We start from the raw sequence: 97,374 nt of genomic DNA on the forward strand, positions 1-97,374 counted from the left end.
TATAAGATACCCACCGATGATAGTATTCCCACCTACGACGAAGACCAATTAATGGTGATTTGGCGTGATATTACCGATAGTATCAGGATCAGAGAAAGTGCTTTTGACGATGAATAAAAAATACTATCTAAAATATCAAGTTAGATTCAAAGTTAGGAAAAAATATGTGGCTATTTAGGTCGTTAACTTAAAATGTTGAGGTGCTGTTTATTTTTGTTTAAGTAACAACCGTTATTAGTATCTGTAAAAAAGTATAAATTTACTCCTTTTTCGGGTAGAATAAACAAATAGTTTGTTAGATGAATAGTGAGATAGAATATGTCATTAAGAATCAACAATAAGGCTTATACTATTATTGCATTATCCGCAATACTTGTATTTTTGCTGAGTGTTTCTACATGGCATTTGTCTAAAAATTATTTCCAATCTTCTACGCGTTGTAACTTGGCACATCAAACGGCATTTAACCTAAAAGAGAGCAAGTGTCACCATAATACGACTCAATCTAATCCCAACTCATCAATCCCAAACAAATATCAACAACTAAACCACTGCCCAACATGTAGCTCACTTGTTACTAACTATTTTTTTTCCTTTGATTATGCCATTAAAAGTAAACAGTACCGACCAATAACATTTATACCTGTATATAAAGAAAGTATTCCTGAGTTAAAACCACCAAAAATTGCTTAATAGTATTTATCAAACACAAGAAGTAAGTAATTCACAGTCAATAACGCAATAAAAAGCACCTTATGTGAGGCTTTTTATCACATTGTTTTGAATAAATGGTTATTTTATTTAACTAACTATATTTTAAAGGAATATTATGAAACGTCGAAATTTTATCATCAGTTTTACCGCCGCCTTAGGTGGATTGTTTGCCACTAAAGCTATCGCCAAAATGAATCACGCATCAATGTCTGAAAACGTTTGTGAAGTTAATTCTGATAACTGTAATACGGAGGGGAATATGCACGATCATATGAACATGAATATGAATAACACAATGCCACAAAAACTGTTATCGACTTCAGCACTGAAACAGGGTAAAAATTTACCTGAGCTCACCAATTTAACAAATACCAGTAACCAAGCTGGTGTCTTTGAAGCAACGTTACATTTAAAACCAGTAAAAATAGCTTTAACACCCGATATCACGACAGAATTTTGGGCATATAATGGCATGGTTCCCGGTCCAAAAATTGAAGTATTTGAAGGTGATCAGGTCAAAATAACAGTGAAAAATGATCTTTCACAACCCACAACCGTACACTGGCATGGTTTGCTTATTCCGTCAGATCAAGACGGTAATCCACAAGATGCCATTCCAGCAGGCGGTAGTCGAATTTATGAATTTACCATCCCTGAAGGCACCGCTGGAACCTATTGGTATCACCCCCATGGGCACGACACCGTTGCTGAACAAGTCTACCGTGGTTTAGCCGGTACATTTATTGTCCGCAGTAAAAACGATCCATTAGCTTCACTACCTGAGCAACATTGGTTCTTTTCCGACTTAAAATTAACAGAAAAAGGGGAAATTGCTGAAAACTCGATGACAGACTGGATGAATGGTCGAGAAGGACAATTTGTGTTAATCAATGGCGCTTACCGCCCAAATATAAAAGTAGAAGGTGCAACCCGAGTCAGAATCTGGAATGCGTGTTCAGGTCGATACTTAAACCTTTCGGTACCCGATTGTGATGTTTATTTAGTGGGTACTGACGGTGGCCTAATTGCTGCGCCTCACCAACTTAATACCCCCCTACTACTTACCCCAGCTGAACGCGCTGAAGTAGTCATTGTTCCGAAGAAAACAGCCAGCCTTTACTTGGAAAATATCGGATACGATCGGGGCAAAATGGGTAATGTACCGCCGGAGCAAAATATCATTCTTTCACAACTCCAGCTAACTCAAACGGCCAGTGTAGTTTTACCGACTCATCTAAAACAAGTACCAACTTTAGGCGAAGCTGTCGCTAAAAAATCACTGGAATATACCGAAGTAATGGATAAAAGTGAGCCTCGAGGTGGTATGTTGTTTTTAATTAATGGCAAACGGCATGATATGTCACGAATTGACTTAGAAAGTAAACTGCACGATGTTGAGGAGTGGACAATTGTTAACAACTCACATATGGATCACAATTTCCATATACATGGTGCGCAATTTATTGTACAGTCTCGTGAATTAAATGGTACTAAAACAACGCCTGAATTTGTTGCGTTAAAAGATACCACCAATTTACGTCCGCACGAAACACTTGTTGTGAAAATACAACAAAACATGCCGGGATTACGCATGTATCATTGCCATATCATCGAACACGAAACATTGGGTATGATGGGGCAATTGATGGTGAAATAATCGATTTGTTCTCCCTCTTTTCTTAATTGTCTAAATACAGACTATTAAGATTAAGAGGGGATTTTATTTCGATTAAGATAAATCAACAATCTATAGCAAATAATCCCCCTCAAATAGAAAAAATAGTTTCAACAATTACGGTAACAAAATAGACAATATCGAGTAAATAATAGACTAATTAACGTTGACAGTTACTCACCTAAAATGACTTGTGTTTGCTTCTCTAATTTTGCAACTAGCAAAGGATCAGCCATATCATTAGTCATCAATGCGGTAATCGCTTGCCATTCGCAAATTTTATATAAACTTTTGCGACTGAATTTAGTGTAATCACTTAACATATATTTTTATCCAAGTGAGCAATGATCGCTTTATCAACATAAGCATCAAAAGAAGATGAACAAGAAGGACCGCTTAAATTACTCAAGCCATCAATATCTAAACAACAAGCATCTACCTGAATTTCATTGATCTTTGACACGGCTCAACCACCAAAAACCGATGAGCTTTTATCACGCAGTTCACCGCCAAATAAAACAATTTGGTTTTGTGATGAAATAAGCGTGTTAGCAATAGGCAATAAATCAGTAAAAATCTCATAATCGGCACAAAAGCTCAAAAGCTGCACCACCCTCTTGCTAGTATAAATTGGCAAGTGGATGTTATCGATCACTCATTTTAAGCATTTTACTGCCGCAACATCTAACCAAGTAAAAATAAGACAGCAGACATTTATCCATTTTTCATTTAACATCAAGAATAGCTAATGACACGGCTGCAATAATTGTTTTAATTTTGGGAAAAAATGCTAGAATGTTGCCACTATGACTGTGATTAGCTATTGTAAACAACTCCACAAACGCTTTATTATCAAAACTGCTTTATCGCACTTATTATTAGGTGTGATTGCTGCTGGATTTGGTCTATATCAAGAAAATGCATTACCTGCTCAGCCAACGGTTTCTCAAGTCGGTATTATTGCCATTACAGCGATAGTACAAGATCATCAAACGCCAATAAAAGCGCATATACAATCACTGTTATTGGTGCAAAAGCAACATGATGATAAACAAACCATTTCATTAAATCATTATGATGTCAGTCCCAATATTGTCATCCGGTTAACCCCTTATAACGGCATTAGAGCAGGCCCTAAAGCTACCGTTTAAACCATTGATAACGTAATAAAATAAATTGGCCATATTTAGGTATAAACCTTATTAATCCTATTGAAAAAATAAGAGAAAGATCATGTTATTAAAATTATTAACCAAAGTATTCGGTAGCCGTAATGAACGCGTACTAAAAACAATGCGCAAACGCGTAGAAAGAATCAATGCGTTAGAACCACAAATGGAAGCATTAACCGATGATGAGCTAAAAGCAAAAACAGCAGAATTCAAACAAAAAATTGCTGATGGCACCAAATTAGATGATATTTTAGAAGAAGCTTTTGCGGTCGTTCGTGAAGCGAGTAAACGCGTTTTTGGAATGCGTCATTTTGATGTACAGCTAATTGGGGGCATGGTATTAAATGAACGCTGTATTGCTGAAATGCGTACTGGTGAAGGTAAAACCTTAACCGCAACTTTACCCGCCTATTTAAATGCGTTAACCGGCAAAGGGGTTCATGTCGTCACGGTTAATGATTACTTAGCCCAACGTGATGCTGAAAACAATCGCCCATTATTTGAATTTCTAGGTCTAACTGTCGGTATTAATCTCCCTAACATGCCACCGCAAATGAAACGCGATGCTTATAACGCCGACATCACTTATGGCACTAATAACGAGTATGGCTTTGATTACCTTCGCGATAATATGGTGTTTACAAAAGAATCGCGAGTACAACGCCCACTACATTATGCCTTAGTCGACGAAGTAGACTCGATTTTGATTGATGAAGCAAGAACACCATTAATCATATCTGGACAAGCCGAAGACAGCTCTGATAGATATGTCAGTATCGATAAAATTATTCCATACTTGGTTCGCCAAGAAAAAGAAGATTCTGATCAATTTCAAGGTGATGGTGACTTTTCTATTGACGAAAAAACACGTCAAGTCAACCTTACTGAACGCGGTTTAATTAAAGTTGAAGAGTTACTAATTAAACAAGGCATTATGAAAAGTGACGAGTCACTGTATGCCCCAAGCAATATTGTGTTAATGCACCATGTCAATGCAGCGCTTCGAGCCCATCACCTATTCCATAAAGATGTGGATTATATTGTTCGCGATAACGAAATCATTATTGTCGATGAACATACCGGTCGTACCATGGATGGACGCCGTTGGTCTGATGGATTACATCAGGCGGTAGAAGCCAAAGAACATGTTAAAATTCAGAATGAAAACCAAACTTTGGCATCTATCACTTTCCAAAACTATTTCCGACTATATGAAAAATTAGCAGGGATGACAGGAACAGCGGATACCGAAGCATTCGAATTTAATCAAATTTATGGTCTCGATACTATTGTTATTCCAACGAATCGTCCAATGGTCCGTAAAGATCAATCCGATTTAGTCTATATGACCGAAAAAGAAAAAATCGATGCGATCGTTTCTGATGTACAAGAATGTGTAAAACGTGGGCAGCCTGTGTTAGTCGGTACGGCTTCCATAGAGAAATCAGAACTTGTCTCTCAAGCATTTAAAAAAGCGGGTATCAAACATAATGTATTAAATGCTAAATTCCATGCACAAGAGGCCGAGATTATAGCTGAAGCAGGTAGTAAAGGTGCCGTGACAATTGCCACCAATATGGCTGGCCGTGGTACTGACATTATGCTTGGTGGTAACTGGCAAAATGAAGTCGCTAAGCTTGAAAATCCAACCCCTGAAGATATCGAAAAAGCTAAACAAGCATGGCAAACCAAGCACGAAGAGGTAATAGCACTTGGTGGTCTTTACATTTTAGGGACAGAGCGTCACGAATCTCGTCGTATTGATAACCAATTACGAGGTCGTGCTGGTCGTCAAGGTGACCCTGGTGCTTCACGCTTTTATCTATCACTTGAAGACCCATTAATGCGAATTTTTGCTTCAGAGCGTGTTGGTAACATGATGCGTAAACTGGGTATGAAAGAAGGCGAAGCCATTGAACATCCTTGGGTTACTAAAGCTATTGCAAATGCGCAAAAGAAAGTTGAAAGCCGTAACTTTGATATACGTAAACAACTACTTGAATTTGATGATGTTGCCAACGATCAACGTAAAGCAATTTATCGTCAACGAAATGAACTACTCGATAATAGCGATATTAAAGATACCATTGATTCTATTCGTGATGACGTATTTAATGCGTTAATCGATCAATACATTCCACCTCAATCAATTGAAGAGATGTGGGACGTCTCAGGACTAGAATCAGCTTTAAAAACGGATTTTGCTTTAGATTTACCGATTGCCAAATGGTTAGATGAAGAAGCAAATCTGCATGAAGAAACATTACGTGAACGCATTTTACAAATTGCAAAAGAGACCTATCTTGAAAAAGAAAATAGTGCTGGCTCTGAAGCATTTAGACACTTTGAAAAAAGTGTAATGTTACAAACACTTGACACTTTATGGAAAGAACATTTAGCCGCAATGGATTATTTACGCCAAGGTATACATTTACGTGGTTACGCGCAAAAAGATCCTAAACAAGAGTATAAGCGTGAATCATTTAATATGTTTGCAAGCATGTTAGAATCGTTAAAATATGATGTTATTGGCGTACTGAGTCGTGTTCAAATCCGATCACAAGAGGAAGTTGATGAAGCCGAACGACAACGCTTAGCTGAAATGGAAAAGCTGATGGAAAAACAGAAAACGAGCCATGAATCTGTTACTAGTATTGATGGAGATGACGCTGAAACCTCATCGACGCAACCAGTAGTCCGCGCGCAAGCAAAAGTTGGGCGTAATGATCCTTGTCCATGTGGCTCAGGGAAAAAATATAAACACTGTCATGGTGCTGTTCACTAAGGTAAAAATTTAGTATCATCAAAATATTATCAAATAAATTGCCGATAACAGTCGGCATTCAAAAAGTGGGAAAGGATCACTTTCCCCAAGTTGACTCATAGATAGACAGACAGGATTATGAAAAAACATACTGAAATTGCTGTAGGTATTATACGTTCACAAGATTGTCAAATCTTTATCACTCAACGAGGTGAAGACTCGCATCTTGCTGGTTTTTGGGAGTTTCCGGGTGGAAAAGTCGAAGTTGCTGAAACACCTTTTCAAACTTTACAACGCGAGATCGCTGAAGAAGTCGACATCCATATTCATCATGCGCAATTCTTAAAAACAGTCCAGCATAGTTACGATGATCGCGATATTACTATCCATGCTTATTTAGTTGAAGAGTGGGATGGCGTACCTTTTGCCAAAGAAGGGCAACCGAGTCGTTGGATTGATCAAGAAGATCTCAATGCGGATGAATTTCCCGATGCTAATCGACCTATCATCGAAATGCTAAAAAATTTAGATAAACAAATTTAGCATATTCTTTTTAAGAATACCTTTTTATTCGTTTGATTTTCAAGCGTATACCTTCCCCTATCCGCATAAAAAACATAATATTAACTCAAATATTGCTGTTTTAACTTTGTTTCAAAGCATAACTTATAATATACTGCTGTCCTTATTGATATTACTTATCAATAAGGACACTATTTTTAAAATATAAAAAAAGGAAATGAATACAATGAAAGAATATAAAGTCGTTATTTACCAAGAAGGTGCTTTATCTTCTTTACTTTTTGGTGCAGCGAATTCTAATGCTGAAAAATTCTCTGATTTTTTAAATCAAAATGCAAGACAAGGTTGGCGTGTGGTGACAATGGAAAAAGATATGAGACGCTTATTTCTACTTTGGAAACGCGAAGCCTATCTAATTGTGATGGAAAAAGATCGCATATAAATAACCAATATTCATACAGTTTAAAAAAACTGTATGAACAATAGAAATTGAGCTTAAGCTTAAAACTGGTTAGTTTAGTTTTATTTGATTCAAGACAGTTGATGTCCAAAACTACAGGTCAATTTAAAGATAAAATATCACTCACTATTTATAATTTACATTTGACCTTTAAAATTAAACAGCAAAATCGATTATTTACACTGTAATCGTTGTTCGGCTAATGCCAAAAAAACAATACCAATAATAATACATAACGCGCCAAGTAAACGAGTGGTTGTAATTTGCTCATTAAAAGCCACGATCGAAACAAGCATTACCGTTACAACTTGTAAATGAGAAGCTGCAAAAGCCGGACCAACTGGTGCTTTTTTTAATAATATCATCCATGTCATAAAAGCACCTGTATAGCCTAAAATAACTAAATAAGCCCAACCATGACTAAAAATACGAATCAACCAATGAAAATTAGCCTCAAAGGGGAGTGCTGCTAATGCCGTTAATTTAAAGCTGGTTTGCCCAAAAGTATCGAAAAATAATAACAAAATAAAACCAATGATATAAAATTTTTTCATTAGGTTAGCCCTACTAAAATAACGCCAAAAGTAATAAAAAATATACCAATAAGACGAAAGGCTGTTAGATGCTCTTTAAATAAAACTCGTCCAGCAATCATAACGGTGATGATGTTAAACGATCCTAATAAAATACCTTGCGACAAAGGGACTTCACTTAAAAACGCCAGCCAAAAAATAAAGCCAACAAAATAGGTACCAAAGCCTAACCAAAGCCAAAAATTACCAAACAATCTTTGCCAATAGTGTAAACCTTGTTGATGTTTTGACGTTATGGCGGCATATTTAAATGCAATTTGTCCAACAGTATCACAAAATAGATTAACTAACCAAAGTGTAATAATTAAGGCTGACACGGCTGACAAATTCCATGTATTTCAAGCACACTATGTTTTATTAAAAACTGACTTTGCAGTGCTAATAGCTTGAGCTGTGTTTCAATATCTTCTGAATGCTTTTCTATAATTTGTTTACATTTATCACAAATAAATAAAATTGAAATATGCTCGGGGTCGTGAAAATGCGGGCATACAATGTAACTGTTAGATGATTCAACTTTGTGAATAAAACCTTGTTCGAGTAAAAACTCAAGTGCGCGATAAATTGTCGGTGGTTTTGCTTGCGGTTCACTCACTTTCAACAGATCTAACAAATCATATGCACTCATCGCTTTATTTGCTTTTAACATGATATGTAAAACGGTACGCCGCTGTGTTGTCAGTTTTATACCGCGTTTTTTGCATAACATTTCAATCTTTTCAATTAGCAGATTGTGCATTCGGTTTCCCTTCACTTTTGATTATTATTTATTACGTGCTGCTTTTTTTCGTCTTATCTCTTTAGGATCATTAATTAATGGACGATAAATTTCGATGCGATCATCATCATTAACTAACGTATTAAAATCACAGCGCTTACCGTAAATACCAACTAGATGCTCATCTAATGCAATTTGACATAGCGATAAGATATTGGATTTTGTTATTGCTTGCAATACATTAGTTTGTGCATCAACGTCTAAATCAATGACAGTTGCATTATTAGGTAAAGCATAAACAACTTGAATATTTATCATACTAATAAATCTGCCTTGCTCGTGTTGAAAATGCATTGACCATGTTAGTCATAACTTCTTTAAACACTGGGGTAAAAGCAATATCAAGTAGCTTATTTTTAAACTCAAAATCTAAACTAAAACTAATTTTACTGTGAGTATCATTCACTGGCGTAAATTGCCATTTACCAGACAGGTGTTTAAAAGGGCCTTGCAGTAACTTCATCTCAATTAAATGCGGCTCATTAATCTGATTGACAGTAGTAAAAGATTTTTTGAAGCCTAACTTTTCAACCTCAATAAAAGCCGTTAACCTATTATCTTGTTTGCTAATAATGCCAGTTGCGATACAATCAGGAACAAATTCTGGATAACGAGCAATATCATTAACCAACGCAAACATTTGCTCAATTGAATAGGGCTCGATAACTTCGTGAAAAACATGTGCCATAAGAATAAAATAAAAAAATAAAATTATTGGCATATAGTATCACGTAACTCTATAATATCGCACATTATGACTAAGAAAAAATCACACAAGCCGGGTTCGGCAACGATTGCATTAAATAAACGCGCACGCCATGAGTACTTTATTGAAGAGGAAATTGAGGCGGGATTATCCCTACAAGGTTGGGAAGTAAAATCCCTGCGCGCAGGTAAAGCCAACATTAGTGATAGTTACGTTTTACTCAAAGATGGCGAAGCATGGTTATTTGGTGCAACAATTACGCCATTATCGGTTGCATCATCGCATGTAGTATGCGATCCGATGCGTACACGTAAATTGCTGCTTAATCAGCGTGAATTGAACTCTCTGTTCGGTCAAATAAACCGTCAAGGTTATACCGTTGTTGCCCTATCTTTATATTGGAAAAATGCCTGGGCTAAAGTAAAAATTGGTTTAGCCAAAGGTAAAAAAGAGTACGATAAACGTACTGACATTAAAGAACGCCAATGGCAGGTTGATAAAGCGCGAATTATGAAAAATGCCAACCGTTAATAGTCTAGTTCATAAAAAAATTGCTAGGCTAACGGTGGCGAATAATTTTCGGCTCAATAAAAAAGGCATGATGTTTTAGTTCTTTAAAGTTAATCAGCCGATCGATTACCTCAACACAAGTATGTGCCATGGTTTGAAAATCTTGTGCAATGGCATCTGTTGGGTAATAACAGTAGTCAAGATAGATATTATAATCATAAGAGCATAAACAAATTTGATTAGGATCTATTTTGATTTCGACCAAATAACTCAGTACCTCTTGCAATAAATTGCAGGAAGGCGTAAAAATAGCCTTAGGTAACCGCCCTAATTTTTGATGAACACCTTTAATTAACTGATACCCTTTATTTTGACAATAGTCATCACTGACTAACCAATCGTGTTTGAACTTTAATCCCGCAGTTTTGAGCCCTTGCTTGAATCCTTCAAGTCTTGCATGAATCGAGGTTAGTTGTATATCACACCCAATAAAATAAAACTCTTTTAGTTGCTTAGCATAAGGAATTATCAAATCGGCAACTGACTTTACAGATTCACTGGTGATAAAAGGAAGTTTGGTATCTTTCAAATAACGATCGAAAAACAAAACGGGAGTCTTTTGGTTAATGCTTACATAAAAATCATCACTATCTAAAGATGTTACAACAATCATGGCATCAACGCAGCGTTCGACCAAATTTTGCGCCACTTTAATTTCGACCTCGGGATTATAATGACTACAAGTGATTAAGAGTTGAATATTTTTTTGTCTGAACGAGTCTTCTAGATGATGTAAAAACATCGAAAAAAATGAATTAGACATATCCGGCACAATAACGCCAATAGTATTAGTGCTATTCGCTTTAACTAAATATTGACGAATATGAGATTGATCACTGTATTGCTGAGCAATCGCTAATACTCGTTGCCGAGTTAAGGGCGAAATTCGATACTTTTTATCTCGTTTATTAAAAATATGACTGACGGTCGTTGCCGACACGCCAGCCAAACGAGCAATATCATTGATCTTTAATTTATTACTCGCCATAACCACATTACCTTATTTTTAGCGCGGAGTTCGCTGTTGTTTATTAGGGAACGCAGGATTGTGATTTGCCGATGGATTTTGATACCAATAAGCCACACTTGCAATATCATCACAACGTTCATACAATCTTATATCATCGTTACCAATCTGTTGAAAGGCTAACTTGATATTTTTGTGAAATGCCACCGGATCTGGTAAATGCCAACGATATAAGCCATGCATCGGCAAACCATCATCGCCAAAGCCATGTACAGGGTTTGCATCACCTGTCTGGAAAAAATCACGTGTTGCATCACGATTGGTTTGGTAAGGGTAACCCATAAACAGTGTTTGAAAACACTTCGCTTTTGGGCGTCCTTGGCTGTCGCGATTATGAAATGCCCAAGCGCCACCAAAATAGTCTTCAGAACCCGTTGAATGTTGTGTTGGATAGTCGCTATCATCATCAAGATAGAATTTAAACTCCCCTTCCCCCCACCAATAACGCTCTAGCGCCGTTAAGGCTAAGTAAGTCCCTACATAATAACCCTGTCCTTGCACATTATCCAAAATGACATAATCTTGGGCGTATTGAGTAATGCGTTGTCGGCGCCATTGCGCATGAAAATAAAGCGGCGCTTCAAATGGTTTTGGCATTAACGCATAGTTCACAGTAAAAAAGAAATGTTGCAAATCAGCCTCATGCTCATTTTCAATTTCAATGCGGGCTTTTTTATTAAATGGCATTCTAAAATAACAATTAAAGCCACCTGTTGGATTAACGACAATTGGCATTGAGTTGATGTCACATCTTGCACCAAAACCATTACAGAAAAAGTCACCAATTGGGCTTTCAACTGATGGTACGGCTTCATCATCCCAATAAATGCGTATCACCACATCGCGGAGTACAAAGCTTCCGCGATGTGTTCTATCAGTTAAAGTAAACCACATATGACGAATTTCAGCAGGACCCGTTATTTCGGCTATGGTCACCTTTTTACCAGCAGGGATTGAGATACAGCCTTGCCCTTTTCGACTCGGTCCTAAAGCACTGGCCTTCATACATGATTTGCCTTTTTCACCTGTCATATTTTCGGGCGAAATGGTTCTGGTTTGTTCAAAGTGAAACTGCGTAACTGAATTGAATATATTCATTTTGAATCCTTAATATGTTTTATTAAATGTAATTTGTTTAGCCGAATTAAAAACGTGTTATGAATCTTAACTAGCTTACTTTTCTGATGATTTGAGCTTTTTGTCACGGCTTAAGAAAAGCATGGCAAAAATCATAAAACCTAACACGACTAGCCCTAAATTATTAAAGGTGGTTGCAGCGCCAGCAGTATCATAAACTTGCCCAACATAGGTAGAAAACAATATCACCCCAACCGAGCCTGCGACCTGATAACCAATTAAAAATACCGTTGCCGACAAGCGCGCATTAAAGTTGTTATCAATATATTTAAATACTGACACTAAAATGGTTGAAATTTCTAAACAGTGCATCAGTTTAATCACTGAAATAATGGCAATGCTCTCGACATGACCGGTTAAAAAGATTCGAGATGCTGAAATAAAAGCGGCAAAAATAAGGGCATTTTTCGCACCAACACGGTTAACCACAAATGGCACACAAAACATCACGGCTGCTTCTAAAAATACTTGGAATGAATTTAATATGCCGTATAACCGATAACCATCATTCACATCAGTAAATTGCTGGGTAAAGTAAACCGGAAACAACTGTTGATCGTAAATATTATAAAGGCTATAAGTACCAAGCACATAAATCACAAATATCCAAAACTTTTTAAGCGCAAACACTGAAATAATCTCATTAAAACTTAACTTATCTTTCTTTTGAAAGACTGCTGCCGATGATTTACTTAAATCCGGTTTAAAATTCAGATTTAATATCATAAAGCAAACACCCACTACTGATGCCGCCCAAAAATTGAGATGAGGATTAATACTAATTAAGATGCCAGCAATAAATGTTCCTACAGCGTAAGCAATACAACCCCAAGTACGGCATTGTCCAAATTCAAAATCAAAAGCACGGCTGATTTTTTCACAATAGGAATCAATCAACCCCATACCAGCAACCCAACCAAAACCTAAAAAGAAGCTACCAAAAACGACACCAATATAAAAACTATGCCGTAATAGCGGTTCATAGACATAAATTAACGCGGGCGCAGCGCAAGTAATAATGATGCTTTGAAACCAAATTAAATGCTTTTTTAATACTAATTTATCTTGATAAACACCATAAATAATCATAATAATTAACGAGATAAAGTAATTAAACGAATAAATAATTCCGGTTTGTTTAGCCGTTAAACCAATCTCCTTACTTAGCCATATTGCATAAAAAGAAAAAACAAAACTCCCTGCTGCATAGTACATAAAGCTATAACATGAAGCGAACCAATAAGTTGGCTTTTGATAGAAGGTATTTGTCATAATTTATCCTTTAAAAAGTGAACAACTGAAATTGAGTATGAATAGCTAAAAATTTAGCTTTAAAAGGTTTATTAGATAAATGTGATCAACATCAAAGTTATTTTGTTGCCACAAACAAAATGAAATAAATCAGAGATAAAAATTAAAAGGATGACAAATGAAACACTAAAAATATTATGCCAATGACAATCTAACGATATAGCCAGTAACGTGACATATTTTTAGTATATTGATTTCGTTGCGCATTTTGATAAAAGTTCGTCATTTGCAACGGATTGTTAAATAACCTAAAACTATTTTACAAAATAGGATTAAGCATGCTTTTTCGGGATGTGATAGTTGTAAGGGATTTAAAACAAAAATAACGCATTCTCAGCCTTTAAAGTTCGCTTTGATGGATATAAATAATTGTGACTAGGTCTATTTAATGGTAACACTAACAAGTGACAAGTGAAGTAGCCTTAAAAGTACAATATTTACCTTAAACCTAGCCATTGATTGTTTGCACAAAAAAAGATTAGTTTGAAGGTAAGACTGAGTAGCCAATAAACATCATCATTCTGCAATATTTATCAACATTATATGTTGTTTTTATTTAAGATTGATAATAAACAACAGCCTTTTAATAAAATTACCCAGATTTATTTTTGTTCTATTATTAGCAATAATATCTCTAAATAGTGATAAAACGTTTGATAAAATCGACAGATTCAAACCCGTAATAACATAAAAAATAATTAAAAATAACCGCATTCTCGCGGTTATTTTGATGAAAAACCATTAAGCATTAAGCGGCAATAATTTACCGTCTTGTTTAATAAATGATTGATTAACATGTACACCTGTACTGTTTTTGATACTAAGTGGCTCGCTAATGACATTATCAACAATAACATTGTTAAATAAAATGGTGTCGGCATTTTCAATAAAAAAGCCCTTACCCGCTTCGGGTTTGACATCTTTAAACATGTCAACTTCACCTGCTTGCGCATTAATTTGCATCGATACTCGAATATTATCAAACGAAATATTGGCTATTGGCGATTCAGGTATACCATATAAAAATCCAGCATAAGCACGTACATTTTTGGCAATAATATTAGAAAAACTAATATTATGACATGCGGGTGTTTGTTCATTAACTGGTAATGCTGCTTTATTCCAGACAATGGGATCATTACCTTTAGGGCCGCAATAGTAATAATAGTTCATCACAAATGCCGATAATACTTCGTCCATAATGATATTACTAAAGGTGATATCCGAAATAGTACCACCTCGACCACGGCGGGTTTTAAACCTTACACCACGGTCGGTTTTTTGAAATACACAGTTAGTAATGGTCACATTACGAATAGACCCACTCATTTCACTCCCTAATACCACTGCACCATGTCCATGAATCATATTACAGTTAGTAATTAATATGTTTTCACAAGCGCTTTTATCAACCGTTTCTTCTGTACCTGCTTTAATTGCAATACAATCATCACCAACATCAATATAACAATTTGAAATTCTCACATTACGGCAAGATTCAGGATTGATACCATCCGTATTTGGTGAATCAGCTGGATTAAGAATCGAAATATTATCAACGACCACATTGTTTGACTCCATTGGGTGAACTGTCCAACTTGGTGATTGTGTTAAAAATAGTTTTTCAATCGTGATACGCTCGCAAAAATCAAATCCGATCAAATAAGGTCTAGGGTATTTAAGATTACTGCGATCGTTGCGAAAAGTATGCCACCATTTTTTGCCATTACCATCGATTTTTCCACCGCCGGTGATTGTTACGTTCTCAATATTATGACCATATATACATGGCATATATACATCTTGTTTTACCCCTTCCCAACGAGAATTGACCACGGGATAATCTTTAGCATCATCGGAAAACAATAACGTTGCACCTTGTTCAATCTCTAATGTTAGATTACTACAAAGTTTAATAGCTCCGGTAAAATAGGTGCCAACTGGAACAATTAAAGTTCCTCCACCTCGTTGTTCAATATGTTGTATCGACTTTGCAAAAGCTAAGGTATTTATTGTAGTACCATCACCAATTGCACCAAAATCTTTAACTGAAACAGTCGTCATTTTTTATCCTTTACGTGTTACTTTGTGAACTATCCACTAATCGGGTAGCGGACAGTTCACGATATATGGCTAAAATCAGGACTCGCATTACTGGCTAATCCTAGCCATTTATTCAATGAATGTTATTTTGCTTGGGTATTTTTTGATTTAAAACCAATGTTGTTATTGCCAAAGCAATTTTCATAAGCAATCCCTGATAATTCTTCAACAACTTTTTTAGTTTCTGGCGTAACATCAGCCATTTTTCCCCCTTCGCGAATACGAGCAACTTCATTAATAATGATTGAATGCGTTGCATGATCAAGCTTCATTCTCCAAGCGAAGAAAGCACCAATAAGTGCCATTCCAACAACACCATATAAAATAATGCCATTAATAGCATCAATTGCACTTTGTGGCTGAACATGAGATTTTGATTCAAAACCATATGCACTTAAAATAATACCAAGTACAAATACAATTGAAGCGCGAACTAATTTACCCGCCATAGTCATTGCACCAGCATAAACCCCTTCACGACGTCGATTAGTTACCACTTCATCAACATCAGCCAAAAATACGTAGACACTCCAGGGAATGTAATATACGCCCCCCGTACCTAGACCAAACCAAATGGTAATACCCACAACAATCCAAGTGATATTTGGCAAGTTAAGATAATAAATACCGACATAACCAATCATCGATGAAATTACAATGAGTAATGCAATAATAAACGGTTTTTTAAAGCCTTTTTTAGCACAATACATCATAAAAAAGGCTGTCGAAACTAGCTGGCAAATACTGCTTAACGAGTTCATTGAAGCGACAAATGAGCGAGGTTCACCTAAACTAAACACAATGAAATAGGTAAATACGGCGGTAAATAACCATTCAGCACCAAACCCAAATAGATACATGCCTAAATGCGTTCTAAACGTTTTAATACGAAATGTTGATAAGATGTCGATAATAAGCTTTTTAATAGCTTCAAAAAAGCTATGTACAGATTCATCTTTTACTTCTTCTTTAGGTTTTTCCCAACTATTACAATACAGTAAAATCAACGCGACGATCATAATCGCTGCGTAAGTGATCCCCGTTAATAAGAAAGGCGTTGCTGAATCTTTACTATAATAGTAAAAATAGATGCCAGGTATGGCAGCACCTAAAAAGTTAGCTACTTTACCAAACATTGCTTTTGAACCAGTCAAATAAGTACGCTGTGAAAAGTTAGATGTCATTTCAACTGGTAAGGTATTAAATGGGATCATAATGCTGGTATAGATGATTTCAAATAAGATGTAAGTTATTAAGTAATACCAAAACCCCATACCATCAATCCATAACATTGGATAGATGAGCATTAAAGGTATGCCAATTAAAATAAAGAATCGGCGGCGCCCAAAACGTTGTCCTATTTTTGTTTGGTAAAAGTTGTCAGTAATAAACCCCATTAATGGATTAAGAATGACATCCAAGTAAGTTGCAATAGAAAAAATTAATGCTGCTTGAACGACACTTAAGCCACAAAAAGTGGTATAAAAATAAAGCAGCCAAGCCCCACTAATTGCTAAAGCGCCACTGCCAATTAAATTACCACTTCCATACGAGAATCTTACTAACCATGTGATTTTTCTCTCTTTTTTATTCGTCATGAATGATACCTATATAATTTATAAAAAAAACGGGCCCCTAGCATTAAGTCCGCAAGGACTTAACGACATGATTTATTTTTGAATAAAAATTTAGTCTTAGAGGGTTACGCCACTTTTAAGGATGGCTAAATTTTTGAAATTATTTTTTTCATTACAAGTTTGTTGTCCATTAGCTACCTGCACTATGTAATCAATAAATTCTGTTAACACTGTTTTCATTGAAATGCCTTGAATTAATTTTCCGGCATTAAAATCAATCCAATTCACCTTCTTCTCTGCCAATTGTGTATTGGTTGCAATTTTGACGGTTGGCACAATGCCACCATAAGGCGTTCCTCGACCAGTGGTAAATAACACCATGTGACAACCAGCTGCGGATAAAGCGCCAGTGGCAACAGCATCGTTCCCTGGAGCACTGAGTAAATTCAAACCATGCTTAGTTAACATTTGTCCATACTTAAGCACATCAATCACTTTACTGCCCCCTGCTTTTTGGGTACAACCCAGTGATTTTTCTTCTAACGTGGTAATGCCACCGGCTTTATTCCCTGGCGAAGGGTTTTCGTAGATAGGTTGATTATTCGAAATAAAATATTGTTTAAAATCATTAATCATCTGAACTGTTTTATCGAAAGTCGATTCATCAATGCAATGCGACATTAAAATATTTTCAGCACCAAACATTTCTGGCACCTCAGTGAGCACACTAGTCCCACCATGTTCAATCACATAATCAGAAAAAAGACCTAACATTGGGTTTGCGGTAATACCTGAAAAACCATCCGATCCACCGCACTCTAACCCAAATTTTAATTCACTCAAACGACCGGTTTCACGCTTATCGTTTTTCATGACAGCGTAAAGTTCTCTTAAATGAACCAATGCGGCTTCGATTTCATCTTCTTCTTGCTGAGCAATAAGAAACCGTACTCGTGACGCATCATAGTCACCCAAATCGGCTTTGAACGCCGAAATCTGATTATTTTCACAACCTAATCCGATAACCAGTACAGCACCTGCATTAGGATGTTTGACTAAATCTTGTAAAATAATTTTAGTATTTTTATGGTCTTGCCCGAGTTGCGAACACCCATAAGGATGTTCAAGAACGGTAATCCCATCAATTTCTAATTGATTATTTAATTCTGCACAAAATTGTTTAACAATTTGCTGAGCAATACCATTAATACAAGTTACAGTCGGAATAATCCATAATTCATTACGAATACCAACCTCACCATTTTTACGACGATAAATATTGATTTCTTTATCTGGTATGGCATGTAAAGAGTCATTATTTGCTATCTGAGGATGATATTTATAATCATCAATATCACTTAAATTAGTTTTTAAATTGTGTGAATGAATATGCTCACCGGCTTTAATTGCACAAGTTGCATGGCCTATCGGCACACCATATTTAATGATATTGTCACCTTGTGCTATATCTTGAAGGGCAAATTTATGCCCTTGTTTGACTGGTTGTTTTAAATCAATGGTATGACCATCAACAATAACATTTTCTTCATGTGCTTCTAAATCAGATAACGCCACCGCAACATTATCTTTATTATTTATTTTTATAAATTTAATCATTACATCGCTCATTTTATTTGCTACTCACAACGCATTTTTCAATTGCTTGACGCATACCATCTTGGGTAATGACCGTTAAATATTGCGTTATGGTTTGTGCTAATTGCGGAATAGTTAATAAATCGTGTTCCCAATGGGCTTTATCGCTTAATATCGTGTGTACAAGTTGATCTATAGTTTGTTTACCTTCGGCTACATTTGCCCAACCGTTGTGAAAACGCGCCAACCAAGTAGCATCATCTTGTAATGGATAGGTTTGGTTGTTTCTCACCCCACGATAAAAAGCCATCAATGCGGCAAATGCGAAAACTAAATGGGTTGGTAAAACACCTTTTTCTTTTTGATAAGCGATTAATTGTGGAAGAATACGCGTTTTAAATTTAGTCATGCTATTTAAAGCTATCGACATTAATTGATGTTCAATAAATGGGTTTTTAAAACGGCTAATCACAGACTGGGCAAAATCCACTAATTCTTGATGTGGTAAATCTAAAACAGGGATAATTTCATCAAAAATAGTCTCTTTAATATAAGATAAGATTTGTGGATCATTCATTGCTTCACCAACTGTATCAATCCCAGATAGATAAGCAACTGGCACTAAAGCTGTATGGGCACCATTTAAAATAGCGACTTTTCGCTCTTTATACGGCTTAATATCATCCACAATTTTGATATTCATATTGCATTTATCAAGGCATAATTTTTGAGCTAACCATTGCGGTCCTTGAATAACAAAAAGATAGAAATATTCAGCAGAATCGATAAAATTGTCTTTATAACCTAGTTCAGCTTCAAGCTCAGCAATTTGTGCTTTTGGGTAACCCGGTACAATTCTATCGACAAGTGTAGAACAGAATACATTGTCATTTTCGATCCATGCAATAAACTTGTCAGACAGGTTCCATTGTTTAGCATACTTTAATACAAGTTTTTTAAGCGCATCACCATTGTAATCAATCAGTTCACACGGAATAATAATTAAACCACTCGCTTTACTGCCCGCAAAGTGAGTAAATCTTTCATATAAAAAAGCGGTTAATTTAGCTGGATAGCTAGCCGCAGGGCGATCGGTTAATTTATCCCCCTCAACGTAACTAATGCCGGCTTCTGTTGTATTCGAAAAAATAAATTGGATATTGGGATCTTTTGCTAATTCAAGATATTCATCGTATTGAGTATAGACATTTATCTCATTATTCACTGAGCGAATCATTCTAAACTCTTTTACTGCTTCGTTTTTTTCGTTTAAGCCACGAATCAATGTGGTGTATAAGCCATCTTGAATACTTAATGAGGGTGGAAAATCAGTATTTAGTGGACGAACAATGACTACGCCCGCATCAAGATCTGTTTTTTCATTTAAGATATCTAATTGCCAATCTAAAAAAGCACGTAAAAAATTACCTTCGCCAAATTGAACAACACGTGTCGTATATTTTGCACCTGGAAAATCATTTCTGTTTAATGTTTTCATTACTCTAACTCTTCTTTAATTAATCTAATTACAACGACTTAATGCTTTTTAGCTTAGTTCAATACCAAAATAGTTTTTCGCATTGTCAAAACTGATATTTTTAACCATTTGACCTAATAATTCGATGTCGCGTGGTGCTTCACCATCTTCTACCCAACGCCCCACCATTCGGCATAAAATACGTCTAAAATATTCATGACGAGTATACGAAAGGAAGCTACGACTATCGGTTAACATACCCACAAAACGGCTTAATAAGCCGAGCTGAGCAAGTTGTGTCATTTGGCGAATCATGCCGTCTTTTTGATCATTGAACCACCAGCCTGAACCAAATTGCATTTTGCCGCGAACACCTTCACCTTGGAAATTACCTATCATGGTGCCTACAATTTCGTTATCAGACGGGTTTAAACAATAGAGTATTGTTTTAGGTAGTGCATTTTGCTTAGCTTGCGCATCTAATAATCGAGAAAGCGGTTGCGCTATAGGTGAATCATTAATAGAATCAAAACCGACATCCGGCCCCATTAACTTAAACATTTTTGAGTTGTTATTCCGTAACGCACCAATGTGGTACTGTTGCACCCATTCACGTTTGTTATACTCACTTCCTAAAAAGATTATGACTGCAGTTTTGAATTGTGCTGTTTCTTTGGCACTTAACATTGCACCTGTTAATCGTTTAGCTAAGATGGCATCTAACTCTTTTTCACTCGCTTCTTCATAAACAACTACATCTAATGCATGATCCGAAACTTTACATCCATGCGCAGCAAAATAATCCATACGTTTTGATAATGCTTGGCAAAGTTGTTGGAAATTAGTAATAGCCACATCAGCGACAGCAGATAATTTTTCGATATAAGCTACAAAAAACTCTGAATCAATATTAAATGCTTTATCTGGGCGCCAACTTGGTAACACTTTAATATCAAATGAACCATCTTGGGCAATGGTTTTATGGTGGATTAAATCATCAATAGGATCATCGGTTGTCCCTACCATTTTGACATTCATTTTTTTCATAATGCTACGTGCAGAAAACGCTTTAGTTTCGAGCATTACATTGCATTTGTTCCAAATAGTTTCAGCCGTTGATGGCGACAATAAAATATTATCTATTCCAAATGGTCGGCGTAATTCTAAGTGAGTCCAATGATATAAAGGATTACCAATAGTATAAGGCACAGTTTCAGCCCATGCTTTGAATTTTTCGAAATCACTGACATCGCTGCCAGTACAGAATTGTTCAGCAACACCATTAGTACGCATAGCTCGCCATTTATAATGATCACCTTTAAGCCAGATGTCATATAAGTTTTTAAACTGATAATCTTTTGCAATTTGTTCCGGTGGTAAATGGCAGTGATAGTCAAAAATGGGTTGATCAGCTGCATAGTCATGATAAAGCTGACGAGAAAACTCGGTATCTAGTAAAAAATTTTCAGTTAAAAAACTCATTTTATTCTCCCAATAATAATTAAGTATCTGATCACATTAAATCGTGTGTAATCAGATCAATTTATTCGTTATATTTGTTGATAGTGCCTTTAAAATTTATCTAAACTGCAACAGTGGCTAAAAAATAAAGTTAACTTAAAATAACTAATGGCTTAATAAAGCCAATGTTATTGGCTAGCGCACCAACAATTAAAGCAAAAATAGTACTAGCATGAAGCCAAACTGCTATATTGGTAAATCCGTTCACGGTTGGATAATGATTTAATAAGCCCAATACACAGCAACAACATAACAATAGTGTTGCGTTGTCATATCTATCACTGCTTTTAAAACAGGTATGCCAACAGCTATCAAATTAGGTGTTAGATGACCAAGTATTATTCTTATCGTTATTAAAGTGATCACATATCAACGCAGATTGTTATTGTTTTATACTTTTCACCACGCCCAATATAATAATGCGCGACATAATAACATGTCTGATAACTTAAAAATTTGACATATATCACATAATTTAAACATAAAAATATCTGATAGGATTTTTATTTGTCTGCCAACATTGATGATTGATGTTCTATGTGAAAAAAATGAAACAATCTTATTTAACTCCAAGCAATTAGATGTTATTTTAAGGCGATGATTAATTAAGGAGCTATATCAAAGTCATCATGGCCCAAGAACAAAACGAATATCAAAGGCTTTACCAAATTATCGCAACCGAATTAAAAAACCGCATAATTAAAGGTATTTACCCAGTAGGTAGCAAATTACCTTCGGAAAGATTAATTTGTGAAGAGCTAAAAGTGAGCCGTTCAGTAGTTAGAGAAGCCATTATAATGCTGGAAGTTGAAGGGTTTGTTGATGCTCGAAAAGGGTCAGGTATTCATGTTATAGCTAACAGTATGCAATCTAATCCTATTGATTCTCCTGTGGGTTTGAATTTTGCAACAACTGGACCATTTGAATTACTGCAAGCGCGTCAACTAATAGAAAGCAATATCGCAGAATTTGCCGCCACACAGATCACTAAAGATGATATCGTCAATTTATTAGAAATTCAGCATAATGCCAAAAAAGAAGATCATTATCGTGATTCTAATTGGGATTTAAAATTCCATACCCAAATTGCCATGATAACGCGTAACACGGCACTGATAACCATTGTGCAAGAGGCATGGCAACAAAGAACTTTAAATCCTTTATGGAAAAAGCTTCACGAACATGTTAAACAACAGGACATTGAAAGTTGGTGGGAAGAGCACGATAAAATTTTAGAAGCGTTAATCAATCGCGATCCTAAAGCGGCTAAATTAGCTATGTGGCAACATTTAGAAAACACGAAAAAGATGCTATTTGACGCGGCAAGTGAGGATTTTGAAACTAAACGTGACCACTATTTATTTTCCGATAATCCTGTTGTGAGTATTAATGAAGAAGATTATTCATAATCTTCTTCATTAATGTTCAAAATAATTATCAATGTCAATTCAATCAAATACACATAGTAACAAGCGGGTGCCTTTCGCCAGCTTGTTATCTGTTATTATGTTTTATTACTCTAGATAATTATCGTTGGTCATCAATGGTGACACCAGCAGGTGGAGTAAACTGAAACTTTTCTAATGAAACTTTGCCAAGTGTTTGACGCGACAAATCATAAAAACTGCGCTGTCCATCTTCTTCAATAATCGTAAAACTAGAAATCATGCCTGTTGGTAACACCGAGATAACAAAGTCTTGATTGGTCCCATCTGTTGGTTTTAATGTAAATGAGTCTTGCTTTCGTGTGACATTATACGCATTCCAAATAGGATTATGGCTATCTGTAATAAGTAACATTAATCGGTTATCGACAGCCTTTTTTAAATCCATCACACTTACTTGCTGAACCGCTGGCGTATAGACCCACATATTTTTTCCATCTGAAATAATAGATGTTTCATCTGGTTCATTCATTGTCCAATTAAAGTAATAAGGCCTTGTTACCCACAAATCCCCTTTACCTTGTTGTACTACTTGATTATCAGCGGTTTTCACATCTTGAGAAAACCGCGCATAAAAGCCATCTATTTTGTCTAAACGTTGTTGCAGTACTTCTTTATCGCCCGCCCATGCCGATACACTAACCAACAACCCTATTAACACTAAAATCTTTTTCATGCCTAATCCTTTTATTTTTATTTGGCAATATTTAAATTAATTGTGAGATCAAAATTATTTTAAAATATTAACGTTTTTCAATTAGCTAAGAAAGATATTTTCTTTTATTTTTCACTTAACCAATAAGCAGTATATAATAGCTCCAATTTTATAAATTTGGATAAATATTTACTATGCCTAGCCTATCTTTTGAGTTTAGCACTGATGAATTTAAACCGTTAGCGGCTAGGATGCGCCCGCGGGATTTATCGGAGTATATCGGGCAATCTCAGTTACTTGGCGAAGATAAACCATTACCTAAAGCTATCAAAGCAGGCAATTTACACTCCATGATATTGTGGGGTCCACCAGGCACGGGAAAGACAACATTAGCCGAAATTATTGCTCATCATGCCAATGCCAAAGTTGAAAGAATATCTGCTGTAACGTCAGGTATTAAAGATATTCGAGAAGCGATTGAGCGTGCTAAAATTAATCAGCAAGCAGGGATTCGTACAATTTTATTTGTCGATGAAGTGCATCGTTTTAATAAAAGCCAGCAAGATGCTTTTTTACCTTATGTGGAAAATGGCACCGTCACTTTCATTGGTGCAACAACAGAAAATCCTTCATTTGAATTAAATTCCGCATTACTATCAAGAGCAAGAGTTTATTTGCTAAAATCCTTGACCAATAATGATATAGAGCTGATTTTACAACAAGCCATGGACGATCCTGAGCGCGGATATGGTAATCGAAATATTATTTTACCGGACGAAACTAAAAAACAGATTGCCGAATTTGTAGGTGGCGATGCTAGGCGCGCACTGAATACACTTGAATTATTAGTCGATATGTCTGATGGTCAGGCACTAACGCCAGAATTACTTAAAGAAGTGATAGGTGAAAGAAGTGCCAGATTCGATAATCAAGGTGATCGCTATTATGATCTTATTTCGGCCGTGCATAAATCGATTCGAGGCTCATCACCCGATGCAGCGCTTTATTGGTATGCAAGAATTATTACCGCCGGTGGCGATCCGCTTTATGTTGCTCGTCGATTATTAGCTATTGCCTCGGAAGATGTTGGTAATGCCGATCCAAGAGCCATGCAAGTGGCACTCGCCGCGTGGGATTGTTTTACGCGAGTTGGTCCGGCAGAAGGAGAACGCGCAATTGCACAAGCTATTGTTTACCTTGCTTGCGCACCAAAAAGTAATGCTGTTTATTCTGCATTTAACCAAGCGATGAAAGATGCAACATCAAAACCCGATTATGACGTTCCTGAACACCTACGCAATGCGCCAACGAATTTAATGAAAAAGTTAGGTTATGGTGCACAATATCGTTATGCGCATGACGAACCCAATGCCTTTGCTGCTGGCGAAAATTATTTTCCACCAGAAATGGCTAATAGCAAATACTATTATCCTACTGAACGTGGTGCTGAAAAAAATTATGCTGATAAACTTGCCTGGTTAGATGCACAAAATCAAGCTAGCCCAAATCAACGTTATAAAACTCAAAAAAAATAATCTTTTTAATCGAGTTTCGCTATTTTTAGTCAAACTATTCTTACCTTTCACCCTAAAATCCACCCCATAAAAAAGGTATTATTTATTAATTTCAATTTATTAATAGACAAATTTTATTGCTTTAGATATAATCCGCGCCGCTCGTTATTTTCGATTTACCAATATATTTTTACAGCAATAGATATAATAAAAGTAATATAAGGAATATAGCAGTGACCAGTTTAATGAATAAACAGCAGTTCAAAGTAATTTTCTTTTTCTTTCTTTTATTACCCTTTCCCCCACTAACCTATGCATTTTTAATCGCACAAACAGTTAAAACCATTCATGGCAGTCATCCATCTTTATCTTCAGACATCGAACAACATATCGATGATTTAGCACTATTTGGCTTAAACTTTGAGGGATTAGATTATTATGGCAATGAAGAAGTCGATAACATACCCCTGGTGCCAAGTTACCCATTTATCAATAAATTTAAAGTTGCAAATATTAAACAACCTGATAGCAACCAATATGTCGATCCAGATGGTGATCAGCTGGATTTTTTAAGCGCTGTTAATGATATTACAATGACTTGGTACTATACCAATGCGCAAAATAAATTAGTGCAATTCACACCCAAAACGACCGATACTTTTTGTTCATTAGCACAAAGTAAAATCGTGGGTCCCTATAAAGTTAAATTAGCGGCTGATTTGCTTCTATTTTCAAAATTTGGTGATCCCGATGCTAACGAATACCCCAACGAACTTATTTCTGCTCATCCTGCTAAAACTTATTCAATATTGAAAGAAGCAGGTGTGTGTTATGCAAAACCCGTATTATTACCTACAGCAGCAACCGCTAGTGCTGCCAATCAATGGGATAAAAAAAATGGATTTTTGACTCAGTCCGTTAGCGAATTTGACAAAAACTTTCCCACAACGGGTTTTTATGGCGCTCAATTTGATTTGTTACTCAATCAACAGGAACTTGCCAGCAATTATGATTGGAAAATTATCCAAGGTAGTGAGCTTGCAACTGTGAAGGTAAATCCAACTTCAAATAAGATTACCGTTGCATTTGATACTGATGAAGCTAAAGATACAGGTAAAGCTTGGCAATATGTTATCGGATCAGGTACGGGTTATAAAGTGCTTATTCAAGGTCACAATAAGACGACAAACTATAACCTTAACTATATGTTTACGTTAACTAAATGGTTTTCAGGCTATAATAAAGCCAATATTGGTATGCCGAAAGCGACAATAGATACCGCACCGAATATAGCCAAAGCATGTAAAACTTTAAATGGACATTATCGTATTAGCTACCCTGATGAAGTCAGTAATGCCACATCTAATGTCGTTGGTACTAGAGTCGTGTTTACTCGAGAAATTGGGACATTACTTGGTGAATGGGGCGATCCATCACAAACAGCTTACCCAAACTCTTGGGCCCCAGCAGCTACGCAATCAACGTTATACAAAAGAATTTGGTTGTACGACCCGAATAAAAAAGCTTATTGTGACTTACATACCTACAACGCCATATATCACTGTTCCGCTGAAACAGATAGAAAAGCGGGGATATGTACGGCTGTTGCTGAAAGTGATACAAATTGATATTCGTATCAAGACCCTCCTTTCTTTTTACCGCTAAACAAATAACTTTTTATATCAATACCCCCCCAATAGCATATTTTTATGTCGTGGGGCTTTTTTCTTAATTACACTAAATTATTAATTATATAACTATTTTTTAACATATTTTTGAATAATAACGTATCAATTTAAGGAATTAACGATCATTACGATCTTATTGATCGACTAAACCTATTATTTGAATTATAATTATCCCGGCTGATTTATTGAACATGATAAAAATTTATTAGCATTATTAATAAAATTACAAAAATAACATCATAAATAACAATGAATTAATTTTAAGTAAAGATAATTAGTGATGGAAAGGGATATAAAAGTGAATCAATTAAATGTTAAAAAACTAGCAAAAATAATTTGTAAATTATTACTGTTATTACAATTTTCACCAATAGGTTATGCTTATTTAACGTCACAAACAGTGCAAATCATTCATGGTATGCGTCCATCTTTGTCTACCGAAATAGAAAATAATATCGATGATCTTGAGCTTTTCGGTTTAACTGTTGATGATCTCAATTACTACGGTAGCGAAGTCGATACTATTCCCCTGCAAACAAGTTATCCATTTAAAGATAAATTTAAAATAGCCCCAATAAAACAACCTAACGAAAACCAATATTATGATAACGATGGGGATCAACTCGATTTTTTAAGTGCTAAAGATAAAATTACTATGACTTGGTATTATACCAATGCTAAAAATCAATTAGTTGAATTTATACCTACAGCAACAGATACTTTTTGTTCCTTATCACAAAAAGGAATGTACAGTCCTTATAAAGTAAAACTGACAGCAGACTTACTTCTTTTCTCAAAATTTGGTATACCCGATGATAATGAATATCCTAACGAGACCTTTATTACGCAACCATCGAAAATGTATACTGTTTTAGAAGATACTGGATTTTGTTACGCAAAACCAGAACTAACACCATCTACAGCCGCTAATAGTGCTAAAAACCAATGGAATAAAAATTTTGGTTTTTTAATTCAATCAAATACAGATTTAGACAAAAACTTTCCAACTACGGGATTTTATGGCGCTAAGTTTGACTTACTTTTGGCCCAAAATGGGCTTGCTAATAACTATGATTGGTCGGTAAAACAAGGGAGTGAACTTGCAACGATTACCAATAATAGTGATACAGTTACGGTATATTTAAATACACCAATAGCTAGAGATTCAAAACAAGCTTGGCAATATGTCGAAGCTATGAATTCTGATGGGTTTACAATTATCATAGAAGGGAAAAATAAAAACACTCATAAATCTATTAGATATGGATTCAAAATAAAAAAATGGTATGAAGCTTGGAAACAAGCTCTAGATAGCAAAGGCAATATCATTGGCGTCAGAGACACTGCCGAAGCGGTAGCTGCCGAATGTAGAGATAAGCCAGGTAACTATCGCATAACTGAACCCAAAGAATTAAGTAATGCGCCTTATGGTAATAGAGCTGGTTCTTCTGACTATACGCGTGAAATTGGTTCTTTATTTGGTGAATGGGGCGACCCTAGTCAGGATAAATATCCTGGTTCATATGGACCGGCTAAAAATCAATCTAATATTTTTAGTCGCTGGTATGTATGGGATCCAGAAGCCATTGATGCTCAAACACATCAACCGGGTACATTTTGTGATATGCACACTTATAATGCTAAATATCATTGCCGTGCAAACGAAAATGAAGATAAAAATGGTGTATGTGTTTCTATACCTCCAGGTCAAGAATGGTAAAAGTATACTTACCGTTAAACTAGATCTACTTATCCATAGGTAGATCTTATCATTCCGATAATTGCATGTTTTTATGCTCTCACCTCCCTTTTTCGCTGATTTCATTTTTTTAACTGCCCCACCCTTTTGAACATAATTATAGTTGATTTTAACTAAAAAATTTTAATTATCGCTTAATAAATACACTACATATAGTAATAAAATGATTAATAGGTACTATATATTGTATATTTTGATAAATATCAATTATCATAACTCCCACTGAAATACGGGATAAACTGGATAAAAAAATGAATAAATCAATACTCGTAACAAAACGAAATGGTAAACAAGAACCCATAAATCTAGATAAAATTCACAAAGTCATCACTTGGGCAGCCGAAGGATTAGAAAATGTTTCAGTATCACAAGTTGAATTGCGCTCACATATTCAATTCTATGACGGCATTCGCACGTCCGATATTCACGAAACAATCATAAGGGCTGCTGCCGATCTTATTTCGCAAGAAACCCCTGACTATCAATATTTAGCCGCTCGTTTAGCCATTTTTCATTTACGTAAGAAAGCTTATAATCAGTTTACACCACCGCCACTTTATGAACATGTCAAAAAGTTAGTCGACACTAAACGCTACGACAAACACTTACTTGAAGATTATACGCAAGAAGAGTTCGAAGCAATGGATAAAATAATCGATCATTGGCGCGATATGAATTTTTCTTATGCAGCGGTAAAACAACTCGAAGGTAAATACTTAGTACAAAATCGTGTAACAGGTGAAATATATGAAAGCGCACAATTTTTATATATCTTAGTTGCCGCTTGTCTTTTTGCCAATTACCCTAAAGATACACGTCTAAATTACATCAAACGCTTTTATGATGCAGTGTCAACGTTCAAGATTTCACTGCCAACGCCAATTATGGCTGGTGTTCGTACCCCTACGCGACAATTTAGTTCTTGTGTTTTAATTGAATGTGATGACAGTTTAGATTCAATCAATGCAACGGCAAGTGCCATTGTTAAATATGTTTCTCAGCGAGCAGGTATTGGTGTCAATGCGGGCCGTATTCGTGCATTAGGTAGTTCAATTCGCGGTGGTGAAGCATTCCATACGGGTTGTATTCCATTTTATAAATATTTCCAAACAGCGGTTAAATCTTGTTCCCAAGGTGGCGTACGAGGCGGTGCAGCTACGGTATTTTATCCAATTTGGCATCTAGAAGTTGAAAGTTTACTTGTATTACGTAACAACCGAGGAGTTGAGGAAAACCGGGTTCGTCATTTAGATTATGGTGTACAAATTAATAAATTAATGTATCAACGCCTTATTAAAAATGAAAATATAACACTATTTAGCCCATCAGATGTGCCTGGGCTCTACGATGCTTTCTTTGCTGATCAAGATAAATTTGAGTCTCTTTATCAGCAATATGAACAAGATGTAAATATTCGCAAACGTATCGTGAAAGCTGTCGAGTTATTTTCACTTTTGATGCAAGAACGCGCATCTACTGGTCGTATTTATATCCAAAATGCCGATCATTGTAATACGCACAGCCCATTTAACCCTGAGCTTGCCCCCGTGCATCAATCCAATTTATGTATGGAAATCGCGTTACCAACCAAGCCTCTTTATAATATTAATGATGAACAGGGTGAAATTGCACTTTGTACTTTATCTGCATTTAATTTAGGTAAAATAGAATCACTCGATGACTTTGAAGAATTAGCAGATCTTACCGTTCGCGCGCTTGATTCTCTGCTTGATTATCAAGATTACCCTGTACCTGCCGCTCGAAATTCATCAATCAACCGTCGGACATTAGGTATTGGTGTCATCAATTATGCTTATTATTTAGCAAAACATGGCGTTAAATATTCCGACGGCAGCGCCAATAATTTAACTCATCGCACTTTCGAAGCCATGCAATATTATCTGCTTAAGGCATCAAATAATTTAGCCAAAGAAAAAGGTGCATGCCCATTATTTAATGAAACAACTTATTCTCAAGGGATTTTGCCAATCGATACCTATAAAAAAGATTTGGATAGCATTACGAAAGAACCCTTACATTATGATTGGGAATCCTTGCGAGAATCGATCAAAACTTTTGGATTACGCAACTCCACATTATCAGCATTAATGCCATCTGAAACGTCGTCACAAATTTCTAATGCCACCAATGGTATTGAACCTCCTCGCGGCTATATTAGTGTTAAAGCGTCAAAGGATGGCATTTTAAAGCAAGTGGTACCGGATTATAACGACTTAAAAAACTTTTACGAATTACTTTGGCAAATACCAAATAATACGGGTTATTTACACTTAGTTGGTATCATGCAGAAATTTATTGATCAGTCTATTTCAGCTAATACTAATTACGATCCGACTAAATTCCCTAATGATAAAGTTCCAATGAAACAGCTATTAGCAGATTTATTGACAGCCTATAAATTTGGGGTAAAAACACTTTATTATCATAATACACGTGATGGTGCCGAAGATATTCAAGGTGATATAGCACTAACAGCAAGTGATGATGGTTGTGAAGGCGGAGCTTGCAAAATTTAAGCAACATTCGATGTTACGCAGTAATATCTAAAAAATAGTTTTAGAGAAACTTAAACCTTTCTCTAAAAATTCTTCCTCGTCTTTTGCAGTCGCGAAAGGTCGCGGTAAAAGCAACAAAAAACCCGTTAGGAGTTCTTTTATGAGTATGAATTACAGTACCTTTTCGCATGTACATAATGACCAACTTAAAGAGCCAATGTTTCTCGGCCAACCTGTTAACGTTGCCCGTTATGATCAGCAAAAATATGAAATGTTTGAAAAACTGATCGAAAAACAACTGTCTTTCTTCTGGCGTCCTGAGGAAGTCGATATTTCACAAGATCGTATCGATTATGCAGCATTACCTGAACACGAAAAGCATATTTTTATCAGTAATTTGAAATATCAAACTTTACTCGATTCAATCCAAGGACGTAGCCCTAACGTTGCTTTACTGCCACTTATTTCTATTCCGGAACTCGAAACTTGGGTTGAAACTTGGTCATTTTCTGAAACGATACATTCACGTTCATACACACACATTATTCGTAATATTGTTAACGATCCCTCTGTCGTATTTGATGATATTGTCACCAATAAAGAAATTCAAAAACGAGCAGGCGATATTGCTGGTTATTATGATGATCTTATCAGCTATGCTAGCTACTATAATTTATTGGGTGAAGGCAAGCATAACGTTAACGATCGAACCATAACCATCGATCTGCGCGAACTCAAAAAACGACTCTACTTATGTTTAATGAGTGTTAATGCGCTTGAAGCCATTCGTTTTTATGTTAGCTTCGCGTGTTCATTTGCCTTTGCTGAACGCGAATTGATGGAAGGTAATGCAAAAATAATCAAACTTATTGCACGTGATGAAGCGCTTCACTTAACCGGTACTCAATTCATGATAAATACATTACGTAGCGGCGAAGATGACCCCGAAATGGCAGAAATTGCCAAAGAGTGCGAACAAGATTGTTATGATTTATTCTTGCAAGCTGCCAATCAAGAAAAAGAGTGGGCCGAATACCTATTTGAAGGTGGATCCATGATTGGATTAAATAAAGACATTTTATGCCAATATGTTGAATATATTACCAATATTCGTATGCAAGCTGTTGGCCTAAAATTACCGTACGAAGTTAAATCCAATCCGATTCCTTGGATAAATAACTGGTTAGTGTCTGACAATGTCCAAGTTGCTCCACAAGAAGCGGAAATGAGTTCTTACCTAGTGGGACAAATTGACTCAGAAATTAATGAAGATGATTTAAGTGATTTCTCATTATAATCAAACGCGCCAATCCGCATTTTCTATTAACCAAAGGAACAAGCGCTTGTTCCTTTTTTGTTATATATCTCAAAATCAACAGTAACTTGAAAAAATAAATAACTAATCTGTTTTTTTTATAAAAATTGATTGCTATATTGATCTATTATTAAATTTGCTTACTATATGAAAGAACTAAAAAAGGAAAAGGAAATCTAATGAAAAAAATAATTATAGCTGCAATGTCTTTTACATTATTTGGATGTGTAAGTGATATTAAATATAACTATGTACCTGAAACATCTCAAATCAGTTTTCCAGAACTCAATACAGTTACAACAACCTATATTGGTGATGATATGATTCGCCAGGGAAATATAAAATTAGTCGATACTATTTCTTTTAGTTCTAAAACAGATATTACTCGAACTATACAATCTTTTATTATTGATGCTGGTGACTATCCAAAATTAGGTGAAGATAAAACCTATCTATTTTTTGACTCAAAAAGTATCGATGGAAAATCAATAGTCAAAAGTTATACCAACTCAGTGCCAGTTATTGGAATTCGCGTTAGAAAAGATAATAATAAAAATGAAGTTTGTTTGTCTTTCCACACTGGCACTGACTTTTGTAATTATGATAAACAATATCAATTCAAGAAAGTTAGCATAACAGGTGAAAACCAATTCCAACAAATATTAATTTATACAGGAAAAATTGGAAATAAAATTAATATAGGATATCGCGAGTTTAGCAATAACATGGCAAGACCTGCTTTTGCGAATAATGCCGAATATGACTTGTCTAGTTCCAAAATTATACGTTATAAAGGTGCGGTTATTGAAGTGTTAGAAGCGACTAACCAGTACATAAAGTATAAAATGCTTAGTAACTTTAATACACAAACAAAATAATCATCAAACGCGTCAATCCGCATTTTCTATTCACCAAAGGAACAAGCGCTTGTTCCTTTTTTTATACATTAACAATGTCAATCATTATATCAATCAACCGTTGCTTGACAGTTATCTAAAATCGGGTAAGGATATTAGCATTACATTGTTTTGATTTGATATAATCGCTATGGCTGAAGCAAATCTTTGTTATCCTATCTCACCGCTTAATTTTAACGATGAGCAAATAAATACTCACTATATAAAACAGCAACTTGAAGAATTTCAAAACTGGTCTGTTTGCCAATTTAAACAACATGTTGACATTGATATATTAGTGCATTTACGGAGTCAATTTATTGATGATTTGCTCAAAAGACTCTGGCAGTACTACCAAATTCCCGAGCAAATGTCTTCACTGTTTAAGCAAAACCGTCTAGCCTTAATTGCCGTAGGTGGATATGGCCGTGCAGAACTTCATCCTTTATCGGATATCGATATTTTAATATTAAGTGATAGATCACTGACAAAAGATCTTGAAAAACGAATTGGTGATTTAGTTCGCTTGCTATGGGATTTACATTTGGATATTGGTCATAGTGTTAGAACGTTAAAAACATGTTTGCAAGAAGCTAAAAACGATATCACCATTATGACCAATTTAATTGAATCGAGATTAATATGTGGTAACGCTTCATTATTAAAAGAGCTGCAAAAACAGATTTTTAGTCATAAAATTTGGCCTTCAGCGGCTTTCTATCAGGCTAAAGTTAAAGAGCAACAAGAACGACATCGGCAATATCATAGTACCAGCTATAATCTAGAGCCGGATTTAAAAAATAGCCCAGGCGGTTTACGCGATATGCAAATTATTCAATGGATTGCTATTCGTCATTTTGGTGGTGAGTTTTTAAAAAAAATAGCTGATTTTGATTATTTAACGCCAGAAGATATTGAAGAGTTTAAAACCTGTCGCAAGTTCCTTTGGCGTATGCGTTTTGCTCTGCATAGCGTGATTAATCGTTATGACAATCGCTTGCTGTTTGATCGCCAGCTCAGTATTGCTAATATGCTTGGCTACCAAGGTCAAGGTAATACGCCTGTTGAAAAAATGATGCACGATTATTATCGTGTCGCACATAATATTACCGAACTTAATCAAATGTTATTACAACTGTTTGATGAATCGATACTTGAACTTAATGCTCAAAGTAAAAGCTATAGTATTGATGAATATTTTCAAGCAAGAGATGACTTGATTGATGTAAAAGACAATAATTTGTTCAAACAAGATCCTGTCATGATTATACAGCTTTTTTACACCATCTTGCTTAATCCCCAAATCACAGGGCTATACTCAAACACAATTAGGCAATTACGTTCAGCACGGCGACAGTTAACCACTTTGCTATGTGAAGATGAAAAAGCAAGATCATTATTTTTAAAAATTATTAAACACCCAGATGCAATTAAAAAGGCTATATTACTGATGCATCAATATGGTATTTTAACGGTCTATATTCCCGGTTGGAAACACATTGCAGGTATGATGCAATTTGATCTATTCCATGCCTATACAGTTGATGAACATACTATTCGCTTGCTACTTGAACTTGATAGTTTTAAAACTCAAGCCAGTAAAGAAAAACACCCGAACAGTTCAAACGTTTTTGCCAAACTATCAAAACCTGAATTATTAGTCATTACTGGATTATTTCATGATATCGGTAAAGGTCACCATGGTGATCATTCTGAAATAGGGGCAAAACTGGTTGAAAAATTTTGCCAACTACATAAACTTGATCCAAAAGATACCGACTTAATTGTGTGGCTAGTTCGCTATCATTTACTTATGTCAGTCACAGCCCAAAGTCGTGATCTACAAGATCCTGCCGTTATTAATGAATTTATTCAAATTGTTAAAAGTGAGCGCCGTTTACAATATTTATTATGTTTAACCGTTGCTGATGTGTGCGCAACTAACGAAACACTCTGGAACAGTTGGAAGCAAAGTTTAATGCGTGAACTATATTTAACCGCAAAACGATCATTCGACTCAGGTGCTCATCATATCCCTGAACAACGAAGTATTGCTCGCCAACACAAACATGAAGCATTCGAAACCTTGCTTAAACAACATTACGATGAACAAAAAATCAAAGATTTGTGGCAAGATTACCGTGTTGACTATTTTCTGCGCTATACAACTGAACAGATTGTTTGGCATGCGCAAATGCTATTACAGCATGATTTAACTCAAACATTTGTAGCAATCAACCCAGATCCATATCACGGTGGCAGCGAGATAATTATTTATTCACCGGATAGACCTTACCTATTTGCCACTGTTTGCAATATTTTAAATAATCATAACCTGAGCATTCATGATGCATTAATTATTACCAATAAGAAAGGTTTTGCCCTCGATACATTTATTGTATTAGAACCAAATGGGCAAACATTACAACCAGACAGGCATTACAGTATTATAAAATCACTTGAAAAAGCTTTACAACAACCGGTTTATAAAGGGGTGACAATAAAACCGCCTAAGCAGCGATTGCGTTCATTTTCAGTGCCCACACAAGTCAATTTTTTATCTGCCTTTAATGAAAGCCAGACTTATATGGAGCTAATTGCATTAGATAGGCCGGGGTTACTTGCCTGTGTCGGTGAAGTATTTGCAAAACTAGAGTTATCATTAAGTAGCGCAAAAATCGCAACTATCGGTGAGCATATTGAAGATTTATTTATTTTGAAAGATAAACACAACAATGCACTTGATGATAATACTTGTAATATATTACGAAATTCGATAGTAAATACTATTGATTCGATGAATTAATTAACCAATTTGAAGATATCGTTTATGCAATTTTTTATTATTTTATTTCCAATCTTCTGTATTTTTGTTGTAGGATTTATTGCACAAAAAGCACTAAAATTTGATGTAGCCAATTTATCAAAAATGTCGCTTTATGTGCTTTCTCCTTTTTTATCATTTAAAACGTTTTATACTCACACCTTAACAACAGACTATCTATTTTATATTGTCTATATTTTTGGCTTATGTTTTTTATTAGTTAGTGTTGTCTCAATTTGGTCGTTGATCATGCGTTATTCAGTCAAAGAACGTTGCGCCATGATTCTTAGTTCTTGTTTTATGAATAATGGTAATTATGGTACGCCGGTACTACTGGTTTTTTTTGGAACAATAGGCTTCGATCTTGGCGTTATTATGATGGTATTGCAACAATTTGTGATGAGTACCGTTGGTATCTACTATGCAGCAAAAGGCAGTGCTCGTAGCGATATTGTCAGTCAAAAAGATGTCATCAATAAAGTCATTCGCATGCCTGTTGCTTATGGTGCTTTTTTGGGGATTATTTTCCAGTTGTGCCACATTCCTTTGTCAAAATCCATTATGACATCTATTGGCATGATTGGTGATTCATCAATTGTGATTATTATGATAATTTTAGGTATGCAATTAGCTAAAATTCGGATTAAACAAATCGATTACCCTAAACTTTCATTTTCGCTATTAACCCGTATGGTTATTTCACCACTTGTCGCTTGTTGTTTGGTCTACTTTATGCCTATTTCACCGGTTTATAAACAGGTACTGATTGTGTTAGCCGCAATGCCAAGTGCAGCTAATACCACTTTAATGTCAGTCCAGTTTGATACGCATCCTGAATTAGTTTCGAGTGCGACCCTAGTCAGTACATTATTAAGTTTAATCACATTACCGACTGTATTATGGCTAGTAGGCGCACCCGTACCTTTTTAACAAATAGTTTTTTACTTTTAAAAAGAGCATATCTGGATAAATTAAAAGCCATTATTGTTATACACATCATCAGGATTAGGTCCCGTGCGTAATTTTTGATTTAAGCAATTGATTTTTCTCATCTCGTCAGAGGTAAGTTCAAAATCAAAAATATTAATATTTTCAGCAATTCGATCCGGATGCGCTGATTTTGGGATCACAATATAACCATTTTGTAAGTGCCAACGTAAGGCAACTTGTGATAAAGACTTATTATAACGATCGCCTATTGCAACTAATACCGGTTCATTGAGTATTTTACTGTGAGCAAGTGGCGACCATGCTTCAATTGCAATATTTTGCTTACGTAAGTAGCGCACTAAGTCTATTTGTGTTAAGTAGGGATGAATTTCTATTTGATTAATCATAGGCTGAATATTTGCTTGGCTAGCCAGTAGTTCTAAATGTGAGATATGAAAATTACACACACCAATGGCTCGAACACGTTTTTCTTCATAGAGCTTTTCAATTGCTCGCCACGTTTCAAAAAAAGTATGATGAAGCGGCCAATGCACTAAAAACAGATCAAGATAATCAAGTTGTAAATCTTTTAGCGATTGTTCAAAACTTGCTAACGTTTTTTTGTAACCTTGATTGGCATTGCTCACTTTTGAAGTCATAAATAATTCACTACGATCGATACCACATTGTTTAATCGCCTGACCGATTTGTTTTTCGTTTTGGTAAAGTTGCGCGGTATCAAAAGAGCGATAGCCTACTTTAATAGCGGTTTTAATTGCTTGAGATATTTGTTCAAATTCAGTTAATTTAAAAGTACCAAGACCAAGTTGTGGCATTACTATATTGTTACTTAAAGTAATTTTATTATCGATAGTTATTGTCATCACAAACCCCTTCCATACTATTTAACACATTAAACAGCGGTACAGTTAGTCATCACCACTCCACTCTTTTTCAAACTGATTAATAAATTGTACTAAAAATTGATGTCGTTGCTTTGCGATCTTTTTTGCCGTTTGTGTATTCATCATTCCTTTGAGTAAAAGAAGTTTCTCATAAAAATGATTAATTACCGTATTAGGTTGCTTATAACTCTCTTCAGTCATCGACATTCTTGGCAAAATCGTAGGATCATGCATGATGTTATGTTTATTACCACCATAATAGAATGTACGCCCTATTCCTATTGCGCCAATGGCATCAAGTCGATCGGCATCTTGTACAATCTTACCTTCGAGGGATAATGGTTTTTTATCACTCAGGTTTTTCCGATAGGACATATTTTCGATAATAGAAAAAATAGAGGTAATTTCATGTTCTGTCAAATCCTGCAATGCTAAAAAAGCACGTAATTCATCAACCGCTAATTCTACATTAGACACTACTTTTTCATCAATTACATCATGTAAATAAGCACTTAAAACAACAATAAAATAATTAGCATTGGGCTCATTGAGTAAGATTTTTTGTGCCAATTTAACTACGCGTTCAATATGTGCCATATCGTGACCTGAAAAATCATGAGCAAGCTTTTGCTCTACAAAATTTTTTACAGCTTGCATAGCACGTTGTTGATGTTTAGTTAGCGGTAAATTTGTCATCATTTAAACCTTTTTATTTTGCTTAATTAGGACTAATACAAGCAACTTTAGCTTTATCTGTCCAATAATCAATCATCCCTATGTTAGAGTGCACTTGCAAATAATAAGTTTTACCGCCCTCTTGGAAGCTATTTGCGCTCCAATAAACAGCGCCGGAAATAAAATGGCTTTCAGGATAATAATAGTTGTTTGTCTCGCCCCATTGAGAAAACAGTCCTCCATCGATCCGGCGTTGATAGTGACGACCTAGCCCGGGTAATCCCCCTGTCCAAATTGTATTATAATTTGCATTAGTTAATTGCAGTAAAGTCGGTATTTGATAACCCAAATTATCACAATATTGTTTTGCTTGGTCAAAAAGCATACTGGTATTTTCAGCCTGAACAATAAACCATTTTTGTATAGTGAAAGCATAAATTTTATTGGTTTTAGCTTTATCTTTATATAAGATAAAGGTCGTAGCAACAGCAGCTTTAGCTGCTTGTGCTGCATCAGCGCTACTTGTCGGTCCAGTTAATTGAATTTTGGCTTTAGAACCATTACCAGTGATGGTTAAATTAATTGCTGAATCAGCGGGTATTTTATCAAAGCTCATATCTGGTGCTGAACTATCAAGTAAATTCAGATAAAAAAACAAACCATTCTCACCCATAGTTGGAAAATTTAATTCTGGATGCGTTAAAGATTGCCGTTTAAAACCTTTAGCATCATCCCACTCATTTTCTGGTCCTGAATAGTCCGTTCCGCCCCAACTGTTGCCTTTGCTGTCATTGACTGATAAATTTGGCTCCGCTGAATAAGTACAGGCACCATTAGGCGGAGAAAAATAGTAAGTGGTACTATTTGCGTCAAATGCAACCGTATTTGGCTGACCATATTTAGTAGATAATGTGCCATTCATATGATTCAACGTAAAACTATAAGGAGCATAACAATCAGTTAACTCATTATCCAAAGCAACAGACTTACCGTTAGCATCTTGAATGGATAACATAAGATCCCCTGTTGCTGTGATATCACCATCACCATCTTGATCAAACCAAAAACCGTTAGTCGCAAACACCTCAGTTAAAGAAACGGATGTTTGGTTTTCAGGAATTAAGGTTTTAAAATCTTTGGTGCTGATCGATTCCCCATTTAATTGTATGGGTGCTTGCTTTGATGAAGTGTTGGTTGCTTTTGTAAATTTTCGCCCATCAGGTAAAGTGATAGATAAAAGATTATCGGTATAAAATGAGCGCGTCTTACCCCCATCGAAAGAGATATAAGGAGCCGAACCTTGTATGGTATTTGTTGTTTCGACCGCTTCAACATAAGGTAAACCCGCATTCACACTGTAACAAACAATGCCAAGACAAGCTATTATCATTTTTGATATCAATAAAGCTAAACTTGATTTTATCGCTGCTAAGTCACGCATTTCAATCAACCGAGTTATTTTAAACAATACATATGGTTTCATCACTAATTGTCGCAATACGTTAATTAGGACTGATACAAACCAGACTACCATATCCCCTTTTTTGAATTTGTCCCATATTTGAATAAACTTGCAAATCATTGCTGGTCAAGTAAATTTCATTAGGGTAAATGTCAGCTTGCGGATAAGAATTTAGATGAATTTCGCCCCACTCAGCAAACAATCCACCACCAATACGGCGTTGATAATTATTGCCTTGCCCGGCCAAACCACCATCCCAATAACTCGAAGAATCTTTTGAATTGGCATTGGTCAATTGTGATACTGTCGGTAATTGATAACCTAAATCACGACAATACTGTTTTGCTGCTTCATCAAAATTTTCCGGACGAGTTTTTTTAGCAATAAACCATTTTTTAATGGTAAAACTATATAGCTTTTGGGTTTTCGCCTTATCGGCATAAAGAATAAAGGTGGTGGCAACTGCTGCTTTACTTGCATCTTGCAAACTGGCGCCGTCAGCCGGACCGGTTAAAGTGATTTTTGCTTGATTACCTTTGCTGGTAATCTCTAAGTCAATGCCGGAATCGGCAGGTATTTTAGTAAAGCTCATATTACTGGCTGAATCAGCTAAATCCATGGTAAACAATAGCCCATTAGCGGCCATAGTTGGAAAGTTCAATTCTGGATTATCAAAAGATTGTTGTCTGAATCCTTTGGCATCATCCCACATGCCTTGCGGTCCTGAATAATTCGAACCTGACCAAGTTTTATGGGTATCGCTGACGAATAAATTGGGTTTTGCCGATAAAGAGCAAGCACCCGGTGCCGGATTCAGGTAGTAAATCATATCAGTGTAGTTCAATGAAAAATGGTTAGGATCGCCATATTTAGTGGTGACATCACTCCCATCATGCATTAGCCTAAAGCTATAAGGCGCTTCACAATCGTTTAATTCATCATCCAAACTAAGCACTTGGTTATTAGCATTTTTTACAATCAATTGAAAATGACCGGTCGCCGTTATTTCACCATCACCATCGACATCAAACCAATAAGGACCAGAGTTGAGCACATCGGTCATGCTTTGTTGAGCAGTGATATCCCTGTTTTGATCTGAGCTATCTGCTGTTTGATTGTAAGGGATGATCGTTTTAATATCTTTAACTTTTGTTGGTGCACCGGTTAATTGAATCGGATTAGTGGTGGAGGAAACGTTATTTGAGTAATTAAATTCTCTGCCGTCAGGTAAAGTAATGACGAATAAATCATAAGTGGTATAAGCACGGCTTTTACCACCATCAAAAGTAAGATAGGGAGCCGAACCTTGTATGGTATTTACAGTCTTAACAGCTTGAACTACGGGTAATGCACTAAAAACATTAAAACTGAATAAACCCCAAAAAAACAGCACTATGGATAGTCGAATTAAATAAAATCGAGTCCTTATTGTTCGCAATAAATAAAAAATGATAGGAATGAACAAACCACAATATTTTTTTTTAGCAAAACGTTGCCAGCTTGGCGATCGAAGTCTATTTAAATTACCTATCTCTGTTTTCATAATAAAACAACTTATTAAATAATTATTGATAACAACAAAACAACAACTAAATGCCTTTTTACGAATAAACTATCAGTGATAACGCTTAAATTACTTTAGCTAATTTGCAACTAAGGTTAAAAGTAAACTAACTATAAAGCAATACATATTATCCCAAAAGTAATATTTATTAACCCATAATGATTTTTGTTAAAAACTCATATCAACTAAATAAAAATAATCAATTAAACAAGTTGCTCAGTAATAATTAATGTTTTTTTTATATTTTTTTTATTTTGGGATGATTGTTTTCAACAAACTTGAAAGGTAGAATGCGCAAATCAAAAATTTATAAAGCAAATATCGGAGTTGCTCACGTGAAAATATCAGCGCGTAAAGTTTTGCCTTGGCAATTGATAGAATACTTCACTCGCTATCGCCAATTCCTAGCTTTATTATTTGGATTATCCATCTTTTTTATTGCTTTGATTGTTTGCTGGCATCTATTAAAAGAAATTAATCTTGATGATTTAAAATTAGCCGTTCACCAACTCTCACCGCAAGCTATTTTATTTGCTTGTTTATCGGCTATTGGTAGCTATTTAATGTTAATTTGCTATGAATGGTCAGCCGCGCGTTATGCAGGCGTAAATCTAAAGCCTTCTATTATTGTTTTAGGTGGAATTTGTGCTTCAGCTATTGGTAATGCAATAGGTTTATCGGCGTTATCAGGGGGCGCAGTTCGTTGTCGTTTATACTTCAAATATGGACTAACAACGATTGATGTGGCAAGAATGTCGATTTTTGTTACACTCTCTTTAGGCTTTACGCTACCATTACTGGCAGCAGCGGCGGCATTAATTCATCCACATAATGCTATGGTTGCTTTGCACTTATCTGAAAATGGCGTGATATTGATAGCAAGCATGCTATTTTGTTTTTATGTTGGATTATTTATTTTCTTATACTGCAATCGTTTATCGGACAGGCCTAATAAAGATACTCGCTTATTTAAAATTGCAAGATGGTCTATTCGTTTACCAAACTTACGTTTGGCTTCAAGCCAATTTATTATTACCTTCTTTGATGCTGTCTTAGCAGGGGCGATTCTTTACTTTCTATTACCTTCTCATCCAAATTTTATTACCTTTATTATGATTTACATTTTAGCATTAGTTGCTGGTGTATTAAGTCATGTACCAGGAGGGGTAGGCGTATTTGAAGCAATTATGCTCGCTGCATTTTCATCTCAAATTGGTGCAGCATCTTTAACTGTCGCATTAGTCATTTATCGTATTATTTATATTTTAATCCCGCTTATCCCTGCTGGTATTTTGCTGTTAATCAATGAAGGAAAGCATTATTTAACTTCATCACAAGTCAAGCAAACTGAAACGGGAATTGCGGCTTCTATCATGGCTGCTGCGGTATTTTTTGCCGGTGTAGTGATGATGTTTTCTAGCATCATTCCTGGTTTTAATCATCGTTTTGTTGATGAATTTATTCCGAATAAAATTATCAATATAGCTCATCTAAGTGCGAGTTTGATTGGCGTTTTATGTTTATTACTTGCAATGGGTTTACGCCGACGTCTTTATTCAGCGTGGGCAATTACCGTTGTTTTACTCTTGATTGGTAGCCTCTGCTCGGTGTTAAGAGGCCTACATTGGATAGAAGCCATAACGTTATTAGTTATTGCAATATTACTCATTAATTTTAGGCATGCTTTTTATCGAAAAAGCCGACTTAGTGTTATCCCCTTTTCTTTCAAATCTTTTGCCATCTGTTTTTGTCTGATTGCGCTTTTTGTTTGGCTTATTTTATTTATTTATCAAGATGTACCCTATAGCCAAGATCTATGGTGGCAGTTTGAATTAGATAGCCGAGTACCACGAGCATTACGTGCAGCCTTAGGCAGTTTTATTTTGTTAAGTTCGATTATGTTAATTTGGTTATTCAGACCAGCGTTACCAATTTTAACTAAACCAGAAACAGAACAACTTAATAAAGCTTATCAAATCATTTTAAATTCAAAACAGCCTGAAGGCGGCTTAGCAATGAGTGGAGATAAATCACTCTTGTTCAACCAAGAACAAACCGCCTTTATTATGTATGCAAGACGCGGCCGAAGTATGGTTGCCTTATTTGACCCGATTGGTGATATTGCTGATAGAGCTGACTTAATTTGGTCATTTCGTGATCTGTGTGATGAACACCATCTTCGCCCTGTTTTTTATCAAGTCAAAGCAGCTAATTTACCTTTTTATATGGATATTGGTTTACGTACAGTAAAACTTGGTGAAGAAGCATTAGTCAATTTAAAAATCTTTGATTTAACATCAAAAGGTTATAAAGATCTTCGTTATACTTGGAATCGAGGGCAACGTGATGGACTATCACTCAAATTTTATCCACCAGGAACAGCGCCGCTTGATGAACTAAAAGCGGTTTCGGATGCTTGGCTTAAAAATAAACATTCAAAGGAAAAAAGATTTTCATTAGGGTCTTTTTCTAAGCAATATCTGGATAATTTTACGATAGCAGTCATTGAATACCAAGGACGCATCATTGCTTTTGTTAATTTACTCGAGACCGATCAACACTATTCGGCCAGTATCGATTTAATGCGGGTCATACAAGATATTCCCAAATTAACGATGGAATTTTTAATGGTGGGCTTAATTTTGCATTATCAAGAAAGAGGGTTTAAGTACTTTAGTCTAGGTATGGTACCCTTGGCTGGTATGCAAAGGCGACGCGGCGCCCCATTAATTCAAAGGCTAGGTGCACTCGTGTTTAGACGAGGTGGACGTTTTTATAACTTTCAAGGTTTACGTCGCTTTAAAGAAAAGTTTGCAACGCATTGGGAGCCGCGTTATATGGCCGTTCCCGCTGGGCTTGATCCATTAGTTGCTTTAATTGATACTACTATGCTTATTTCTGGTGGTATTACAGGTTTAAAAAAGAATAAAAATAATTAATATGAAAAAATTTATACGCTATGCTTTATTATTTATTACGCTATTAATACTGATTATACTCGGCTGGTATTTTATAAAAAATCAAGAAAGTGCATCAGTTAAGACCGTAACAATCAATAATGAGTATTCCATTCTATCAGCAGCCCCAAAACGCTCAGCTGAAGCAGCCGCAATTATTGTTGCTACACCCAAAAATCATTTTACTGAACAACAATTGTTAGACTTGTCAGAAAAAATGGGCGCTAAACTTGTCCAGTTTGAATTAAAGCCCTCTGCCAGTTGTAGTGAGCAGCAAGCACGTTTTAAACAAGCTAAAAAAATTCTCAAAGAAAAGAATTTTGCTGTCGCAGGCATGGAAGAAGGTGCAGCCTTTGCTTATAGATGGTTAACAGAACAACAAAGTGATGACGCCAAAGCATTATCAATTGAATTTACCTTAGATCACAAAGATTGCGATGCACCATTACCGGCACAAGCCAGCCATGGTAGTTGGCAAGTGATTTGGAATAATCCACCGGATGATGATGTTGCTGTTTTTCCTCGGGAACAAAAAAATATTCATGTTACAACGTCAATCGGTGAATACCAAGCTTCGCCAACTGAACTACTGAGTTTACACTTATCATCTATTTTATTTGGTGAGCATGAACAATTACCTGTTATAGAATTACCCGCCAGAAGCAAAGAGATCCACCCTAAAACCATTACACTTTATTATTCTGGTGATGGTGGTTGGCGTGATCTTGATAAAGTTTCGGCTGAATATATGGCTTTGCATGGGTATGCGGTAGTTGGCGTCGATGCATTAAAACTGTTTTGGCAGCATCGTTCAGTTGAACGTAGCGCGAAAGATTTGAGCTATTTAATGCAACAATATCGAGACAAATGGGGAACAACTCAATTCGTTTTAGCTGGTTACTCTTTTGGTGGGGATATTTTACCTGCACTCTATAACCGACTATCACCGCAAGATCAAAAAAGTGTCCAAGCGCTAGTTATGATAGCTTTTTCAAAAGATGCTAATTTTGAAATTGAAGTCAGTGGATGGCTAGGACAATCGGGTGACGAAATGAAAACCGCACCAGAAGTTGCACAGATTCCAGCCAATAAACTATTTTGCATCTATGGAGAGGAAGAAAAAGAGGATACCGGCTGTCTACAGCCTGAAATGAAAGGTGAAGCATTTCAATTGCCTGGTGGGCATCATTTTGATGAAAATTATGAACATCTTGGTCAAATCATTATGGATGCTATTGATAAGCGAGTACAATAATTAACAATAAAGGGGCAATAGCCCCTTTTGAATATAACTCATAGAGTTAAGTCATCGCTTTTTAATTTTTATTCTACCTTCAGACAATAACACACCAATAAGTGTCAGTAAGGTGCCGAATGCAGCAATTAAAGTAAACGGTTCATGTAAAATCATAACCGCAGCAAGAATGGTCAAAATTGGCAATAAATACAGATAAATACTAATTTTAACAGCGCCAACTAATTTCACTGCATAATTCCAAGATACAAAACAAATTGCTGATGCGCCAACACCCAAAAATAGTATATTAAGTAAATTAGTCATTTGGCTAAACCGTTCTAACCCAAACTTAAAGTCAAAAATAGATAAAGCCGGTATCATCAGTAGTAAGCCATAAAAGAAAAAACGCCTAGTCAATAAAATGGTATTGTAACCATAATTACTGCTTTTTTTGGTTAAAATAGAATAGCAAGCCCAAAATAAACAAGCTGCAACAGCAAGAATATCACCTAAAGGATTAAGAGAAAGCACATATTTACCATTAAAGCTAATCAATGCAACCCCAAAAATAGCAAACAAACAACCAATATAAAAACGTCGAGGTGGCCTTTCTGTTTTTAAAAAGAATATCGATAAAAACGCTGTAAATACGGGAGCTAAGGTCGTGATAACCCCAACATTCGAGGCATTGGTATAAGTTAACGCTATATTTTCACATAGAAAGTAACATGTTACTCCGCAAAATCCAGCACATAAAAACATTAATTCTCGCTTAATACCCTGCCAAACTAACAAACGCGGGGCTAAAACCCAAAGCATGACATAGCCAAGACAAAATCGATAAAACAAAATCTCAATGGGTTTAAAATTGACCAATAATACTTTTGTTGCAATAAACGTACTTCCCCAAATAAAGATTGTCATCAAGGCAATTAGGTGTCCTTGTGTTTTTTTGGTAACGAACATAAAAATCTCTCTACTTATATCAATAAAAAGCTATCAAAGTGTACATGATTATCTTAAGTTTGGTCACTTTATAATTAAGTATTAGTGGGCAGGACTTGATAGCAGAAAAAACAATACCATTTCAATAGCCGATAATGAATATTATCTTCCTACCGAGTGAAGCGCAATTTTTTTACTGTAATTTGATAGTAACAATCAATGAGAAGCTAAAATTTGAAAAGATCGTTTGACAAAAAACAACAGATAAAAAAAATCCACCCGAAAACTCGAGTGGAGGGCAAAAAATGAAAAAATGTAATCTGTAGATATAGACAAGCTAAACAACAAAAAGTTCAATTTAATTTCAAATAATTTTAGTTTTTTATGAAATAAATTCATATCTAATTGATTTATAATAAATATTTTTTTAATTTTTTAAAAAAAATTTTTTGTGTTAGTACAAAAATAAGTCAAATAATCTTACTTTTTTATCAACAATAACTTTACAGCGTTATTATGATCAGTAGCAAATCAATCAGATTATTTTCATAGTGGCTGGCAATATAAATTCTTAATGTTATTTATTTTATTTTTTGAACGATTATCGATTACTTATTCTTGTATTAACTATTTAACGGCTTTGCTTGCCTGTTACTTATTAATATTTCGATATAATTACTATACCTCATCTTTTTTTAATCAAGCTGCATTCGGTTATTATTCAAAATAAAATGTGAGTGCAAAACCATTTTTTTGCTTAAACACATCTCTAAGATTAAAATTCTTTACAAATTAACTTTTTAAGTCAATCAATTGCACAATAAAAGTGACTAGCGATATACTGGCTAAAACAATTCAAGCAGCACGTAAGGAGAGTTTATGAAAAAGAATGTTGTATTATTTAGTAAAATTCCTGCTGATCAACAAGCTAGATTAGAGCAAGCTTTTAATCTCACGCTATTTGAACGTAATCCTAATACCGATACAAAAGCCTTTATTCAAGCATTAGCAAGTGCCGACGGTATGATAGGTTCTAATATGCCAACACGCATTGATGATGAATTTTTAACCCAAACGCCAAAATTAAAAGCAGCAGCAACAATTTCGGTTGGTTACGATAACTATGATCTTAGTGCTTTAAAAAAGCATGGTGTTCGATTAATGAATACCCCGAAAGTATTGACCGAAAGCACCGCTGACCTTATTTTTACACTATTAATGGCGACCGCACGCCGAACGGTAGAGTTATCCAATCTAATTCATGATGGAAAATGGACCAAGAGCATTACACCTGAATATTTTGGCACAGATATTTATGGTAAAACCATTGGTATTTTAGGGATGGGTCGAATTGGTAAAGCGATTGCTAAACGCGCACACTGTGGCTTTGATATGAATGTCATTTACTATAACCGCTCAGCCCATCCCGATGTAGAACAAGCTTATCAAGCTAAGCGCCTAGAACTTGATGACGTGCTTAGCCAAGCAGATTTTGTGGTGATTATTCTGCCATTAACCGACCAAACCAAACGACTCATTACTAAACAAAAATTAGCTTTAATGAAACCATCAGCCATATTAATTAATGGTGCGAGAGGAGCAATTGTAGATGAGCAAGCATTAATTGAAGCATTAAAAAATAAAACGATCAAAGCTGCTGGCCTTGATGTATTTGAAGTCGAACCCCTACCAACAACTTCACCACTCATGCAGCTTGATAATGTTTTATTATCACCACATGTAGGATCAGCAACAGTTGAAACTCGCTACGCAATGGCAAAATGTGCAGTCGATAATATTATTGCCGCATTAAAAGATGAAAAACCAACCGAAAACTGGGTAAACCCCGAAGTTGGTTAACTTGTATTCCCTATTGAATTGACCTATAATGCCCCGATATTGTTTACATTAACAATTCACAATTGGGGCTGATTCTGGATTCGACGGGATTTGCGAAACCCAAGGTGCATGCCGAGGTGCGGTAGGCCTCGTAAATAAACCGCAAAAAAATAGTCGCAAACGACGAAAACTACGCACTAGCAGCTTAATAACCTGCATAGAGCCTTCTCTCCCTAGCCTCCGCTCGTAGGACGGGGATAAAGAGGAGTCAAACCCAAACGAGATCGTGTGGAAGCCTTGCTTGGGGCGGAAGCATTAAACTTAATCAAGCTAGTCTATCGGTAGCGTGTTTGTCCGCAGCAGGTAGGCGAAATTTAAAGACAAACTACGCATGTAGTACCAAGGATGTAGAGATTTCGGACGCGGGTTCAACTCCCGCCAGCTCCACCAACTATCTTCTGTCATATTTTTAAATAGCAAATACATTGAATATAAATAAAAGATTTAAAGTTTTCTTTACTATCATTAATCCCCATTAAGATCTATTAATCGCAGATAACAATAAATGTAACCTAAGTTGAATTTTGAAAGAGCGGTCAAAAATTAATTTACAGTGATGAAAGCATCAAAATACAAGATCACGATTCTTTCTCTGTTTTAATGATAAAAAATATTCTGATTATAATACTCAAGCATTAGTGACTGTACAAAGTAACATGATGGGGTCTTATTTGGTTAATTATGAACTTTCAAGACAGAATTCAGATTGAGTTCATGCTTTTATAAAAATCTCTCGCATAACGACAAAAATAAAGTCAGGCGCGCCTATAATCGTTCAACCTATTTAAAACAAGCGTAAAGAGCTGATGACTTGTTGAGGGAAACGGGTTTATGAAAACTTAAGTGCTCTATCCTATTATAGCTTTTTTAAAATATTACAGTCTCACCTGCTCATTATCTAAGTAAGTATATTTAAATTTTTCACCATATAATGATTCATAATATATGATGTAGTTAAAGCTAATTCCTTTATGAAAAAGGTATGTTTGCGCAATAGCACATTTAGGTGCTCTATTTTTTATTTTTATCAATGCCAATTCTTCATTAATAGCCATTGTGTCACCATTTCTTGGTGTCAAAATATAAAAACAACTTTCATCCAAACCGAGCTTTTGGATAGCCAGATAAAATTTAACCTCTGAATCTCCAATAATCTCCTTACCATTAACAAAAACCTCTAAATCCTTAATTATTGCAGTCCCTAACCCATTATTGATTATATATACACCAAATAACTCTTCATCCCTATTATCCGAAAAATATGAATTGATATGAGGAATAACAGAAAGGCGGTTATGTTCTCTTGTCAATGAGTTTTGTTGAAAAGTAAAGTATACGGCTATAATAGAAATCATAACGGAAAATATAGAAAGATAAGTCCCTAAATTTTTATTTGATATATTTTTCGCATTCTTTTTTTTCTGTTGAGACATAAATTAATTCTGTTTAATTAATGAATTGTTATTTTCATATTTCAAAATCATTTCAGCCAATTTATCATCTTCCGCGTACAAATAAGCTAGTGGTATATCTAAAGCTTCAGCTAATCTTCCGGCAGTATCTAAACTTGCTTCATGAACCCCTTGTTCGTACCTATTAATACGAGTACTTGCGACAAATTCATCAATTCCAGCTAATTTACCTAGTTCTTTTTGCGATAAACCACGCTCAAGTCTGATATGCTTCAATCTTAAGCAAAATATAGAACGATATTTGTTTTTATTCTTCATACAGCCTTCTGAGATGAATTGCCTAAGGTTACAATAATCGTAGATCTTACATATATCCGATACTACGTATAACGTAATTTAAAAGTACCAATAGTTGGGTGAAATAACAGCAAGGATTGCAAATAAAAACATTAATAAGTTTTCAAACTCTTCTAGCCAATCATCTGGCATAACCTACATCTCATTATACTCAGCAGCAAAATGAATAATATGTGAATATTTACTAAGTGCTTTATTGTTATACGGCAACGTAGCAAACATATCCCGACAAATATAGGCTCCATAAAGAGGAAGGTGTTGTAAAACAGAGCGATTAAAGTTATCTAAAGCTTCATCATCACAGGCTGATGAGCATATGTACCCGTATATAATTGCCATTTTATTTAATCTTTTTAATTACAGCCTCAGGATTGAGTGAAAGTAATCGAGCAATATGTACAAACTCCACCACATCTAAACGGCGTTCTCCACTTTCAACCTTGGCAATAAAAGATTGTGGCCGATTTAATGCTTGTGCTAGTTTTTCTTGGGTTATGTTTTGCTTAATTCTTGCTTCTTTCAGTGTATGAATAACAAGCTGATATTGTTCTAAATAAATTGATGTCATCACAATTATGAAGCCGTTAAACTCACAAATGCATTAGGCTTTTGCTTTTTTAGCTTGTTATATTGAATAATAAAATCGGCTAATTCATCGTCTTCAGCATAAAAATAAGCGCTAGGTACATCAAGAACTTTTGCGAGACGTTTTACAAGAGTAAAATCAGGTGAATGAACTTCATTTTCATAAGAACTAATGCGGGAACTTGCTGATTCTTCGTCTAATCCTGCTTTCACTCCAAGTTCAGTTTGTGTCAGATCTGCATTAATTCTAGCTATTTTTAATCGCTTACCAATCATGATTATTGCTACTCATCTTATATAGTTTTGATTAATAATTATCCTCTTCTTCGATTTGAATTTCGTAATGGAATGCCTTAATAAATCATGTATAACTTGAATTTTGATTTTAATTTAATCATAATTAAAGTTTTACATTAATAATTCATGTAATTGATGATTTTAGGAGGTGTTATGAATAGCAAAAAAGACTGGCATCCTGCCGATATTATTGCAGCATTGAAAAAGAAAGGAACAACGCTATCTGCGTTATCTAGACAATCTGGCTATGCACCTTCAACGCTCTCTAACGCACTTGTTCGCCCATGGACAAAAGGCGAACTGATTATTGCCAATGCATTAGGTATAGAGGCTAAACGAATTTGGCCCTCTCGTTATAGAAAGAAAATTCGGGTATTGCGAATTAAAAAATGTGAATAGAACCATCTAATATCTATTACGGAAAGATGATAAGTTCTTACCGAATTATTTAACTTTAGTTTTAAATTCACCAATTGTTCAATTGCAAGCTGAACGAGATGCGGGTGGTTCTATTATTCAGCACTGGAAACCATCCGAACAACTTTTAGAGGTTGCTAAAAAAGCGGTAGAAATAGCGATTGATTATATCAACTCATACAGTGAGTTAATACAAGAAGATATAAACTTGCACTAAACTATTTTTGTAATGTAAAAACTCAGCAGACTTGAATTTATCTGCTAAGTTTAATATCCGCATTGATTAGAAGCGTGCAAACAATAATTCACTTTGGTCATCAATAAAAGATTATTCAAGATAGTTTTGGCAGGTTTAAACGTATTATTAAGTATTTTGCTATTCAAGCAAAATACTTACAACACCTGCTTCACCAAACTCATAATATATTCTAAATTTTTAGTATCAGACACAGTTAATTCATAATCCCCCGTCGCCCAATGACCAACATTAGAAACGTCTTTTGTTAATTTTTTAGGATCGTCAAGATTGCCTTTTTTAGCATTAATCCAGATTTTTAATGATTTATTTTGTAAGTGTATAGAGACAATATTATTTTTACCTTGTTTAAATGCAATATAAAGTTTTTTAGGTGAGATTTCTAGATCTGTCGATAACGCTAAAATAGCATTCTTAAAGCTTTCATAAAGCTCTAGAACGTCATCTGATTTATCCTCTAAATGGTAGTCTTCATCATATACAACTAACTCTTTGGTTACTTTATCTAATGCCGAATCTTTCGTATGTTGCACTTGTTTAATACTTGGTGCCGACTTAGAACGTTTGATAGGGTTAATCGAAATTAAGTCATTATCAAACCGTTTAATTTCCCATAGTTCTATGGCTAAATCTTTGAAGTTAGTCGATTGTTTTTGATAGTCAGTAAACGCAGGGGAAACAAAAATAATTTTACTTTGCGACCAATCAATTTGATGACGTTTTAAATTCGCTTGGCAAGATTCATTATACTCGACAATAAAATCAGCCTGATAATCCAGCATAAGATTTAAGTAGGTCACGCCCTGATCAATAACACTAAAATTACGTTCACGTTTATATTCAATAATAACAAATGCATTCGCTTCAGTATCATAAGCTAAAGTATCAATGCGGTAATCTTTAATTTTGAATTCAGATTTTACAAAGGTTAAATTACCAATAATATCTAAATTATGTTCAAATAATGACTGGATCTCTTTTTCTAGTTTGAATGGTTTTTCTTTTAAGATAGTCAATTTTTGACTTTTATTTGTAAAAATTTGCATCATTATTTCCTAATCAATCTCATCATTTTTTATAGAATAAACGATTTCGTGTTTTTTTTCATTGTGTAAAAAAATAAAGATATTACGAATATTAACCTAATCAGCACTTAAATTGGTCTACAAAAAATTAAACTATTTTTATTCAATTAATCAATTTATTATAAAATAATTCAACCCCCGTCTGGGTCGAAGTCTCAATTAATTTCCGTGATTCATTAAAATTAGTAAATAAATTATATTGTTCTTGGACTAATTGTTAATAATGCCAAAACAAAATTTACTTATGGCATGACGAATATTGATAATGCTAGTGTATATTTAAATCTCACATTTGAATTATCAGGTAAAACGTAGACTAAAGAGTTTTCAACCAAGCAAAATGATAGTGGTGTAAAAGATGCAAATATGACTTCTGTGGTAGAATATGCTTGGGATCAGATTGCTTTAGATGTTGCCCGAGAGGTTGCAAAGCATTTATAAGTAATTTCTGTTTTTTTAATTTCGATTATGAAAAAAAATTAACAAGTTTATTTATAATAGAATCGAAAAAAATTTGTTAAAATAGGCTCTATCTAAATTCATTTGATAGAGCCATTTGGACATTAATCAACAATTACCCTTCCATTTAATGGTTGGACTGGTCGATTGTTATCATGATGCATAATTGAGTGGAACTTTTCGATTTGCTCAGCCGATGCACTGCTTTCTTGTTCTAACACAATCCATCTTACCCCTTCTGTACATGGAGGAGTTGTCAATGAACCACTAAAGCGATAAAAATCTAACCTATTTGGTAATAGAGCTTTTATATCAACAGGCTGAGTAAGCGTTGCCGTCGCTTCAACTTCGGTTGGTATTTGTTGCCAGGCTTTTGCTAATTCTGGATTCGTTTTTCCTTTATTAAACATCAGTGCAACCACAGCTAACTCACCATTCTTATTTTTATAGACAAAATGTGCTTCCATTGGGAACTGTTTGCCCTTAATTTCATTTTCACTTGGCGCATGAAAGTGGAATTGTTGTAAGGTGAAAACTTCGTTATCGATTTGTAAAGTATTACCTTCACCAACATTAACTTGAATAGTGTGACCATTATTGATAATTTCTTGCTTACCTGGTTTGAATACCAGTTTAAGTTTATCATGATGAGTTTTGAACACGTGTTCAATGTTGATAGGTGATTGGTTTTTGCCATTTTCACAAGTTGAAAATTCTGGTGATAGTTTTCCCCAATTTTCAGGTTTATCTTCACCTTCATACCCCCAATGTGAAGAATGTTCGGCAGCAGCACATGATAAACTCGTTACCATTAAAGCCGCCATGATTATGTTAAGTTTCATCTTGATTTTTCACTAGAACGTTGATTAACGAGTCTCAAATTATACGCCTCAAAAAATTGCCTTACTAGAATATACCACTAAGACTTTTTTGTTTTTTTATAAAAAAAATCTTTGACATTTTTAAAAATTAAGTTGTTAATTTGACATCAATCTTTATAGCATGAATAAAGTTCATGCTCATCATAGCCATACTTAACATTATCAGGGAATCAATAAAGAATAGAAATTTGAATTTTATTCACAATATTCTAGTCAATGCGAATAGGATTAATAGATGTAAATAATATGACGTGGGTAACCTTATACCATCTTGATTGCAAAGAAAATAATTGAACACTAAAAAAGGGCTAACGCCCTTTTTTAACTTATTGCTAATTAATTAGAAGCTATAACGTATACCTGCTAGTAAATCGACAGAACTCAATTTACCACTTGCTTTTACGCTTAATTCGTCGTCAACGTTTCTTTTTATAGAAAGTTTACCAGCATCGACATAACGTGCAGTGAAATCGATATCTAAATTATCAGCAACATTATATGCTACACCAGCAGCAACATTCCAAGCAAACTTAGTTTTTGATTTTGAAAATTGGATATAATCTTCTTCATTATCGAAATCATATTTTTCTGAATATTTATGATCTAACTTAGCAAACGCAACCCCTAGTCCTGCACCAACAAAAGGTGTAAATGCTGTACCAGTCTCAATATCATAATAACCATTCACCATAAGCGTATTCATACGCGCTTTAGTTCTTTCTTTAGAATGAAGAACATCACCATCTTCATCAATAATACTCTTATTCTTTTCTTTATCTAAATTACCACGTAACGTAAAAGACAATTCAGCTCTGACAGGAATTGCATAATCATATTTAAAGTTATAACCAAGGTTCAATGCACCAGCAAATTTTCCTTTAGAAATTGAACCTGTCTTAAATGTTTCAGTATCAACTTCATCTCCATCATCGTATTTCCACTTATCTTGAAGGCTTTTTGCTTTTAGAATACTAACCCCTAATTGACCACCTAAATAAACACCACTATTTTCAGCGTAAGCTACACTTGAGAAACAGGCAATAGCAGTTAATGCAATTAATGTTTTTTTCATTATGTTTTCCTTTGATTATTTTAATATTTTGGGGATTTGGATTATAAACTAAGCAAATCATTAAGTCTATAAATAGCGTAGAAATACTCAAAAAATTATGTACCAATTTGAATTTTTTCATAAAATAAAAAATAGCAGCTATGCTTAAACCACAATAAAATTCAAATAAATATTATCTTCAGTTTTTAATGACAGTCTCAACTTATTTCATTATCGTTGCATATAATAAAATGATCACAAATAACTTTGATAAAAATGCAATCAATGCATGGACATTGATTGATCGAATTGACTAAATTATAGTTATTCTGATGATTGCTATTGCTGGTGCAATGACGCTCTTTATTTCGCAATAATTATGGCTGTAATCAACTTAATCGCATTAAAGGAGCTTTTAATCTAAGCTTAAGAGCAATAATGGTACTTTGTAGCGTCATTGTAGTACTATATGTACTATTGTTTCCTTGGTTGTTTCCACTATTTACTTCAATAGTGAACGTAATTGATCTTGCCAGAAAACAAGTACTAATTGGATCATTATTTCAAGCGACAGCCCACCTACCTGTGGTAATTATCCTGTATATTAAGATAATCATTATTTCTCTATAGGACTATATTTAGTCTTTGTCGAAAAAATGGGAATAAATGGCATTTTTATATCTATGGCTTTCGGAAACATACTTTCATGTTTATTGTCATTTCTTTATGCTAAGAAAGCCTGAAGTCATAAAATTCAAGCCGATATTGGAATAAGTCACTTTGCTAACTATTGAATAAAGTACTGTTTCAACAATTAACCTTTGTCTTTTAGAGACAAGTCTTTATCAGTTACTCGACTATTTTTGATCGATTATTCGTTAATCTTTTAATTATTTTTGGCATAAAATTCTTTTTTATAAGAAAAATTGAAAATTTTTGCTGAACACTCATTCGTACCCCAAAAAATAATAAATTTATAGATGTATAGGGATAATAGATATACTAAAAAATATAATATATTGATTTATAACTAAATAGAGATGTATAGATATGAGTTGAAGTGAAAAAGTTGGCTCCTCCAACAGGACTTGAACCTGTGACATACGGATTAACAGTCCGCCGTTCTACCGACTGAACTATGGAGGAACACTTGACGGACAAAATATTAACCATCTATTACGTTTATGTCAATCGTTAAAACACTAAATAAAATCAATTGCTCAGCTTGTAAGCAAATTTGTCTATGTCTATGCTAAAATAAGTTAAAAATGACAAGATAGGTTAAATAAACGTTTATGAAAAAGAATATTTGTGTGTTTTGTGGTGCCAGTGAGGGCAATCGTGCCGAATATCGTGTTGCAGCTGAACAACTTGGTCAAACCATTGCTAAACAAAATAGGCGATTAATTTATGGTGGTGGCAATAAAGGGTTAATGGGGATTATTGCTAATGCCGTATTAGCTAATGGTGGTGAGGTTATTGGTGTTATTCCTGAACGTTTAGTTAAAGCCGAAACTGCGCATCATGGCATTACTCAGTTAGAAGTTGTTCAAAATATGCATCAACGCAAAGCAAGGCTTGCTGAACTAGCTGATGGTTTTATTGCGATGCCAGGTGGAACGGGCACATTAGAAGAAATTTTTGAAGTTTGGACAGCGATGCAAATAGGCTACCATGAAAAACCCGTTGCACTATTCAATAGCCAATTTTGGCAACCTCTGCTGAACTTTTTAAAGCATGCGGTACAAGAGGGGTTTATTCGAGAAAGTTTTTATAACACATTAATCGTATCAGATAATGCAACAAATATATTACAAAAAATGGATGATTTTATTGCTAAAGACCTACAGCGTTGGGTGAAAAAGTAATTATTATTCATTAAAAAGCAAAAACGCCATTTTATAATGGCGTTTTTTGTAAGTATAAAAATAATTACTGTGTAACTTCTTCGGCAACGACTTCCGGTTTTTTAATAACCGCATAAACTACACCAGCAATGATAGAGCCGACTAAGATTGACAATAAATAACCGCCAACGGGTTTAACAACGCCTGGGATTGCTAACGCAAATAACCCACCATGTGGCGTCATTAACGTTGAACCAAATGCCAATGCCATACCACCAGTGATTGCACCACCAACAATACAACAAGGGATAACACGTAACGGATCACGCGCTGCAAAAGGAATTGCCCCTTCAGAGATGAAGCATAAACCTAAAACTAAAGACGCTTTACCACTTTCTTGTTCTGCTTTAGCAAATTTTTTACGGGCTATTAAAGTAGCTAATCCCATCGCTAATGGAGGAACCATTCCACCCGCCATAACTGCAGCCATAGGTGCATAAACTTGTGAAGAAATCATACCAGTACCAAACGCATAAGCAACTTTATTAATTGGTCCACCCATATCAGTACACATCATACCACCTAATAATGCACCTAACATAATAGCATTAGCACCATTCATGGTATTTAGCCATACAGTAATAGTTTTCATTAACCATGCGATTGGCGTACCAACAACAAATTGCATAACAAGACCTGTAATTAAAGTTGCAAGTAAAGGCACAATTAGAATAGGTTTTAATGCTTCAAGCGTTTTTGGTAGTGGTAAATATCGAGTAATTAACAAGGCTAAATAACCAGCAAAATAACCAATAATAATACCACCTAAGAATCCGGCACCAGTTGAAACTGCAAGTAAACCACCAACTAGGCCAGGAGCAAGCCCTGGTCTATCAGCAATTGAGTAAGCAATATAACCAGCAAGCAATGGAACCATTAGTGAGAATGCTAAATCACCAATTTGTTTTAAATGAGGTTCTCCAACAAGCTCATTTACAAGAGTTTGTTTAACAACTTCTACGCCATTTTCAACTACAGTAACTGTTTTTAATACTTCTTGGAACTGACCAAATGCAAAAGAAAGCGCAATAATTAACCCACCTGCAACCACCATAGGTAACATATACGAAACACCGGTTAATAGATGTTTATAAACGCTCTTCTTCTCATTACTTGATTTAGCTGATGAGGTATTGGTTGTAGGTTGATAAATTGTTGCTTCTTCGAATGCTTTATCTAATTCCTGAGCGGTCTTTTTAAGAGCAGGACCAGTTTTAGTACGGTATAATTTTTTACCGGCAAATTTGCTTAAATCAACATCAATATCACATGCAGCAATAACGACATCAGCAGAAGCAACTTCTTCAGGTGTTAATTCATTCCCCACGCCAACTGATCCACGTGTTTCAACTTTACACCACCAGCCGCGTTTTTTTGCTTCTTCTTCAATGGCTTCGGCTGCCATAAATGTGTGAGCCACACCTGTTGGGCAAGCAGTAACAGCAACAATGCGTTTTATCCCTGTAGCAGAAGCTGAAGCTGTTGTCGCTGTTTGCTCATAAACTTTTGCTTTATTTGGCGCATCGTTTAATATTTGTTTCGAATTGGCAAAAACATCATCGATATGTTCAACAACATAAACTTTTTTACCCATCACTGACGTATCAGCAATTGATCCTGTACCCACTGCAACAATCACATCGGCATTTGCTGCGTTTTCAACTACATTTAAATTTAAAGCATTAGCAGCTAAAATAAGTTCAGCTTTAGCTAATCGTCCATTTACTGGACCTGTATTACTACCTTCAACAATATATATATTCATGAATACTCCTATCCAGCGTTAATTTCAATTTTGCCGAGCATATTTGTTACAGCTTGACGATCAGAAATGCCTACGCCTGCTTGTTCAACAGATAGCGCTGCAACACTTGATGCAAACACTAACGTATCTTTAATTGATTGATTAGTCATAAGACCATACATTAATCCAGCGACCATTGAGTCACCCGCACCAACTGTACTAACAACTTGGCATTTTGGGGGTTTAGCAATCCACGCTTCATTTTTTGTTACCCATAATGCACCTTTGCTACCAAGTGAGATGACCACATTTTCAATACCACTATCGATAATTTGTAAAGCAGCTGTTTTGATGTCAGTAAGCGTAGATAACTTTCGACCAACCCACATTTCAAGTTCCTTATCATTTGGTTTAATTAACCAAGGGTTGGCTTTAAGACCTGCTACTAAAGCATCACGGCTACTATCAAATACCACTTTAGGGCAAATTGCTTTAACTTGCTTCATCCATTCTGTAAACTTTTCCAGAGATACGCCAGCAGGTAAACTACCACTAATGGCAACCATATCTATATCTTTTAACCATTCTAATGAATCGGTAACGAAAGTCTGCCAATCTTGATCGTTAATCGTAAAACCAGAAAAATTTAGGTCGGTAACTTCGCTATTTTCTTCAGTTAATTTAACATTAATACGGGTGCGCCCATCAATGGTTTGAAATTTATCGACGACATTTAGTGATTTAAACAGCAAGTTAAAACCATCACGATTTTCTTTACCTAAAAAACCGCCTACCGTTAACTTAACATCCAGATCTGATAGTACTTTGGCAACATTAATCCCTTTACCAGCAGCAAGTAGTGCATTTGTCTGGACTAAATTAACATCACCAAGTTCAACTTTAGGACAAAAACCTAATAGATCATAAGCGGGATTTAATGTAATTGTTGCAACACGATAAGTCATTATTCAGTTCCCTCACCTAATCCGCTAGCAATGGCTTGACCTATGGCTTCGAGCGCTTGCTCAGCATCTTGTCCAACAGCAGTAAATTTAAGACGACTGCCTTTTTTAGCACCTAGAGCTACAATCTTCATTAAGCTGGTTGCACTTACAGGCTCACCTTTACCATCTAAATTGGCAACCGTTATTTTACTATTGAATTCTTTTACCAATTTAACTAATACAGATGATGGGCGGGTATGCAGGCCATTTTCATTATGAATAACAAATTCACGACTTAATTCATTATCATTTGATTCGGCTGCATTAGATTGAGCAAGAGTAGGGATCGATTCAACATGCTCAGAATTATTGATATCAGAACCAGAAATAAGTAGCTGACTTAATTGCTCGACATTTGCTGTTAAAAGTTGGTCTAATTTTTGTCTAAAAATCAACGATGCGATGTGATGCACAACTTCTGCAACTGAATCATCAACAACCGACATTGTTATAAGTAATTTTACAGGTTTACTATCTTCACTCAGATGACTAACTGTACGGCTAATGGCAATCGCATTTTTTAAATTACCATTTTTACTATCACTTAACCAAATCCCATTGCCTAAATAATTAGGTTTGTTATCAAGCACATCGGCAATAAAATTAGCATTCACTGCATTGTGCTGTTTTAAACGCGAAGCATTCAATGCTTGTAGGGTTGCTAGGCTATCTGCTTGAATATCTAATAACACTGAATCTTGATGAATGGTAAATTTGTTATCTTGTTGCTCTACTTTGTCAGTTAAAATAGCAATTGCTTCATCCGCTGTTTGAATTTTTTTAATTTTATCTTCAACGCCATCTTCACCAAGAACATGTGTCAATTGGCGAAGTAATTCTAAATGCTCATCAGAGCTTGCCGCAATACCAATAGCCAAGTAAGCTTTTTCACCATCATCACCCCACTCAACGCCATTTGGAAAACAAAATACCTGTACACCTGTTTTTTTCACTAAATGTCGAGTTTTTGTGGTGCCATGAGGAATCGCGATACCAATACCCAGATAGGTTGCAGCTTGCTCTTCTCGCTCTAGCATACCTTTAACATATCCATCTTCAACAAAACCTGCACTCGTTAATGCTGCGGCAATTTTTTTTATTGCTTCTTGCTTGTTAGTCGCTTGTTCATTTAAATGAATATTTTCTTTAACTAAATGAAACATAGAATAAATACCTCTGGGTTAAAATGTTGGGTTTGCTAAAATAACTCAACAATTCTAAATCCTTAATTGAATTATATTGAATCGTTTCAGCAATGATGAATACAATTAAAATATTTATCAAATAAATTATCTCTATTAATAATTAATATGTGATCTAGATCCAATTTTTTGATTAAAACTTAAAAAAGTTATTTTTTATAATCGCTCAGACAGGCTCTACCCAAGCTTCCTCTATATAGCAACCGCCTAGGAATAATGGTTGTACCAGGCTTATAACTTTGTTCACGCAAGCTTTCCATTAATAATGCGATAACAACTTGTGAAACTTCTTGATGATCTTGAGCAAGCGATATCACCTTACACGGTAAAAAATCAAGCAGTTCATGATCACCAAAAGTAGCAATCGTCAGTTGATTGGGTAGATAGCCAAATTTTTTTAAAATTGAATCAATCGCGCCTTGTAATAATGAAAAGGAGGTAGTGAAAATACCATCGGGTATATCATGCGTTTCTAACCAATGACTAAATACAATTTCGGCGTCACAGCGACTATAATTATTTGCATATAAAAAATCAACTTTATTAAACTGGTTTGCTGCAATTGATTCAAATCCTTCAAGACGTAATTGACTAACCGATAAATTAGGCAAAGCACCAATATAAACGACAGTTCCATCAACAAATTGACTAAACGTGGAGCCTAACGTTTTGGCATCTTGTTTATCAGATCCAACGATGTTTCTAAATTGATTATTGGATAATGTTCTATCTAAGGCAAATAATGGAATTTGGTTATTTTGCCAACCATCATAAAACCTATAATCTTGAGGAGACACAAACGATGAAGATATGACTAAAGCATCAACTCGCCGCTGCTGAAGATGCCTTACGCACTCTTGCTCAATACTTGGTTTATCTTCAGAACATGAAAGTAATAATTGATATCCATTTTTGCGCGCTAATTGCTCTAAGTAATTGGCAATTGTTGTATAACTACTATTTTCCAAATCAGGAATAATAATACCTATTGTGCGTGTTTTACCAGCTCTTAGTCCTGCTGCGACTTGATTTGGTTGATAGTTATGCTCTTTAACGACCGCTAAGACTTTTTCAATCGTTCTATCACTAACACGATATTTTTTTGCTTTTCCATTAATTACATAGCTAGCTGTAGTTCGAGAAACACCCGCTAACAAAGCAATTTCGTCTAATTTCATAATATAGTCTCAGCAAACATATTGTTGGCAATTAAACATGAATAAAGAGAAATTGTAAACCTTAATTGTTTTATCTGATGATTAACAGTGTTAATGCAGGAACAATCATTGTTCAACTGGTTAAAGTTTGAATTCGTTTATGTTCGATATCAAGCATAAAAAATAAGTTAATAATAAATCGCAATATTTTGATTTTGGACATTCTCAATTTTTATAGGAGTATCAAATATATCCTCTAAAAGTTGTGAATTCATAATTTGCTCTGGACTACCTTGATAAACAAGCTCACCATTTTTCATCGCCAAAATATAGTCTGAATAAACGGATGCAAAATTAATATCATGAATGACAATAACGATGGTTTTACCGAGTTCATCTGCTGCTCGACGTAATTGTTTCATCATAGCAACCGCATGTTTCATGTCTAAATTATTGAGTGGTTCATCGAGTAAGACATATTCGGTATCTTGACAAAGAATCATAGCCACATAAGCACGCTGGCGCTGACCACCGGATAACTCATCAATAAAACGATCTTTATATTCGGTAAGATTCAAAAAATCCAGAGCTTGATTGATATGCTTATAATCATCAGCATTTAAGCGCCCTTTGGTATAAGGATAACGCCCAAAGCCAACAAGTTCAAAAACAGTTAACCGACTGGTAAACCGATTTTCTTGTCTTAAAACAGATAAATAGGTCGCAAGTTTATCACTTGGTGTATTAACAACATCCATATTTTGAATTTTAACAACACCTTCATCAGCCACTAAAAGTCGACTGATAATCGATAAAAGCGTTGATTTACCTGCACCATTCGGTCCAATAATTGCCGTAATCCCACCTTGCGAAATAGTCGCATTGACATTTTTTAATACGGGTATAGTTTGATAATTTTTACAAACATTTTCAATTTCAATCACATTGGAACCTTTTTCAATAATAAGAAAATAAACAAAGAACCACCAATAAATTCAATCACTATAGATAAAGCGCCAACCATATTTAACACACGCTCTAGAAACATTTGCCCACCGACCAGAAAAATGATACCCAATAAAAAAGCGGTAGGCAGTAAATAACGATGTTGGCTTGATCCGCTAATACTATAAGCAAGATTAGCGATCAATAGACCCAAAAAAGTAAACGGTCCAACCAATGCCGTCGATATTGCGACTAAAACAGAAACGAGTAATAAAATTATTGTAACGCTCTTTTGATAATCGATACCTAAACTAATCGCATTATCCCGACCTAAAGCAAGTACATCGAATCGAAATCGCATTTTCCACAAAAATACACCAATCACAGCGGCTATTATTAATGAAAAGATAATCAAGACAGGTTCAGCACGGGTAAATGTTGCAAAAATTCGACTTTGTAACACAGCAAATTCTGTTGGCGTCATTAAACGTTGCAGTAAGTTAGAAAAGCTACGGAACAACGTACCTAAAATAATACCGATTAGTAAAACTAAATGTAGATTTTGTTTGAGTTTAGTGAATAAACCACGGTATAAAAAGAGAGAAAATAAAATTAATAATAATGATTCAAATACAAATTTACCAATAATCCCAATATAGGGAATACCTTGTGTATCAATAAAAAAGATCACAATCGTTTGGATTAACACAAACAAAGATTCAAATCCCATAATTGATGGAGTCAAAATTCGATTATTGGTCACGGTTTGAAAAAGTAAGGTAGAAGTCGATGCAGCAAAAGCAACCAGAATCATGGTTAAAACAATCCAAGTACGGTGCATCAATATATAACTAATATTGCCTTTAAGGTTTAAAGTCATAAAACAACTTATACAAATTAAAGACAGAATAAATAACAAAAATACTCTTTTTTGACTTATTGTATAACGTTTTTGATTAACTGACATGGCGTCTTCGACTCAATAATATTAAGAAAATAATAGCGCCAACTACGCCAAGAATAACACTCACGGGAATTTCAAAGGGATAACGAATTAGCCGACCAATAATGTCACAAATTAATACTAATCCACTGCCAAATAAACAGATCCAAGGTATCGTTTTACGAACATTATCACCAAATAATAAACTGACAATGTTTGGCACAATCAATCCTAAAAAAGGTAAAACACCAACGACCACAACAACAATCCCACCAATTAATGCAATAACAATAAGTCCCGTCAACATGACTCGACGATAATTAAGACCTACATTAACTGAAAAGTCGCGTCCCAAACCTGCAACGGTAAATTGATCGGCACTCCAACAAGCAAGCAATGTCAAACCGCCGACTAACCATAATAATTCATAACGGCCTTGTAAAATACCTGAAAAGTCGCCTGATTCCCAACCACCAAGCGATTGTAATAAATCAAAATACATAGCGAAAAATGTTGTAATCGCGCTAATGACTGCCCCCAACATAATACCAATAAGCGGCACCATCAATACTGATTTGAAAATGATTTTTCGGGAAATCACCATAAAAATCATTGTACCCGCCATAGCAAATAAGCTGGCAACAACCATTTTTGTCATCACACTTGCACTCGGTGCAAGCACCATCATGATTAATAAACCAAGACTGGCTGATTGAGTAGTGCCAACTAAAGTAGGTTCAACAAATCGATTTTGGGTTAACAATTGCATTATTAAACCGGCAACACTCATGGCACTACCTGCAAATAATAAAGCAACGGTTCTGGGAACGCGGCTAACAAAAAAAATCTCTCGCATGGTACTATCTATCCAAAGATCAGATAGCGTGACATTCCCAGCCCCAATAAATAAACTTATTACAGACATTATCAACAAAATGAAAATGCCTGTAATAAAATAAAACGACTTAACCATATCTTTGATTAATTAGCTGATGTTTTTTGTAAAGCTTCGCTTATTTGATCCATTAAGTGGCTATAAGTTTGAATACCACCAGCAATATACATTGAGGTTGAATCTAAATAGACAATATGATTATTTTGCCATGCATCCGTTTTTTGAATTAAATCATTATTTAAAACTTGTTGAGCTGATTGCGCTTCTTTATTTCCAATAGCATTATCTCTATCTAAAACAAAAAGCCACTGTGGATTAACACTTAAAATAAACTCAGAGGTAACTGCGTTACCATGACGCCCTGCTTCTTGGAATGTTGTGGCAGGTTTAAAACCTAATATATCAAAGATAAAACCAAAGCGAGATTTTGGTCCATATGCTGACATTTTGCCACCATTAACCATAATGACTAGTGCACTTCCAGCGGTATTTGTTTTTGGTTTAAGTTGTTCAATTTTTTGATTAAAATCAGCTATAAGCTTTTTAGCTTGATCTTGTTTATTAAACAACGTGCCTAATTGTTCAGTTCTTTGTGTTAAACTTGCCAAAAAGTTATTTGGATCAATATCAAGAGAAATAGTTGGCGCAATATCATTTAATTTATTATAAACATCGTTCGCACGACCACCTGCGATAATAACATCAGGCGCTAATGAACTTAAAACTTCATAATTTGGCTCAAATAACGTCCCCACATTAGTATAACTTTTATCACTATATTTCGATAAAAAATCAGGGAAATGCACATCAGATTGAGGAACCGCTGAGACAGGAATATTCAAAGCATCCATAATATCGAGTGTTGCGATATTAAAAACAACCACCTTTTTAGGGTTTTCAGGTACATCAGTTTTACCTTGCGCATGCTCAATGGTTATTTTATTAACTGAACTTTGCTCATTTTTTTTATTATCATCACATCCCGCTAACACAAATAGCGCTGTTAACAACACTATAAACTTAAATTTGATACGTGAATACATTTTGGCTCCTAATCATCATTCTTGATAAAAAAAGAAATGATAAATATAACAATTATCATTTGCATTAGATTGTAACGAAAAAAATAAAGCTATTCAATTAACTTTAATAGAATAAAAGAATGGGTGTCTTAGGTAGATTAGAAATATAACAATCGAATAAATACATTTTATCCAGTGAAGATGACAATGTTATTAGTGCGACTCCTCACACCGTTATAATTGGCTATGAGGAAATAATTTTCATACTAAATTTGTGTTAAAGCTATCAGTTAACGCAAGCAACTCGCTGTTTATTACCACCAAGATAACCATGATATACATCACCGGTATCTGAATGGACAAGATAAGGCTCATTCAGATTGTCGTATATTTGCCCAGTCCAATAATCACCATACTCTAGATCACTATTTGTATAATAATTCTTATCAGTAAATCCCCATTCAGCAAATAAAGTTTGACCAATTCTACGCTGGTAATTATTGGGTTGATTAGGCAAACCACCTTGCCATTCCCAACCATTTGCATTAGTTAAGTCGAGAATATTAGCTATTTTGTAACCTAAATTTTCACAGTAGGATTTAGCAGAAGGATAGTCAATATAACCAGGTTTTGCTATAAACCATTTACTTATTGTGAAGCGGTATATCATATTTTTTTTATTCTTATCTGAATAAATGGTAAAAGTAGTTGGATCTTTTGCAGTTGCAGCTTCTGCAGCACTTGAACCATTATCTGGTCCTTGAAATTCTACTTTAGCAACATTGATTTGTTTAATATTATCGGTTGTAATATTTAAGCTAATCCCAGAGTTTTGTGGCGATTTACTATAGCTTAATTCACTTGATAATGCCCCTGCTACCGTTAAATAAAAATACAGTCCTTTTGATGCTGTGGTTGGAAAATTGGTCGAAGGTTGATATAAGGTTTGAAGTTTAAATCCTTTACTACCATCCCATTGACTTGTTGGTCCCGACATAGATGTAAAATTTGGAAAAGGATCGCTATCATTATACTTTAAATTAGGCCGAGCAAAGCAAAAATAAGGAGTGGTCACTTTATTAGGGATAAGATAGTAAACTGCTTGATTACCAATAAAATTAGAAGAATTTGGCAAGCCATAGCGAGTTGATAAAATGCCGCTATCACTGGTTAAACTGAGTTGATAGGGAGAATTACAAGCATCATTCAAAAGCTGCTCAGGGTTATTTACCATTTCACCATCAGCGCTTTTAACCGTTAACGTTAAATTGCCAGAAACAGTATACAACTTATCACCATCATTATCTTTCCAATAACCCTTACTTGAAATTAGATCTAACAAGCTGATTTTCAGTTTATTTAAAGGAAGTTCAGTTTTAATATTTTTTAATTTTTCGCCTCCAGCAGGAAGTCGAATTGGGTTGCTTTTTGTCGATAAACTATCTTTGATGCTATAACTTCGTCCATCGTAAAGCGTAATATTCAAAAGCGGATCTGTTTTATTTCTGCTAGTGGCTCCATTATCAAAAGTTAAATATGGTGCATTGCCATGAATTGCAGCTGAAGTGGTGGCAGTTAACGAATTAACTGAATTAGCAGTGATTAATCCTAAAATGATACCAATAAATTTTAAATAAAAAGAAACTGAATTAAATATTTTCTGATTAAAAAGAGCTGTTTTTCCTCTTAAAAAGGAGAATAAGAAGTTAATTGAGGATCGAAAATGATTAGAGTGAAAGAATAAACTTAAATATAACGATTTATCTAACGATAAATAGGGTTTTACAGGTTTTGCGTTTTGCGTTTTGCGTTTTAAACATTATATATGTTTCCCTTCCCAAATGTCAATATATTTCTGCATAAATTCGTTTTTTTATGCGAAAAGTTATTTTTTGTTTTTTTTTAAAAGAATAACAACCAAAATCATATTAAATGAATAACATTGCTCTAAACATAGAAAAATGTTAATTATGGTTCTAATTAATAATGAGAGAAAATCAGAAATAAATATACAAATTTTTTGTTAAGAATTGAAAAGTCGTTGTTCAAATAAACTTTAATTGAGTTAGTTTAAAAACTTTAATTCAAAAGTAATCAAACTAACTTATTTAATTAATGATCAAAGCTCATCTAATTTATTTTGTGTATCATCTGATAATTCTTTCAACTTCCTTGTTAACGTGTTACGTCCCCATCCTAATAAATGTGCGGCATCTTGTTTATGACCACGCGTAAAGTTTAACGCACAATTTAATAAAATACGTTCAACATCGTTTACTGCTTCGGTTAATATACCCGTTTTGCCTGCAATTAGTGCTTGTTTAGCCCAATTTTCAAGTAAATTTTGCCAATTCATTTCAAGCTCTGGTTGATGAAATGGTTGAGAGTGGGGTTCACACTCTATTGAATTTTTAGGCATAGACATTTGTAGTAGTTCAGGTGGCAAATCCTGTACCAGTATTTCTTTACTTGAGGACATAACTGTGACCCATCGACAGGTATTCTCAAGCTGCCTAACATTCCCTGGCCATTTTGACATACATAAAATTTTTAAAGCTTCTGGACTAAAAATTTTACTTTCAACACCTAATTCTTTTGCAGTTGTATGCAAAAAGTGTTCAGCAAGTTTTGGAATATCTTGTGCTCTGTCTCGTAACGGTGGTAATAAAATACGAATAACATTTAAACGATGAAAAAGATCTTCTCTAAATTTACCTTCTCTTACTCTCGCTTGAAGATCTTGATGGGTTGCGGCAATAATCCGTACATCGACTTTAACCGGTGAATAACCACCAATTCGATAAAATTGTCCATCAGCAAGTACGCGTAATAATCGCGTCTGCACATCTAACGGCATATCGCCAATTTCATCCAAAAATAGGGTTCCACCATTAGCTTGTTCAAATCGACCATGTCTGATTTGAGCAGCGCCAGTAAAAGCGCCCTTTTCATGCCCAAAAAGTTCGGATTCAATCAAATCTTTAGGAATTGCGGCCATATTAAGAGCAATAAAAGGCGATTGTGAACGCGGACTATGGATGTGTAACGCCTTGGCAACTAACTCTTTACCGGTTCCTGACTCACCATTTATTAATACACTAATCGATGATTTAGATAACCGCCCAATAATACGAAAAACCTCTTGCATCGCGGGGGCTTCACCAATAATACCGGTTGAGGCTTTTGCTGTTGTGGTTTGACTTGTCTTGTTTGTTTGCGTTTGTAAAATTGCGCGTTCAACTAATTGAATGACTTCATCCACATCAAATGGTTTAGGAATATAGTCATAAGCACCTTTTTGATAAGCATTGACCGCTGCATCAAGATCTGAATGGGCTGTCATGATAATTACAGGTAAATTCGGTATTTGTTCTTTCACATAATGTAACAAGGTTAACCCATCAAGTCCTGGCATTTTGATATCCGAGATCAATACAGCAGGTTTTTGCACATGCGTATCTAACGCATCAATCACTTCTTGACCATTCGCGAAAGTAACGCAGTTAAAGTGAGCATTGGTAAGTGCTTTTTCTAATACCCATCGAATTGAACTATCATCATCAACAATCCAAACATTCATTTTAATTTACCTCATTGTTTAATTGGCAAATAGACAGAAAATTCAGTATGTCCAGGCCAACTATTAAATTCAATTTTTCCATGATGTTGATCGACTATATTATGTGCAATCGAAAGTCCAATTCCTGTTCCCCCCTCATAACCACTCACCATTGGATAAAACAAGGTATCTTGTATATGAACCGGTACGCCAGGCCCATTATCTTCAATATCAATGCGGGCACAAAGTCGATAACGTTGTCCATGTAAAGTCACCTGAAAGGCCGTTCTTGTTCTTATCGTTATTGTTCCTGTTTTTGTTCCTATAGCCTGCAATGCATTACGGACAATATTTAAAATCACTTGTTCTATCTGTTCAGAATCATGAATTAACTCAGGTAAGCTTGGATCATAATCACGTAAAATTTGAATATTAATTGGCTTTTCTAAACAGAGTAAAGCATAGATTCGTTCTATTGCTTTGTGAATATTTTGTTCTTTTTGCTGTAACCGCTGCTGAGGGCCCAGTAATCTATCAACCAGGTTTCTGAGTCTATCGGCTTGCTCAATAATAATTTGTGTATAATCTTGTAATTCATTTTTAGGTAATTCCCGAGATAATAATTGAGCCGCGCCACGTAGACCACCCAATGGATTTTTAATTTCATGAGCAAGCCCTCTAACTAATTCTCGAGCAGCACTTTGTTGAGCTTGTTGTAATTGCTCTTGGCTAAGACGCTTATGGTTATTTAATGGCGCCATTTCAATAAGAATGCGTCCATTTGCTAATAATTGTGCCGTTAATGATAAAATATGCAATTCATTATTAATCACTAAATTGACTTCATTATCCGTAAAACCTTGATTTTGTTCTAACGCACTTAACATGAGTTCAAAATCCAACGAATAATAGCTCAATAAATCAGGCAAATAACTCTCTAATAATTTTTTTGTGCTTTGCGATAATAATTGCTGAGCTGCCGTATTGGCATAAAGAATATGAAGATTTTTATCGAGCAATAAAATACTTGTGATTATTGAATCGAGAACAAGATTAGCATCAGATTCATTATCAAATGTCATCGTTTCAATTCCCGCCCTCGCTAGACACCACCGCTGATTAGCGGTGGAGCACTTTAAGTTAAATCGAAAATAACTTATAAACTATAGTACAACTCAAATTCAACAGGATGTGGAGTCATACGAACACGATCAACATCTTGACGTTTTAAATCAATATAAGCATCGATAGTGTCATTAGTAAATACGTTACCACGAGTTAAGAACTCACGATCTGCATCTAAAGCATTAAGTGCTTCTTCAAGTGAGCCAGCCACTTGTGGAATTAATTTAGACTCTTCTGGTGGTAAATCGTACAAGTTTTTATCCATCGCATCGCCCGGATGAATTTTATTGATAATGCCATCTAAACCAGCCATTAACTGCGCTGCAAATGATAAGTATGGGTTACCGGCTGGATCTGGGAAGCGAACTTCAATGCGACGTGCTTTAGGGCTAGTCACAACAGGAATACGAATTGACGCAGAGCGGTTACGTGCCGAGTAAGCAAGCATCACTGGTGCTTCATAACCTGGGACTAAACGTTTATACGAGTTAGTTGCAGGGTTGGTAAAGGCATTAATTGCTTTAGCATGTTTAATAATACCACCGATATAATATAGCGCCATTTCAGATAGGCCCGCATATTTATCGCCTGCAAATAAGTTTACCCCATCTTTGGCTAATGATTGGTGGCAGTGCATACCTGAACCATTATCGCCAAACATCGGTTTAGGCATAAATGTCGCTGTTTTACCATAAGCATGCGCAACATTTTGTACTACATACTTATAAATTTGCACTTCATCGGCTTTTTTAGTTAATGTATTAAAACGACAAGCAATTTCGTTTTGACCTGCTGTTGCTACTTCATGGTGATGCGCTTCAACAACTAAACCTAATTGCTCCATGATTAAACACATTTCAGAACGAATATCTTGGGATGAATCAACGGGAGGAAGTGGGAAGTAACCACCTTTAACTGCTGGACGATGGCCTTTATTGCCTTCTTCATATTTAGTACCTGAGTTCCAAGCGGCTTCGATATCATCAATATGTACAAAGCTACCTGACATTGGCGTACCAAAACGCACATCATCAAATAAGAAAAATTCTGGCTCTGGTCCAAAAATAACCGTATCAGCAATACCTGATGATTTTAAAAACTCTTCAGCACGTTTAGCGATTGAACGGGGATCGCGATCATAACCTTGCAATGTCGCAGGCTCTAAAACATCACAACGCAAATTTAACGTCACATCTTCAAAAAATGGATCAATTACCGCACTTGATGCATCTGGCATTAATACCATGTCTGATTCATTAATACCTTTCCAACCTGCAATTGATGAACCGTCAAACATCTTACCATCTTCAAAGAAATCAGCATCAATTTGGCTAACAGGAATTGTTACGTGTTGTTCTTTACCTTTTGTGTCGGTAAAACGTAAATCAACAAACTTAACATCGTTTTCTTTAATTAGTGTTAAAACTTTTTGTGTAGACATGTATCTTCTCCATTAAGGACAAATAATTGTTCAGTTTAAAAGGCATTTTTGCCAAGTTGTTTACAGTTATGCAAATATGATGCCATTTTTTAACCATGCTTAAGTGGTCAATAAGCTAACCTGATAATAACACAAATATTATTATTGCACCAAAATAAAGCAATAAGCACCAAAGTAATGCACCAAAACCAATCATTGCTACCTAATCAAAGATTACAAAAGCTTAAACTAAAACCAATATAAAATAAGTTATATACAGTTGCAGCTTTTATAAACTTTCAGTATTGGTGCATACAGATATTTTGTTTGAACTTTACTCCAGCATTTTTTAATGCCTCATGATAATTCAATAATAATTTTTAGTTTTGCTCAGTGTTATTTTAGTATTAGAAAAAGTAAGTGCTACTTGTTGTCTGTTCGATGGTTAATATTGAAACAAACCAGAAAAATTGGTCACCATGATATGCAAAAAATAGGAGAAACTAATAAAGATTCCTTGCGTTATTTGGAGGATATTTGATTGGAATTCATATCACTAAATTAGAAAAACGTAATCAATTGAGTAACCACTTATCAATATCATTCTGTTTAAAGTCATCTATTTTTAACTTAAAAATCGAATAATCATCATGACATTAATAATGTTTTCACATAATGGTACTATATTTCACCGCATAATATCGCTATAATCTTAGCTTATATCGAAAAAATCAGGTAATCACATAAGTATGGACTTTATTACACTCGAAATTATTCCTTTTGTAAAAAATCACCTTTTACTTTCACTCGGTTGGATTGTGTTATTCATTGCAATCATTGTATTAACGATTAAAAGCAAATTATCGAAAGTTAAGATTATTAATAATGCTCAAGCAATCAATATGATCAATAAGCAAAATGCCGTTATTGTTGATATTCGTTCTGCTGATAGCTTCAAAAAAGGGCATGTGACTGAATCTCATAATATCTTGCCGATTGATATTAAAAATGCAAGCGCCAAAACCATTGATAAATTCAAAGAGGATCTCATTATTTTAATCGATGAAAATGGCTTATCATCAACAAATATTGGTGAAATTCTTGTAAAACAAGGTTTTTTACATGTTTATGCCTTAAAAGATGGCATTGCTGGATGGAATGGCGAAAATTTACCATTAGTTAGAAAATAATATAATTTAAAAATAAATAAGGTTTTATCATGACTGAACAAAACAATACACAACAAGCCGAAACACAATTCGCAATTCAACGTATTTATACTAAAGATGTTTCGTTCGAAACCAATAATGTGCCAGAAATTTTTACAAAACAATGGCAACCTGACATGAATATTGAACTTAATTCATCATCTCAAATTTTGAATGAAAGCGTGTATGAAGTTGCTTTGCGCGTCACAGTAACAGTGAAGTCACAAGATGAAGTTGTGTATATATGTGAAGTTACTCAAGCCGGTATTTTTTCATTAATTGGCTTTGATGAAAACCAAATACAACACTGCGTTGGGGCTTACTGTCCAAATATATTGTTCCCTTATGCTCGAGAAGTCGTGTCAAGTTTAGTGACCAAAGGTACATTCCCTCAACTCAATTTAGAGCCAGTAAATTTTGATGCACTATTCCTTAACTATCTTCAACAACAAGCTGAAGCTAGTTCTGCTGAAACACTACAATAGTGGTTGTTTGGCAATAAATTTTTAATCAGTTTATCGGATTATTCATGAAAAAAAGCGCTGTAGTAACAGTCATTGGAGCAGGTTCCTATGGAACCTCTTTAGCAATATTACTGGCTCGTAATGGTCATCCAACACTATTATGGGGTCATAACCCTGATAAAATGACTATTTTGCAGCAAGATAGGCAAAATAAGCAATTTTTACCAGATATTGCTTTTCCACCTGAATTACAGGTTGAAACGGATTTACAAACCGCTGTTAGTGCTGCACCCATCTTACTTATTGTAGTACCTAGTCACGCTTTTGCTACTATTTTAAAGCAAATTAAACCTTTTTTACGTAAAGATTCAAAAATCGTTTGGGCGACAAAGGGTTTAGAAGCCGACACAGGACGTTTATTACAAGATGTAGCAAGAGAAATTCTAGGTAATGAAATTCCTTTAGCAGTCATTTCTGGTCCGACCTTTGCCAAAGAAGTCGCATCAGGTTTACCCACTGCGGTAACCGTTGCATCGACCGATGATTTGTTTTTAACTGAGTTACAGAATTTATTTCACTGTAGTAAAAGTTTTCGTGTTTATAGCAGTAAAGATTTTATTGGCGTACAACTAGGTGGCGCTGTCAAAAATGTTATTGCTATTGGTGCAGGTCTATCTGATGGACTTGGTTTTGGTGCCAATGCTCGAACAGCGCTAATTACCCGAGGATTGGCTGAAATGATGCGATTAGGTGCTAAACTTGGCGCTGACCCTGCCACCTTTATGGGGATGGCTGGGCTTGGTGATCTGGTCTTAACTTGTACTGATAATCAATCACGTAATCGTCGCTTTGGTATATTATTAGGTCAAAATAAAACCATTGAAGAAGCACAAAAAACGATAGCTCAAGTTGTCGAAGGATATAAAAACACCAAAGAAGTCTGGCTATTAGCTAAAAACAATCACGTCGATATGCCAATTACAGAACAGATATATCAAGTCCTATATGAACATAAAGATCCAAAACAAGCGGCAATGGCATTACTTGGGCGTTCGCAAAAAGAAGAATTAAAAAGTTAAGTTTTATATCGATAAAAGGCTATTGCTTACTTAAAAATTTGTGTAAAAAAATAGGGCTATTGCCCTATTTTATATTGTTAAGCCGATTGCTTTTTGTTTGGCTTTTAAGTAAATATCATAGCCAACGTAAACATCTAGCACAGCGGTACCAACGGTTTTAAATAACGTAATTTGCTGATCATTTTCACGACATAGCGTAGAGTCCATCACTAAATTGCCTAATTCTAAAAAATCATCTTTAGACACTAACTTTTGATTGATCGGATCGATGATATCGCCGGCTTCAGCAAAAACACCTGCTTTAGTATCAAGAACACGAATAGACGATTTTTTCACTACATCACTTGGAATTTCATGCATTTCTGGCGTATAAGCACCAACACCATTAATATGAGTGCCTGGTTTAACGTTAGCACCATTAAACGTCGCTACTTTTGAAGTCGTCACAGAAGTAATAATATCGGCTTGACTAATATCTTGATCCAAGTCCTGTGAGCAATAAAAATTAGCAGAGAAATGTTCAAATTGTCTTTTCATCGCTTCGGTGAACTGTTTGGCTTTTTCACTATCAATATCAAAAATGGCCACGTCTGTTAGTGGACGAACAGTTAGCATTGCCTCCAACTGAGATACAGCTTGTCCTCCCGTACCAATTAATACCGCGCGACGAGCATCTTTACGCGCTAATAAATCTGTTGCCGCGCCTTGTACCGCACCAGTTCGAAGTTGAGTAACATAAGTGCCATCTAACATTGCACAAACTTCACCTGTTTGTGGATTAAGCAATAAGACTTGTGCCGGTACTGATGGCTTACCTAAGGTTGGATTATCAGGAAAGACTGACACAATTTTAATGCCGACAATATCGCTCCCTTTTATATGTGCAGGCATAAATAAACTCTGCCCCTTTTGCATATCAAAATTAATCCGTAATGGTACCTCACTGTTACCCTCGGTATAAATTTTCAAAGCTTGCTTATCTGCTGCAATCGCATCTTGCATGGTATAAACTTTTTTAATCTCATTAGCCGTTAATATTAACATTTTATCTCCAGTCCATTTTTTAATGCTTATTTTTTTGAGCAACATCGATTGTCTAATTATTCAATAGCCCTAATGGCATTTATAATAATGTTTTGTTTTAATTGAAATAACAGGATAAATTGCTTATCTTGTATATTGCTTACTTTTTCACTATTATGACAAAGTGTAATTTTGCACGACAATTGAGAAATCAGATGTTATTTAAAATACTAAAATTTTTTCTTAAGATTTTATTTCATGTTAAAGTTCATGGCAATCTAGATAATTTAAAACAAGATAGGCTTCTTATCACGCCTAATCATGTTTCCTTCCTCGATGGCGTTTTAATCGGTGTTTTTTTACCAGTAAAACCTGTTTTTGCTATCTACGCAGGCTATATAGACCATTGGTTGGTACGTTTAGCAAAGCGTTATGTTGATTTTGTGCCAATGGATCCTATCAGTCCTATGGCAATAAAACGATTAGTTCGTGAAATTGAAAAAGGCCGGCCAATTGTGATTTTCCCTGAAGGCCGAATCACAATAACAGGTTCGTTAATGAAAATTTATGATGGTGCGGCTTTTGTTGCGGCTCGTTCTAAAGCGACTATCGTACCAGTTTGGATTGAAGGGGCGGAGTTTACCTTAACCAGTCGTTTAAAAGGATTATTCAAACGGCATTTGTTTCCAAAGATAACTATTCATGTTCTTGAGCCGACCTCTATTCCAATGCCAAATGCGCCAAAAGCCAGAGATAGGCGTTACATTGCAGGCGAAAAACTGCATGAAATTATGATGAATGCTCGCATGGCAAGTCGCCCCAAATTGACACTATTTGAAGCTTTACTTGAAGCACAAGTAAAATACGGGGTTAAGTCACGTATGGTGCAAGACCCGACAACATCGGAAGCGTCATACCGAAACCTTCTTAAACAAATTATTGGTGTTAGTTGCATCATTGCTAAAATAACGAAAAGAAAAGAACGAGTCGGGCTGTTATTACCAAATGCAACAATTACTGTTGCAACTATTTTTGGTTTATCGGTTAAAAACAGAATTCCAGCAATGCTTAATTATACAGCAGGCACCAAAGGCATAACCTGTGCGGTAACAGCGGCTGAAATTAAAACCATTATTACTTCTCGAAAATTCATCCAAAAAGGTAAGCTTGATTACTTACTTGAAGAAGTCAAGGGTGTTAAATGGTATTTCCTTGAAGATTTACGTAAAAGCTTAACCTTCAGTGATAAATTATATATTTTAATTCATCAATATATTCCACGTTTGGTTCAGCGTCGTCAATCTAGTGATGACGAAGCATTAGTACTCTTTACTTCCGGCTCTGAAGGTAATCCTAAAGGTGTGGTACATAGCCATAATAGTTTGATTGCCAATGTAGAACAAATTCGAACAGTTATCGATCCAACACCAGCAGACCGTTTTATGTCAGCTTTGCCACTGTTTCATGCTTTTGGTATTACTGCTGGTCTATTTTTACCGCTGTTTTCAGGCAGTCGAACCTTTTTATATCCAAATCCATTACATTATCGTATGGTTCCCGAAATTATCTATGACCAAAATTGTACTGTTCTATTTGGTACACCAACATTCTTAGCTAACTATGCGCGATATGCACACCCTTATGATTTTATGCGCTTACGTTACGTAGTTGCGGGTGCTGAAAAACTACCAGATTCAGTTCGAGAACAATGGAAAGATAAATTTGGTATTCGTATTTTAGAAGGTTATGGTGTGACCGAATGTGCACCGGTTGTTGCCCTTAATGTGCCTATGGCCTTTAAAGCGGGCACAGTTGGACGATTACTACCTGGTATGATTTCACGATTAATTCCGATATCAGGGATTACCGATGGTGGCGAACTACAATTAAAAGGGCCTAACGTGATGAAAGGTTACTTACGTGTTGAAAATCCAGGTAAACTTGAAGTCCCTGCTGCCACAGATGAAAACGGCAAGGTCGAAAAAGGTTGGTATGATACTGGCGATATTGTCGCTATTGATAACGAAGGTTTTGTTACCATTAAAGGACGCTTAAAACGATTTGCTAAAATTGCCGGTGAAATGGTGTCATTAGAAAGTGTTGAAGCTCTAGCCAAAAAAGTCGATCCCGATTCGATGAATGGCGCAACAGTGAAAACAGACTCAGCTAAAGGCGAAGCAATTGTACTGTTTACCACATCGTCTAACATTAATCGAGAATTACTCAATCAAGCCGCTCAAGAACTGGGTATACCAACATTAGCCATTCCACGTGATATTCGGGTTGTTAAAGAGTTACCATTACTTGGCACGGGTAAAATCGATTTTATCACGCTAAGAAAAATGGCCGATGAATAAGTCAGAATCTACTATGAAACAATATTCCCTATTAAGCAAAGGCATGGTAGCAACCATGCTAGCGCAGTTTTTTTCAGCATTTGCGGATAATGCAATCTTTTTTGCTATTCTTGCTTATATTAAAAATTTGCATTACCCACAATGGAGCCAATCAGTATTACAAATTAGCTTTGTTGTTCCTTTTATAATTCTTTCACCTTTTGTTGGCCAATTTGCCGATAGTATGTCTAAAGGCAAAGCGATGATGATAGCCAATGGTCTAAAATTAATTGGCGCAGCAAGTATCTGCTTAAATATTAGTCCCTTTATCGGTTATTTTTTAGTGGGTATTGGCGCTGCCGGTTACTCTCCAGCAAAATATGGTATTTTAGGCGAGCTGACATCGGGTGATAAGTTAATAAAAGCGAATGGTTTAATTGAAGCATCAACAATTGCAGCAATTCTGCTGGGTTCTTTGGCTGGTGGGCATATTGCCGATATGAATGTCAGTGCATCCTTACTTACTTGTGTTTTAATGTATGCACTCGCCGTAATTGCTAACATATTTATTCCCAAGTTACCTGCTGCAAGAAAAGATATTCACTGGAAATTTACCAGTATGGTGAAAGATTTTACCCGCACAGTCAAAATCATCTTCAGTAATAAACAAGCTTTATATACGCTATTAGGCACCAGCCTATTTTGGGGAGCAGGCATTACATTACGTTTTTTATTGATTAGCTGGGTGCCTGTGGTGTTAGGTATTGTTGACAATTCAACCCCGACCAATCTTAATGCCATTGTTGCCATCGGCATTGTAATTGGCGCTGGTTTAGCTAGTGCATTTATTTCGATTGATAAAACATTACGTTGTATTCCTGCTGGAATCATGATGGGCATTGCCGTTATAGCTTTTACATTGCAAAGCCATATCATTTCATCCTATATTTTATTAGTGATCATTGGTGCACTAGGTGGATTTTTCTTAGTACCACTCAATGCCTTGATCCAAAAAATGGGCAAAGATTTAGTTGGTGCAGGTAGTGTCATATCAATCCAAAACTTAAGCGAATATAGTGCAATGATGATCATGTTAGGGCTTTATACCTTAGCCGTTGCGCTCAACCTCCCTGTTATTGCTATTGGTGTAGGTTTTGGTTGCTTATTTACGTTAATAATATTTCTTCTATGGCTAGGATTAAGAAAACATGCAAAATATTAATTTATCTTCTATGTTAACCGAGAGCCGCAATCTCAATAGTGAACAAATTGATAATTGCTCTACATTAGAAATTCTTAAAATTATCAATAATGAAGATAAAAAAGTTGCCTTAGCAGTAGAGCAAGAATTAAGCAACATAGCTCAAGCAGTAGATGTAGTTAGTCACGCTTTGTTAAATCAAGGTAGATTAGTTTACATTGGTGCTGGCACATCGGGGCGTTTAGGCATTTTAGATGCCAGTGAATGCCCACCAACTTATGGCACACCGCCTGAACTGGTCATCGGCTTAATCGCTGGTGGTCAGCAGGCAATCTTTCATGCTGTTGAAAATGCTGAAGACAATCCACAATTAGCTGAACGTGATTTAACCAAGATCAATTTATCAGCCAACGATGTTTTAGTCGGAATTGCAGCTAGTGGGCGCACACCTTATGTTCTTGGTGCCATGCACTTTGCTAAATCACTGGGGTGCAAAGTTGTAAGCTTATGCTGCAATCCCAAAGCTCCCATGCTTGAATTAGCCGATATCGCAATCACTCCCATTGTTGGTGCAGAAGTGATCACCGGCTCATCTAGAATGAAAGCGGGCACGGCACAAAAGCTTGTACTAAATATGTTAACCACAGCAAGTATGATTAAAATTGGCAAAGTTTACGGTAACTTGATGGTAGATGTTGAAGCAACCAATGCTAAACTGATTGAGCGCCAAATATCAATTGTTATGCAAGCAACCGATTGTGACCGACAAACCGCGACTTTAGCATTACAACAAAGTAATCGACACTGTAAAACGGCTATTTTAATGATTTTAGCTAATCTATCTTTTACGCAAGCCAAAAAGGTCCTATCAGAAAATTGTGGATTTATTCGTCGTGCGCTAAAAGATCATGGTTTATAAAATAACGATTAAAATACCTTTAAAAAAGGTGATTTTTAGTTCAAATGTATTTTTAAAAAAAAGCAATATAGTACATTTGACGAAAATAATCTCAATTTAATTTTTACAGTTGCATTTGGTAAATCAAAAAACTAAGACAATCTAATTTAGCGTATAGATCACATCAGTTATCTTTGACATTGTTTGATGTGATCTAAAGTTGAGCGATAAAAAACTCCTTAAAATTAAATCAGCAGCAATATTGAGTTGCATGTTAGCAAAACATACCTGACGAAATGGACAAAAACCAATCAATTAGCTTTGAAGAAAATCATCTTAAAAGTCTAAAATGGTAGATGTTTTAGTCAACAACTTGTTGATTTAATATCAAAATCCATCATTATGGATTAAATAACTGATAATTAATTTTGCGTCAATAACCAGTAATAATCATCATATAATAAGATTAAATACTGATTATCAATAAGCATAAAATAACAGTATCCATTATTAGATGGATGATCAATAATTAGCAAAATTTCGTAACAAGAATAAATGATTTTTTAAAAATAGATAAAATTCTTCTATAAAAAAATAGATTATCTATACTTAACTTATTAATAAATGTTATGATTTAACAGTTAATTATATAAAAATTAGGAATATAAACATTTGTTTTACAAACAACTATGTACCTCATATTTTTTATAAACAGACTATTTATGTTCAATGTTTTTACATATGACTTAACTAAACCAAACTAGTTTTTGGTGCTCATTTAAAGTAATTTATTATTATCCAATGAGATAAATATTTGGAGGAAGATCTATGGTAGGAATTATTCTTGCAACTCATGGCGAGTTTGCAGAAGGGATTCTACAATCAGGAACAATGATATTTGGTGAACAAGAAAACGTTAAAGCGGTTACCTTGCATCCAAGTGATAGTCCTGAAAGTTTAAAAGAGAGAATGCTTGCTGCAATAGCAACATTCGATAATCAAGATGAAGTGCTTTTTTTAGTGGATTTATGGGGCGGAACACCTTTCAATCAAGCGAATAATTTATGTGGTGAACATAGTAATTGGGCGATTGTAGCTGGTTTAAACTTACCTATGTTAATTGAAGCTTACTCATCACGCTTTTCGATGGAAACAGCCAAAGAAATTGCATCAGCAATTTTAGAATCTGCTAAAGAAGGCATTCGCGCAACAGTTGAACCTGCCAAAACACAAACATCTAAACCCGCAGAAGCTATTCCAGAAGGTACAGTTGTCGGTGATGGAAAGATGAAAATTGTGTTAGCTCGTATCGATTCTCGCTTATTACATGGTCAAGTCGCCACTTCTTGGACAAAATCAACCAATCCTACCCGTATTATTGTCGTATCAGATTCAGTTGCTAAGGACCAGTTAAGAAAAAAACTGATTGAAGAAGCGGCGCCTCCTGGTGTTAAAGCAAACGTGGTTCCTATCAAAAAAATCATTGAAGTTTCGCATGATCCTCGTTTTGGCAATACCAAAGCTTTATTGCTATTTGAAAACCCTGAAGATGTATTAAGAACCATTGAAGGTGGTGTTGATATCAATGTTGTCAATGTTGGTTCGATGGCACATTCTGTGGGTAAGGTCATGGTTAATAAAGTGTTATCAATGAATGCACAAGACGTTGAAACCTTCGAAAAGTTAAAAGCTAAAAACGTCAAATTTGACGTTCGTAAAGTACCTAATGATTCTAACGATAATATGGATGAATTATTAAAGAAAGCGAAACAAGAATTAGCTGAGCAAAAGAATTAGTTTATTTAAGGGGTTATATTATGACATTATCAATTATTGCTATCATTTTGGTGATAGTTATTGCCTTCCTAGCTGGTATGGAAGGTATTCTGGATGAGTTTCAATTTCATCAACCTTTAGTTGCCTGTTCATTAATTGGATTAGTTACGGGTAATTTAGAAGTTGGTGTAGTATTGGGTGGTTCCTTACAAATGCTTGCACTTGGTTGGGCAAACATTGGGGCAGCAGTTGCACCCGATGCAGCTTTAGCATCTGTTGCCTCTTCAATTATTTTAATACTTGGAGGACAAGGTGTTGCTGGTGTTTCGACCGCAATTGCAATAGCGATTCCGCTTGCTGTAGCTGGGTTATTCTTAACCATTATTGTGAGAACAATAGCTGTTCCGTTGGTCCATATGATGGATGCTGCTGCTGAAAGTGCAAATATTAGACGAATTGAATTTTTGCAGATGTTAGGAATTTGTTTACAAGGTTTACGAATTGCGATTCCTGCCGCAGCTTTACTATTTATTCCAGCAGATATAGTTAAAGACTCATTAAATGCTATGCCTGAATGGTTAACAACAGGCATGGCAATTGGCGGAGGAATGGTTGTTGCGGTTGGTTACGCCATGGTAATTAATATGATGGCAACTCGCGAAGTCTGGCCATTTTTTGTGATTGGTTTTGTTATTGCCGCCCTAACACAATTGACACTAATAGCAATAGGTGCATTAGGAGTAGCATTAGCATTAATTTACCTTAATCTTTCTGAACGTGGCAATAACACAAACAGTGGTAACAAAGGCGATCCACTTGACGACATTTTAAATGATTACTAAGAACTTGGAGAAAAAAAATGACTGATAGAATTCAATTAAGCAAAAAAGATCGTTTAGCCGTTGCTTGGCGTTCGACTTTCCTCCAAGGTTCTTGGAATTATGAACGCATGCAAAATGGTGGATGGGTCTATTCAATGATTCCTGCGATTAAAAAATTGTACAGTTCAAAAGAAGATCGTGTTGCTGCATTAAAGCGTCATTTAGAGTTTTTTAATACTCACCCTTATTTAGCATCCCCAATACTCGGTGTAACGCTTGCATTTGAAGAGGAACGTGCTAATGGAGCTCCTATAGATGACGCTACTATTCAAGGTGTTAAAGTAGGAATGATGGGTCCACTAGCAGGAGTAGGAGATCCTGTCTTTTGGTTTACTTTGAGAATGATGCTTGGTGGACTTGGAGCATCATTGGCTATTAGTGGCAATGTGATGGGACCAATTTTATTTTTTTTACTTTGGAATATCATTCGCTGCTCTTTTATGTGGTATAGTCAAGAGTTTGGTTATCGTACTGGCTCAAAAATTATCGATAATTTATCTGGAGGATTGCTACCAAAAATCACTAAAGGTGCGTCTATTTTAGGGATGTTTGTGCTGGCGGCTTTGGTACAAAGGTGGGTATCGATAAAATTCCAACCAGTCGTTTCAACCGTAAAATTAGATAATGGTGCATTTATTGATTGGAATGCATTACCCGCTGGTGCGGAAGGCATTCAAAAAGCATTACAACAAATGCAAGCTGGATTATCTTTGACACAAGAAAAAGTGACTACCTTGCAAAATAACTTGGATCAATTAATACCAGGACTTGTACCATTACTTTTAACATTTTTATGTATGTGGTTACTACGTAAAAAAGTCTCACCTATTATCATTATCCTTGGGTTATTTGTTGTAGGTATTATTGGCCACGTTATTGGTCTTTTATAAAAGATAATGTTTTAACCAACGTATTTTTAAAATATACCGTTTTAGTTTAAAGCAACAAATTCTTAATAATCAAACTATCCTTTTCATCACATAACGATGATGAAAAGGATATCATCACTAATTCAAGTCTGGTTTAGGGACACAATAGATGGTTCAATCATTAAACACGAAGATTGATTTAACGGTAAAAGCAACAGCATTTACTGGTTTAACGGAATATGGCAATATTATAATCGGAGACAAAGCTTTTGAGTTTTATCATCAGCATGATCCGCGCAAATATATTCAAATTCCTTGGAATGAAGTCGATTTTGTTATTGCATCGGTACTATTTGGTGGTAAATGGATTCCACGTTATTCAATTCAAACCAAAAAAGATGGTACTTTTACCTTTGCTTCTAAACAACCTAAACAAGTACTTAGAGCTATTCGTGTTTATATTGATGGACAAAAAATGGTACGTTCACTAGGTTTTTTTGACGTGTTAAAACGAGCTTTCTTTAAGAAAAAAACAAAAAATTAAGACAATATTAAGTACAATATACAAATAAATTAATATATTAATTTATCATGTTATTATTCCTAATAAATTGATAAAATTTTTAAGCTGATTTTAGTAATTGTCGATCTCTTTGCTTAATCAGATAAACTGCTCTTTTGAGAAAGATGCCTTCAAATAAGATTATGGCAATATTGTCATGTTCAAATTGAAATAAGGTTAACCTAGTTGTAATACTAATCCCATGATTAACTGAAACTAATCCAATCATAAATGTCTACAGCCTAACTTCTATAGCATATTGAATGTTATAGCTGCGTCAATTGTTTTATTATAAATACAAATAATTATACCTTTTAAAAAAGCAATAAATTTATGCCTTTCTAACCCCTTTAATTCAACCGATTGTTTCTGCTCAAGAACATTATCTTTGTGGCAAATCAAATAAAACTCACCTGAAAACAATAAATCTGCATGAATATCTTTTAAAGTCGGTATTTCTGCTAATATTGTCATTACAGAACGAGTTGCCGATTTTTCGCAAGTAACGTTTAAACAAATAGCCAAAGATCATGTTACCGTCATGGGTGATGTGCTCGTAAAGCTGTCAAAGAGATTATTGCAATTGACTCAACGCTAATTGAATGACAGCTAGTCAAACAGTTATCAGCTATTTGGAGGTATAAAAAAATTGTGCAATCACCCGTGGCATAACTTGCTCTTTAGCGCTTGATATGCATGGAAAAGGGCTAAGTGCGGCATTAATGGGTAAAGATATAGATTAAAACGACTGTTAATGATTGTTTTTTGAACCGAATCAATCCCAGTAATTATTATTGGTGAGATTGATTATTTATAGATATTGATTAATAAATGTATTACCTTTTATCAGCCATAAACAGCCATTGCACTTTTTGCCAGAAAGAGTATAATTTCGGGGCTTTGATTTTGTCCATGTTGGACAAGATAAAGATTATTTTTTAATTTAAGAGGATGTTATGGTAACTATTCGTTTAGCTCGTGGTGGCTCTAAAAAGCGCCCTTTTTATCAAGTAGTTGTCACTGATAGCCGTAACCCACGTGATGGTCGTTTTATTGAGCGCGTTGGCTTTTTTAATCCAATTGCACAAGGTAAAGCGGAAGAATTACGTTTAGATCTTGATCGCGTAAATCATTGGGTAGGTTTAGGTGCAACCGTTTCTGATCGTGTTAATACATTGATCAAACAAGCACAAAAAGCTGCTTAATATTAGTAACTAATAGTAATTGTAATGATGAATACTGAGAATCTAATTGTTGTGGGTAAACTTGGTTCAAGCTACGGCATTCGTGGATGGCTCAGGATTTTTTCGTTTACAGAATTTCCAGATAGTATTTTTGATTACACACCTTGGTATATTCAGCGTGCTGGGCAATGGCAAGAAGTAATCGTAGAAAGCTTTAAACCCCATAATCAAGACATGATTGTGAAACTCAAAGGTGTTGACGATCGTGATCAAGCCAATGCATTAACTAATGCCGAAGTATTTGTCGATGCAGAAAAATTACCAGAACTTAATAATGGTGATTTTTATTGGAAAGATCTGATTGGTTGCCGAGTAAAAACAATTAATGGCTACGACTTAGGTCAGGTTACTGATTTAATGGAAACCGGTTCTAATGATGTGTTGGTTGTTAAAGCAAATCTAAAAGATGCATTTGGAGCAACAGAACGTTTAATTCCTTTTGTTGAAGAACAATTTATTAAACAAGTTGATTTAACAACAAAAATGATTGTGGTCGATTGGGATCCAGCATTTTAATTGGTAAGGTAAGAATATGTGGATTGGCGTAATTAGCCTTTTTCCCGAAATGTTCCAAGCTATTACCTGTTATGGTGTAACTGGTCGAGCCGTAAAAAATGGACTGTTAACAGTAGATTATTGGAACCCGCGCGATTTTGCGCATGATAAGCATAAGACTGTCGATGACAGACCTTATGGTGGCGGTCCCGGCATGTTAATGATGGTACAACCACTTAGAGATGCCATTCATGCAGCGAAAGCAGTAGCAGGTAACGATACAAAAGTAATCTATCTTTCCCCGCAAGGGCGCAAATTAAACCAACAAGGTGTTTGCGAGTTGTCACAATATCAAAAATTGATTTTGATTTGTGGTCGATACGAAGGTATAGATGAACGCGTTATCCAAACCGAAATTGATGAAGAATGGTCAATTGGGGATTACGTGTTAAGTGGCGGTGAATTACCGGCAATGACCATGATTGATGCTCTAGCAAGATTTATTCCTGGCGTGTTGAATCATGAATCATCAGCAGAAGAAGACTCTTTTGCTAACGGTTTACTTGATTGTCCACACTATACCAGACCAGAGGTGTTAGATGGAATGGCGGTGCCCGATGTGTTAATGTCTGGTCACCATGAAGCGATTCGTCGCTGGCGATTGAAACAATCACTAGGACGAACTTGGTTGAGAAGAGACGATCTTCTTGAAAATCTAGCTCTGACTGATGAAGAGCAATGTTTACTCACTGAATTTCAACAAGAATACCGTGATAAACAAAGCAACTAAAATTTCAGTATAACTAGTAAGAGATAACATTATGAAAAATGCAATTATTCAGCAATTAGAACAAGAACAAATGAAAAAAGACATCCCGTCTTTTCGCCCAGGCGATACGATTGAAGTAAAAGTATGGGTTGTTGAAGGTAACAAAAAACGTCTTCAAGCTTATGAAGGTGTGGTTATTGCAATTCGCAATCGTGGTTTACATTCTGCATTTACAGTACGTAAAATTTCGAATGGCGAAGGTGTTGAACGAGTATTCCAAACTCACTCACCAATTGTTGATTCAATTACTGTGAAACGTCGTGGTCAAGTACGTCAAGCTAAACTTTACTACTTACGCGAACTTCGTGGTAAAGCGGCTCGTATTAAAGAGCGCCTTAACTAATTCTTTATTGGTTAATGATTTAAAAAAACAATATAAAATATATCTGTCTAATGATGGTCACCTTTACGGTGACCGTTTTTATATTTAAAACATACTGTTTCCTGCCAACTATCTAGCGTTGACAAAGTTAAAGCAAATTTTATTATTCTTTTGAAGGTTATGCTATGGGTGACTATCTTTTCGAAATTCTTGCAACAACTATAAAATTGTTCGCATTAATGACACCACCAGCAGTTTTGAGCGCATTTTTAAGTGGCACAAAACAATATGATGAACAACTACGCCGCAAAACAGCACTTAAAACATCGTGTGCCGTTTTTATTATTGGTATTGTGTTATTCTTTTTTGGTAATACTATGTTTAGTGTTTTTGGTTTTACTCTTGATGCATTTAGAATTGGCTCCGGTGCGTTACTCTTTATTACAGCGGTTTCGTTGATGAATGATTCACCAGAAAAGAATAAAATAAGTAGCGATGAAGATATTAGTGTTGTGCCCTTAGCAATTCCTTTATGTATGGGGCCGGCATCCATTGGTACCATCATTGTGTTAGGTTCGAGTTCGTTGGGTGTTGTACAAAATTTGATTGGTGCAATTTCATTATTCATTGCATCTTCAGGTATCTATGCTATGTTGCTATGCGCTAAAACAATCGCTAAAGTGCTAAAAAATACCGGTATATCAATTTTATCAAAATTGACTGGATTACTTATATCCGCTATTGCGGCACAAGTTGTTTTTACTGGTGTAGCTGCTTTTCTAAAATAGTACAAACAAATTGAGATATAATTAATAAAACGTGATTATATTTGATTTCAACAATAATATAGTTTGCTACTAATAATCAATCCTATGTAATCAAGACAATATGTTTATTGACTCGATTACATACAAAGTGCCGATTAATGGCTTTTGTCGGGATTACGTTTTTTATAGAAAAAGTAAGAAATAAGAATAATAGCAATTAACACTAGTTCAGATAATAGAATGAAGTAACCTGACTCATCAAACCAAACCCCCATAATAATCACTGTATTTGCAATAATTGATATAATGGCTAACCAAGGAAATAAAGGCGATCTGAATTTAATCATCTCTTTAGGGTACTGACCAGTATTGACGCCTTTACGAAAACGGTACTGGCACCAAGCTATAACAATCCAAGCAAAACAACCGACCTGTCCGGTACCTGCAACTAAATAGATATAAAGTTTTTCAGCCGCAATATATTTAGAAAATAAGGATACTAATGCAATCAGTGCAATAAATAAAATCCCTTTTGTTGGCACACCTCGTTTATTCACATCTGAAAAATATTTAGGGGCTAAGTTATCTTGAGCCATAGACCATAACATTCTTGAGCTAGCATAAATTGCTGAATTAGCAGCTGAAATGGCAGCACAAAAAATAACAAACAGCATCCCATAAGAAGCAAAGCTAATACCTGCCTTATTAAATACCCATATAAAAGGGCTGATCTCGGTATGTTCTGTGCCATAAGGATAAACCAGTGCTAATACCGCAATCGCTAACACGTAAAACAAAATGATTCGAAAAGCAACGCCAGTAATAATTTTGGGTAATACTGCTTGTGGTGATTGCGCTTCACCAGCAGCATTACCAATTAACTCAACACCTTGAAACGAATAAGTTACAATGGTCATACAGACAAAAATCGATAAAAAACCATTCGGAAACCAGCCATGTTCTGTCTTAAGTGTTGGTAACACGTGGGTTTGGTTATATTCTTGACATAACAAATAAATGCCAATACAAATAAACGCAATAATCGCCAAGACTTTAATGGTTGAAAACCAATATTCACTTTCACCAAATGCACGAACAGAAGTTAAATGCACACAAGTAATAACTGTAAGGATTAAAAGACTAAAAAGATAAATAGGAATTGCAGGAAAAACTTGATGGGCTATCATAGCAGCAGCAGTCAAATCAGCTGCCATCGACAGCACCCAACTTAACCAATATAACCAACCAATGGTATAACTCCAAATTGGGTTCGGAATAAACATTAATGCATAATGTTGAAAAGAACCAGCGTGGGGAAAAGCACAAGAAAGTTCACCTAAGCATAACATAGTTGCAAGCATAATACTGCCAGCCATTAAATAAGCAATAATAGTACCTAATGGACCTACTGTACTAAGCGGTGCTGCAATACCAATAAATAATCCCGTACCGATTGATCCCCCTAACGAAATCATCAATAAGTGACGATTTTTTAGATTTTTCTTTAAGCTACTGGGATAAGGACTTTCTTGTGATTCTGATGTTGCCATGTAAACCGCCTAATAATTAATAACAGCTGCTGGCGTAACCAGCAGCTAACACGAATTAATAAATAAAACGTTTTTCTACACCATTTGTTTGGCAAGCCATAAGTAAGGCTGTGTAATCAAGTTCAAAACCAATGGTATCGCCAACACGCAATGTTTCAGTAACATCTTCAATATCGACAATAGTATGATCACTGGTCTGTCCTAAAACAGTAATACTATCATTAATCGGTACACAGTTTTCAGACGGTACATCTTGACGTCCAAAAGCGAGAAGTGCGCGTTTACGCGTACCATGATCAACAAAAGTTTTACTATTTAAAAACGCATCTACACCTAACTCACCAACAGGAACAGTTGGTTTACTATTGAGTTCAATAATTTGCGCATACAATTTATACAAATTACTGCATGCTTTATCGACAGGCTTATTTGAGTGATGGAATTCATCTAAATACTTCATATCCACATACTCAATACCAAACTCATGTAAACCACCAATTCTGATGTGATTTAAGCCTTCAGGCCAAACACCTTTATCAAGTAAATGATAACTCGTACAGTTACCCGCTGATAAATATTTGATCTTAATGTTACAAGCTTGCTCTACTTTACGCGCAATTTGTAAAAAGTCTACTCCATTTTTTACAGTCGGTAAAACCGTACCATAGCAATTGAAGTTTGTTCCAAGACCATAAAGTTCAACACCCGGTAACGATAAGATAAGCTTGACAGTATCGATGATATCATCAACATGTTCAAACCAAATACCTTCACGTAAATCACCCATATCCACCATTAATAAAACCTGATGAATTTTCTGCTGTTTAACCGCTTCATCAGAAAGTGCTTGGATAACTTGTTTTTCACTGTTTAAGCTAATGTCAGCATATTTAACAACATCACTAATTTCACTCAAACAAGGACTACGTAATAAACACGTTTTGCAATTTAACGCATCTTTAAGTTTTTTTAGATTGTAAGTTCTTGACTCAGCAATTACATCAATACCACCATCAAGCACCGCTTTGGCGGTTTCAACGCAACCATCAAAGACTTTATTGACCGCCATCACTTCAATGCCGTGCTTAGCAAGTATCTCTTTTTCGACTCGCGCATTATTCCTTAATTTGCGCAAATCAATTTCCAATATAGGTTTGTACATACTCTTACTCCTCTATGTTATTGTTGTTGCAAACGATTACGTTTTTGTGCTCGGTAATATATCCATTCAGCTAGGACAATTGCAAGCACTGCACCACCAACAATTTTCGCAATATACTCAACATAACCACCCATATCAATTTGTGCAGGTGGAATAAAGACTAAGATCACCGCAAATAGCGTAGATAAGAATCCTAAACCGGGTAAAACAATTGGTAATACTTTACCTGGTATCTTAAAGCTACGTGGTACATCTGGTTGAGTAATACGTAAACGATAGTAAGCAATAAACATCACTAAGTAAGGAATAAAGTAACAAATTGTTGTTAATGCGGTTAACATCCAATAAGCTGCCGCAATACTTGGTGATACAAACGTTGAGAAACAAAGTACCGTTACAATTATTGCTTGGATAACTAAAGCAAATGCTGGTGTTTGATATACAGGATGTAAACGACCAATACGTTCACCAAGCAAATTATCTTCTTTAGATGCTTCTTGTAACATATAAATAGGACCAACTAACCATGAGTTAATTTGACCTAATGCACCAAAGAATAAACAAATTGCCATAACCGGTAATAACCAAGGCATATGTAACTCTTTAGCCGCTGCTTCCATCGCTTGCATTACGCCAGCAACAATATCAGTATCAGCAGCAGGTAATAAAGTATTAATTGCCCAAGTACCAATCATGTAAATACCAACAATTACAATTGCCGATACCGCCATCGCTTTAGGGAAGTCTCGTTGTGGATCACGAGTACGTCCAGCAATCATAGGTGCCACTTCAAGACCAGCAAAAGCAAACATCATACTAGATAAAAATACGATGGTGTCCCAACTGCTTAAATCTGGGATCCAATCACTAACATGACTATAATCAGTTGCCATCGGGTGACCAGTTAATAACCAAACAATGGCTAATAACACAATAATTGCAGCAGGAATAAATACCCCAAGCCATGCACTCACACTATTGATAATTTTGGTCCACTGCATACCGCGAATATTCATCAGTGTCAAAATCCAGAATACCACCATCGATCCTACACCAATAAACACCTGATTTTGCGCCAAATCGGCACTAAACATATAGCCAATTGCGGTAAAACCAAATTGCAACATGAGTGGGAAAAACAGCACACAAGAAAATAAGAAGCAAACAACAACAATCCAACCAATGCGTTTACCAAACGCTTCTTTTACCCACACAAAGATCCCACCATCTTTCGGCCAACCTGTGGAAAGTTCACCACAGACCATCGCTAATGGGAAAAACAAACAAAATGCAGCAAGTAACCAAAGCACCATTGCTGATGCCCCATAAGGCGCCACATTAGGAATTTGACGTAAACTTAGTATTGCAATAACATTCATAAATACAATGTCTTTAATACCAAGTAAACTTGAACCTTTAGAATCACTCATAAAATAACCTCACATTATAATATCTGGAGCACGATGTGCCCCAGATAACTCATGATTAATACACGTCGTATCCAACCATATCTTCGTAAGTGTCCTCACGGCGAATCAATCGATCTTTGCCTTCTTTATCAATCATAACAACAGCAGTACGTGGGCGATTGTTATAAACAGTTTGGCTTTCGATGGTATAAGCACCCGCATCAAGGAAAGCGACAATATCACCAATTTGAGTATCTTTTGGCATTAAAAATTCTTCACCTTTAACCCCTACATGATAATAGTCGCCGCCATCACATAATGGTCCTGCTAATTTGATGTATTCATCATGTGCTTCGTTGATTCTTGAAGCATTGAAAACATAGAAGAACCAATCAAAATGTTGACTATCAGAAAGAACACTATAACCTGCATCAACAAATTTCCATTCAACATGCTCTTCGATGTTACCGTCTAAATCGTAATTAGTCTTACGTTTTTCACAAGCTACTTCGGTTAACAATACAGCAGCTGAACTTGTTACTTTACGTCCTGGTTCAATACAAATTTCAACATCTTTACGCCATTTGTGTACTTCTTTAATTACCGCATCAGCAAAATCTTGTGCTGTAATACCTGCGTACATGTTGTCTTCTAATGGGTTACCATTTTCTTCATCATATTTATATGGAACAGGAATACCACCACCAACGTTGATTAAATCAAATTTAATACCAAGTACTTCTTCTAAACGGCGTGATTCGTCAACTAATACTTTGGTTGCTTTAGCAAAAGGTTCTGCTTCTGGTACCTGATCGCCAACATGCATATGTAAACCACGAAGATGTACATAAGGCATTTCAAGAATACGACGACAAGTTTCTTCAGCTTGTTCAAGGTCGATACCTGATTTAGCATGATAAGCAGTGACTAACTCTGCATGAGTTGCAGAAGGTACATTTGGTTCAACACGGACACACACGTTTGCTACTTTTTTCAAACGCTGTGAAATTTCATCAATAATATCAAGTTCATATAAGCTATCAACATTAATAATATAAAGATCATTTTTGATAGCAAATTCTAAATCAACAGGTTTTTTAACCACACCGTTGAAAACAATTTGGCTTCCTGGAAAACCAATTTCCAAACATTTACGCACTTCAAACATTGAATTAGCTTCAGCGTAAATACCCGCATCTTTAATCGCTTTGAGTACGCCCATGACTGAACAAGTTTTAGATGCATAGAAAATTTTGGTATTTGGATGTGCCTTAAATGCATCTTTAATTTCTTGAACGTTACGATCAATTTCTTTTTCAGAAAACACATAAAAAGGGGTTGGATATTTTTTGGCTAAATCGACTAAATCAATGCCATCAAAACAAAGTTTGCTACCTTCCGCACTAAAACGACGATCTTTGGTTATAAGATTGGTGCGTATTTTGTTATAATTAGACATAATTGTGTCAGACATATGACCTCCAGTTAATTAGTACATAAAAAAGTACACAATGAATAAGAAAAAAGGCTTTTCTCAGGTAATGCAATCAGCATGCCAACTTAAAAACAATTAAAAATCAATAAATTAAATATATAGGCATAGAAATAATATTAGTCATTTAGTAAAAAATATGTTTTTATGACGAATATTTGTCATTATTAGTGATGGTTGAACAAACTAAAGCTAGTTATATTTAGCAAATAATCCTAATTTCAAAGGTACGGATATCATGATAATCGATCCTGAATTATTAAAAGCATTAGAACTATTTAAACATTTTTTTGATTTAATGCATCAGCCAATGGCCATTATTGATAAAGAAGGTAAATATATTTATTACAATCAGGAAAGCGCAGATCTTGATGGTTACTCAGAAGAGCAAGCTATTGGTAAACCATTGCTCAAAGTTTATCCTAATTTGAAGAAAGAAGATAGTACAATGTTACAAGCATTACAACAAGGTAAGGAATATCAAGATAATTACCAATCTTACTATAATCATTTAGGTAAACTTGTTGATTATTTACATACTACAGTACCACTTTACAACAGTAAAAAAGAGATTATTGGTGCGGTAGAAATAGGCCGTAATTTATCTGATGTAAGGCAACTTCAAGATCAAGTCTTCACACTCAATAGAAAACTGTATCAAAATAAAGAACAACCTTTACCTGAAATTGTTTTTGTTTCGAATAAAATGCAGGATGTTATCGATCAAACTAATATTTTAGGTCGAAACGACGTTCCTGTACTGATTGTAGGTGAAACAGGCACGGGCAAAGAATTATTTGCTCGATTAATTCATCAAACCAGCCATCGCCGTGATAAGGCTTTTATTTCACTTAATTGTAGTGCATTACCGACAACGCTTATCGAAAGTACTTTGTTTGGAACCGTTAAAGGGGCATTTACGGGTGCTGAAAATCGACAAGGTTATTTAGAACTCGCCAACGGAGGCACACTATTTTTAGATGAACTTAATGCTATGCCTTTAGATATGCAAAGCAAATTATTACGATTTCTTCAGGAAAAAACCTATTGGCAATTAGGGGGGAATAAAGAGATACATTCAGATGTTCGAATTGTGGCAGCAATGAATGAATCCCCAGCGGAACTGTTACAAAGTGGTAAAATGCGCAGCGATCTTTTTTATCGTTTAAATGTTGGTTTAATTAAATTACCCGCTTTACGAGAACGAACAGAAGATATTCCGGTTTTAGCGCGTTATTTTATCGATAAACATAAAAATGATTTTAACGTTATTATTAGTGGTATTAGTGAACATGCACTTAAACAGTTAATGTCAGCACCATGGCCTGGCAATGTAAGAATGCTAGAAAATGCAATTGTACGAAGTATGGTATTACAAAGTGAACCGGGCGAATTACAACAAATAACCTTAGATGAAGAATTATTTGATATTAACAGCCCATATGCCGTAGTTGAAACAAATAATCAATCCGACAAAAATAATCCAACTACCCCACCTAACGGTAATAATTTAACTGAACAAGTGGAAAATTATGAACGTCAATTAATTATTGATGCATTAAATCAAGCCAATGGCAAAATTATCACTGCGGCTAAATTATTGAATATTTCCCGTACAACTTTACAATATAAAGTCAAAAAATATCATATTCAAATGGGTGTTATCGATAGTTAGATAACAATATAAAATCAATTAAAGCTCTGTGCGCAAGCAAAAGCGCTACTCCAAGCCCACTGAAAATTATACCCACCTAGCCAACCAGCAACATCGACAACTTCGCCGATAAAATACAGGTTTGGTTGGGTATTGGCTGCCATTGTCTTGGATGAAAGTGCATCAGTACTCACGCCGCCTAAGGTCACTTCGGCTGTTCGATACCCTTCAGTACCATTTGGAATAATGCGCCACTGGGTTAACTTTTTATACAATTCAAACTGTTGTTTTGGATTAAGCTGCTTAACAATAGTGTCAGAAATGAAATTAAGTTGTATTAATACCTCAACCAATCTTTTAGGTAGAATTTGTGCTAAACAGTTTTTTAGACTTTGATTACGATTATTTTCCAGTAAAGGCTTAAATGCCGATTCAAACTCTAAATCTGGTAAAAGATTAATAACGATTTCTTCTCCTACTTGCCAATAACTCGAAATTTGTAGAATCGCCGGTCCTGACAATCCACGATGAGTAAAGAGTAGATTCTCTTTAAAACTGATTCGTTCATTAGATACTTCAACTAAAACAGCAATTCCTGATAACGAGGATAACACGTCTAACAAAGGCTTATGTAACGTAAATGGCACAAGCCCCGCTTTGACTGGCACAACAGGAATCGAAAATTTTTCGGCAATTTTATATCCAATAGCGGTCATACCTAGTGCTGGCATCGACTGTCCACCGGTTGCAATAATTAGTTTATCAGTATCAACAAAGCCTTGAGAAGTAGATAACTTAAATCCTTGCTGTTTAGCCTCCACATCTTCAAGTTGTGTTTTTAACATAAACTTAACTTGCCCTTTCTGGCACTCTTGAATAAGCATATCAACAATATCTTGAGCTGAATTATCACAAAATAACTGACCATGATCTTTTTCATGATAGGCAATATGATATTGATTAACGAGTTGGATAAAATCCCATTGGGAAAATCGTTTTAATGCAGATTTACAAAAGTGGCGGTTTTGCGAAATATAATGTTTTGCCTCAACATCGAGATTAGTAAAATTACATTTACCGCCACCAGACATTAATATTTTACGTCCTAATTTTTTACCATTATCAATGACTGTTACATCAAAGCCTTTTTGACCAAGTAATCCCGCACAAAAAAGCCCAGCAGCACCAGCACCGACAATTGTTATTTTGGTTTGCATAACTGATATGTCCAAAAGAAAAGGTGCTAGATTATAACAGTATACAATTGCCACTTACAGTCGTCATTTTATACTTGATTAAATGCATTAGCTGAAACTTATTTAAAACACCAATATAATGGTTCATAATCGTATAAGATTAACTTCTCTTCTAACTTTTTCATTTCGTTAGACAATTCAATTTGCTCCGGTGTTAATTTCTTGTCGGGGGCATCTTTATAATCAGCGGGAAAACGCTCATAGTCTCTTCTTTGTTGATTCTCATTGTCAATAAAAACTAACTGAGAAGTTTCTTTTTTTATGCTCATAAGACATTAATATCAG

86 protein-coding genes, 1 tRNA gene, 1 other RNA gene and 2 pseudogenes are annotated in these 97,374 nt (G+C 35.3%); 40 read left to right on the top strand and 50 right to left on the bottom strand.

What is annotated here, in order from left to right; translation table 11 throughout:
- Positions 1 to 318: 318 nt before the first annotated feature.
- Together J3U63_RS03205 and J3U63_RS03210 are read left to right on the top strand one after the other, a co-directional pair.
- Positions 319 to 693, top strand: coding sequence for a hypothetical protein (locus J3U63_RS03205; RefSeq protein ID WP_267370418.1), 375 nt, complete (start codon positions 319 to 321; stop codon positions 691 to 693).
- A gap of 136 nt (positions 694 to 829) precedes the next feature.
- Positions 830 to 2,371 carry a multicopper oxidase family protein gene (locus J3U63_RS03210; protein WP_267370419.1) on the top strand — a complete coding sequence of 514 codons (1,542 nt, stop codon included), beginning with the start codon at positions 830 to 832 and terminating at the stop codon, positions 2,369 to 2,371.
- Between the two features lie 191 nt (positions 2,372 to 2,562).
- Here the strand turns inward: J3U63_RS03210 and J3U63_RS03215 are convergent, their stop codons facing one another.
- From J3U63_RS03215 to J3U63_RS03225, 3 genes are read right to left on the bottom strand one after another with little or no spacing between them, the layout of a single operon-like run.
- Entirely contained in the window at positions 2,563 to 2,712 is a 150-nt protein-coding gene (locus J3U63_RS03215) for a hypothetical protein (protein WP_267343647.1), read from the bottom strand.
- Positions 2,706 to 2,852, bottom strand: coding sequence for a hypothetical protein (locus J3U63_RS03220; protein WP_267343648.1), 147 nt, complete (start codon positions 2,850 to 2,852; stop codon positions 2,706 to 2,708). Before J3U63_RS03220 ends, J3U63_RS03215 begins: the two co-directional genes overlap by 7 nt.
- A 3-nt stretch (positions 2,853 to 2,855) precedes the next feature.
- Positions 2,856 to 2,990 (bottom strand): hypothetical protein, encoded by a 135-nt coding sequence (locus J3U63_RS03225; RefSeq protein WP_267343649.1) that lies wholly within the window; start codon positions 2,988 to 2,990, stop codon positions 2,856 to 2,858.
- Positions 2,991 to 3,195: 205 nt separating this feature from the next.
- On the opposite strand from J3U63_RS03225, the gene J3U63_RS03230 reads away from it, so the two are divergent.
- The 4 genes from J3U63_RS03230 to J3U63_RS03245 all read left to right on the top strand — a co-directional run bounded on the left by J3U63_RS03230 (position 3,196) and on the right by J3U63_RS03245 (position 7,289).
- A complete protein-coding gene (locus tag J3U63_RS03230) occupies positions 3,196 to 3,540 on the top strand; it encodes a hypothetical protein (RefSeq protein WP_267348362.1) in 345 nt (114 codons plus the stop codon).
- Between the two features lie 82 nt (positions 3,541 to 3,622).
- Positions 3,623 to 6,346 carry a preprotein translocase subunit SecA gene (gene secA, locus J3U63_RS03235; protein ID WP_267370420.1) on the top strand — a complete coding sequence of 908 codons (2,724 nt, stop codon included), beginning with the start codon at positions 3,623 to 3,625 and terminating at the stop codon, positions 6,344 to 6,346.
- 117 nt (positions 6,347 to 6,463) lie between these two features.
- Entirely contained in the window at positions 6,464 to 6,868 is a 405-nt protein-coding gene (gene mutT / locus J3U63_RS03240) for an 8-oxo-dGTP diphosphatase MutT (protein WP_065633139.1), read from the top strand.
- Between the two features lie 205 nt (positions 6,869 to 7,073).
- Positions 7,074 to 7,289: a DUF4177 domain-containing protein gene (locus tag J3U63_RS03245; RefSeq protein WP_065633138.1), complete on the top strand. Its 216-nt coding sequence runs from the start codon at positions 7,074 to 7,076 to the stop codon at positions 7,287 to 7,289.
- 191 nt (positions 7,290 to 7,480) lie between these two features.
- Here the strand turns inward: J3U63_RS03245 and J3U63_RS03250 are convergent, their stop codons facing one another.
- From J3U63_RS03250 to J3U63_RS03270, 5 genes are read right to left on the bottom strand one after another with little or no spacing between them, the layout of a single operon-like run.
- Positions 7,481 to 7,861, bottom strand: coding sequence for a DMT family transporter (locus J3U63_RS03250; RefSeq protein ID WP_267343652.1), 381 nt, complete (start codon positions 7,859 to 7,861; stop codon positions 7,481 to 7,483).
- The gene (locus tag J3U63_RS03255) at positions 7,861 to 8,217 is read right to left on the bottom strand and encodes an EamA family transporter (RefSeq protein ID WP_267333750.1); all 357 of its coding nucleotides are present in this window, start codon (positions 8,215 to 8,217) and stop codon (positions 7,861 to 7,863) included. The genes J3U63_RS03250 and J3U63_RS03255 overlap by 1 nt, the downstream gene beginning before the upstream one ends.
- Complete coding sequence (zur, locus tag J3U63_RS03260; RefSeq protein WP_065633135.1) at positions 8,205 to 8,639, bottom strand: zinc uptake transcriptional repressor Zur; 435 nt, start codon at positions 8,637 to 8,639, stop codon at positions 8,205 to 8,207. The genes J3U63_RS03255 and zur overlap by 13 nt, the downstream gene beginning before the upstream one ends.
- Before the next feature lie 24 nt (positions 8,640 to 8,663).
- Complete coding sequence (locus J3U63_RS03265) at positions 8,664 to 8,936, bottom strand: RnfH family protein (RefSeq protein WP_267370421.1); 273 nt, start codon at positions 8,934 to 8,936, stop codon at positions 8,664 to 8,666.
- A 1-nt stretch (position 8,937) separates the two neighbouring features.
- The gene (locus J3U63_RS03270; protein WP_267343654.1) at positions 8,938 to 9,399 is read right to left on the bottom strand and encodes a type II toxin-antitoxin system RatA family toxin; all 462 of its coding nucleotides are present in this window, start codon (positions 9,397 to 9,399) and stop codon (positions 8,938 to 8,940) included.
- Positions 9,400 to 9,432: 33 nt separating this feature from the next.
- On the opposite strand from J3U63_RS03270, the gene smpB reads away from it, so the two are divergent.
- The gene (smpB, locus tag J3U63_RS03275; protein ID WP_065798905.1) at positions 9,433 to 9,915 is read left to right on the top strand and encodes an SsrA-binding protein SmpB; all 483 of its coding nucleotides are present in this window, start codon (positions 9,433 to 9,435) and stop codon (positions 9,913 to 9,915) included.
- 28 nt (positions 9,916 to 9,943) lie between these two features.
- Here the strand turns inward: smpB and J3U63_RS03280 are convergent, their stop codons facing one another.
- The 8 genes from J3U63_RS03280 to uxaC form a co-directional block, all read right to left on the bottom strand.
- Entirely contained in the window at positions 9,944 to 10,942 is a 999-nt protein-coding gene (locus tag J3U63_RS03280; RefSeq protein WP_267370422.1) for a substrate-binding domain-containing protein, read from the bottom strand.
- Positions 10,943 to 10,960: 18 nt separating this feature from the next.
- The gene (locus tag J3U63_RS03285; protein ID WP_267333754.1) at positions 10,961 to 12,079 is read right to left on the bottom strand and encodes a glycoside hydrolase family 172 protein; all 1,119 of its coding nucleotides are present in this window, start codon (positions 12,077 to 12,079) and stop codon (positions 10,961 to 10,963) included.
- A 75-nt stretch (positions 12,080 to 12,154) separates the two neighbouring features.
- Complete coding sequence (locus tag J3U63_RS03290; RefSeq protein WP_267333755.1) at positions 12,155 to 13,390, bottom strand: oligosaccharide MFS transporter; 1,236 nt, start codon at positions 13,388 to 13,390, stop codon at positions 12,155 to 12,157.
- A 780-nt stretch (positions 13,391 to 14,170) separates the two neighbouring features.
- Positions 14,171 to 15,493 carry a glycoside hydrolase family 28 protein gene (locus J3U63_RS03295; protein WP_267370423.1) on the bottom strand — a complete coding sequence of 441 codons (1,323 nt, stop codon included), beginning with the start codon at positions 15,491 to 15,493 and terminating at the stop codon, positions 14,171 to 14,173.
- 122 nt (positions 15,494 to 15,615) lie between these two features.
- Positions 15,616 to 17,130: an MFS transporter gene (locus tag J3U63_RS03300; RefSeq protein WP_267333757.1), complete on the bottom strand. Its 1,515-nt coding sequence runs from the start codon at positions 17,128 to 17,130 to the stop codon at positions 15,616 to 15,618.
- A 96-nt stretch (positions 17,131 to 17,226) separates the two neighbouring features.
- Positions 17,227 to 18,723, bottom strand: a complete 1,497-nt coding sequence (locus tag J3U63_RS03305; protein ID WP_267370459.1) for an altronate dehydratase family protein — start codon at positions 18,721 to 18,723, stop codon at positions 17,227 to 17,229.
- Positions 18,724 to 18,739: 16 nt separating this feature from the next.
- Entirely contained in the window at positions 18,740 to 20,203 is a 1,464-nt protein-coding gene (locus tag J3U63_RS03310) for a tagaturonate reductase (RefSeq protein ID WP_267348366.1), read from the bottom strand.
- 48 nt (positions 20,204 to 20,251) lie between these two features.
- Positions 20,252 to 21,664 (bottom strand): glucuronate isomerase, encoded by a 1,413-nt coding sequence (gene uxaC / locus J3U63_RS03315; RefSeq protein WP_267370424.1) that lies wholly within the window; start codon positions 21,662 to 21,664, stop codon positions 20,252 to 20,254.
- A 668-nt stretch (positions 21,665 to 22,332) separates the two neighbouring features.
- Between uxaC and exuR the strand changes: the two genes are divergently transcribed.
- Positions 22,333 to 23,112, top strand: a complete 780-nt coding sequence (gene exuR / locus J3U63_RS03320; RefSeq protein WP_267370425.1) for a transcriptional regulator ExuR — start codon at positions 22,333 to 22,335, stop codon at positions 23,110 to 23,112.
- A gap of 118 nt (positions 23,113 to 23,230) precedes the next feature.
- Here the strand turns inward: exuR and lolA are convergent, their stop codons facing one another.
- Positions 23,231 to 23,824 (bottom strand): outer membrane lipoprotein chaperone LolA, encoded by a 594-nt coding sequence (lolA, locus tag J3U63_RS03325; protein WP_065633124.1) that lies wholly within the window; start codon positions 23,822 to 23,824, stop codon positions 23,231 to 23,233.
- Positions 23,825 to 23,997: 173 nt separating this feature from the next.
- On the opposite strand from lolA, the gene J3U63_RS03330 reads away from it, so the two are divergent.
- The 8 genes from J3U63_RS03330 (at position 23,998) to J3U63_RS03365 (ending at position 37,245) form a co-directional block, all read left to right on the top strand.
- Complete coding sequence (locus J3U63_RS03330) at positions 23,998 to 25,338, top strand: replication-associated recombination protein A (RefSeq protein ID WP_267333761.1); 1,341 nt, start codon at positions 23,998 to 24,000, stop codon at positions 25,336 to 25,338.
- Between the two features lie 212 nt (positions 25,339 to 25,550).
- Positions 25,551 to 26,945, top strand: a complete 1,395-nt coding sequence (locus J3U63_RS03335; protein WP_267370426.1) for a hypothetical protein — start codon at positions 25,551 to 25,553, stop codon at positions 26,943 to 26,945.
- A 358-nt stretch (positions 26,946 to 27,303) separates the two neighbouring features.
- Positions 27,304 to 28,725, top strand: a complete 1,422-nt coding sequence (locus tag J3U63_RS03340; RefSeq protein WP_267348370.1) for a hypothetical protein — start codon at positions 27,304 to 27,306, stop codon at positions 28,723 to 28,725.
- 290 nt (positions 28,726 to 29,015) lie between these two features.
- Positions 29,016 to 31,301 (top strand): class 1a ribonucleoside-diphosphate reductase subunit alpha, encoded by a 2,286-nt coding sequence (gene nrdA / locus J3U63_RS03345; RefSeq protein ID WP_267370428.1) that lies wholly within the window; start codon positions 29,016 to 29,018, stop codon positions 31,299 to 31,301.
- A 145-nt stretch (positions 31,302 to 31,446) separates the two neighbouring features.
- Positions 31,447 to 32,577: a class Ia ribonucleoside-diphosphate reductase subunit beta gene (gene nrdB, locus J3U63_RS03350; protein ID WP_416381286.1), complete on the top strand. Its 1,131-nt coding sequence runs from the start codon at positions 31,447 to 31,449 to the stop codon at positions 32,575 to 32,577.
- Between the two features lie 197 nt (positions 32,578 to 32,774).
- Complete coding sequence (locus tag J3U63_RS03355) at positions 32,775 to 33,473, top strand: hypothetical protein (RefSeq protein WP_267343667.1); 699 nt, start codon at positions 32,775 to 32,777, stop codon at positions 33,471 to 33,473.
- Between the two features lie 169 nt (positions 33,474 to 33,642).
- Positions 33,643 to 36,297 carry a bifunctional uridylyltransferase/uridylyl-removing protein GlnD gene (glnD, locus tag J3U63_RS03360; protein WP_267333766.1) on the top strand — a complete coding sequence of 885 codons (2,655 nt, stop codon included), beginning with the start codon at positions 33,643 to 33,645 and terminating at the stop codon, positions 36,295 to 36,297.
- A 24-nt stretch (positions 36,298 to 36,321) separates the two neighbouring features.
- Positions 36,322 to 37,245 (top strand): AEC family transporter, encoded by a 924-nt coding sequence (locus J3U63_RS03365; RefSeq protein WP_267370430.1) that lies wholly within the window; start codon positions 36,322 to 36,324, stop codon positions 37,243 to 37,245.
- Positions 37,246 to 37,286: 41 nt separating this feature from the next.
- On the opposite strand, the gene J3U63_RS03370 is transcribed toward J3U63_RS03365, so the two are convergent.
- The 4 genes from J3U63_RS03370 to J3U63_RS03385 all read right to left on the bottom strand — a co-directional run bounded on the left by J3U63_RS03370 (position 37,287) and on the right by J3U63_RS03385 (position 41,830).
- On the bottom strand, positions 37,287 to 38,129 hold the full coding sequence (locus J3U63_RS03370) for an aldo/keto reductase (protein ID WP_267333768.1): 843 nt from the start codon (positions 38,127 to 38,129) through the stop codon (positions 37,287 to 37,289).
- A gap of 45 nt (positions 38,130 to 38,174) precedes the next feature.
- On the bottom strand, positions 38,175 to 38,849 hold the full coding sequence (locus tag J3U63_RS03375) for an HD domain-containing protein (RefSeq protein ID WP_267370431.1): 675 nt from the start codon (positions 38,847 to 38,849) through the stop codon (positions 38,175 to 38,177).
- Positions 38,850 to 38,868: 19 nt separating this feature from the next.
- On the bottom strand, positions 38,869 to 40,266 hold the full coding sequence (locus J3U63_RS03380; protein WP_267370432.1) for a hypothetical protein: 1,398 nt from the start codon (positions 40,264 to 40,266) through the stop codon (positions 38,869 to 38,871).
- 61 nt (positions 40,267 to 40,327) lie between these two features.
- Entirely contained in the window at positions 40,328 to 41,830 is a 1,503-nt protein-coding gene (locus tag J3U63_RS03385; RefSeq protein ID WP_267348380.1) for a hypothetical protein, read from the bottom strand.
- Between the two features lie 311 nt (positions 41,831 to 42,141).
- Here J3U63_RS03385 and mprF point away from each other — a divergent pair, with 311 nt between their 5' ends.
- Both mprF and J3U63_RS03395 read left to right on the top strand, forming a co-directional pair.
- Positions 42,142 to 44,790, top strand: a complete 2,649-nt coding sequence (mprF, locus tag J3U63_RS03390; protein ID WP_416379726.1) for a bifunctional lysylphosphatidylglycerol flippase/synthetase MprF — start codon at positions 42,142 to 42,144, stop codon at positions 44,788 to 44,790.
- 1 nt (position 44,791) lies between these two features.
- Positions 44,792 to 46,063, top strand: a complete 1,272-nt coding sequence (locus tag J3U63_RS03395) for a virulence factor family protein (RefSeq protein ID WP_267348384.1) — start codon at positions 44,792 to 44,794, stop codon at positions 46,061 to 46,063.
- Between the two features lie 51 nt (positions 46,064 to 46,114).
- Here the strand turns inward: J3U63_RS03395 and J3U63_RS03400 are convergent, their stop codons facing one another.
- Positions 46,115 to 47,011, bottom strand: a complete 897-nt coding sequence (locus J3U63_RS03400) for a DMT family transporter (RefSeq protein WP_267333774.1) — start codon at positions 47,009 to 47,011, stop codon at positions 46,115 to 46,117.
- An 858-nt stretch (positions 47,012 to 47,869) separates the two neighbouring features.
- On the opposite strand from J3U63_RS03400, the gene J3U63_RS03405 reads away from it, so the two are divergent.
- A complete protein-coding gene (locus J3U63_RS03405; RefSeq protein ID WP_267348386.1) occupies positions 47,870 to 48,850 on the top strand; it encodes a 2-hydroxyacid dehydrogenase in 981 nt (326 codons plus the stop codon).
- A gap of 64 nt (positions 48,851 to 48,914) precedes the next feature.
- Positions 48,915 to 49,279: a transfer-messenger RNA gene (gene ssrA / locus J3U63_RS03410) on the top strand.
- A gap of 485 nt (positions 49,280 to 49,764) precedes the next feature.
- On the opposite strand, the gene J3U63_RS03415 is transcribed toward ssrA, so the two are convergent.
- From J3U63_RS03415 to J3U63_RS03435, 5 genes are all read right to left on the bottom strand, one after another.
- The gene (locus J3U63_RS03415) at positions 49,765 to 50,322 is read right to left on the bottom strand and encodes a hypothetical protein (RefSeq protein ID WP_220679143.1); all 558 of its coding nucleotides are present in this window, start codon (positions 50,320 to 50,322) and stop codon (positions 49,765 to 49,767) included.
- Between the two features lie 3 nt (positions 50,323 to 50,325).
- Positions 50,326 to 50,619 carry a helix-turn-helix domain-containing protein gene (locus J3U63_RS03420; RefSeq protein ID WP_267333776.1) on the bottom strand — a complete coding sequence of 98 codons (294 nt, stop codon included), beginning with the start codon at positions 50,617 to 50,619 and terminating at the stop codon, positions 50,326 to 50,328.
- Positions 50,620 to 50,793: 174 nt separating this feature from the next.
- Positions 50,794 to 50,997 carry a hypothetical protein gene (locus tag J3U63_RS03425; protein ID WP_267370433.1) on the bottom strand — a complete coding sequence of 68 codons (204 nt, stop codon included), beginning with the start codon at positions 50,995 to 50,997 and terminating at the stop codon, positions 50,794 to 50,796.
- Position 50,998: 1 nt separating this feature from the next.
- Positions 50,999 to 51,226: a helix-turn-helix domain-containing protein gene (locus J3U63_RS03430; RefSeq protein WP_267333778.1), complete on the bottom strand. Its 228-nt coding sequence runs from the start codon at positions 51,224 to 51,226 to the stop codon at positions 50,999 to 51,001.
- A 5-nt stretch (positions 51,227 to 51,231) separates the two neighbouring features.
- Positions 51,232 to 51,519, bottom strand: a complete 288-nt coding sequence (locus J3U63_RS03435; protein ID WP_065563680.1) for a helix-turn-helix domain-containing protein — start codon at positions 51,517 to 51,519, stop codon at positions 51,232 to 51,234.
- A gap of 174 nt (positions 51,520 to 51,693) precedes the next feature.
- On the opposite strand from J3U63_RS03435, the gene J3U63_RS03440 reads away from it, so the two are divergent.
- Positions 51,694 to 51,939, top strand: a complete 246-nt coding sequence (locus tag J3U63_RS03440; protein ID WP_267333779.1) for a helix-turn-helix domain-containing protein — start codon at positions 51,694 to 51,696, stop codon at positions 51,937 to 51,939.
- An 82-nt stretch (positions 51,940 to 52,021) separates the two neighbouring features.
- On the top strand, positions 52,022 to 52,174 hold the full coding sequence (locus J3U63_RS03445) for a hypothetical protein (RefSeq protein ID WP_267370434.1): 153 nt from the start codon (positions 52,022 to 52,024) through the stop codon (positions 52,172 to 52,174).
- A 176-nt stretch (positions 52,175 to 52,350) separates the two neighbouring features.
- Here J3U63_RS03445 and J3U63_RS03450 read toward each other — a convergent pair whose 3' ends face one another.
- The 4 genes from J3U63_RS03450 to J3U63_RS03465 all read right to left on the bottom strand — a co-directional run bounded on the left by J3U63_RS03450 (position 52,351) and on the right by J3U63_RS03465 (position 56,835).
- Positions 52,351 to 53,259: a DUF5655 domain-containing protein gene (locus J3U63_RS03450; protein WP_267370436.1), complete on the bottom strand. Its 909-nt coding sequence runs from the start codon at positions 53,257 to 53,259 to the stop codon at positions 52,351 to 52,353.
- A gap of 602 nt (positions 53,260 to 53,861) precedes the next feature.
- Positions 53,862 to 54,599, bottom strand: a complete 738-nt coding sequence (locus J3U63_RS03455; protein ID WP_267333784.1) for a carbonic anhydrase — start codon at positions 54,597 to 54,599, stop codon at positions 53,862 to 53,864.
- 379 nt (positions 54,600 to 54,978) lie between these two features.
- On the bottom strand, positions 54,979 to 55,710 hold the full coding sequence (locus J3U63_RS03460) for an outer membrane protein (RefSeq protein WP_267343678.1): 732 nt from the start codon (positions 55,708 to 55,710) through the stop codon (positions 54,979 to 54,981).
- Between the two features lie 1,049 nt (positions 55,711 to 56,759).
- Positions 56,760 to 56,835: transfer RNA gene (locus J3U63_RS03465), tRNA-Asn, on the bottom strand.
- 149 nt (positions 56,836 to 56,984) lie between these two features.
- Here J3U63_RS03465 and J3U63_RS03470 point away from each other — a divergent pair.
- Positions 56,985 to 57,557 (top strand): TIGR00730 family Rossman fold protein, encoded by a 573-nt coding sequence (locus tag J3U63_RS03470; protein ID WP_267370437.1) that lies wholly within the window; start codon positions 56,985 to 56,987, stop codon positions 57,555 to 57,557.
- A 64-nt stretch (positions 57,558 to 57,621) separates the two neighbouring features.
- On the opposite strand, the gene fruA is transcribed toward J3U63_RS03470, so the two are convergent.
- From fruA to glnA, 12 genes are all read right to left on the bottom strand, one after another.
- Positions 57,622 to 59,361: a PTS fructose transporter subunit IIBC gene (gene fruA, locus J3U63_RS03475; RefSeq protein ID WP_267370439.1), complete on the bottom strand. Its 1,740-nt coding sequence runs from the start codon at positions 59,359 to 59,361 to the stop codon at positions 57,622 to 57,624.
- A gap of 8 nt (positions 59,362 to 59,369) precedes the next feature.
- Complete coding sequence (gene fruK, locus J3U63_RS03480; RefSeq protein ID WP_267333787.1) at positions 59,370 to 60,305, bottom strand: 1-phosphofructokinase; 936 nt, start codon at positions 60,303 to 60,305, stop codon at positions 59,370 to 59,372.
- On the bottom strand, positions 60,305 to 61,507 hold the full coding sequence (gene fruB / locus J3U63_RS03485) for a fused PTS fructose transporter subunit IIA/HPr protein (RefSeq protein ID WP_267348410.1): 1,203 nt from the start codon (positions 61,505 to 61,507) through the stop codon (positions 60,305 to 60,307). The genes fruK and fruB overlap by 1 nt, the downstream gene beginning before the upstream one ends.
- Before the next feature lie 188 nt (positions 61,508 to 61,695).
- A complete protein-coding gene (gene cra, locus J3U63_RS03490; protein ID WP_267333789.1) occupies positions 61,696 to 62,724 on the bottom strand; it encodes a catabolite repressor/activator in 1,029 nt (342 codons plus the stop codon).
- 167 nt (positions 62,725 to 62,891) lie between these two features.
- Positions 62,892 to 63,647, bottom strand: a complete 756-nt coding sequence (locus J3U63_RS03495) for an ABC transporter ATP-binding protein (RefSeq protein ID WP_267333790.1) — start codon at positions 63,645 to 63,647, stop codon at positions 62,892 to 62,894.
- A complete protein-coding gene (locus J3U63_RS03500; RefSeq protein ID WP_416379590.1) occupies positions 63,644 to 64,615 on the bottom strand; it encodes an iron chelate uptake ABC transporter family permease subunit in 972 nt (323 codons plus the stop codon). The genes J3U63_RS03495 and J3U63_RS03500 overlap by 4 nt, the downstream gene beginning before the upstream one ends.
- Positions 64,605 to 65,564, bottom strand: a complete 960-nt coding sequence (locus J3U63_RS03505; protein WP_416381282.1) for an ABC transporter permease — start codon at positions 65,562 to 65,564, stop codon at positions 64,605 to 64,607. Before J3U63_RS03505 ends, J3U63_RS03500 begins: the two co-directional genes overlap by 11 nt.
- Positions 65,565 to 65,572: 8 nt before the next feature.
- Entirely contained in the window at positions 65,573 to 66,529 is a 957-nt protein-coding gene (locus J3U63_RS03510; RefSeq protein ID WP_267333793.1) for a siderophore ABC transporter substrate-binding protein, read from the bottom strand.
- A 265-nt stretch (positions 66,530 to 66,794) separates the two neighbouring features.
- The gene (locus J3U63_RS03515) at positions 66,795 to 67,994 is read right to left on the bottom strand and encodes a hypothetical protein (protein ID WP_267348413.1); all 1,200 of its coding nucleotides are present in this window, start codon (positions 67,992 to 67,994) and stop codon (positions 66,795 to 66,797) included.
- A 633-nt stretch (positions 67,995 to 68,627) separates the two neighbouring features.
- Positions 68,628 to 70,088 carry a nitrogen regulation protein NR(I) gene (gene glnG / locus J3U63_RS03520; RefSeq protein ID WP_267370443.1) on the bottom strand — a complete coding sequence of 487 codons (1,461 nt, stop codon included), beginning with the start codon at positions 70,086 to 70,088 and terminating at the stop codon, positions 68,628 to 68,630.
- A gap of 11 nt (positions 70,089 to 70,099) precedes the next feature.
- Positions 70,100 to 71,149: a nitrogen regulation protein NR(II) gene (glnL, locus tag J3U63_RS03525; protein WP_267333796.1), complete on the bottom strand. Its 1,050-nt coding sequence runs from the start codon at positions 71,147 to 71,149 to the stop codon at positions 70,100 to 70,102.
- 74 nt (positions 71,150 to 71,223) lie between these two features.
- On the bottom strand, positions 71,224 to 72,633 hold the full coding sequence (gene glnA / locus J3U63_RS03530) for a glutamate--ammonia ligase (protein ID WP_065633690.1): 1,410 nt from the start codon (positions 72,631 to 72,633) through the stop codon (positions 71,224 to 71,226).
- A 728-nt stretch (positions 72,634 to 73,361) separates the two neighbouring features.
- On the opposite strand from glnA, the gene J3U63_RS03535 reads away from it, so the two are divergent.
- Genes J3U63_RS03535 through gpsA form a run of 3 tightly spaced genes read left to right on the top strand, consistent with a single transcriptional unit; the run spans position 73,362 to position 75,363 of the window.
- Positions 73,362 to 73,802, top strand: coding sequence for a rhodanese-like domain-containing protein (locus tag J3U63_RS03535; RefSeq protein ID WP_267333797.1), 441 nt, complete (start codon positions 73,362 to 73,364; stop codon positions 73,800 to 73,802).
- Positions 73,803 to 73,831: 29 nt separating this feature from the next.
- A complete protein-coding gene (secB, locus tag J3U63_RS03540; RefSeq protein ID WP_267333798.1) occupies positions 73,832 to 74,305 on the top strand; it encodes a protein-export chaperone SecB in 474 nt (157 codons plus the stop codon).
- Positions 74,306 to 74,349: 44 nt separating this feature from the next.
- Positions 74,350 to 75,363 (top strand): NAD(P)H-dependent glycerol-3-phosphate dehydrogenase, encoded by a 1,014-nt coding sequence (gene gpsA, locus J3U63_RS03545; RefSeq protein ID WP_267333799.1) that lies wholly within the window; start codon positions 74,350 to 74,352, stop codon positions 75,361 to 75,363.
- 69 nt (positions 75,364 to 75,432) lie between these two features.
- On the opposite strand, the gene J3U63_RS03550 is transcribed toward gpsA, so the two are convergent.
- Complete coding sequence (locus J3U63_RS03550) at positions 75,433 to 76,407, bottom strand: hypothetical protein (RefSeq protein WP_267333800.1); 975 nt, start codon at positions 76,405 to 76,407, stop codon at positions 75,433 to 75,435.
- A gap of 194 nt (positions 76,408 to 76,601) precedes the next feature.
- On the opposite strand from J3U63_RS03550, the gene aas reads away from it, so the two are divergent.
- From aas to J3U63_RS03585, 8 genes and pseudogenes are all read left to right on the top strand, one after another.
- Positions 76,602 to 78,743: a bifunctional acyl-ACP--phospholipid O-acyltransferase/long-chain-fatty-acid--ACP ligase gene (gene aas, locus J3U63_RS03555; protein WP_267366267.1), complete on the top strand. Its 2,142-nt coding sequence runs from the start codon at positions 76,602 to 76,604 to the stop codon at positions 78,741 to 78,743.
- Positions 78,736 to 79,944 (top strand): lysophospholipid transporter LplT, encoded by a 1,209-nt coding sequence (lplT, locus tag J3U63_RS03560; RefSeq protein WP_267333802.1) that lies wholly within the window; start codon positions 78,736 to 78,738, stop codon positions 79,942 to 79,944. The genes aas and lplT overlap by 8 nt, the downstream gene beginning before the upstream one ends.
- Complete coding sequence (murQ, locus tag J3U63_RS03565; protein WP_267370446.1) at positions 79,931 to 80,842, top strand: N-acetylmuramic acid 6-phosphate etherase; 912 nt, start codon at positions 79,931 to 79,933, stop codon at positions 80,840 to 80,842. The genes lplT and murQ overlap by 14 nt, the downstream gene beginning before the upstream one ends.
- An 807-nt stretch (positions 80,843 to 81,649) precedes the next feature.
- Positions 81,650 to 82,022, top strand: a pseudogene (locus tag J3U63_RS13300) (PTS sugar transporter subunit IIA); the annotation flags it as partial.
- Positions 82,023 to 82,069: 47 nt separating this feature from the next.
- Positions 82,070 to 82,618: pseudogene (locus J3U63_RS13305) on the top strand (PTS system mannose/fructose/N-acetylgalactosamine-transporter subunit IIB); the annotation flags it as partial.
- Between the two features lie 20 nt (positions 82,619 to 82,638).
- Complete coding sequence (locus J3U63_RS03575) at positions 82,639 to 83,439, top strand: PTS mannose/fructose/sorbose transporter subunit IIC (RefSeq protein WP_267370448.1); 801 nt, start codon at positions 82,639 to 82,641, stop codon at positions 83,437 to 83,439.
- A 17-nt stretch (positions 83,440 to 83,456) separates the two neighbouring features.
- Positions 83,457 to 84,368 (top strand): PTS system mannose/fructose/sorbose family transporter subunit IID, encoded by a 912-nt coding sequence (locus J3U63_RS03580; RefSeq protein ID WP_267370449.1) that lies wholly within the window; start codon positions 83,457 to 83,459, stop codon positions 84,366 to 84,368.
- 148 nt (positions 84,369 to 84,516) lie between these two features.
- The gene (locus J3U63_RS03585; protein ID WP_267333805.1) at positions 84,517 to 84,891 is read left to right on the top strand and encodes a DUF956 family protein; all 375 of its coding nucleotides are present in this window, start codon (positions 84,517 to 84,519) and stop codon (positions 84,889 to 84,891) included.
- A gap of 267 nt (positions 84,892 to 85,158) precedes the next feature.
- Here J3U63_RS03585 and J3U63_RS03590 read toward each other — a convergent pair whose 3' ends face one another.
- Positions 85,159 to 85,434: a hypothetical protein gene (locus tag J3U63_RS03590; protein ID WP_267370450.1), complete on the bottom strand. Its 276-nt coding sequence runs from the start codon at positions 85,432 to 85,434 to the stop codon at positions 85,159 to 85,161.
- 431 nt (positions 85,435 to 85,865) lie between these two features.
- Between J3U63_RS03590 and rpsP the strand changes: the two genes are divergently transcribed.
- From rpsP to J3U63_RS03615, 5 genes are all read left to right on the top strand, one after another.
- Positions 85,866 to 86,114, top strand: coding sequence for a 30S ribosomal protein S16 (rpsP, locus tag J3U63_RS03595; protein WP_025314644.1), 249 nt, complete (start codon positions 85,866 to 85,868; stop codon positions 86,112 to 86,114).
- A gap of 24 nt (positions 86,115 to 86,138) precedes the next feature.
- Complete coding sequence (gene rimM, locus J3U63_RS03600) at positions 86,139 to 86,669, top strand: ribosome maturation factor RimM (RefSeq protein WP_141671527.1); 531 nt, start codon at positions 86,139 to 86,141, stop codon at positions 86,667 to 86,669.
- 16 nt (positions 86,670 to 86,685) lie between these two features.
- Positions 86,686 to 87,438, top strand: a complete 753-nt coding sequence (gene trmD / locus J3U63_RS03605) for a tRNA (guanosine(37)-N1)-methyltransferase TrmD (RefSeq protein ID WP_267333807.1) — start codon at positions 86,686 to 86,688, stop codon at positions 87,436 to 87,438.
- A 31-nt stretch (positions 87,439 to 87,469) separates the two neighbouring features.
- Positions 87,470 to 87,820: a 50S ribosomal protein L19 gene (gene rplS, locus J3U63_RS03610; protein ID WP_065633703.1), complete on the top strand. Its 351-nt coding sequence runs from the start codon at positions 87,470 to 87,472 to the stop codon at positions 87,818 to 87,820.
- A 164-nt stretch (positions 87,821 to 87,984) separates the two neighbouring features.
- The gene (locus J3U63_RS03615; RefSeq protein ID WP_267333808.1) at positions 87,985 to 88,587 is read left to right on the top strand and encodes a MarC family protein; all 603 of its coding nucleotides are present in this window, start codon (positions 87,985 to 87,987) and stop codon (positions 88,585 to 88,587) included.
- A 134-nt stretch (positions 88,588 to 88,721) separates the two neighbouring features.
- On the opposite strand, the gene J3U63_RS03620 is transcribed toward J3U63_RS03615, so the two are convergent.
- The 4 genes from J3U63_RS03620 to J3U63_RS03635 are packed head-to-tail and all read right to left on the bottom strand — an operon-like array spanning position 88,722 to position 94,161.
- The gene (locus J3U63_RS03620) at positions 88,722 to 90,116 is read right to left on the bottom strand and encodes an amino acid permease (RefSeq protein WP_267333809.1); all 1,395 of its coding nucleotides are present in this window, start codon (positions 90,114 to 90,116) and stop codon (positions 88,722 to 88,724) included.
- Between the two features lie 55 nt (positions 90,117 to 90,171).
- The gene (locus J3U63_RS03625; protein ID WP_267333810.1) at positions 90,172 to 91,278 is read right to left on the bottom strand and encodes an alanine/ornithine racemase family PLP-dependent enzyme; all 1,107 of its coding nucleotides are present in this window, start codon (positions 91,276 to 91,278) and stop codon (positions 90,172 to 90,174) included.
- 17 nt (positions 91,279 to 91,295) lie between these two features.
- Positions 91,296 to 92,708, bottom strand: a complete 1,413-nt coding sequence (locus J3U63_RS03630) for an APC family permease (protein ID WP_065633707.1) — start codon at positions 92,706 to 92,708, stop codon at positions 91,296 to 91,298.
- Between the two features lie 55 nt (positions 92,709 to 92,763).
- Complete coding sequence (locus J3U63_RS03635) at positions 92,764 to 94,161, bottom strand: diaminopimelate decarboxylase family protein (protein WP_267333811.1); 1,398 nt, start codon at positions 94,159 to 94,161, stop codon at positions 92,764 to 92,766.
- A gap of 256 nt (positions 94,162 to 94,417) precedes the next feature.
- Between J3U63_RS03635 and J3U63_RS03640 the strand changes: the two genes are divergently transcribed.
- On the top strand, positions 94,418 to 95,854 hold the full coding sequence (locus tag J3U63_RS03640; RefSeq protein ID WP_267333812.1) for a sigma-54 interaction domain-containing protein: 1,437 nt from the start codon (positions 94,418 to 94,420) through the stop codon (positions 95,852 to 95,854).
- Between the two features lie 14 nt (positions 95,855 to 95,868).
- Here the strand turns inward: J3U63_RS03640 and J3U63_RS03645 are convergent, their stop codons facing one another.
- Positions 95,869 to 97,050, bottom strand: coding sequence for an NAD(P)/FAD-dependent oxidoreductase (locus J3U63_RS03645; RefSeq protein WP_267370451.1), 1,182 nt, complete (start codon positions 97,048 to 97,050; stop codon positions 95,869 to 95,871).
- Positions 97,051 to 97,374: the final 324 nt, after the last annotated feature.

The organism is Gilliamella sp. B2838, from assembly GCF_026536185.1.
Lineage (GTDB): Bacteria > Pseudomonadota > Gammaproteobacteria > Enterobacterales > Orbaceae > Gilliamella.

What these genes read in the sequence shown, in the direction of transcription:
- J3U63_RS03205 (WP_267370418.1), top strand. Translation starts at nt 319, where the DNA reads ATGTCATTAAGAATCAACAATAAGGCTTATACTATTATTGCATTATCC.
- J3U63_RS03210 (WP_267370419.1), top strand. Translation starts at nt 830, where the DNA reads ATGAAACGTCGAAATTTTATCATCAGTTTTACCGCCGCCTTAGGTGGA.
- J3U63_RS03215 (WP_267343647.1), bottom strand. Translation starts at nt 2,712, where the DNA reads ATGTTAAGTGATTACACTAAATTCAGTCGCAAAAGTTTATATAAAATT.
- J3U63_RS03230 (WP_267348362.1), top strand. Translation starts at nt 3,196, where the DNA reads ATGACTGTGATTAGCTATTGTAAACAACTCCACAAACGCTTTATTATC.
- secA (WP_267370420.1), top strand. Translation starts at nt 3,623, where the DNA reads ATGTTATTAAAATTATTAACCAAAGTATTCGGTAGCCGTAATGAACGC.
- mutT (WP_065633139.1), top strand. Translation starts at nt 6,464, where the DNA reads ATGAAAAAACATACTGAAATTGCTGTAGGTATTATACGTTCACAAGAT.
- J3U63_RS03245 (WP_065633138.1), top strand. Translation starts at nt 7,074, where the DNA reads ATGAAAGAATATAAAGTCGTTATTTACCAAGAAGGTGCTTTATCTTCT.
- J3U63_RS03250 (WP_267343652.1), bottom strand. Translation starts at nt 7,861, where the DNA reads ATGAAAAAATTTTATATCATTGGTTTTATTTTGTTATTATTTTTCGAT.
- zur (WP_065633135.1), bottom strand. Translation starts at nt 8,639, where the DNA reads ATGCACAATCTGCTAATTGAAAAGATTGAAATGTTATGCAAAAAACGC.
- J3U63_RS03265 (WP_267370421.1), bottom strand. Translation starts at nt 8,936, where the DNA reads ATGATAAATATTCAAGTTGTTTATGCTTTACCTAATAATGCAACTGTC.
- J3U63_RS03270 (WP_267343654.1), bottom strand. Translation starts at nt 9,399, where the DNA reads ATGCCAATAATTTTATTTTTTTATTTTATTCTTATGGCACATGTTTTT.
- smpB (WP_065798905.1), top strand. Translation starts at nt 9,433, where the DNA reads ATGACTAAGAAAAAATCACACAAGCCGGGTTCGGCAACGATTGCATTA.
- J3U63_RS03280 (WP_267370422.1), bottom strand. Translation starts at nt 10,942, where the DNA reads ATGGCGAGTAATAAATTAAAGATCAATGATATTGCTCGTTTGGCTGGC.
- J3U63_RS03285 (WP_267333754.1), bottom strand. Translation starts at nt 12,079, where the DNA reads ATGAATATATTCAATTCAGTTACGCAGTTTCACTTTGAACAAACCAGA.
- J3U63_RS03290 (WP_267333755.1), bottom strand. Translation starts at nt 13,390, where the DNA reads ATGACAAATACCTTCTATCAAAAGCCAACTTATTGGTTCGCTTCATGT.
- J3U63_RS03295 (WP_267370423.1), bottom strand. Translation starts at nt 15,493, where the DNA reads ATGACGACTGTTTCAGTTAAAGATTTTGGTGCAATTGGTGATGGTACT.
- J3U63_RS03300 (WP_267333757.1), bottom strand. Translation starts at nt 17,130, where the DNA reads ATGACGAATAAAAAAGAGAGAAAAATCACATGGTTAGTAAGATTCTCG.
- J3U63_RS03310 (WP_267348366.1), bottom strand. Translation starts at nt 20,203, where the DNA reads ATGAAAACATTAAACAGAAATGATTTTCCAGGTGCAAAATATACGACA.
- uxaC (WP_267370424.1), bottom strand. Translation starts at nt 21,664, where the DNA reads ATGAGTTTTTTAACTGAAAATTTTTTACTAGATACCGAGTTTTCTCGT.
- exuR (WP_267370425.1), top strand. Translation starts at nt 22,333, where the DNA reads ATGGCCCAAGAACAAAACGAATATCAAAGGCTTTACCAAATTATCGCA.
- lolA (WP_065633124.1), bottom strand. Translation starts at nt 23,824, where the DNA reads ATGAAAAAGATTTTAGTGTTAATAGGGTTGTTGGTTAGTGTATCGGCA.
- J3U63_RS03330 (WP_267333761.1), top strand. Translation starts at nt 23,998, where the DNA reads ATGCCTAGCCTATCTTTTGAGTTTAGCACTGATGAATTTAAACCGTTA.
- nrdA (WP_267370428.1), top strand. Translation starts at nt 29,016, where the DNA reads ATGAATAAATCAATACTCGTAACAAAACGAAATGGTAAACAAGAACCC.
- nrdB (WP_416381286.1), top strand. Translation starts at nt 31,447, where the DNA reads ATGAATTACAGTACCTTTTCGCATGTACATAATGACCAACTTAAAGAG.
- J3U63_RS03355 (WP_267343667.1), top strand. Translation starts at nt 32,775, where the DNA reads ATGAAAAAAATAATTATAGCTGCAATGTCTTTTACATTATTTGGATGT.
- glnD (WP_267333766.1), top strand. Translation starts at nt 33,643, where the DNA reads ATGGCTGAAGCAAATCTTTGTTATCCTATCTCACCGCTTAATTTTAAC.
- J3U63_RS03365 (WP_267370430.1), top strand. Translation starts at nt 36,322, where the DNA reads ATGCAATTTTTTATTATTTTATTTCCAATCTTCTGTATTTTTGTTGTA.
- J3U63_RS03370 (WP_267333768.1), bottom strand. Translation starts at nt 38,129, where the DNA reads ATGACAATAACTATCGATAATAAAATTACTTTAAGTAACAATATAGTA.
- J3U63_RS03375 (WP_267370431.1), bottom strand. Translation starts at nt 38,849, where the DNA reads ATGATGACAAATTTACCGCTAACTAAACATCAACAACGTGCTATGCAA.
- J3U63_RS03380 (WP_267370432.1), bottom strand. Translation starts at nt 40,266, where the DNA reads ATGCGTGACTTAGCAGCGATAAAATCAAGTTTAGCTTTATTGATATCA.
- J3U63_RS03385 (WP_267348380.1), bottom strand. Translation starts at nt 41,830, where the DNA reads ATGAAAACAGAGATAGGTAATTTAAATAGACTTCGATCGCCAAGCTGG.
- mprF (WP_416379726.1), top strand. Translation starts at nt 42,142, where the DNA reads ATGCGCAAATCAAAAATTTATAAAGCAAATATCGGAGTTGCTCACGTG.
- J3U63_RS03395 (WP_267348384.1), top strand. Translation starts at nt 44,792, where the DNA reads ATGAAAAAATTTATACGCTATGCTTTATTATTTATTACGCTATTAATA.
- J3U63_RS03400 (WP_267333774.1), bottom strand. Translation starts at nt 47,011, where the DNA reads ATGTTCGTTACCAAAAAAACACAAGGACACCTAATTGCCTTGATGACA.
- J3U63_RS03405 (WP_267348386.1), top strand. Translation starts at nt 47,870, where the DNA reads ATGAAAAAGAATGTTGTATTATTTAGTAAAATTCCTGCTGATCAACAA.
- J3U63_RS03415 (WP_220679143.1), bottom strand. Translation starts at nt 50,322, where the DNA reads ATGTCTCAACAGAAAAAAAAGAATGCGAAAAATATATCAAATAAAAAT.
- J3U63_RS03420 (WP_267333776.1), bottom strand. Translation starts at nt 50,619, where the DNA reads ATGAAGAATAAAAACAAATATCGTTCTATATTTTGCTTAAGATTGAAG.
- J3U63_RS03425 (WP_267370433.1), bottom strand. Translation starts at nt 50,997, where the DNA reads ATGGCAATTATATACGGGTACATATGCTCATCAGCCTGTGATGATGAA.
- J3U63_RS03430 (WP_267333778.1), bottom strand. Translation starts at nt 51,226, where the DNA reads ATGACATCAATTTATTTAGAACAATATCAGCTTGTTATTCATACACTG.
- J3U63_RS03435 (WP_065563680.1), bottom strand. Translation starts at nt 51,519, where the DNA reads ATGATTGGTAAGCGATTAAAAATAGCTAGAATTAATGCAGATCTGACA.
- J3U63_RS03440 (WP_267333779.1), top strand. Translation starts at nt 51,694, where the DNA reads ATGAATAGCAAAAAAGACTGGCATCCTGCCGATATTATTGCAGCATTG.
- J3U63_RS03450 (WP_267370436.1), bottom strand. Translation starts at nt 53,259, where the DNA reads ATGCAAATTTTTACAAATAAAAGTCAAAAATTGACTATCTTAAAAGAA.
- J3U63_RS03455 (WP_267333784.1), bottom strand. Translation starts at nt 54,599, where the DNA reads ATGAAACTTAACATAATCATGGCGGCTTTAATGGTAACGAGTTTATCA.
- J3U63_RS03460 (WP_267343678.1), bottom strand. Translation starts at nt 55,710, where the DNA reads ATGAAAAAAACATTAATTGCATTAACTGCTATTGCCTGTTTCTCAAGT.
- J3U63_RS03470 (WP_267370437.1), top strand. Translation starts at nt 56,985, where the DNA reads ATGAAAAAGAATATTTGTGTGTTTTGTGGTGCCAGTGAGGGCAATCGT.
- fruA (WP_267370439.1), bottom strand. Translation starts at nt 59,361, where the DNA reads ATGAATATATATATTGTTGAAGGTAGTAATACAGGTCCAGTAAATGGA.
- fruK (WP_267333787.1), bottom strand. Translation starts at nt 60,305, where the DNA reads ATGACTTATCGTGTTGCAACAATTACATTAAATCCCGCTTATGATCTA.
- fruB (WP_267348410.1), bottom strand. Translation starts at nt 61,507, where the DNA reads ATGTTTCATTTAGTTAAAGAAAATATTCATTTAAATGAACAAGCGACT.
- cra (WP_267333789.1), bottom strand. Translation starts at nt 62,724, where the DNA reads ATGAAATTAGACGAAATTGCTTTGTTAGCGGGTGTTTCTCGAACTACA.
- J3U63_RS03500 (WP_416379590.1), bottom strand. Translation starts at nt 64,615, where the DNA reads ATGTCAGTTAATCAAAAACGTTATACAATAAGTCAAAAAAGAGTATTT.
- J3U63_RS03505 (WP_416381282.1), bottom strand. Translation starts at nt 65,564, where the DNA reads ATGGTTAAGTCGTTTTATTTTATTACAGGCATTTTCATTTTGTTGATA.
- J3U63_RS03510 (WP_267333793.1), bottom strand. Translation starts at nt 66,529, where the DNA reads ATGTATTCACGTATCAAATTTAAGTTTATAGTGTTGTTAACAGCGCTA.
- glnG (WP_267370443.1), bottom strand. Translation starts at nt 70,088, where the DNA reads ATGAATGTTTGGATTGTTGATGATGATAGTTCAATTCGATGGGTATTA.
- glnL (WP_267333796.1), bottom strand. Translation starts at nt 71,149, where the DNA reads ATGACATTTGATAATGAATCTGATGCTAATCTTGTTCTCGATTCAATA.
- glnA (WP_065633690.1), bottom strand. Translation starts at nt 72,633, where the DNA reads ATGTCTACACAAAAAGTTTTAACACTAATTAAAGAAAACGATGTTAAG.
- J3U63_RS03535 (WP_267333797.1), top strand. Translation starts at nt 73,362, where the DNA reads ATGGACTTTATTACACTCGAAATTATTCCTTTTGTAAAAAATCACCTT.
- secB (WP_267333798.1), top strand. Translation starts at nt 73,832, where the DNA reads ATGACTGAACAAAACAATACACAACAAGCCGAAACACAATTCGCAATT.
- gpsA (WP_267333799.1), top strand. Translation starts at nt 74,350, where the DNA reads ATGAAAAAAAGCGCTGTAGTAACAGTCATTGGAGCAGGTTCCTATGGA.
- J3U63_RS03550 (WP_267333800.1), bottom strand. Translation starts at nt 76,407, where the DNA reads ATGTTAATATTAACGGCTAATGAGATTAAAAAAGTTTATACCATGCAA.
- aas (WP_267366267.1), top strand. Translation starts at nt 76,602, where the DNA reads ATGTTATTTAAAATACTAAAATTTTTTCTTAAGATTTTATTTCATGTT.
- lplT (WP_267333802.1), top strand. Translation starts at nt 78,736, where the DNA reads ATGAATAAGTCAGAATCTACTATGAAACAATATTCCCTATTAAGCAAA.
- murQ (WP_267370446.1), top strand. Translation starts at nt 79,931, where the DNA reads ATGCAAAATATTAATTTATCTTCTATGTTAACCGAGAGCCGCAATCTC.
- J3U63_RS03575 (WP_267370448.1), top strand. Translation starts at nt 82,639, where the DNA reads ATGACATTATCAATTATTGCTATCATTTTGGTGATAGTTATTGCCTTC.
- J3U63_RS03580 (WP_267370449.1), top strand. Translation starts at nt 83,457, where the DNA reads ATGACTGATAGAATTCAATTAAGCAAAAAAGATCGTTTAGCCGTTGCT.
- J3U63_RS03585 (WP_267333805.1), top strand. Translation starts at nt 84,517, where the DNA reads ATGGTTCAATCATTAAACACGAAGATTGATTTAACGGTAAAAGCAACA.
- rpsP (WP_025314644.1), top strand. Translation starts at nt 85,866, where the DNA reads ATGGTAACTATTCGTTTAGCTCGTGGTGGCTCTAAAAAGCGCCCTTTT.
- rimM (WP_141671527.1), top strand. Translation starts at nt 86,139, where the DNA reads ATGATGAATACTGAGAATCTAATTGTTGTGGGTAAACTTGGTTCAAGC.
- trmD (WP_267333807.1), top strand. Translation starts at nt 86,686, where the DNA reads ATGTGGATTGGCGTAATTAGCCTTTTTCCCGAAATGTTCCAAGCTATT.
- rplS (WP_065633703.1), top strand. Translation starts at nt 87,470, where the DNA reads ATGAAAAATGCAATTATTCAGCAATTAGAACAAGAACAAATGAAAAAA.
- J3U63_RS03615 (WP_267333808.1), top strand. Translation starts at nt 87,985, where the DNA reads ATGGGTGACTATCTTTTCGAAATTCTTGCAACAACTATAAAATTGTTC.
- J3U63_RS03620 (WP_267333809.1), bottom strand. Translation starts at nt 90,116, where the DNA reads ATGGCAACATCAGAATCACAAGAAAGTCCTTATCCCAGTAGCTTAAAG.
- J3U63_RS03625 (WP_267333810.1), bottom strand. Translation starts at nt 91,278, where the DNA reads ATGTACAAACCTATATTGGAAATTGATTTGCGCAAATTAAGGAATAAT.
- J3U63_RS03630 (WP_065633707.1), bottom strand. Translation starts at nt 92,708, where the DNA reads ATGAGTGATTCTAAAGGTTCAAGTTTACTTGGTATTAAAGACATTGTA.
- J3U63_RS03635 (WP_267333811.1), bottom strand. Translation starts at nt 94,161, where the DNA reads ATGTCTGACACAATTATGTCTAATTATAACAAAATACGCACCAATCTT.
- J3U63_RS03640 (WP_267333812.1), top strand. Translation starts at nt 94,418, where the DNA reads ATGATAATCGATCCTGAATTATTAAAAGCATTAGAACTATTTAAACAT.
- J3U63_RS03645 (WP_267370451.1), bottom strand. Translation starts at nt 97,050, where the DNA reads ATGCAAACCAAAATAACAATTGTCGGTGCTGGTGCTGCTGGGCTTTTT.